Origin of the sequence: Dyadobacter sp. LHD-138, from assembly GCF_030929615.1 — a bacterium.
GTDB lineage: Bacteria > Bacteroidota > Bacteroidia > Cytophagales > Spirosomataceae > Dyadobacter.
This window is the reverse complement of the sequence record NZ_JAVFVU010000027.1, coordinates 1-115,343: the sequence shown is the minus strand read 5'-3', so window position 1 is coordinate 115,343 and position 115,343 is coordinate 1. Positions and strand designations below refer to the sequence as shown.

The window sequence follows — 115,343 nt, the reverse complement described above, 5'->3', positions numbered from 1 at the left end:
GACCAATCTTTCCGAACTTCTTTCCCTCAATACTCCTCTCAACCTCGTACCCGGCAAACTCCTTTTCATCTGTCACGATCCATTCCAAAACATTCGTTTTCTCGACTCTTTTTCCTGTAAAAGAAACCAGTGTAACAGGCAATGGGTTAAAAATGACCGTAATCGTGGGTGAATGAGCACCTTGCCCGAAAACCGACGTTTTGTCAGCGGAGACGCGGTAATAGTAGTAAATACCCCCAGCCATTTGGCGACCGGAGCCTGAAGTAGGCAGCGTTACTTTTTTTGATGTTGCATCTACTTCCAAAGCTTCGTAGCCCGGAAGGAAACTACCGGCCGCAAAGTTTTCGCTCGTCGAAACATCCAGAAAATATCGTTCAGCCGTTCCGGTAACAGGGGCCGACCAGTTTGCCGTAAAGTCCGTTGCGTTAATGGCAGCCCCTGCCGCCGGAACGGGTACGACCATGGCATAACTCTCAACCCATCCCTGGTTGAGTGGGTTAAAATGGAACAGCGTGCCGGTGTTCCCGTTGCCGGTCAGATCGGTCAGAGTTGTGGCGTTCTCCTGTGCGCCTGTGTCAAAATTGTAGAAGGCCATCAGGTCCTGATGTGTCGGCGAAATAGCCCGCAGCATATTGTCGGCGATTTCAGCGTGACTTCTGGCAGTCTTCCAGATGCGGACTTCATCCATTGAACCCGTAAAAGCACCAGGCGCATAGCCCGGATTACCTCCGAGGGCAATGTACGTATTGGCGTTCAACGGGAGGGTACCTGCTCCGGAAGTATTTTCTTTGTCCAGTTTTCCATCAACATATATTTTGACCGATACACCGGCTTTCCGCACAACCGCCACATAGTGCCATCGACCATCGACCACGCTAACCTCCCCAATGGTAGTGGCATTGCGGTTTCCATCGAAAAAGGTGATCTTGTCATTGAGAATACCCATGACGAAATCGTTTGCCGTTCCTCCTTTGTCGGAATTAAAAAGGGCGGAGGCAGTATAGCCCAAAGACCCGGTTACGGAATGCTCCGAGGTCCTGATCCAGGCTTCCAGTGTGAAATCAGGAGATTCTATTTTTTTGTCGATTTTTACATACTCCTCTGCATTGACGTCTGTTTTCGATCCTGCGAACTGAAGGGCGTTACCGGGCGCTTTAAAAAGCCTTGTTACGGTAATGGTATAGATCGTTGCAACCGAACCACCAGGCGAGCTCACTTTTACGCTTATGATATTTACGCCATGCGCCATATTTAAAGGGTCGGACGGTGTATTGTTGGCGATCGGTGTATAATTGCCGCCATTTACTTTGACTTCAATAGTCGCAGAAGCATCTCCCGATATCGCAGCGATCACCACCGAACCCGAACCTTCGCCTATATTCGCTGCATAAGTAAGTGTTTTTCCGTCGAATCCAGGTAAAACGGCGCCATCCAGGAGAAGTGCCTGAAGTTCTATTTTAGATAAGGTTGTTACTGTCGCAATGCCGGATAATGCCGCCTGTTCGCCCAGATATCCTTTGAAGCAACCCACACGGTAATAATAGGTCGTTCCGGGTTTGAGATTTTCCATATTCAAATGGGTGTCCGCGGTACCAAACATTATGGTTGCCGGTCCGGGAAAAGGAAAGGTTGGGTCTGTCGACAAAAAAACCTGATATATTTCAGTTGTACCAACAGGTGAGGGGTTCCAGTGTGCCGTGAATCCATTTTCTGAAATATCTTTCACCGCAGGGGAAGTATCGGGAACCACCATGGCGTAGCTTTCTACCCAATGGCTACCGGATGGATCAAAATTATACAGCGTGCCTGCGTCGGCAGAACCGGTCAGGTCTTCCAGTTCAATGGTATTGGTAAGTGTCTGCACATCGAACGAATGGTAGGCGGCCAGTATAGGATGATCCGGGGGTACGACATCTGACCGGAATGCGGTTAAAAACTCTATAGGAAGAGCTTCGTTCCATATCCGTAGTTCGTCCATCCAACCATCAAAGGAAATATCCGGATTATTCGGATTTCCTCCCAGGAAGATATTAGGGTTTACATTCAGCATATCGGCTCCCGCAACGCCGGTCACTTCCAGGTTGTAGTCCAGATAAATCTTCACATTTTGACCTGCCTCTCGTACAACCGCAACATGGTGCCATCTGCCATCCGTAACGTCTGTTACTCCATAGGCATTCACGTTAGCACTTCCGTCAAGAAAAGCAACTCTGTTGTTGAGAATGCTCAGGACGAAATCATTAGCTGGTCCGCTTACATCGGAATCCAGCAGAATGGAGCCGTTGTAAGCATCTGTACCTGTTTTGGAATCGACATCCGTTCTGATCCAGAGTTCAATGGTAAAGTCGGCACTAGAGATCTTATTATTGAGCTGCACATAGTCGTCGGCCCCGTCGAAACGCAGGGCATTTCCCGGGGGAGAGCCATAGAAAAATCCCCTCTTACTGGCTGTGCCATAGGCAGTTGTCACTTGCAGATCCCCTCCACCGGGTTGCGTCTTCTGGGCGATGATCAAATTTTCATTGACTACCTGGAACGATGCTACGGCCACACCGCCGATGCTGACGGTTTCAACGCCGATAAAATTGTGTCCGTGGATCGTTATCCCTACCGGCCCATCACCGGACGAAGGTGTGAACGAAGTGATGGCTGGGCCGATATAGGTTTGCATCTGGTTCTCCATCAGATCGTATTGACGTGATTGATCCAATAGGATCAATTCACTGATCCAGCCGTTTAGCCTGGATATTCCCTGCTGATCGGAACCAATTACTACCGGGGTCATACCATCAGCATAAGCCGGATGGCTGTCCTGGGAGTTACCATTCGGGGTGTTATTCAGAAATGTGCCGCCGAAACCAAGTTGTTCACCGATAAATAACCATGTAGCAAACGGATTGGCCGCAGTGAAGGGTTTTGTCAGATTAACAGTTGACAATTCGTCGGTTCCGTTGCCAATCTTGAATGTGCCTCCTGATATATCCCAGGGAGCAGGCTTGCCTTCAGACGCTTTGCTCAGCAGCCCATTAAGGCCTGAGGGCTGATCTGTCCTGACGCCGGCCACTGCGAAGATTGAAAACCTCTCTGCAAAACCCTGGAAGGGTGGTGAAGTCAGGTAGGTATTGCTGGTTGTTGAGCCGGTGAAATATAATGTGGGCGCACCGTTCTTCCGATCGACTGTTCCGGTATGCGCAATGCGCGGCTGGCTGTTTGGTTCGGTTTGAACAGCATCGAAATCAAACCCACTCTGATCATACCAGACAGGAACAAAAAGGTCATCGGCTCCAGCAAAGCGAAGCATAGTAAGTGTATCCAGCTGGCCGTGTGCATCGAAACCGATGTCCAGCTGGGCATCGTCGACAGGACGGCGAACCCGGATGACCGGTAAGGGCGCGTTGGTAAAACCGGGTACCGGCTCAGGAGGCTCAACCCCGCGATGCAGATAGGTGCTGGCCAATTGCCGGAGCGAATAAGCCACTTTGGCGTTTGACTGTTCATGATTGGCATTGTCCAGATTCGCTGCCCTTTTGACCCGCATGGTATAGACCGTTTCAGTACCCGCCTCCGAAGTCACTTTTACGGATATCATATTCTGGCCAAAGGGGCCATCCAACGGCACTACGGTTGGTACACCGCTTACCGCGGCCACATCATTGATCGTAAGCGTAGCTGCCGGATGCTCGACTGTTGCGGTTACCGTCACGGACTCCATTCCTGCGCGAACGATAACTTCGTCATAATTGGAAAGTGCGGGCTCAAATGCGGGCGAGAGCGGCCCGGTACTTAGTGTAAGAGCGGACAGCAATGCATTCCCGCTTCCTACCATAATGCTGAAATTGACGTCTTTACCAACGCATCCCGCGCTATTACCTGCCCTGAAAATAAAATCATATGTCGCGATAGCCGGGGGAACATTAACACCAAAAACATTAGGTGCAGGAAACTGGAAATTTCTTTCTTCCAGGAATCCAGGCAGCTTTCTTGCCCCGGCAAAAAGCGAATACCGGTCCGGATCGCCGGCTACTTTGGTGTACGGGATTTGGGCGGTCTGGGTATTCGTCCGGGCTTCAACGCGTATCACCGGGTCGATAGCCACCTCGGGAATGGGGTTGACAGTAACTACTTGCGAAGAAAGAGCCTTGGCACATCCATTAGGAGTTGTAGTAAACGCCTGAATTTCCACAGACTTCTCCGGCCTGATTACCGAAGGATTTGGGAGAATTTCATTTACATAAATAGAAAATTGATGCCAACGCCAGTAAGCTGGTCTGGAATAGGTCATTCTGACATTGTTTATTCCCCACGCATAAGGAGTGACTCCAGATGGAAGTCCGAATTCCAGATGGGAGAAAAAGCGGATATAGATAGCCGGTTTATTTTCGAAGGTGGCCGGTACTTCGATTCTTGTGTTAAAAAAAACAATGCCATTTTCAGCGGTAAGGCCATCTTTTCTTACAAAAACATCCGTCCAGGAAACTCCATCCAGTGAAAGCTGTACCCTGTTCACGGTGTTGGGATTCGTATTGAGTATGGCTACTTCATTAACCGTAAGGGCAATGTTTGTATAACCCAGTGTGCTGATAGCGGGTGATTTTAAAGTCCGGGTGGTCCGCTCGGAACTAGTTGAAGGTTGACTCTTAATGAAAACAAAACTGCTGCCCGCTTCCTTTTTTCCAAAAAAAGAGTATTTATCTGGAACAATCGCCCAATTTTGATTAGCCGCTAAGGTCGTCTCCATCTCTGACGTCCAGTTCACCAATCTGGCTTCGCTATTAAAATCTTCTTCATATATAAAACCCCCTGAGTACGTACTTTCACCGCCTGTAAGCGTGACAGGTGTTCCGGCACAAATCTCTGTACTGGATATGGTCGGCTGCCTGGTGATCGTTAGTTTGGAAGAATTGACAATTTTAGTTGCTGCCGTACTGCAGCCGTCCACCGTACCGGTAACTCTGTAAATGGTTGTTTCATCCGGCGAAGCTTCGACCCTATCTCCGGTGTTTGTGTCAAGCCCAATGGCAGGGAACCATTTATAGCTGTCGGCTCCGGAGGCTGTCAACTTAATAGGCGTATCGCAAAAAATATCAGTGTCAGAAGCAACAAACACCGCAGGACTTTGTTTGACTGTGACTATTTCGGTTGGTTGATTATCGGCCGTATAGTTCACGACACATCCGGTGGCGCTGGAAATGCTTGTTATCTTGTAGGTCTGTGTTCCCTGAGAATTTGTTTTCAGGGGAATGTCTATGCTTCGGCCTACATAAACCTGATTAGCACTCTCAGGCGTACTGTAATTGATGGTATAGGGTAAATCCCCGCCTATGACACCGATGGATACGGTGGTCTGATCACCTGTACATATATTGTCGGAGTTCACTTGCACAAATCCACTCGCCGATCCCTTGATGACTCCCGACATATTCACATCACTATAATTGCGGGTACAACCATTTACACTGGAGACACTAAGCAGTAAATAGGTAAAACCTCCTGGGGATTCAGTTTCAAGCGGGATGGACGCCGAGTTTCCCGGGCCGGTTGAGATCGAATGGTCACTCGCTCCGCCATGAAAGTGACGATAGTTGAAAGTATATGGTGCTTCTGCCCCTGAGCCTGTCAGCGTGATATTGGATGCATTATACTGGCAAACGCTTGTCGGGACCGTAGTCGTTGCCGCGGGTACCGGCTTCACCCTAACCGTTACCTGGCTTGCTGCCCCCCCGCAGCCATTGCTGGCTGAAACACTGTAAGTTGTCGTCACCAACGGCACGATAGATTGCTCACTTTGTAAATTGGATGTATAGCCCCTGGGAACGGAGGTCCACCGATACCCGGCAAGACGCACGGTCATGCTCTGTATCATCCAGTAATTGAATTGTGAATTGCCTTTGGTGTCGACATACCTGAACCGCATGTACACCTTTTCCTTATTCTCAAATGCGGTCGGAAGCGCAATTTCCTCCGTTTTAAACTTGTTTAGTCCTCCTTCGCGGTACTGATCGGTGTAAGTAACCAGGGTTGTCCAGTTATTTCCGTCCGAAGAGGCCTCGACCGAGGCGCTTGATGCATTCTCGTTTCTTAAAAAATGGGTGAGAAAAACAGAAACACTTGTCAATCCCACAGTGCTGAAAGCGGGCGATGTCAAAGTCGAGTTGATCGTCCGGTTGATGGCCGTGATCGAGACGAGCGTGTTTAGTGCGTAGGCAGGTCCGGAGCCTATGTAATGGGTATTTTGCCGCCATACTTCACCCAATTGCCATGCATTCAAATTGCCGTTAAAATCACTTTGGTAAATGGAAGGAATGCTCGATGCCGAAAGGTTGATCGAGGTTCCAGCGCACACCTCGGTGGAAGAAATGGTCGCCGTTACAGGGAAACTTGCGGGAGATTGTACGACAGAAATGACCTGACTGGTTCTGGACGAGCAGCCTGTAATATCGGTAACCGTCAATGTCACCGTCTTCGTGCCATGGGTAGCATATTGATGGCTGATCGCCACGTTATCCGTTGTCTGATAGGTTCCGTCGCCAAAATCCCAGGCGTATGTAACCTGCGAAACCCGCTGCGCATTTGCCAGGGTCAGGTGCAGATTTTTACCGCTTCCATCGAACGCCTGTGCCCCGCCGCTTTCGTTGAAGTTCCAGCTGCCTGTTGGCGATGAATAACAGACATCGGCACGCAGTCCGTTGATCTCAGCCATATTGAGCGCTCTTTCCCAAATGGCTACTTCATCGATAAACCCGCTGAAATTTTCGGTGCCGGAGGCGTTTTGGCCCACAGAAAACCTACCGCTCGCATATGCCCCCGGCGTATACGGTGCGGCGGTGGGAGTGCTCAGAGGATAATATAGGCCGTCGACATACAATAGCCAGGTGCCATTATTACGGACTATGGCTACGTGTTGCCATTTGTTGGTCGTCAATTTGACGCTGCTAGTCAGATAGGCAACGCCGCCAAGCAGAATCGTCAGGTTTTTTGTCGGACCATCGATATACAACCCATAGCCCGAGTTGCCGCTGTTCCCGTTCATCATGATGGCTTGGGATACGCCGTTTGTAATGTTTCCGTCCCATTTGACCCAGGCAGCAAGGGTTATGAAATCAATCTGTTTGGTAGGATACATATCTGCCGCAGAAGCAGCCCCGGAAGAAGTTCCGTTTCCCTTAAATGCGTTCCCGATGCAGGCGCCGTTCGCCTCAAATCTGGCAGCTTCTGTCAGACAAGTCGATAGCGCTGTGAAGTCCGCATTGGGGTATTTGACACGTAGTATCTCAACTGTTTCGTTTTGGCTTCCTCCCTGGGGTATGTAGCTATACGTGTCGGAGAAGTTATTGGTGATGGTTAAAGTCTTGCCGGATCCGAGCGAGCCAAGATGGGGTTTAGTGTTGTTGAACCAGGTGGCGCCAGAATATTGGCTGGGCACCGTAAAAGTGAGTGAGGCGGGCATCTCGTTATTGCAGTTTGTAATAACGGCAGCTGTCTGTGAGCATGTGTGGTGTGCGTATAGCAACGCCGTTAAAAACAGGACAAATCTTTGGCCGAAAGTCCGTTTAAAACCTACTGATAGAGAGGAGAATTTTGTCATAATGCCGAATGTCGTATAAAGAAGGAATTACCGCTTTTTGCCAACCACGGGGAAGGGGAAGCCGTGGTGTAAAACAGCGCTTTATATAACCAAAAGCCTAAAACCGACCGTAGACAAAGTGTAGACAAAACGATTAAAATTTCAGTTTTTGGCCAAAAATTGACGTTTTGGTGGTGATTTGAGCGGATAATGGAAAGGTTACTCTAACTGAGTGGCTCACTCATCTTCGGGAAGTGCCATTTTTTTGTACAGCCGTGTTTTGGCACGGCGAACACTGGCAGGGTCAATGTTGAGCAGGGAAGCAATCTCCTTCGTGGCGAGTTTCATATGAAAATAGGCGTATATGCGTATTTCATTTTTGGTCAGGCTCGGGTGTTTAACATATAAGTCTTCAAAGAAGCGTGGATGAACCTGTTCAAAATGCAGTTTGAATTTTGCCCAATCGGAATCCAGGTAAAGGTTACTGTTAAGGATAGCTTTAACTCCGTCTAGCCCCTGATGTTTATTGTCGGGAAACTGTTGATTTGACTCATGAATTTGTTTTTTTAGATCTGCCAGCATCTTGTTTTTTTGGACGATATAAAGCGTCGTCGATGCGAGTTCACGACGGTTTGCTTCCAGATTATGATGCAACAATTCGTTTCTGCTTTTTTCCACAAGAATTTCAGCGTTGATCTTTTGATTTTCCATCTCAGTCAATCTTTGGGCGAGCGTCAGTTCGCGCAGATCAAATTCCAGTTGCCTGGCTTGCATTTCTTTCACCTTCAGGTCGCTTTGAATCAGTCGCGTCCGGGCGACCAGAGCGATCGAAAACCCCAGCGACTGGGCGATAATGGCCATATCCGGAAGAAACGTGTTATCACTGTCATTGACCCCCACCAATACGTGAAAAAGCGTAGTGCCGACCATGAAAACCAGTGGCAGCATATTGGCCAGCAAAAAGGAACCAGCTGCCGGGAGTTTCCTGAGATAACCCGCGACACAGGTCGACAAAATAATGAGAATGAGAAAAAGCGCAAATAAATTCTCAAACGATCTGGTGTAATGTTCCAGATAAAATACCATCGAATTAATCAATATGATAACGGTCGTGATCGAAACATATACAATCAGTCCACGTTTCAAAACCGTATTGAGTACCGGAAGTGTCCTTTTTGTATCAAAAAACGATCGGGTGAATTGTACAAGACCATACATAATGCCTAGTATGCCTATATGCATCAGGAGGTAATTCAGATCATAGTAATCAAGCCAACCGCTGGGCTTTATCCAGAAAGTGAAAACCGGGCAATAAAAGATGAGGGAAAAAAAGTGCCTGTAAGAAGTGATATAGATTATTCCGCCCAGTTGAGCGATGAGATAGTATAAAACGGTTTTGTCCCGGAAACTGAAATAGATATATACGTTATTTAGAAAAAAGAGAAAAAGAACCGTTATCGCCACCATCCATGCGATCCTTAAATTTTCTTCCTTGCCAAGAACGCTATTTTTTCTGTTGAACTGAATTTTGCGTTTCAGTACATAGCCAAACTTCCTGAGCGATGACACCTCGACTCTGACATACAGCGTATTAACCATTTTAGCCTGTAAGACACAGGGCATGATTCCCTGAATGCGCCGATTATACTTTGATTCAGTCAGAATACCCGCCCTATACCCTACCCATTTTCCCGCATTATAGTCGAAATTATATAACGTATTGTCCATCAAAGGCTCTACCCGCACGTCGTAAGACCTTGCGTAACCGTAAGGGTTATTGACCTTTACTCTCAGCCAGTAAACTGGTATTTCGGCAAGCCGGAGCGAATCTTCTGCACTGAATGGCAATGAAGGATTGGCCAGGATCTGATCGAACGTGTAGCCGCGATCGGGCAGGATCTCGTATTGATCAGTAGAAACTGAAGTGCTGTCATTCAAGGTATATACCGGCTGTCCGACAACTTGAAAAGTTAACAATATGCAAAAGAAGAAGTAGGTCAGGTTCAATGCAGCGGCTGGTAAGCAATAAAAACAAAAAGCGATCAAGGGAAGTTTTGCTACCTCTTTGAAATCAAATCTGTTGGGTACAATAAGCGAATTCCCGAAAATACAAATATAACTTAGAAAATTATAAATCTATTCTGCATAGGAAAAGCTAATGAATCCAGAAAAGATCCTTTTACTCCTTTTAAAGCTTTTTAAAGACGTTCTGTACATCATAAATCTCGGATCAATTCTAAAAGTTGTAGAGCGCATAGGACTTATCCAGGTTTTTGCTTGAATCAATCTAGTCTGTTTTGGAGAGTTTCCTGCCTATCATTCCATTCCTGTCATCTGGGTTCGCCCCCGAAAATTTCGAGTTAGCCTCCATCGATCGACAGGAAGGCGTGTTCCATGGACATATAGAAAAACACGGATGATAATGACCCGGAGAGAAAGAGAACCTGCTCTCCAAAAACTTTTTTCCAACGGATAAGATTCAGGGTCTCCCAATTCGTCCCCACAAGGTTTTCTTCACATTAGACTGGAGAATTCGGATACCCGGACCAGTGGATTCCGCGGCAAAATGACCACTTTGAAAAATCGTTCAACCCTGGTGTATTTCTTTATTAATCAATCATTTGTAATTAATTTCAATGTCCGATTTTATATGACCTCGATTTCCGTATTCAGATGGTCACAGGCACCGAAATCTCCAGTCAACCTTTCCTTTCAAAACTGCATTCTGACAATACTTTTTTTGGCTAAGTCACCATTTTTTGACCATCGAACCGAACCAAACCGCCCTGGGTCGCGATCCAGATAAACCCGAAATTCCCAAAACCAGGTCCTGTATGCTATTCTGGGGGAGGCCGTTTTCGTCTGTAAATTGCCCGAGAGAATACTTTGGCCAAACCCGTTGAAAGCCATAGCACGGCAATACTGCAATAAAGTATAAAGAAGAAAGTAAATATTTAGGCATCAAGAACTATCTCGTTCCAAACTACACTGACAATTTCGCAAATTAATCCACATTTCAACTTCGAATGATATGATTTTTGTCATAAAACCAAAAGCCGCCGGAGGCTATTCCCCGGCGGCTCTTCGTTAGTCAGAATAGATCAGTAACTGAGCACAAACTGCTGGCTGAATGCTTGCCCGGCTATCCGGTACGAAATCACATAAACCCCAGCCTGAACATCCTTGCCGAAAGCGAACTTATGCTTCCCGCCTTCCCTGGTCAGCTGTACTGGCACCTCCCTGCCCGAAGCATCATACACAGTGTACGATTCAATCGCAGAGATGCTCGCAATGGATATGCTCCGGCCATACGAAGGGTTAGGATAAACCCGGTACAATTCCAGCCTATTCCAGCTCGTCACAGTAACAATCCTTGAATAGCTGTAAGTCCCATCCGCATCGACCATCTTCAAACGGTAGTAGCTCCTCTCATCACGACCCACCCCATCCAAAAACGAATATTGCGAACCGCCCCCTCTTACCTCACCGATCTTCACAAAACCAGCTTGTGGCTCTGTCGATTGCTCGATCTCGAAACGGTCGAAATCCCTCTCGTCCGCAGTTGTCCATTTTAACAAAACACCCTCTGCTGTTTTACCTGCGCTAAAAGAAACAAGTGTAACTGGCAGGGCGGAGTAGGTAATGGTCAGTTGCGCAGTGTTGGAAGTATTGCCCTCACCGTCTTGAACGGTATAAGTAATCGATGTAGGGTTACCTGTATAGCCGACTTCCGGTGTAAAGGTAATTTCACCTGTTGCCGTATTGACAGTCCACGTTCCCTGTCCGGTCACCACCAACGGGTCCCCGGGGGTTGCAGTACCTGTGATCTGAATTGTGGCCCGGTCAACCAGGTCACCTGTAATGTCATTCGCCGTCACATTGACTGTTGCAGCAGCATTATAGGTGCCTGAACCGGAGTCATTGGTCGCCACAGGCACATTGTCGACCGTGATTTCTACTGGCACAGAGGTTTCCCCGTCATTGTCCTTTACCGTGTAAGTAATCGGTGTAGGATCTGAAACAAAGCCTGTTTCAGGGGTGAATGTTACCACGCCAGTGGATGTTACTGTCCAGGTGCCTTCGCCAGGGACCGTCAGTTCGTCACAGTCGCCATCGGTATCGGTGTCTGCACAACTCCCGCCTCCGGCAACAATCAAATTAACGGTAGTCGGATTGACCGGGTCCCCCCCCGCATCGTTGGTAAGCACATTGACGCTAGACGCAGAGCCAGGTGAATTGTTGGTGATGATGTCGCTCACCGCTACCGGCGGTGCCACAGGGACGCAATTCGCTGGCTGGGAACCTTCGTCCTGGGCCGAGCCCAGGACCTGGCCGCCCGAAACAAGGGTAGGCACACCATTGGCATCCACTGTGGTGCCCAAATTGTAATCCACGGGCCCTGCCGTGCCCCCACTATTCCCGCCTGGCATGGAAGAATGCACCAGGTCCGCCGCAGTAATGGCATCGCTGCCGTCGTTGCTGCCCCCTTCCATCGCATCCGAACAACCGTCGCCGTCGCTGTCCAGATCGTGATGGTTGACAATGCCGTCACCATCACTGTCGGTCGTGCACGATGGCTTGGGATGGGCCGATGCAACGTAACCGGTGGTGTTGTGAACGGAAGCCACTTCATAGGATGTGATTGCCGGGGTGCTCGTACCTGCTATTTTGACAATGCGATAGTATCTGTAATTATTGGCAGCATTGTTGTTAACAGTAAAGGTTTTAGTCGTAGCGGTTGCACCTGCCGCAGCCGTCATCAGGTCGTCCCAGGTCGTCCTGTCGTTAGAACCCTGGATCATTGCGGTCGCCGAAGTGCCGAAAGTGGTCCCATAGTGCGTAATGCTGGTTAACCGCACCGTCGTCGGATATTCCATGTTGTACACCACCGTGCCATTCACAGCCGCGTTTATATTGATCACATTATTGCTCGCAGCCACGCTGGTCGTCGTACCATCATGCATGAAGGGCAGGTCCACCTCGGTCCCGTCGTCGTTGTTCAAGGCAGTTGATACTTTGGCGATAATGCCGGCCTCGGCCGCGGTGTAAAAGCACCCGGGGCTTTCCACCGCATCCAGAATACCGTCGTTGTCGTCGTCGATATCGGTGATGTCACTAATGCCATCGCTATCCGTGTCGGCGCACAAACTGATGTTACCAGCAATTGCAAACTGTGTATACGTTGACGGATAATTTGTGACACCATTCTGGTCCGGGTCCACACTGTCGTTCAGGCCGTCGTTGTTGGCGTCTGCTCCGGCAGTATCCAGCTGACTGTCTGCGACATCCGCTATGCCATAACTGCCACCATCGTTGTTGGTCCCTGAGGCAGGAGAGCTAACATCTGTCCGCGGATTGACACCTGCTTCCCTCACGTCGGGGCAGCCATCGCCGTCGCTGTCAAGATCGAGCCTATTGGGCACGCCGTCCAGGTCCGTATCGAGATCCACGCAATTCTTCTCTTTAAAATAGAATTCAGTAGCCCAGCCCGTACCCACTGCGCCAGAGATACCGAAATATCGGTAATATTTAAAGGCAGTCGCATTCTGGCCAAAATTCGCAACATTGGAACTTGTTTGCGTACTCTGCCCTATCTGGTTATTGGCGTAGATTAAAGTTCCGGAAATGTCGGTCCACGAACTTCCGTTCTGGCTACCCTGTATTTTGTAGGTACTGGTTGTACTGAAGAGCGTTTGCCCGCCATAATGCCCTACTTCCCATTGGGTCAGTATTTTCGGGGTCGGAAATTCCACCCTGAACCATTCTGCATTGCTTAACGTGCCGGTGGGGTTATACATGACCAGTGTATTTGCATCCACTGCATCCACCAGGTTGGATAAAGTTTGGGCACCGTTAAAAGTGTAGTTGATCGTCGAAGGTTTGGTAATCGTAACGCCGGTCTTCGAAGTATTGGAACCCGCACAGTTTTCTTCCTCAATGTCGATTATTCCGTCATTGTCATCGTCGATATCCACTACGTCCTTGATGCTATCCCCATCGGTATCCAGGCACGCGTTCTGGGACGCGGACAATGTGTAAAGATTGTAGGTAGAGGTATAATTCACAATGCCGCTCTCCGGTACGGTTTCCACCGGATCCGCCAAACCATTGCTACCAAACGGGCCAGCTGTTACCGCATTATCGGTCGTAACATTACCGGTGCCGCTATTAAACATTTCGCCTGCCACCAGTGTCCCGCTCACACCCGCCTCTACTGCATCCGGGCAGCCGTCGCCGTCACTGTCACGGTCAAAAAAGTTTGATACCCCATCACCGTCCGTATCCGAGTTACACCCCGACTTCACCGGATGTCTCGAAGCATTGTAATTTTTGTATTGAATGCTGAACTCGGCCAGCCTCGCATTGTCGGTTACGTTGGTATTGCTCGTGCCCACGATCCTGTATGAGTGATACGCTTTGGCAGGCTGCAGTGTATTGGAGAATGTAACAGTGGTATTTACTGCGTTCATCGTTTGTGCGGTCGAAAGCGGCTCCCAAATGCTGCCCATACTCAGCCCTTGCAACTGCCAGCTACCACTTCCAAATGCAACAGCTCCCACGGCCAGCTGAACATTGTCAATAACGGCAGTATTTATTACAGGCAGTTCGAACGTAACGAGCGCTTTGTTTTGGATATTCACTGCCGGGGTAACCTGACCAAAATTGGAAAGGTTATTGTCATAGGTCCTGGCAAGCGAATTGGTAGTATTCCACGCAAAGTCCGAGCTTACCCCCTCGGTAATATCCATCGCCTGCGCTTCGGTAAAGAAGCAACTTGGGGATTCGGTTGCATCTGTAATACCATCGTTGTCGCTATCGATATCCTGCTCGAAATCTGGAGTTCCGTCGCCGTCTTCGTCCGCGCAGGCATTATTATCGGCCAGCGTCGCCAGGAACAGGTAGGTATATACATACTTATATTTGTCAGGATCCGTATCCGACTGCAGTGCGTCGGCAAACCCGTTGCTTCCATACGGGCCAGGAACCACTGCATTGTCCGTTGATACGGTAGAAGTAACCGTACCTCCGCTGCCATTTTGTACATCGCCAGCTATGGAAGCGACGTCCGAATTGTTGAAAAGAATTGCCTCCCGGGTATCAGGACAACCGTCTCCATCGCTGTCCAGGTCCAAACGGTTGGGTATGCCGTCATTGTCTGTGTCCGTATCGGCTAATTCATAACATCCAAATCTAAATTCAGCAAGAGTAAGATTATATTGAGAACTTATACTTGTACCACTTGTTGAAACCCACCCATCATTTTTTGCAGGACTGTCGGAATCGTACCAGCCGTTCAAAACACTAATGCTTATTTTTGTTACGTTGGCAAATGTTTGTCCAAAATCAAACTTCTGTGCATAATTTGGCGTACCACTACCAGTTGGTTTTACCGTAGTAAATGTTTCACTTGTAAAGCTATTGGCTCCATTATTATACGTTAAGGTAACTTTAAAGTCTTTTATGGGACCGTCTCCACCAACAGTACCGTCGCTTGATTCCGTCGCCCATAACAAAATATAACTTGCACTTGATCCTGCTGGAAGAGTATAATCAATAGCAGCTGCTGTCACATTGTCAGCTCCGTACCAAGCGTTTGAAGTTGTTACAGCTGCATCAGTGGTTGCCGAAATTCCCGTACCAATCATCCCTGAATTGTCTATCGTGGCAGCAATTGGGCCCCAAGAAGTTGATGGTGCAACTACAACAGAACTCGGTATCGCTGCCTCTATATTACAAACGGCTACCATTTCCATGGAGTCCAATACGCCGTCATTATCATCATCAATGTCTATCAGGTCTCTTACACCATCCCCGTCGGTATCTGTACAAGCATTAACAGAAGAAGCAATTGCATAGGAGTTATATGTCGAAGTATAGTTTATGATACCATTGTCTGCAACGGTTTCCAGTGAATTGTCCAATCCGTTTTCACCCATAACTCCAGTAAATTCATAATCCGCAGTGGTAGTTGTCGTTGCCCCTCCTTCCAAAGCATCACTGCAGCCATCTCCATCGGAATCCAAATCGAAACGGTTCGGAACGCCATCATTATCGGTATCCAGATCAACTAAATTGTTGCATGGATATGCAGAACCGTTTTTAAGCGCTATATTTATTACTGCCCGTGTATTAAGATCGCCATTTTCATAAACTATTATCTTTAATTTCGTATTAGGCTCGAAGTTTACTTCTTTTGAAGGCGTAGCTGTTGTCCAATCGTTGTTACAGTAAATCAAAGAATCTGTACCATTTGCCAATACTTTATATATCTTTTTTCCATCGTAAATAGTTCCTGCAGAAAGGGTATAAAGGCCTGCATCTAAATTATTGAATGTATGTTCAAAAAAAACGGCATACGATTTGTCAGGGGGATTAGCTCCTGTGATATTTCCTCCGGAAGCATTAAGGGTTGATAGTACCGATGTTTGAGTATTTGGATTAGTCCAGTTAAGAGATAATCCATTGTAGGTCATTGTTCCACTGGCATGCTGTGTTAGCGTACCCAAACTATTAGCATCAGTACACGTCCCAAATCCAGTAGTGGTATAGTCACAAACGGTTACATTCCAACTAGGTAGTTGACTACATCCTATTTCTACTGCATCCAATACGCCGTCATTATCATCATCAATGTCTATCACGTCTCTTACACCATCTTCGTCGGTATCGGCACAAGCATTAATAGAAGAAACAATTGCATAGGATCTATACGTCGCAGTATAATTTATTATACCGTTGTCTGCCACGGTTTCCAGTGAATTGTCCAATCCGTTTTCACCCATAACTCCGGTAAATTCATAATCCGCAGTGGTATTTGTCGTTGCCCCTCCTTCCAAAGCATCACTGCAGCCATCACCATCTGAATCCAAATCGAAACGGTTTACAACTCCATCGCTGTCCCCATCTATATCTCCACAGTTTTTTTCTGTAAAATAAAATTCAGTCGCCCAACCACCTCCTGTCGAACCGACGATTCCGTAGTAACGATAGTACTTATAGGCAATGTTATTTTGTTCAAAAGTCGCAATATTGGAGTTGGCCTGGGTACTTTGCCCGAAACCGTTGTTTGCGTAGATAAGAGTTCCCGTTATGTCTGTCCAGGTGGTGCCGTCCTGGCTTCCCTGAACTTTATACGTACTTGTGGTAGAAAACAAAGTTTGACCCTGATAATGCCCTACCTCCCATTGCGTTAATACTTTTGGGGAAGGGAGTTCCACCCTAAACCATTCGGCATTGTTTAGCGTACCGTTGGGATTATAGATTACCAGCGTATTGTTGTCAACTCCATCCACCAAATTTGCCAGGGTGTTACCATTAAAATTATAATTGATGGTAGCTGGCTTGGTTACTGTTACGCCACTTTTAGATGATGCATTGCTTACACAAGCTTGTTCAGTAACATCCAGCACACCATCGTTATCATCGTCAAAGTCAACGCCATTGCAGGCACCGTCACCATCAAAATCATCGGTCGGTTCCGTTCCGCCAACGGTACCACCGCAGGTGGCCAGCACCTTTTCAGCGCCGGACAACAATCGCGCGAGCACAGTTTCGGTGTACCATTGACCGTCAAACAGAACCGTTCCCGCCGGAGACTGCTTCAATAGCAGATAGGCACTGGAAACAAGGCGTTTCTGGTTTCCTGCCATTACCGACTGGACGCAAAAACAGAAGCTGAGCAAAAAAAACGTTGAGTGTAAAAGCAAAATTCTTTTCATAAATGGCATTAGTTTGGTGAATTGTATAATTCAGAATAAATCGCTGCTTCTGTGAGCGAGTCTGATAGGAGGAAGAATTACGGGAATTGATCTCCAACGAACCCAACACAATTTCGCTGTTAAAATTAACAGCAGATACTCTAATCCACCGTCGCAAATACACCTTGAACTTGTAGCTATATTTGCGAGTTTATAGCAATTTTGTTACAACTATTGTGATGTATTGATAGATACTTCTACGATCAAACACGAATTAAACTCAACCGCAAACCACTTCATGTTAAAAAAAGACTCAAACTCATCAATTAGGCATGGAGCCAGCGCTGTTACACTTGAGCCATCCAAGTCAGTTCAAGTTTGCCTTAAAAAAAGCCAGCATACCTGCTGGCCCCTTTAAGTGTATGTACCCCATTTTTCAGACAGCCATTTGTTGTTGAATTTCTTTTGGTGGAGTGAGCGTAAAATGGAGGGGCTTTTTATGGAGGCTCATCCAGCGCGAAAGGAGTCAACATTCCTGACACAGAACAGGTGTTTTTGATACCAAACTATATTATCCAAGATGCTCTTATTAAAGACGGAAGTCAACAGTCACTTTTGAATCAACGTTATGATTTTTTTAAGGCGACTGGAATGTCAATGAGCATCTTGGATTGGAACCTGACACTTGCTGACGGTCTTGCAAAAATTATGGGTGCTGAAGTGAAGGTTTTTACCCTGCTGCCGTAGTTTTGGACTGAAGCGTTGGCATTGTTGTTTGGGTATTGATGGAAAGGAGATTTTGGTCGTTTAGAGTGATGCCGACTATGACTGGAATAGTCTATCCACTTGGGATCAGGTGAAAACAATTGTATGGGCGTTGGGTTTACGGGACTTGTTTTTAACTCATTCTGGTTAGCCGTAGCTCCTGGTACAGCTTCAATTCGGATGGCCGTTTATGACGACCTTGATTAATTTTAATAACACTAATACAAAAACCATGTTATTTTTTTTCATCAACCTAAGAGATTTTTTCTATACCCGGGCAAGCAAAAATTCGGGATCGAAAAATATTGATTATCGATTATCGATGTCAACACTATTTGTGCTCCATTACATGGCCTTGTGGATAATTATTGACATAGTTTTAAAAAAGTATCTACATGGATTTTCAGTTATTGAGTTATTAAGAGCGGCTCATCTTCTGCCCAAAATATTGACAACAATAGCTTTTTTTTCTCCTTTGGCAATTGTTATGTTTTTGCTATTTAAAGAACTTAAAAAGTACGAAGTAACAAGAATGGATAAAGTAGAGGAAAGAAGATGGCTGTTTGTTACAATCACTATCGTCGTGACAGGTGTCATGGCCTTAATGATCTTACCTCGTTTTGTAATGAAAATTTTGAACTGATAAAAATTGCGTATTGAATCAGATGTCAAACAAAAAGAAGTTGTCTCAAAAGGGCAGCCTCTTTTTATCCTTTTATGAATCACTCTCAAAATACCACCTTCTGAAATAATTTGGAGAATTCACTAAAAATCAATCACTACCTTTTTCAGATTACCTGCAAAAGGATAGGATGACTTGGAGCATTTGGATTCGCCGGTTCTCCATCATTTATCGGGCAACTACAGCCATGGTTCAAGTCAGCACCACACAAACTTCAACAATTACAGCTACCTAATTACACCTTTCAAAAGCGGTCCAATTTGCTCCTCCGAGGGCGGCTCATGTTCCGTCTTAGACATTTATGTCTATACCTGGTAAGCATCTGGTTTAAATCAAGCCAATTCTTGCATTGGTACATAGGCAGAAAGGACGTTAACTTGATTTTGATCATCTCATCAAATTGCTCGTTTGTCATAGTGTACTTCTATTTTACCCTCAATAGCTTTGCATTAACTGCAACCACAATGGTGGATGCGCTCATCAGGACTGCCCCCATTGCCGGGTTTAACATGAAAGAGGGATACAAAACACCGGCAGCCAATGGTATGGCAATCACATTATAACCTATTGCCCAAGCCAGGTTCTGCACCATTTTTCTATAAGTAACCCTGCCAAATGTGATCATATGCACCACATCCATCGGGTCACTGTTTACCAGGATGATATCCGCTGTTTCAGCTGCAACATCTGTTCCGGAACCAATGGCAATACCAACATCAGCCTGTGCAAGAGCAGGTGCATCATTTACTCCATCGCCGGTCATGGCAACAATTTCTCCTTTATTCTGAAATTCCTTAACCTTATCCTGCTTTTGATGCGGCAGTACATTAGCCAGATAGCCGTCCATGTTTAGTCTTTTGCTTACGGCTTCTGCAATCTTCTCATTATCCCCTGTTAAAAGGAATGTTTTAATGTTCATCTTTTGCAATTCAGCGATGGCCTGGGCTGCACTTTCTCTGATGCTATCAGCAAAAGTGATCAAGCCAACAACCTTGCCATCAATAAGTACAAAGTTCACCGTGTCAGTAGCCTGGTCTACTTGATCCGGAATAGCTGGTACCTGTTTGCTTTCCTGTTTGAAGTAATTGGGGCCCGCAGCAACAACCTTTGTATCGTTTACTGTACCTGCTACGCCAACTCCCTGCATATAACTAAACTCTGTCGAAGGCCACAGCTCTAATCCTTTCTCTTTTAGCTTACGCATGACCCCATGCGCGATATGATGTTCAGAGTTTTGCTGAATTGCCCCGGCATACTGTAAGATCTGATCAGGTGAATACTGATCATCAATGGATATAATCTGCTGGATTTCATGAGAGCCTTGGGTCAGTGTGCCCGTCTTATCGAAAATAATAGTGGTAAGCTTACGGGCATTTTCAAAAGCAGTGCGGTTCCGGATCAAAAGACCGTGTGTTGCAGATAGTGTAGTTGAAATAGCAATGACCAAAGGAATAGCAACGCCTAATGCATGCGGGCAAGAAGTTACCATGACTGTAACCATTCTTTCCAAAGCAAACGCAAGATCCTTGCCAGCAATAGACCAAACAATAAAAGTGACCACGCCAACAGTAATGGAAACCAGCGTTAACCATCCAGCCACTTTATCAGCTAAATTCTGTGTATTTGATTTAGCTCCCTGGGCTGTTCTAACCATACTAATGACTTTTTGCAGATAAGTATCATCGCCCGCATAGGTTACATGAATCTTAAGAACGCCATCACTATTAACTGCACCTGCTATGACTTTGTCATCTTTCTGTTTCTGGACTGGAACGCTTTCACCGGTCAGCATACTTTCATTCACATAGGAACTACCTTCAAGGATCACACCGTCAGCCGGTATTTTTTCACCAGGCTTTATAAGCAACACATCACCGCTGCGAAGGTCTTTTAACGGAATGTCTGTTACCTGATGATCCTTCTGAACATGCACCACGGATGGAAGCAAAGCCACCAGCGATTCCAAGGCCTGTGAAGCCGCCATCTGGGATTTCATTTCCAGCCAATGCCCGATCAGCATGATATCAATCAGAGTAGCAAGCTCCCAAAAGAAGTCCATACCTTCCAGCCCAAAAACCACGGCAACACTGTATACATAGGCCGTCGTGATCGCAACCGCTACCAGCGTCATCATGCCAGGCTGCCTGCTTTTCAGCTCCCTGACAAGGCCCATCAGAAACGGCCAGCCCCCATAAAAATACATAATCGTACTTAGTGTCAAAAGCACATATTGATCAGCTGCAAACTTCCAGTTAAACCCAGCCCACTGCTGGATCATATGCGATAGCAAAAGGATCGGCACGGTGATGGCCAGACAGATCCAGAAGCGTTTAAGAAAATCTTCTGTGTGATGTCCAGCATGTTTGTCATGGCCCTGGTCATGAGAAGATTCCGACATAGCATGCATGCTTTCCACTGGCTCTTTTGGATGATGCTCGTGGTGGTAGTGATTTTCCATTGATTTAATTTTGTTTAAAAACTGGAACTTTAAACGCACTCAGGGCCGACAGCAGCAAACATCTTTTGGTCAGCCCGTTGAAATCTTGGTATTGCTGCCAGGGTTTTAACTTAGAAGGAAAATCCTGCCACATGTTAAACAATCCCCTTGATTAGAACCTTACTAATAAGCCCCCACCCAGTTTATACCTGGAATCATACCCTCCGGATAAGGAAATGTATTTACCAAGCATATATTCCAAGTCCAGATGGTATTCCTTATCGGTGTTGATACGCCAGTTGAAAAAAAGTTTTGGCAACAGCCATTCCTCCCCTTCCATCGCAAATCGTACACGCCCATTTGAATTTACACGCAGATCTGCATCGATGAAAAAAGGAAGGGTATAGCGGACTCCAATTACCGGCAAGTCAAAATCCTGCGCAAACGTTTGTTCCCCGTTGAATATATTGTAGTACCGCTGTTTCACGGCACCAAAGCCAATGTAGGGCCGCAGCCAGTCTCCAATGTATCTTTCGTAACTGATATTGGCCTCATATTGAGAACCATAGTTGTAATTTCCTTCAAACCGGATCGCACTACTTCTATTAATAAAATTAGCCTTCGCTTCTGCCATATGTGATTTGGCAGCAATACTGCCATAAAAAAACCACATTTTATCTTCCTTAAATAAATTTCTTAGCGGGTAGCTGGCCAAAGATGTATCACGGGTACTTCCCTGATATCCAACAATACGGGCCATTCCACTCATCATATGGTAAAGTACGTGACAGTGAAAAAACCAATCTTTTTCCTCAGTCGCATCAAATTCAATGGTAACGCTTGTCATTGGAGGAACATCCAGGGTGTGCTTTAAGGGAGAGAAACCCCCTTTCTTATTGAGCACTCTAAAATAATGACCATGCAAGTGCATGGGGTGGTTCATCATCGTGGTATTCTCTAATTCGAACTGCACGATTTCACCTTTTTTTATCTCTATCTTATCGGCTTGCGAAAGAACTTTATTATCCATCGACCATACATAGCGGTACATGCTACCGGTTAATTTTATGTGAACTGTCCTTCTGAGTTTTGACCTATCAAAAGTTGTTTCCTGTTTTGCGCTTAACAAATCATAATTGAATATCGTCAGCGAGTCGTTTTTAACCAGGTCCACACCTTCCATATTCATTTTGCTATGGTCCATTTTGGTCATATCCATACCCTCATGGCCTTTTTCCGGCTTCGCAACAGGCTCCTTCTTGGGTGGCTGCTCCATATTCATTTTACTGTGGTCCATTTTGTTCATGTCCGTATCGGAATGACCCATTCTATCCGGAAAATTAACAGACATGTCCATCATCATCTCATCCATATTCCAAACGTTTGGCCTGGGGACAGGTGTGGCAGATAGTGTATCCCCTTTACCCAGATATAAAGAAGCAAATCCGGAGACATCCTGAGCAGTTGCCCTGAACTCAATGGTTTTATCCTTCGGCACCGTCAACAGAAAATCATAGGTTTCAGCGATCCCCATCAGCAATCGGTCTATTTTGATTGGCTTTACGTCGATCCCATCCGATGAAATCAATTCCAGTTTCCCTGCCCCGCCGTGGAGGTAAAAATAGGTCGAAGCCGAACCGTTAATGACACGTAACCGGACTTTATCGCCCGGTTTTAAATCCGGAATACTTTCTTTGCGTTTTCCATTGGCCAGAAATGCGGCATAATAAACATCCGACAGGTCCATCGGCGGCATACGTTTCCAGCCATTCTTGATTCTGTTGCTCAATCCTTTGTGCTGCATTAACTTATCCAGGCTCTGGGCATACCCTTTTTTAATGGAATACCACTCACTTGCAGGATCATTCCTTTTCAACGCATTCAGCACACGCCTGGGGTTCTCATCCGTCCAGTCTGATAACAAAAGCACAAACTCCTTATCCACTTCATAGATTTTTTTTCTGGGCTGGATTACGATTGAACCGTATAAACCACTTTGCTCCTGGAGCATGGTGTGGGAATGGTACCAGAACGTACCGCTTTGGATGAGTGGGAATGTAAAAGTATATTCGCCTCCCGGCTCGACAGGAGCTGTTGTCAGATAAGGTACACCATCTTCTTTATTGGGTAGCAACAGCCCATGCCAGTGGATTGATGTTTCATGCTGCATCAGATTATGGACATGAATCACGGCGGTGTCACCCTCTGTAAAATGTAAGGTCGGTGCAGGGATCTGACCATTTACAGCAAGTGCCGGTACCTTTCTTTTGCCACTGATGTTGGCTAATGTGTCATTTACATACAGATGGTATTCGACCTTGCCAGCTTTTGAGTTTTCGAAAAGTGGTTTTTTTACCGATGCCGGGCCGACTGATCCGGCACCATGCTGGTGCTGCGCGAAAACATCCACAACAGGCAGCCATAATAATAGTAGTAGTAGTATAGTGAATAGTTTCATCAGAAGTGCTTTTAAGTATTGTTGAAAATTGGTTCAGGGCAATGCCCTGAACCCGGTACTACTGGGATCAAACTTCGGTTTAATTCACCGTTTCCTTTACTTCTCCACAGGAAATCATTTTATCACCGAAATATGGATTTTTAATCTCCTTCTGGTTTGAAAGCCAATAGGCCCCTTTAGCCTTATTGGCCATTGGGCAAAAATCAACATACAGCTCCCCCCTACTTAAACCCGCTTTTTTTACCATGGGGATAAACTCGTTACTTAGTGAGGAATACAGCCCCCTTTGTTCTTCGATATCTTTGGCTTCTGTAATTTTTGAAGCTATTTTTGATGTGGAAGAACTTTCTAAAATCTGGCCTAAACCTGCTTCAATGGCACTGGAAGCTATTTTTGCTTCTGCTACGTCTGAATTGATTAAGGCCGTGGTCAAATGTATATAGTGCTGGTAGACTGCATTAAGCTTATCATCTTTTAATTCGACTTTACCTGTTTCTTTGTCACCCATATCCATGCCTTCATGGTGCTCATGGGCTGTTGAATCCTGATAGGAACTGGTGTTGCTTTCTTCATTTTTGCTGCCACAGGCCGAAAGAAATACTATCATTGCCACTGGCATTGCCCATTTGGTTACGTTTTTCATCTTAATAAAATTTATGGTTAAAAATTGGCTATTCATGTAGATGCAGCGCCATAGGATCAGATCCCTTTTTCAGTACGTATTCACTGTATAAAAGATAAGCACCCGTAACAACCACTTTCTCGTCTTTGGCAATACCTTCCTTAATTTCAACCAGGTCAGCATTTTGCATACCAATCGATACCATGCGTGCCTGGAAAATGCCCGGCTTCGTTTCGATCCACACGTGCGCGCCTTTCGCGTCACGGATCACGGCATCGACAGGTAAAGTCATGGTATTAATCGTACCCGTAATGGGTAATATCAAATTGGCCTGTAATCCTGGCTGCCACCGATTGCCTGGGTTTGGAACAGTCCCCCGGACCTGCATCAGCTGACTGCCACTTTGAATTGCTGGTATAATGAAGTCGATGCGCATCGGCTGGGGCTTATCTTCCCAGCCTGCCACCTGAACCTGTACTTTTTCCCCTCTATGGATGCTGGCCGCTTCTGCCGGATAAATGTCGGCTTCCACCCATAAAGTAGAATAGTCTTCCAGGCGAAGTACGACGCTCCCCTCAGACACATATTGGCCTTCTGTTACCGAAAGCTCCGATATGGTGCCGCTAATCGGTGCCCGATACGTAATAAACGGCTCCTGCTTCTGGTTTTCCATTAAGTCTTGTATATCTTCTTCACTTTGATCAAACAACCGTAGCTTTTGACGGGCCGCCTTTTCAATGGCCCCAAACCGGATGTCCGAAGGGAACTGCTTCATTTGGGCATATGCCAACAAATATTCCTGCTGCAATGCGGAAAGCTGCTCAGAGTATATTGTATAAAGTGGCTGTCCTTTCCTTACCGGCACACCGGTTTCTTTGAAGTATAGCACCTGGATTCGCCCAGCCACACGGCTGGATACCACAGCAGTTTGGTCAGGGTTTACCGCAAGCCGGCCATTAAGCCTTTTGGAATTGGTCAAAAGGCCTCTGCCCACTGCCATTGTCGTTATATTGGCTAACTTTACTTGGCTTTCGCCCAATGTGATAGAGACATCCTTACTACTTTTATCGAAAATCACCAGGTCCATCCCACAGATCGGACAGGTGCCTGGTTTGTCCTGAACTATCTGTGGATGCATAGGACAGGTATAAGTCTTCTGCCCGGCTTGTGCGGTTTGCTTTTTTTGATCATCTTTACAAGCAATCAGAAGCATCCCAGGCGCAAAAGATGCAAAAGTGGCGAGCCTTAAAAATGCGATTCTTTTCATATTTTTAATTTTCAACGGTACTATTATCCTTAATAAAGCTCTCACTGTCTATCAGATAGGATGCATTGGACGCTACTTTCCAATCCTTGATATCAGATCGTATTTGCACCATCCCATCTACAATTGCCCCTGCTTTAACCTGCGTGGGTACCAGCACTTTACCTTGCTGCTTAAACACAATAGACTTACTACCGGTCTGCCAGACCGCTTTTTTATTCAGCCATAACCCATTTTGAAAAACAATGGGAATGCGCGCTGTCAGCAGTTGTCCTGGCGTCAGGTTTTTGCCTTTGAGATAGACCCTGGCCAAGGTGAAACGCTCGCCGCTTCGAAGAACCGGTTGGATCAGTCCAATCTGGCCGCTGGCCATAGTTGTTTTGTCATTGCCCGCATAAAAGAGCAGTTTTTGTCGTGGTTTGATGCGGGAAGATATAGCTGGCGATAGCGCGAATTCCGCAATCAGGCCTTCGGACGTATAAATTGTAAACAAGGTTTGTCCGGCTGTAACATACTGCCCGGCACGCAGAAGCACGGGAGAAGCCGCCGTCGATGGCGCAGCAGGGGCTGCCGGTGCAGTTGAGCTGCCTCCCATCTCATCCATTGCGGCGCCATCAACGCCGGAAACTGACGGCATAGGTGCGCCAGTCTGCGGTAAGTTAGCCGATTGTTCCAGGATGTATCCACTGGCAGGACTATACACCGGTACCTTATAGAGGATATTTCCTGACTTGATAATCTCCTGAATTTGCCCTGGACCTATTCCCAGTAGCTCCAGGCGCTGTTTTGCCTTTAGTAGTAAATCCGGACTGCCACCATCGTTACTAAGCATCAAAAGTTCCCTTTGAGCGGATGCCAGATCCGGTGAATAGACTTCCATCACCAACTGTCCTTTCCGCACAGGCTGGTAGTTGTATTTAATCAGCAGCTTTTCAATACGACCACCCACTCTGGATGCAAGTGAAACCTGGCTCCGGCTGTCATAAGTTACTACTCCTTGTGCCTGGGCTGAAAAAATACGCATCCCACGCTCTGCACTGATCAGTGGGATGTCGGCAATCACCTGGGCATTCACCGGCTTCAACAAAGCATTGAAGCTGCTATCAACGATCAGCTCTTTATTTGCTTTTTTTGCCACCAGGTCCATGCCACAGACCGGGCACTTGCCTGGTTTGCTGCTAACTACCTGCGGGTGCATCGGGCAGGTATACTGCTCCGATTCCTCATGAGCCGTATGCGCATTTTTTGGGGTTTTACGGTCACAGGCGGTTAAAAACACGGTAGCTAGTATCAGCACCGTTAAAAGGCTACCGATATAGTTCTTTTTCATAATCGACTATCATTTCATAGAGTTTCAATTTCTCATCCAGCACGTTCATCTGCATCATTGTCAAAGCTTCCCAGGCATCAATAACCACAGGAAGCTGGGCTTTATTTTCCTGGTAATTAACAAAATAGGAATCCATTGCTTTTTGAAGGACCGGAAGTATTTTATCCTGCATGGTACTAACCCTGGTTTGCATGGACCCAATCTCTGACTGCATACCATACAACATGCCCTGCGTTTCCACCAGCATGGCAGACCGCTCTTTGAGCATCCCCTGGATATTGAGCTGCATAGCCTTGATATCCGACTTATACATTTTCGATGACCAGGGAGCTATCGGGATACTGAGCATCCCCATTACGCTGTAAGCATTAGGCATCATGGCATCCAACGGGTACATATGGTCAAAGCGAATTTTAAAATCCGGCTTTTTCTGTTGTTTCATGCTTTCGATATTCAGTTGCATGGATCGGATACTTTCATTCATTTTAAAAACATCCATTCTGGCATCAGCCAGCGTAGCGGTATCGTAGTGCATAGCTGGCTGAAAGGAAGGTTTATAGGCAGTGTCAATTTCAAAAGCCTGGTTACCAGTCGCATTCATCAGGCTATTGAGCCATCCTTTCGCCTTCCCAATAGTGCCTTCCTGCATACGGATCATATTCTGGTTTTCCAGGATTTTCGACTCGGCCCGGTAAACCCCTCCCAGTTGTGACTGATTGTAGGGATACCTGACTTCTTCGATCTTTTTCATCATGACCATAATTTTCTCATTCTCTTCGAGTACCGTTACACGCTGCCTGGCTATGAGCCAGTTGAAATAGAGTCGTTTTGCTTGTGCCTTATATGTATTAAGGGTGATGCTTCGGTTAGCCCTTTCCACATTACCCTGCGAAGCGATATATTTTCTCTTTGCACTGAGCTTAGCCAGATTAGGGATATCCTGCTCGATCTGCAGCATCAGGCTGCCCTTGTCTCGAGCGTCCATAATCATTTGATTGGGATAAGGCATCATGAAAGTCCCCAAACCTATCATGGGTGCCATCCAGGCCGTGGCCGCGTCGGCGCTATGTTTGTAACTGTCCGCTTTAAACCTGTAGGACTGCAGCATCAGGTTGTTGTTATCAATTCGTTGTAAAATAGTATCTAGTGTCAATACAGGCTTCTGAGCCCAGCTTGCAAGTGGCAGCAAAAACAGGATCAACCATTTTACATATTTAGTGTTGCGTGTCATGGATTTGCAGTTTTCCGTATTTACGTAGCTCATATTCCTTTGTCATTAAAAATATCAGTGGTGTTACCAGCAGGATATGCGTAGATGATGTAAGCACGCCTCCGATCATCGGCAGCACAATAGGCTGCATCACGTCCGTTCCTATCCCATTGGCCCAAAGTACCGGCACCAATCCAAATAGCGAAACGCACACCGTCATCAGCTTGGGGCGCAGACGTTTGACCGCCCCATGGATTACGTACTCGCGCAGGTCATCTTTAGTGATTGTTTCAGCGGAGTTGCCCTGCTTGGTGACCAGCTGCTGCATCGCATCATTCAGATAGATGACCATTACGATACCGGTTTCTACGGCAATACCAAATAAGGCAATGAAACCCACAGCCACTGCCACAGAGAGGTTAACACCCCAGAAATAGATCATATACGCCCCACCGATCAAAGCAAAGGGAACGGTGATTAAGCTTAGAAAAGCTTCACGTAGCGAGTGGAAAGCGAAATAAAGGGAAATGAAAATGATCAAAAGTACCACCGGTGCAATCCACAGAAGCGTTTGCTTACCGCGTATCAGGTTTTCATACTGTCCGCTCCATTCCAGATAGTAACCCGGTGGAAGTACACCATTTGATTTACTGATCTTTTCGATGGCTTCCTGGACAGTTCCGCCTAGATCGCGCCCCCGAACATTGAACAAAACCGCACCCCGCAGCATGGCGTTCTCCGAGACTATCATCGGTGGGCCGTTTTCAAATACTACGTCCGCTACTGCTGACAAGGGTACTTCTCCCATGGAAGCAGACATCAAAGGAAGTCTGTTGATAGTTTCTACGCTATTTCGATAATTCTGGGCAAGCCTGACACTGATTGAAAACCGCTTTCTACCTTCAATGGTATTTCCTATCGGCGCGCCTCCCAATGCAAATTCAACTGCTTGGTTGACATCATCGACACTGAGACCGTAGCGGCTTAAATCTTCTCTTCTGGGGTTGATAGACAAATACTTCCCCCCTGTCACGGGTTCTACATAAAGATCACTGATGCCTGCCGTGCCTTCAAGCGTTCTTTTAACCCTTTCAGATACATTGGCAATTGTATCCAAATTCTGCCCATACACTTTAACACCTACATCAGTGCGTATCCCGGTCGAAAGCATGTTGATCCGGTTGACGATCGGCTGGGTCCAACCGTTGATCACACCCGGGATTTGCAGTTTAGCATCAAGCTCGGTAATAATATCTTTCTTTGTAATCCCAGCCCGCCACTCTGACTTTGGTTTCAATTTGATGATCGTTTCAATCATGCTGATCGGGGAATTGTCAGTAGCTGTACTTGCCCTTCCGGCCTTTCCCAACACCTTATCAACCTCAGGAACTGATTTAATGATTTTGTCCTGCACTTGCAGGATCCGTTTTGCTTCCGAATTCGAGATGTCCGGCAGCGTCACCGGCATAAAAAGGATACTTTGTTCATCCAGGGGCGGCATGAACTCCGAACCAAGACTGGCCAGCAACGGCATGGTCGCTAAAAGGGCAATGATATTGATGCCCAGCGTAGTTTTGCGCCATTTTAACACCCCCCTTATGACCGGCTCATAAACACGCTCAAGGACCCTGTTGACAGGATTGGCGTGATCGGGCCGGAACTTTCCTTTCATGATAAAAGATATCAGCACCGGGGCCAGCGTAATGACCAGTAAGGCATCCACAATCAAAATGAAAGTTTTCGTATAAGCCAAAGGGTGAAACAGCTTACCTTCCTGCCCCGTAAGCATAAATACGGGAAGAAAAGAGGTTATAATAATGACTGTTGCAAAGAATACCCCCCGGGATACCTGCTTGCTTGATTTTTCAATAATGGCCAGGCGTTCCTGTTCTGAGAGCCACTGAGGCTGTTTTTTATTTTTAAACCATTTCATAATGATGTCGTTTTCTGCTGCTCATACCGCTCAGAAAGATGCTTGTAGGCATTTTCACTCATAATAATGCCATTATCAACGATTACGCCGATAGCAAGGGCGATACCCGTTAAGGACATGATGTTGGATGAAATCCCAAAGGCATTCAGTAAAATAAAACTGGCGGCAAGGGTGATCGGGATCTGGATAATTATACTCAATGCGCTGCGCCAGTGAAAAAGAAAGATGATCACCACTAATGAGACTACGATCATTTCTTCAATTAACGTGTGCTTGATCGAATCAACGGATTCCTGAATCAGCTCTCCGCGGTCATAGACAATATCGAATTTAACGCCCTTGGGAAAACCCTTGGCCGCTTCGAGCATCTTTACTTTCACTTTCTCAATAACAGCCGCGGCATTCTCTCCATAGCGCATCACTACAATACCGCCAACGCGCTCGCCTTCCCCATCCTGATCGAAAATGCCCAGCCGGGTTTCACCTGTCATCTGCACGGAAGCTATATCTGAAACCCTAATGGGGATACTGGCCTGATTTTTGACTGGTATATTCTCAATTTCCTCAATGGATTGAAGATAGCCCGACGTCTTGATAATATAGCCAATGTCGCTTAATTCGAATTTCCTTCCTCCGGATTCATTGTTATTCAAGCGGATTGCACTTATTACCTGCGGTACAGACAAGCGATAGTAAAGCAGCTTATTAGGGTCCACCGTGATTTGGTATTGCTTTTGGAAACCACCAAAAGATGCAATTTCACTGACCCCTTCCACATTCTGTAAAGCGAACTTGATGTACCAGTCCTGCAAAGCCCTTTGTTCCCCCAGGTCCATTTCGGGGGCGTCCAATGTATACCAGAGTATATGTCCAACCCCTGTTCCGTCAGGACCGAGCTGCGGGCTGACCCCGGTTGGCAGTGACCGGGATACCGTACTTAATCTTTCCAGTACCCGCTCACGCGCCCAATATACGTCCACCTCATCATTGAAGATGATATAAATAAAACTCATCCCAAACATGGAGCTGCCCCGGACATATTTGATTTGGGGAAGCCCCTGAAGATTGGTAACCAACGGAAAGGTAATCTGGTCTTCAATTAACTGGGGTCCGCGCCCCATCCACTCTGTAAAAACAATGACCTGATTCTCGGATAAATCCGGAATGGCATCAATAGGATTCTTCTTCACGGCAAACGCGCCCCATACAAGCAGTCCTGCCGACAAGACCAGTACAATGAACCGGTTCTGTAATGACCATTCTATAATACGATGTACCATACTGAATTCTATAAGTTGACCTAACAAGGTCTTAATAGTTATTAATGATGATGCTGTTCCAGTAAGTAGCCTTTTGCCCCAACACCATACTTATGGACCAGTTCCGCGCCATGATGGCCCGTATAGGCAACAAAGAATGCGGCCGCACTCATGGCGATAGCTACAGAAATGTTAACCCAAACATTTCTTTTCAGAAAAAAAAGGTTTACCGATTGTATCAGCAGTGCTATTCCTGACAGCCATTGTGTATAAGACGCATATTTTTCATGCTCTTCTAGTACAGCCTGAACCGCTGCTGCCAACTCGGAGGTATGCGGGTGAAACCAGGTGGATGAAGCGTAAGCCCCAATAAAGCCAAATAGTAAAACCACCCAGGCAATGATGGTGATTTCCTTTTTGTAGACAAATAATCCAACCCATTGCAGAAGGGCTGCCATGATCAACAGGACAATTGGAAAGTGTACGACCAAAGGGTGTAGTGTCGGGAACTCATTAAGTCCATGTTGATGAGCACCATCCGTGCTCATAGCCGCTTGCATGGCTGTGCTATCATGTATACCATGCTTGTGCCGCGAAGGTGAGGAAACTGCCTGGATAAAATCCGGCTTGTGCTTGCCATGGTCTTTCCCATTATGGGCAAATAAAGATGCACCAATCAGCAATAACATGCATGTCAGCAAAGCTGATATTTTAGTTATTAATTCCATTGGAATGAGTATTAAATAATTGTATCGTGGAACCTATTTTTTAACTAGCTTCATGTGACATTTGGAGCTGCTATCCCCCTCTTTTCCCCTGATCTCTGGATGCATCGGGCATACTTAGGCAGCAGCCTAAGTGATTGGCTTCTTATGGCTGGCATCCAGACCATTATCAAAGCAATGTAAAACACAGGCCATTCCTTTACAACTGGAATGGACATTGCCTATTATCTTACCGGATGCATCTAAGATATCGCAGGTTTCCCCTTTGTCCTTTACAGTTAAATGTAATTCGCCATTCGCATTGAAATAGGTCTTTCCATCTTTACCCATCCGTCCCATTTTTTTGTTGGTTTTGGCATCGACCAGGTTTCCTTGTCCATCCACAAAGGCAATCTTATGGCCATCATGATCCTGGACAATTTTGTCTTTGGTAACCAATCCGATGGTTACCCCGCCTGAGTCAGCAATCTTCCCATCTTTTGCAATACTCATCGGCTGCTTATAATTAGTCTGTGCAAACAGCATGACAGGAAAGGCAAAGATTGCCACCAAGAGCAGCGCGGATATTTTATTACATGGTTTCATTGTTTTACTTAGTTCATGGTTACAAATCGATTTAATAATTATTGTTTTATTGCAATCCCATTTGGCTTTTTACCGACCGGAATATCTTTGATTTTTGTATGGGTGGAAACATTGATAAGAGATACACTCTGCGCCATTTGATTGGTTACATAAGCCAAGTTGCCGTCCGCAGTAAAACCTATTGCATGCGCACCAGCGCCAGCATCAAAGACCCCGCCATGCATCCAGTCTTCCATCGCACTGTCCCATTTCCAATAATGCACTTTACCGTTATCCGGGTCGGTTACCCATAATTCTTGTCTTTTAGCGAGGTGGGTAGCACTGCCCGGCATAAAACCGAGTGCGATGGTCTGAATAACCTTGTCTGTTACTACATCAATAATGCTAATGCTTTGCCCATCTTCGTTGTCCACATACATCTTGCCATCGTAACCAATCCAGGCGGCAACCGGGTTATCGCCCACGGGAATGGCCGCTACGACTGCTTTACTTGAAGGATTGATGACCGAGACATTATCATCTGCGCCATTGGCGACGTAAGCCTTAGAGCCATCGGCCGAAAATGTCACTTCGGCAGGCTCCATACCCACAGCAATCGTGTTTTTCAAGGTGTAGGTAGCTGCATCAAAGACAAGCACCTTTCCTTTGATATCCATTTGAGATGTCCATATTTCTTTGCCATCGGGAGAGTAAACTGCGTTGTGGTTCATGACAGGTACTTCCAAATCTTTTAAAACTATACCCTTTACAGCATCCAAAACAAGCACCCTCCCTTTCATACCAGCCCTACCCCCTGCATGGCCAGCGCTCAAATCCATTCCAGGAACTGCGACAGTCAACCTATGCTCTCCTAAGCTTTGGAGATGATAAATGTGATGTGGCCACATGATCATCCCTGCTGAACCAGTCATTAGATCCAAAGTTTCGGAAACTGTTTGATCCGATAAGCGGATCACAGAAACCGTAGCATCTTCTCCATTAACCACATAGGCAGCAGGATAATCTATATTTTTTTCCATGGGCATATCGTCCATGACATGTTTACGGCAGGCAGAAAATGAGGTAATGGCTAGCAGCAGAATTGCTCCATAGGTAATGCGTAGCATAGCTTTTATGTCTTAATAAATGAAAAGAAAGATTGACCAGTGCTGACAGGAGTATAGCACTAGGAGCCCGGCAAGTACATTTTGCCTGGCACGAAAGGAGTAAAAAATTTTAAATCAGGTAACTGCAGTGCAGAATATAAACCGGGACTGGCTTACTTCGGGGAGGAGCATTACTTTGATTACTCGTCTCTAAAACATTCGAGTAAAAGGCTGCTAAAAATTCATACGTAACCACTTCATTTAACATTGCCACAGATAGCAATGGGTTACTGAAAGTATCTTCTGCCAGTTCCCGGGAATCGTCTGTCTTTACTTTTTTGAACTCATCTTTACAGCATCCGTTTTTTGTGGACTGACTTTTCTCCATCCCACAATTTTCACAGTGTCCCTTGTCAGCCTTTGTAACCTCCCAATTGACGACCTCCCCCATACAGTAATGCAGGTGTACCGTAACACCGGTTGCAGTACCCAGGTAAAGAAAGGTCAGGAAAAATATAGTAAGCTTTCTCATGAGAACATTAAAAATCTAAAATTGACAAAACAATATTGTATTTTATTGTATAATTATGGATCAGACTTACATATTTTTTGGATTGATTAGCATTGACCGCACATCCCTTTAAATTCTTATTAAGTAAACCCGTTGGGTGAAATAGAATAAATACAAAAAAGAAGAATGCACATTGGTTAAATTGAACACAAAGTTGGAAGAAAGCACAAAGTGATTGATTTAAAAGTATTGGCATTAAATTTGATAGCTAAATATATGTCTATAGACAGCGAAATTTTGCTTTTTCAAATGATTCCTCTTTGAGAGCCTCTATGGCCACTTTTGCCTTAAAGCTCAGACTAAATTTTCTGCGTTCTTTTTTCATAGTCAACCACTAAGTTAGAAATTTTAACAGCTGTCCAGTTATTGGAGAGTATTATACTTGAATGAATGCCAGACTTCTGAAGACTTTCCTCAATACAAGATTGATTTTGGGAACTCTAAGAGAAACAAAACCGCCGAATTATGCCAGTTTCTAACATATTCGGCGGCTTTACTTTTGTAACTTGCTATTTATCAAACAAATGAACTCTTAATTTAAGCTCAACATCAAAACAGTCTCGCATTTGTTTTGATTATTTGACAACTGCTATTTTGATTGTTTTATTCCAACCATCAGACGATGTCACATTTACTAAATACAGACCCGTAGCAAGTCCTTTTGTTGGTAGTTGAATACTTTTCAACTTGGAATTTGTTTCAAAAACCTCATTTCCAGATAGGCTATGCATTTTTATTTTGAAAGAGCTCTGACTTTCAGGAAGAGATAGATTTATAGTTTCTCCTGCTGCCAGTACGGTTGGCCACGCAACTATAGTCGGCACATTCTCGAAGCGCACCGACCGCATGCTGCTGTAAGCATAAGTGCCGTCAGTATCGATCATTTTTAACCGGTAGTAGCGTGTACCTGCCAGCATAGCTGCATTTCTGTCAATGAACTGGTAGTTGCCGGCTTTAAGTTCGTTGGACTCCTCGGTACCCACGTAGGCGAACTGCTTTCCATTGAGCGAACGTTCAATCTCATAGCGGTCGAAGCTTACCTGATCGGCCGCTTTCCATGTAAGCAAGACATCATTTTCCTGTGACATGGCCTGAAATGATACCAATCGCACCGGAAGGGCCGGATTATACCCAACAACCGCGGTGGCATTGTCAGTCAATCCCGTACCGGTTTCGGTCAACGTATAAGTAATTGCCGTTGGATCGCTAGTGAAACCAGGATTCGGATCGAAGGTCAGATCACTAGTGGCAGGGTCATAGGTCCATACACCTTGCCCAGGCACGGTCAGCGTGTTACCCGAAACAGAGCTGCCGGCCGGCAATCCGGTCGTGGTCAGCAGAACAGAAGTGTTGGCCGGCGTCGCCGGGCTTCCATCGGAAAGCAAATCGTTGGTCAGGATATTCTGTGTAACATTTGTCCCCGGCGTATTGTTTGTGCTGCTATCGTTGTTTGCTGCCGGGGCTACCTGATTATACCCAACAGCAGCGGTCGCATTGTCGGTAAGTCCCGTACTGGTTTCGGTCAAAGTATAAGTACAAGCCGTTGGATCGCTGGTAAAACCAGGATTCGGATCGAAGGTCAGATTACCTGTGGCAGGGTCATAGGTCCATACACCTTGCCCAGGCACGGTCAGCGTGTTACCCGAGACAGAGCTACCGGCCGGCAATCCGGTCGTGGTCAGCAGAACAGAAGTGTTGGCCGGTGTAGCTGGGCTCGTACCGTCTGAGAGTAGGTCATTGGCCAGGATATTCTGTGTAACATTTGCGCCTGGCGTATTGCCGGTGCTACTATTGTTGTTTGCAGCAGGGGGAATACAGGCATAACTAACAGTGGCTACCAAAAAATTATTATTTACTGGCACGAAGCATCCAGCATTAGTCAAGCCATCAGGTGTGGCTGCCGGAGCTCCATAAGTATTGGTTGTATTGTCATTTACAATAAAATTTTTCGTTCCCGCTTCCTTTGCATCTGAGCAACCATCACCATCGCTATCTGTATCCAAATAGTCCGGAACTCCATCTGAATCTGTGTCCGCCGGTGCAGAACAAACTACCGTCGTTACACCTGTGGGGCAACCATTATCGTCCAAAATTGATGGATTTAAATCTAACCGACAATTGGTTAATGTTGTAGATAAAGATGTACAACCAGACTCATATGCATCCGGTATGCCATCATTGTCACTATCTAAGTCCAATTTATTAGGGATATTATCTCCATCAGTGTCAACAGCGCATGGTTGCGTACTTGCAAGCCAAACTGATATGGCGTCCGCAATTCCCGCCCCTGACGTACCCGCTCCGGTAAAAGAAACAGTTACCGTGCTCACCAAATCATTAGATACCCCTTTGAAGATAATAGAGGCGGTGGCATCCGCCGAGGGCGCATTGCTCGTAACCGTCGGGAAAGTTAAAGCTCCCGTCGACCTGTTAAAAAACCCGTTTGCGGTAGAACCGTTAGTATAATACTGATAGAAACTGGCCCTGGATGCGCTACTGCCGGCAGCAGCTACCACAGAAAAAGTACCGGTTACGGGTGTTCCCGCAGCATTCCGTCTGTCCACATCAACTAAATAGATCAATATTTCCCTCGCGGGTACAGCAGGAGAAAAGGTGTAAGTAATCGTACCACTCCCACTATTAGTACCCGCCCTCGTTCTGGCAGTGAAAGTTGAGGAAGGTATTCCAACACTGTTGGTAGCGGTGGCAGCGGATGTAGTGTTATAAGTCGTCAAACCAGCTGTAATAGATCCAGTCGCTGTTCCGTTTCCGGATATCGACACCGTGGAAGATGTACCACCGGTCCATGCGGCACTAGCCCCTGATGAACTGACCCAACTTCCAGTTTCCGGGCCACATTCAAGTAAATTAGAGATCCCGTCGTTGTCGATATCTGCGTCAATAACATCGGGGACGCCATCCCCATCTGAGTCAGGGTTAGTTGCCGAGGGTGAAATACACTGCAAATTGAATGCATAACTTTCCATTCCCATAACAGCGACAGGCTCCCCAATTTCTAGTTTCCAATCTCCGTCCTTACCTGTAATATCAGCTGATGCCGAAACACTAAGTCCCAAGGCGTCTTCAAGATATCTCACAGCGTTTTCCCCTTTTTCTCCTTTCCCAAATTCACAACCATAAACATTTAAATGAGAGTAATTAGTAATTCGTTGCTTTAGAAATTTTGCAATTTGTTCAGCATCTAGCCAATGTCCATTTATGGACAGTTGTCCCGATCGACCGTGCGAGAATAAATGAAAAGTGTTATGATCCAATACTCCTTCATTCAAAGAATATTTGTTTACATTAATGTCCACAAACACATTCGATTTATATTCTTCGTTAGAAATATTAGCCATGAATAAATTGGCCTCACTGGCATTCACTGTATTTACCTCCCAGAGGCACCATGTCAGAATCCAAAAAACAAAAGGTATAATCTGTTTCATAAAAAATAAATTTGGTTGTTACACAATTACTATTTGTCAAGATAAATGAATGAAAATATCCCGTTGGGTGAAACTACGTGATTTGAACTTTGATGTAATTTGCGCTTCTGTTAGCACATAATTGTTAATATATTGAATCGAGGTTAAAGCAGTAGTTCTTGCAAGAATTCTTGTTTAAAACCATCAAAACTTTTGGTGTAATTTCTCCCGATCATAAACTGATCACGCAATTGGAAAAAGCGTTTCTATTCTTTTTCTGGTTCTTCTGAAGACATATGTCTGATTTTTACATTTCTTTTGGTTACTGCTCATTGGTGTTTCCAGGAGGATATTAACTGATTGAAATAGGTCCAATTGCTGTTGAGTTGATATGCATCCGCGATCCGCAAGTAGTCGTACATTAGACAGTTGAGATTTAACGTCTTTTAAATATGCTATATCATAAACGTTGGCTTTGGTAATATTAATCGAGCTAAAACGCCTGATATTGTACATACTGCATGTACTCTAACTTTGTATTCAATTAAAGCAATATTCAAAGACTCAAGTGTTTCAAGAATTTTACGGTAATTTTTGAAATGCATATTGGGGTTTGCTTGTCAATTTTAACACACTAAATTTCAACTCATTAACCCAGTGCACATTCTTCTTTTTTGTACCTGTCCTGTTTCACTCAACTGGTTATTATATAATTATCGATCAGACTTACATAATTTTTGGATTAATCAGTAACAATCACTCTTACCTTTAAACATTCGTACAAGATGTCGCAGCAACTACAGCTTCGGATAAAAACAGCCCAAGGTATTAAACATAGAATAACTAACTTCTCGGGTACAACTGCTCATATTTTTGCATGAGGTCAAAAATATTATCCACACCCATTTTATTGAAAATGCGTACACGATGCGTATTCACTGTCGATGTGGAGAGATTCAGATGTGCCGCTATTTCAGTAACACCTTTTCTAGCGTAAAACAATTGTAAAATTTCTCTCTCTCGTATCGATAACAATTCCAGCTCATTTGAAGAAAGGCTCTGAACTTTATGAGGCTTAATGTATGTACTCAATGTCAAATCGCGGATATCTTCGCTCAGATAAATCCGGTCTCTTAATAGCACAGTTTCAATCGCTTGCCGAAATTCTGTTTCCGATGCCCTTTTGGACACGAAACCACTCGCTCCAGCTTTCACATATGGCAGCGCATAAATACTTTCTTCATAACCAGAAAACATCAGCAACCGTAGAGTGGGATGTACGGTCCGAAATTTCTCTACCATCTGCACCGAATTTCCGCCAGGTATAGCAATATCCATAATCACCAAATCATATTGCTCGGTATTGGTCGCCTGCAATGCTTTCCAGAATGTATCCACTTCTGTAAGAACTGCGTCAGTCAGGTAATTTCTGATCATCTGACAAGTTCCGGCGCTCATGATCGGGTGATCTTCAACTACTAAAATTCGCTTCATACTTGCCTCCGTTAATTGATTTGACAATACTATGGCAAAGCAGTCAGATATTCGTGTAGCAATTTTGCGACAGTTACACAAAATTTGTGAACGAAGTCATTGTAATTATGACAAAACGTTGCCGAAAATCAAATTACCTTTACCCCCTATGACTCATCAACGGTGATGAGACTGAACTGAATTCCGAAATTAGCTTGGCGGAGCTATTCAACAGACATTAAATGCAAAAGCTGCATACGATTCGGGAGATACTTTTCAAACTTCTATTTACGAATAACCGGTCAAGCCAATGGTTGTAGCGATTATTGACTCCCACCCGGTCTTCCTTAGCGGACTGACCCAATTTTTATATGAATTCTTTCCGAAAGCCCAAGTAATTAGGTCTGTTAGTCTAAACGCATTTGACGAAAACAGAGTTGAGCTAAAACCGGATTTACTAATTCTAGGTGTAAACAGCTTCTTTAAAGTTGGAGAGTTGAAAACCCTAGAGGCAATCAAAGAATCGATGCCATCTGCCTACATTGTTGTATTATATGATGAGATTCACATGGCCATACCCCTTCTCAAGATTGGCGCAAGGGGCTTTCTTGCTAAAAGGGAAAGTTCAATTGAATTATTAGACTGCCTTCAGTGCATCCTAAAAGGCAAACGGTACCTCAACGAAGAAGTGTTTGAATGGATTGTCCGACCCACTTCTTAAAATTTAGCCTCGTTAATCACCATCCACCTCAATTGTGTTCGGTATACGAGTTGAAATGCTTTTTGCATCTCCAAGTTAAATCTTATATATTTCTACAAATCGTATTGCCCGATCGGTTTAAGAGTAACGAAACTTTATTTCGGGTTTAACTGAATGAAGACATTTTTACGATCAGTATTTTTGTGCCTCGTCTGTACTCTCGCGGGATACGGCTATCGAACGGATACTACGGGTTTCTCTGTCCAGCAATTTTCAGATGAAAATGGCCTGCCACAAAACAGTATAACTGGGCTCGCATTTGACAACATTGGATTTATCTGGATAGCCACACAAGGCGGATTGGCCCGATTCGATGGACAGAAAATGCTGGTATTTAACAAGACACAACTATCAATCGAAAGTGACCGGTTCGTGGGGTTAAAGATTAACGCTCTCACTGGCGGGCTCTACGCCTTAAATGAGCATAAGCAATTGGTTGTCATCAGAAATGGTTCTGCTAAAAAAGATACATTGTATCAGTCGGAACGCGCCCTGGAACTAGCAGCGATTACTCCATCAAACCAAAGCAAACGAACTGGATCCGTAAAAATTGACACGGTATCAAATGAAGGAATTTATCCCAAATACCGGCTTATCACAGGAGAAAAAGACAGATACTATCTGTATTCCGAGCATCATGTATCCTTTTTTAAGACCGGAAAACTGACGGGCACAATCCTTTTTGCCGGAAAACCGACTTTTCATCCCTTCCCGGGCGAACAGAATATGCGAAAGAAGTTTATTCAGCAGCATAAGAAATTCATTTGTGCCGACAACTTTATGGCTATCGGTTCAGAATTGTTTTACCACCTCAATAGCGAGGGCCCCGACTTTCTAAAAGTCTCGGAACATGGCCTGGCTCCAATGCCGCTCGAAGGAGACATTAAACAAAATCCCCGATATCGCAAAGAGCATACATCCATTCGCGTTATAACAAACAGGTTCAAAGGTCAGGCATTCGCGTATCTGGCGGGAAACACCTATCATATAACCTACAACGCAAAAGATAATGTTTTAGAGACGAAGTTGCTGATCAAAGGTTTTGATATAGAACAAAGTATGGTTTCACGCATGCTATATGACGAAGGTAACCGATCGCTATTCATGGGAAGTTTTTCAGAAGGTCTGAGAATGATCCGCCCAAAAATATTTCAAGTTTTGACGAACTTTAAACAACCGGATTTCCACAATGTTTATTACGCACATCTGCCTTATTCAAAGTCTTCGGTTATCATTCCAGATGGCGTTATACTGGGTAACTACCAAGCTTCTAAACAAGAAGGTATTATTTTTAGAAGCGCTGAGTCAACACTTCGATGGAGTATGCTTAAAGACAAGGCCGGTGATTTCTGGATATCAAAACAAAATCGATTACTTCAATTAACATCAGACGGCTCAAAACAAAAGTCTGTTTGGAAATTTACGAAAAACCCGCAACGCATATATCAGGGACTGGATGGAGCAATTTGGATTGGCTTCGAAAATGGGAATGTGAGCCGATTAAAACCGAGGGCTGCTAATACAGATAAACCTGATTGGGTGCTGAAAGTCGAGGGAGCCTGTACATTTCTTTATCAGGACAGACCCGGCCGAATCTGGATCGGAAGCAGCAAAGGCCTTGTCCTCTATGATAGCATAAAACGAATCGCGCGTCCCATCAAAGCCCTGGCGAAAAAACAAATCAGGAGTATTTACTCGACAAGCGGAGGAGAGCTGTGGGTTACAACCTATGGAGACGGAATATACCTGCTTGTCGATAATAAACTTATTAAAATGCCTCTGGATAAAAACGGTTATCTTAACTATGCACATTGCATTATTGAGGACGAACAAAATAATTTCTGGATATCTTCAAACAAAGGCTTGTTCCGTGCGTCGAAAGCAGACATGCTCGCCTACGGAAAGGGCAAAATATCACTTGTATTTTACAGATATTTTGGAAAAGATGACGGATTTATGACCAACGAGTTCAACGGCGGGTGCCAACCATGCGGCGTAAAGCTGGATGACGGGCATTTGTCATTTCCTTCAATGCGTGGCCTGGTTTGGTTTAAGCCCGCTCAGATCCCCTACCCCGATTTAAGTGCATCTTTTCTCCTTGAAAATCTAACAATAGATGATCAGGCACAAATCATGAACGATACACTACGGTTACGTTATGATTTCAAGCACGTGGCGTTTAATCTGGCTTCTCCGTATACCGGACGACCCGACAATCTGGATTTTCATTATTCAATGCAGCAAAGTAGCTCGGAGCCCAAAGGCTGGATCCGGGTTGATAAGGACCAAAAGATCAACATCTATAACCAAGAAGCAGGAACCTACACCATGATCGTTCGTAAAACCTCTGGTTTTGGGAACCGTTATGTTGAGAAGAAGCTAATATTGCTGGTAAGTGGCCCATGGTTTCTAAGTTGGTGGTTTATCTTCCTTACGCTATTCGTCCTGGCGACGATGTTCTGGTTATTAACCAAATGGCGGGTACGCAATCTACGCATTCAGAATGCGATGCTGAGCCAAAAAGTCGAGGATCGTACCGCAAATTTATTGAAAGTTCTTGATGACCTGAGAACTTCCGATGAGGCGCTACAAACACAACTTCAGTTACAAATGCGAATAATCGGCGTAATCAACCACGACGTTCATTCTCCGCTGGGTTATCTTAACAAGCACGTCCCACATTTTCTGAAGCAGATGGAACCGTTTTTGCCAAATCCCGAGACGGCTCACCTTGGCAATGCCATTAGTAAATCGACACAGAAAGTTTACGGTCTGGTCGACGACCTGTTGAAGTTTATCAAAGCCACGTATAATAAAAAGGGTCACATCAAACACGAACAAGTTATTATCCAGCAGCTACTTGAAAAAAAAGCACAGTTTTTTTTTGAAATGGCTCATGAAAATCAAACAGTAATTTCCGTTGCTCCAGGGCCCCCTTTGACGATCCACACCAACCAAACTTTGCTTGAAATAATGATTCACAACCTACTGGACAACGCAGTAAAACACACTCTCGGACAAAAGGTCAAACTGTCGGCCAATGAGTCACCTGAAAATAGAGCCACCATCATAATAGCAGATTCCGGTTTTGGGATTCCTCCCGAAATTATTGATTGGCTAAACGACGCGATAAGTTCACAAAACAAAATACCCAATGCAGAAATCCCTGTTAGTATCGGTCTGGGACTGGTGATGGTGAAAGAAATCAGCCTTCTTCTGGGCGTGCAAATAATAGCCGATTCTACCACTGGTGGAACGACCATTAAGCTAGTATTTAACAAATAGACTTACCAATTTACATTATCCAAGATTTCGGTTTTGATTCACTCCTTCTAAGATGACACTATAATCAGACAAAAAAATGCTGGCTAATCAGTCAGCATTTTAAAACAATAATACTAAACACTTCAATAAACTCCACCACAAACTTGTTACATCTCGATTCCGAGCGTTGCCGTCAAGACGTTTTCCTCTTTTAATCATCCTTGAAAGCGGACTCATTGCCTGTTCATGCCAACGTGCATAGTAAACAGTCCAATTCAATACCCAAACCACCATTCAAGCGGCAGAATACTATTCGATATTGCTTCTTGTAAAAACGGGCCTGGTTGCTCTTGCCTACCGAAAGCTCGTAGATTCCCATTACTCCGCCTTTCAGATTAAATTAAAAAAATGCGTTTTGTCCTGCGTCAAGTAAGTGCCACCCCAAAGAGGAACTTTTAATGAATGAATTCTCGGCCCTTTCAATAACGGGGGCATTGACTAAGCTGACTTTCTAATCTATCAAGTTCATCCTCGTAGCCCGCGAGCTGCCCGCCAGAAAACTGCGCGGGAGTCGACTGACTATAAAGCTCCCTGTGGACTGAAACAGCCAACAGAATAATCGTAATTTAGTTAACTTTAATATCAGCTATTTGGAAATGGTGATTCTCATTTGCTATTCATGTCCTCCTAAACCATCCTGATTGTAGGAAATACATGACACAACTGGACAACATTTTCCACCTTAAGTTTGGAAAAAATTATTTTTTTAACCGTGCTAATCGTAGATGGTTTTTTACCCAACTTGGAGGCTATCCAGTTCGTAGACCGTCCGTCGGCAAGGAACCGTGCAACTTCAAATTCCTTTCTACCCAGCTTGTCCGTAGATCTGGGTAGTGGCACCCGTGCACTTTTATGCTTCGCTCTCCAATAGAGTATCCATCCTTCCGGTGACAAATATTTCCCGCCATTTAAAACGGTATCAACACATTCGAGTAATACCTCTTCGGATTCGCTTTTTTGCATATACCCTCGCGCCCCTGCCTTTATCCATTTGATCATGGTACTTTGATAGCTACCTTCATCAAATAAAACCAACGGTACGTCCGGACAAATTTTCATGCACTGTTCAATTTCCGACAATGGATTTTTGTTTTTAAAGGTATTGACGGTTAAAACCAGCATGTCCGGCGTCAGCTCCTGAGTTAACGCAGCTATGGCATCGATACTGGAAACGGCCCGAATTTCAACCTGAGGCCTCTTATTCTTCAAAAACTTTGAAAAGCCTAATACTACAACCGGATAGGGATCAAAGAACACTAATGTCGCCATAGTTTTATAAATGTTTATACGAAGGATACTTTGTATATGTACTGTCAATTTTGAACGCAATGCCAAATATTTTTTTAGCCGGTGTTATCGTCCGCCTAATCGATGTCGCATCTCTTGATGCTATTTTATCACCCGATGTCTTGTATCAAATGTAATGGCGTTCCGGTTTTGTTACCTGTCATAAATTCCCACTACCCCTGTCATTATTTATATGATCTCGTAGCAAAATTGCGACAGGCACATACGAATTCCCGTAACGATTTGCCGATCGTTCCAAAACCGGAAGTACCAGAGTCATCTGTTTCATTTTTTTAACAGCAAGAGCTTTTGGCAGACTTATCGCCCCTATCGTTGTAAAAATCACCGCAGTCCCTTAGCACAAAAATCTAAGAGCGAACTACTTGCAACCGTCATAATCATCCCAAGGCGCCATATAGAAAAAATACTACAATACATATTTTAAAAATTGCATATAGTGACTAAATTTGTCCTACACTCCATCCCTCATCAAGTTTAGGTTCTTCCACTAATGGGAGAAGATATCACATGGAGCGATGCTCAAAATCATATTAATTTGATACAGCAATACTTACTCACTTTAATTATATTCTTTTCTGCATGTTCATGCTACGGCTTTCAATCGATTAGGCCGAAATATCACCTTCGACAATTTACCGATGAAAACGGCATGCCTCAAAATACCGTTCAGGATTTTACATTCGGGGACTATGGATTTTTGTGGATAGCAACCCAGGGTGGGCTGGTACGGTTCGACGGGAAGGAAATGATAACGTACTCCAGGAAAGATTTGTCTCTCAACAGTGACCGGTACGTCGTTGCCGGTTTCGATCTGGAAATGGGTACTGGCATTTTGACCGCTATAACCGAACATAGGCAACGGGTTATGATTAAAGGCGGTACAGCCCTCAAGGATCCACGGACAAAAACAGAACAAACGGCAAGTATAAGGTACATCCAGTCGCAGTTACTTTCCAAAAAAATTCGATTTGATACGATCAGGAATGTTGATGATTATCTTCAGTACAAAATTATTGGGACAGGTAATAAGCGATTTTTTATTTACACAGACCAAAAGGTAGTCTTTTTCGAAAATGGCAAGTTGACCGACGTCATACCCTTTAAAGGCCTGCCCTACTTCAAACCATTACCGTCGGTTCCTCATATCCGAGAGCAGGTGGTTTCACAAACCAAGCAACTCGTATGCCTTGATAATTTCATGGGTATCAGCAATAACCTGTTCTATCATCAAGGAAGTAAAGGAGTGATGCTTCTTAAAATTTCTAGACAGGGAACGACCCCCTTGAGACTGCGTGGTGACATTGAACAAAATCAGGCTTTTGACAAAGAAAAAGATCGGATACGCATCATAACCAACCGGTTTCACGGGCAGGCATTTGCCTATTTACGGGGCAGCATCTATCAGATTCTTTACCGCAAATCCACCGGAAAGCTTGATACCAGGCTTTTGATTGAAGATCTAGACATTGACAAAAAACTGATCCATAGGATGATTTACGACGAAGGAAATGGTACATTGTTCTTAGGAAGCGTTTCTCAGGGTTTGTTTGTAGCACGACCCAATCTGTTTCAGATTGTAGGCCAACCTGCAAAAAAAGAGTTCAATAGTTTCTTTTACGCACATCTGCCGTATTCCGACTCATCCGTAGTTATTCCCGAAGGATTTGTTGTAAGCAGTTCAGGGGCATCTCCACTCGACAAATCGTTCTTAAAATTAGGAATGGATGGCTCTGGTTATGGAATGCTGCGCGATACTGATGGTGATATCTGGAGTATCGGTACACATGCGTTTTTTCGATTATCGCCACAAGGTAAGCTCAGGAATCGTTGGCCAACCGGTACTAAGCAGCCCGAACGGCTCTATCAGGGCATGGATAGTGGAATTTGGATCGGTTATCGGACGGGTGAACTCTCCTACCTTTCCAATTACAAGGATATCTCACAGCCGCCTCCCCTGGTCACCAAATTCAATGGCAAATGTACTTTTTTACATCAGGATCGACCTGGTCGGCTTTGGGTCGGCACCAGTGCGGGACTTTATCTTTATGACAGACTCAGAAATGTGACTTTTCCTGTACGGGGACTGAAGGGCAAAAACATCCGCAGCATCTTCCACACAAAACCCGATGAACTTTGGATTACCACCTACGGCGAGGGTATTTTTCTTCTGACCGGCAACCGCCTGTACAAAATGCCCTTAGACGATAATAAGTATCTGGCTTACGCACATTGTATACTGGAAGATGCTTACGGGTACTTTTGGATCTCAGCCAACAAGGGACTTTTCCGAGTATCCAGACAGGACATGCTCAATTATGCGACGGGAAAAATTGATAATGTATTCTACTTGTATCATAACAAGGATGACGGCTTTCTAACCAACGAGTTCAATGGCGGGTGCCAGCCCTGTGGCATCAAACTGGCTGACGGACATTTTTCTTTCCCATCGATGAATGGCTTAGTCTGGTTTAAGCCGGAAGACATACCACTTCCTGACCTGTCAGCTCCTATACGTTTTGAAGGCTTCACGCTCGATAAGCTGCCGATTAGTCCAAACGACACCATACGTTTGCCATACAATTACAAACACTTCACTCTGAATGTAAGGTCTCCCTTTATGGGGCTGCTTACTGATAACGTCGAGTTTTTCTACTCTCTTCAGCAATCCGCAAAAGACCCGCAAAATTGGGAACGGATAAACAAAGCAGAACGTATTGATTTGTATCGCATAAACGCAGGTGTTTATACCCTTACTGTCCGTCAGAATATCGGCTTTGGAGGCAGACATCTGGAGAAGCGCCTTACCTTGATCATCGAATCGGCTTGGTTCCTTAGCTGGTGGTTTATCTCGTTAGTGCTGCTGGTGTTGGGTCTAGCTTTCTGGCAAGGGATCCGGTGGCATGTGCGCCGTTTGGTCCACCAAAATGCATCATTGGCGCGAAAGGTGCAGGAACATACCTCCGATTTGTCCCGGACCCTGGAAAATCTGAAAGCTTCTGATCAAGCATTGCAGACCCAGTTACATATACAGATGCGCATCGTCGGGGCCATTAACCATGATCTTCACGCTCCGCTGAAATTTCTGAGTGCTTGTATCCCGCGTTATCTGGAACAGGTTTCCCGCCAGCCGGATGATCCTGAGACGGTCCGGCTAGGCACATCAATCGGCAACTCGACACTTAAAGTTTACAGACTGGCTGACGACCTGTTGACGTTTATCAAAGCAACATATAATAAAAAAGGCAAAATCGTTTACGAAGTAATCCAGGTCTGCGAAATCTTAGAAGCCAAGATATTTTTTTTAGTGAAATCGCACATGAGAACCAGGCAACCATTCAATTGGAATGTGCCCCAGACCTTACAGTAAACACCAATCGGGTGATGATTGAAATAATCATACACAATCTGATCGACAACGCCCTGAAGCATACGTACGGACAAGTTATTCATATTGCTGTGACCCAGGCCGAAAAGGATACCATTGAACTTACCATTACTGATTCAGGATTTGGAATGGATGACGGGATAACTGATTGGTTAAATCGTATCTACGATGCTGTCAGCGCCGATTTCTCCAATCCTCCTCAAACGCCGCCGAACCTAGGGCTGGGGCTGATTATGGTTAAGGAAATTACCATGTTACTGGGAATTCGGATTAAGGCTGTTTCAACCCATGAGGGTACAACAATTATGTTAATTTTTAATAGATAAAATATTGTTTACCAGTAAACGCCATCACCCGGATAGTAATTTTGACTTTATGCTGGTAAAACCGGCTTTTAGTTGTTGTCCCAAAATTCATTTTAAAACAAGGTTCAATTTTGTCCAAACAAAATGCAACATTTTACCACATGCAAATGAGTTGAGTTCGTACAATTTGGAATTTCGTGGAGTACCCCATTTGCCAGTCACAACAGGTTATCTTAAATCAGTTTCATCGGTTTTAGTCAGGGCATTTTTAACGTTGCCAGTTGAGCTTCGTATTCAGCCACCTTATTTTTGAGCGACTCAATATCCCCGGTAAGGTCTTTATGCCTTTTTTCTGCCTTTCTGGCTTTTTTCGCATCACGATGCGCTTTACGTGCGGCCCTTTTTGCTTGACGCGCAAGTTTTCTGTCTTGCGAATCCTTTTCGAGCGCGATCGCAGCTTCCTTATTTTCATCCGCCGATCGCTGAGCCGTTTCAGCAGTCTGGTTTACCTGCGCCGTTTTCTCTTGTAACTGATTTTCAAGCCTCGCAAGTTCTAATCTGCATTCATTGAGTTTTTTACCGATTCCCAACATTTCCTTCCGGGCATACAGGACATTAATTGAATCTTTCGATACTACCTGGCTGTACGAAGCAATCGGCATAAATAGAAAGCCGATAACTGCAATCACTTCTTTTAATATCATAGTTGAAATTGTCAAGTAATTATTATTAGCAATAGACATTATCAAGATTTATTTTGTAGTGCTTTCGGCAGTCGGCTCTAGGCCTTCAGATTAGCGTGCGAAACCAAATTTTGGACGATTGCCGACTCCAAAACTGTCTTACAGTTTAATTCGTGATAAGGTCTGATGACTCACAAGAGAATCCTTATGTATTTTTAAAAAATAACGCGATCAAAAATATGTATCTGACAAATCCACTGCATCGATGTCGTATTTCAAAGTTCGATCGGCAGAAGGTATTTTAACAGGACAAAACAAAAAACACACCCTATTTGCATTGAAAAAAAATTGACACCATTGTCGTAGGCACATCCGCAAATCGATAGATTACCACGTGGCTTTGGCCAGAATGAATCGGACATTTCGACGATGCGAGTGTGTTCAAGTCAGGATATCCTTTGGCATTAAACGTTAAACTGCTTCTCAAAAAATTTCTGCCAACCTTATATGTCACCTCAACCTTACGCTCTATTGAGCGCCGCTTTCATAAACTGCATAAAATAGCGCAGGCCAGCGCCTGGCATAAAGGGATAAGCTTCATCAACTAGATAAACACTAAAAGCTATTATGGAAACTATTGAAACATCATGTTTACATTTTGGTAACAATTCAAAATTAGTCGGTAAATCCGGTCATTTTTGTAACAATTCGATTGCCATCGAGTCAACTATTTAATTCGACTGTCGCAAAATTATGAAAGTCCGTCCGTCATTTTATTACAGGCATATTGAGATGAGGTATCGTACATTAGGAGACATGTTAAGCATGGCTGTCCTACTTTAACAAACCACCTACCCAGCAAACAGAATACAATCATTAACCAAGTATTTACATGGATTATTACAGAAAAAGCTCAGAAAAAAGCGTGCTGCGACGGAATTTATCGTTGATTTTAATAGTAGGCCTCGCCTTACTATTATACATCGATAATTTGAACGATAAACCGAAAAGCAAAACGAAATTATTAGATGTACGGGAAAATAACGACGCAATAAATATGTACGTTGACTATATTACTCACAACACGGATCAGATGAAACCGGATCATGAATATAGTAGTCAGGCCTTGTTAAAATTATTATGGGCGACAACAGCCGCCGCCGATTTTTCGGAAGTGACTCTTGACGGTAGTGCTGAGAAAGTGACGAGGTATGCCAATAACATAATGGAAAATCCGCTCAAAGCTACGCACGCGTACGATATACGGAAAGCAGCAGATATACTGTCAGAAAACTTGCAAAAGATTCAGCGGGAACATTATCCCAGTCTTGCTTCAGAGGCCGACAATGTTAAAACCGCCGCCAGTCAAATCAATCCCGATATACTCGCACTTCAGCAAAAAGACGCGATCAACAACTTTTTTCTTAACGCGGGTCATCTCTTAGAAAAGATCAATTAAATGGTAACGCATATCACCAACCGACACATCTATTATAAAACTAGTTGTACTTTGACGATACTACCTGGACCGTACGATATCTGGTTGTGGAGACTGGTAACTGGCTATTCGGCAAATCAAAAAAGCCCTGACGTAATTTGTCGTTAAGAAGCAAACACCATTTCCGTACAATAATTCAAGCTCCCTTGGTATAACAAATGATTCATATCCAACGGAGCTTGTCTGTTTTTTACCTCATCTGAAAAAGAGTCGTATTTTTAAGATGTTATGGTATCTTAAACACTGTGTCTATTCCCCATGACATAACTGTTCATACTTCTGAATGAGGTCGAAAATATTATCCACGCCCATTTTGTTAAAAATGCGAACACGATGTGTATTGACCGTTGAGGTGGAAAGGTTAAGATGCGCAGCGATTTCTGTTACTCCTTTTCTGGCGTAGAACAATTGTAAAACTTCCTTTTCCCGTATCGAAAGCGACTCCAATACATTTGGAGAAAACACCTGGATTGCATGGGGTTTGATATAAGTATTCAACGTCAAATCACGGACATCGTCACTAAGGTAAATCCTGTCTCTGAAAAGTACAGTTTCGATTGCTCTCCGAAACTCTGTTTCGGAGGCCTTTTTGGAAATAAAACCGGTTGCACCAGCTTTAACATAGGGTAACGCATAAATACGTTCATCAAAACTCGAAAACATCAACAGCCGTAAATTTGGATGAACACTTCGGAACTTCACGACCATCTGAACTGAATTTCCTCCAGGTATTCCGATATCCATTATCACAAGGTCGAATTGCTCTACATTTGCAGCATGTAAAGCCTTCCAAAAAGTGTCTACCTCAGTAAATACCGCATCCGTCAAAAAACTTCTGATCATCTGACACGTTCCGGCACTCATGATCGGATGGTCCTCAACAATTAATATCCGCTTCATACCTGTTATCATTTAGGGGGGCTCTTATTGCAACCGAAATAGGTCACATGATGACAATAATTGATAACATTACAAAATTTAAGTAATTTTTTGTAATATAAATATGACATAAATTTCTACTTAACAAAAGTATTTTTACAACATTTTAATTATCAACATCTTGGCAAGCTCTGTAATTTTCGAAATGAATCCTAATACATATCGAATACATTGACCGTGGCATAACCAAGCAACCGAAATCCGATCTTTCAATTTGTTACATTGTCGCAAATAATTCGTTCCCTATTTTTAGCTGCCTTTATACCGGTTATCTCAAAAGGTCGCTCTCTCCACAAATATCTTGAGAGAATCGCTTTTAACCCTTACCTTTAACCAGCCTGAGATCTGCCCGAGCGAGCGAGTCGTCCGCGCGGGCGCGTCCGAACCTACTACTACGACCGTGTAGTTGCGCCGCTGTCCCGTTTTTCCGACAAATGTCTGTTTTTCGGCCGAGCAATAGGCCACTTCCGGAAACAGCAACTTCATTTCCGTGAATAGCATTCCTCCCATTCCCTTGGACTGCACAACGCTGTCCTGCGCCTGCAACGATCGTCCAAGCTGGCTTTTCAATTGGGCAATTTCTGTCTGGTATGACTCTCCCTTTAAAAACTCAGACGATACGTCGGAAACCGAAAAGCCTTGTTGGACTGTCAGCTGCGCGTCAGCCAGGCCATAAATACGCTTTCGTTTATCGAGCCTCTCCTTTTCGGTATTACTGATCGTTTTGCCTCCATAAATAAGCTTGATTCGCCTGTGCGTGGGATCCACCTCATTTTTCAACAAAAAATCCCCTTCAATGAAGCTTTCGTTGACGATAAAATTATTGGCTCGCTGGATAAAGTTTTCCCGCTGGACCAGCAACCAACCATAGTAAATCGCAGGAATAGTGGTAATCACGGCGATGAAGGACACCCACCGGTTGGCCATCCGTTTCTGGTTTTCATCCGCAGAATTCCTAACCGGATAGCCGAGCAGCCGCACGGTGATCAGTGTTGCACTCCCTATGAAAACCGTGTTGATTGTCAGAAGGTAAAAAGCGCCCAGGAAAAACTGCCAGTTGGCAGTCGCCAGCCCGTAGCCGGCCGTACAAAGCGGTGGCATCAGCGCCGTGGCAATTGCCACGCCCGGAATCACATTCCCTTTAAACCGGCTAGATATCGCAACAATACCGGCCAACCCGCCCATCAATGCGATAATCACATCATATATATTAGGCTGTGTCCGGGCCAGTAATTCGGAATGGGCCTGGTAAATCGGTGTAATGTAAAAATAGCCTGCCGACGTCAACAGCCCAACCAACAACGCAAAAAGATAATTAAAGAATGCTTTCTTAAACAAATCAAAGTCGTAGGTCGCAATGCCGTACCCCATTCCGAGGATAGGTCCCATTAAAGGTGAAACCAACATGGCACCAATAATCACGGCCGTAGAATTGACATTCAATCCAACCGAAGCAATAAAGATAGCGAAAATCAGAATCCAAAGGTTGGTACCTTTAAATTCGATGCCACCAGCCACCGTGTCGTGGATCACCGAAAATTCTTCCCTTTCAGGAGAAATATCTAACTTTCTTCTAAGATGTTCAAAAATAGACATATAACAGAAGGTTAAGTTGCCATTAAAAGGCTATTCAAATACGAGCTGAGATTTATTTTTCGAGGTACATCTGCTCATACTTTCGGCCTAGGACAAACGCGTTGTTCGTCCGCATTTTCTTGAAAATACGCAGCCAGCGGGTATGGAGGTCGATGTGGAACTGTTAAGCACAGTCTCGATCTCCCGTTCATGAAAAGCACCTTCCTAAACGCCAGGCGAGATTCCGCCCCTGACGCTTTTTTCGAAACGGACTTATCGGCCCCGGTTTTACCTGGGAGAAGGTTCAAACACCACTCGAAGACATTAATAAAACGAGTTAACAGAAATACCGTCTTGATTTTCTCCTCCATCTGTACGGAGTTCGTCACTGAGATTGTCATATCCATACTCACTAGGTCAAACCATCCGGCACCCGACGCCTCCACCTCCTGCCAGAAACTATCCACTTCTACAAAGATCGAACCAGCCAGATATTTTTTGGTCATCTGGCAAAATCCTACGCCCATAACTGGAGGCTCTTCACCTATTAATCGCTTCATACTATGGGATTAAATTCAGCACCCAAAATATACCAAACTATGTATAAGTCAGTGTCGCAAATTTGTGACACTGACACAAATTTGCGAAAGGCACTACCATTTGTATTGCATCACCTGTCCCTGAAAGGAAAACATTTTACGATCAAGTTCCTGGCGCCAAAGATTTTTAAAACAGCAACTGTTGTAATATTATGCTTCCACCAGTATTTCCGAACGGCTTGATTCAGTTCTGTTAGTATCTGATTTTCGCACAATTAAATTACTCAAAACATTCAAAAAGTAAAAATTAACCTGTCTCCTGCATTGTGGGCATCGAAAACCTTTCCCAGCCGAAAGACCCCAAATTAATCGATATCGTCCGCCGGTTCTCTGCCTAATAGTATTGCGAAGATATGTAGGAAACTATGTAATCGATTTTCACCTCCGCCCAAATTTCAAAACCTAGCGCATACCCGTAAAATAGTTTTAAGGGCATGGAAAATTTTTGATCACTATGATTTGTCGTAATCACTACATTTTATCGTAGTTACGGCAGCGTAGTTTCACGTCGTGAGGTACCCCCTGGCGGGATGCATGGGCGCGAGTTAAGGGGGGACGCACTTCATCCGCTCATTTAATGGACTGGTAAGTAGGAATAAACATTATCGACTAAATCGTTAACAATCTTTGACGACATCCGTACTTCGCCGTCCGGACTTTTGCGGCAAATTTTGTGTGGACGCCGATCTGTTTCATTTTGGAACACAAGAATTGTTTGTTTGAAACGAGCTCATACGCAGTAAAAGCGAACTACAAACCAGCAAAAAATTACGGGCAAGAAACATAAAACCTGCAGAGACTGCGCTTGATATTGCTTAAAAGTACCAGCTCTGTTACATCGTCCAATCCTTCACGACAAAACAGATAATGTCACTTTCGCGATAGTTCCCATCTTTGATCCGTTACGCAGGGGCTTTTTTCCAATTTCGTTACATGCGGGATAGAGATGCGCTCAACAAAGTCCATCGTAAAATGCTTTCTCCTCTGCTGAGAACGGATCGTTTGATTGATTTTATACGATTAACAATATTGTTACAATATCGCAAATATGGTGACCGTCACCGAACGAATTTGCGACATCAATAAAATACGATTTGTGTGTACAATTGCATAAGATATATTGTATTTGACAGCCAACTAATTGATTTAAATCATTTTACCCTCTGCCAAATTCAGTTTATAAGAATCAAGAAAATTTGTTTGTCAATCCTAAAACTTACTGTTTAAAGGTTGAGCGTATAGCTCATGTTTGACCCTGCCAAACAGGTTTAACACTTAAATTAAATAACAAAGTTGACATACATATTCATTTTACAAATTCACATACCTTATGAAACAATTTACATTCTCTATTTTGCTGTGTTTACCCTGGGTGCTTCATGGAGTGCTCCCGGTACAAGCCCCGGAACGGAGTTTCTCCCAGCGCCAGGTTTCCAGCCAGAAAACCTATCGGGAACAAATGCCGAATGTTTTTATCGATGCCGCAGTAAAGAAGTCTGGCCTTGAAACGGCCGAATTCGATACCAATATATATCACTTGCTTTCGCACGGCCGCCCTGGCGAGTTGCTGATTGATGGAGAATGGAAGAATGCCGGACAGATCGCGGCCTTTCTCAGAACCGTAACACCAAACATTCCAACTCAAATTCACCATTTGAATATTTACGGTTGTGAATTTGGAAAGGGACGAAAAGGACAAGAGGCTGTGGAGTATCTCGAAAGTACCCTAGGGCTCAGCATTTCTGCATCTGATGACATTACCGGTAAAGGCGGCGACTGGGTATTGGAGATCGGAAAGCCCTGGGCCGGTAACGGAAGTCTGTCATCATACACTTACTCATTGCAATATGGCCCCAGTGACGATTTCGACGGAGACGGAGTCATCAACAGTGCAGATATTGACGATGACAACGACGGTGCGCCGGATGACACGGAGAATGGTTGTGTTGTCCAGACGTTGATAAAATCGGGAATTTTTGCACTTTTCGAGTGTATAGTTTGTGGACATAGTGGCACTACTAAACGAAGTTTACCACAAGAATGTACATGTAAACAATCCCGAACTGCCGCACACCAAACTTGAATTAACGCTTCCCTACAGTAATTGGGAAATGACCAAACAAACTTTAGTCCTGGTTCTCGGAATAAAAACCAGTGATCTTGTTGAAGAGAGTATGTAGTTTTCCAAAATACTAATCTGGCTTTCTCAGGAATTCCTGTTTTCGATAGAAATGGGATTTTATTGTCAACTAGGCTCCTGACTAAAAACGATTGTTATTTTGTCGCAAATTTGTTATAAAGTAACAAAATATGAGACACTTTAATATTCGATTTGTTACAAGTTGTCAGCAATGCTGATAGTAATTTTGAAATATGAAAATCGGTTGGCCGTCAGTGATATAGACGGTAATCATTCCCTCGATTATTTACACAAATCAGCCAATATCAATGAACCGAATTTTACTCTTGCCCGTAGCCATGTGCTCTATGCTCATCTACGCGGTCAACCGCGAGCCGGAAACCGAACGCCTCCCCAAGGGCGGTAAAACTCCTGTTGCGAACGTCTACAATGACTCCGAAGTCGCCAGGGTCGCCCTGGATTGCCCTGGATTGCCCTTATGGTTCTTCCACAATTACACCAAAGGTTGACTGGGTCAGTAACGGGAATTTGGATGGATTTACAAGCATTAGCGAGAATACTCAAAATAATACTGGAGGAAAACTTTACAGTGACGGAGCCAATGTACTTTATGTCAGTACCGGCGGTTTTCAGGGAGGAGATGTTATTACAATCAGGGGAAGCTACCAGAACGATACCAGGCGGGGTCCTATTGTGCTTTCCAGTGCTGGTAGCAATGTGTTTAATTCAGGTTCTGTCATGAACAATGCTTTTCCGGCAAGTACTTCTTGGAGTGATGTTACATATACTGTTCCGGTGGGAGTTCCTAACTTCAACATGCTTAATGTTACCGGTGCCACGGAAAATGGTGTTTACGTTAATATTGATGCGATAACAGTTTCAAGGACGGCTTGCAATACTTGCGACATTACAATCGCACCGACATTATCGGCTTCAACTATCTCGAATTCGTGCCCGGGCACAACTTTCAATCTGAGTGACATTACGGCAAGCAATACGCCTATCGGAGCGGAATTGACCTGGCATACAAGTAATCCTGCAACGGATGCTAACAGAGTAGCTAACCCGGGAGCAGCTACGACCGCGGGTCGCCAGTTTTATGCTGCTTTCCATAGCATAGCCAATGGCTGCTATTCCGGTCTCAACGGAGCAGCCACCACATCGGTAAAAGCATTGGGTGATGTCGATTGCGATGGTGTAGGAGATCTCGCAGACCTTGACGACGATAATGACGGGGTATTGGATACCGTGGAAATGGTACAATGCCCGCTGGCAAGTTCTACGGCAAGTGCAATTTTGTGGGATAGGGAACAGGAACAGACTCCCGCCGCAAGTCTTGCTTTTTTCAGCTGGAAGCCGAATATTTCATGGACGCCGGGAACGGGGACAAGCATTCCACCGTCCGCATCCGGCGCATGGAACCTGACCGGGCTTGACAATAATGGCACGTTGACCGATGCCATAGCAAAAGGCGACTACCAATACGCGATATTTACGACAGGGGCAAAAGGAGTATATGTAGATGCGTGGACCTATGAAACCATGACACCGCTTGTGCCTTTCGGAGTGTTGATAGACGATGAGCCCAGCTTCATGAATCCGATTGTATTGAGCGATGGCACAACAAGTACAGCAACCATTGCTAACGTACCCGCCAATACCGGCCCGGTGAAAGCAGTTGCGGCTTCGGACCCTGCCTACCTGGCTCCGAATACTACCTACTATTTGAGAATGTATGCGTTAACTACATTGGCGTCCGTCACAATAGATGAAATGGGGCTTCGATTCTTTGAAGGCGCCTCGGCAACCAACTGTGGTAGCGATCTGGATACTGACAACGACGGTGTTCCTAACCGCCTGGATCGCGACAGCGACGGCGACGGCTGCCCCGATGCCGTTGAAGCAGGTACTTTTAACAAATCCGGCGTAACAACAACTGCCGGCATTGTGGAGAATGGTGGAAGCGGTTCGGTAAATTCCAGCGCACCTGTTGCCAATTCACAGATCAACGGACCTTATAACGGTAATGGACTAGCCGACCAACTTCAAGCTGCCATCGACACAAACAGTTACCGATATATTTACACTTACAACTATGCTGTTGCGAGCAATTACAATTCGTGTGATCACATCGATACGGACGGAGATGGTATCAATGACACGGCCGATATCGATGATGACAATGATGGTATTCAAGATGCGGTCGAAAGCCCGGCATGTTATTATACACTCGGCGAATTAAAAGCCGCATCTACCATACAAACCAACTTTACGCTCCATTCCGCTGCAACTACCACATTTGCAGCAGCCATTGACGGAAATGACAATACCTGGGTCGATTTAGCCTTCTCGGCCAACAACTCGGGTAAGGCACTCGTAGACATAACGCTCCCATTGGCTACGCCGCTGACCATTTCAGCGGTAACGGTTAAGATCGGGATCAATAATGCCTTCCCTTCAAGCATTTTCGTGCTGCAAGGTTGGAATGGCAGTTCCTGGGATATACTCTCGAACGGTCTAGCCATGAGTACACCCAATACAACCTACACTTTTACCAATTCCTTAAACCCCGCCGGTAAATACAGCGAGTTCAGGATTTTGGCTAACTCCGGTTCCACCACTAGCGGTGTAAGGCTTCATGAGGTGAGCTTTACCTTCGGGCAAACATACAATCCAAGCATGGAGCCCAAGCCAAGCTGTTCAACCGATACGGATGGAGATGGAATCTTCGACCAGCATGACCTTGACAGCGACGGCGACGGATGCTCGGATGCCATGGAAGGTGGTACCAACGACGGTAGCGACCCGATAACAACCGCCAACCTTATCCATTCTTCATTGCCAGGCGGAAATTCCGGTGGAGGTTACACGGGAAGTGCAGGGCCAGTTGATTATAACCTTGGGAATAGTGTTGATTTAAACGGGGTGCCTAGTTCCGTTTCGGGCGGACAAATCTTGGGTTCCTCGCAAAATGCAAGCATTCAGCCCGCTAATTGCATTCTCCCTCCTGATGCGGTAAACGACAATGTCGGTGGCGTATCACCCGGTTCGAATGCGAAGCAGAACATTCTGACCAACGATTTGCTTTCCGATGGAAGCCCGGCGACACCGGCCAATACTTCTGTTCTGCTGACCACCATTGGATTGCCCGCCGGCAGTTCTGTTTCAGGAAACACGCTGACCGTGCCTGGGCAAGGTCTATGGACCTATGACCCTGCCACGGGTGATCTGACCTTCGATCCGAATCCTGGTTTCACCAGCGATCCAACGACTATTACTTATACGCTGACCGAGACCAGTACGGGATTGACTGACAATGCCACCGCTGCCGTTGATTATACTCAGGTAGCCCCGGCAGCGAGCAACGATAGCAGCTCGGGCAATACACGAGGTGTAAATACCAGCCAGAACATCCTGACCAACGATTTGCTTTCCGATGGAAGCCCTGCGACACCGACCAATACTTCTGTGCTGCTGACCACCATTGGATTACCCGCCGGTAGCTCTGTTTCAGGAAACACATTGACCGTCCCAGGGCAAGGTGTATGGACCTATGACCCTGCCACAGGTGATCTGACCTTCGATCCGAATCCTGGTTTTACCAGCGATCCAACGACTATTACCTATACGTTGACCGAGACCAGTACGGGATTGACCGCCAATGCCACCGCTGCCGTTGATTATACTCAGGTAGCCCCGGCAGCGAACAACGATAGCAGCACAGGCAATACGCCCGGTGCAAATGTTAGCCAGAACATTCTGACCAACGATTTACTTTCTGATGGAAGCCCTGCGACACCGGCTAATACCACTGTTACGCTGACAACGACCGGCTTGCCGGCAGGAAGCTCGGTTTCGGGTAATACGCTGACTGTGCCAGGCGAAGGTGTGTGGACTTACAATCCGGCCACCGGCAACCTAATCTTTGATCCGAATCCTGGTTTCGCGCTCGATCCAACGACAATTACTTATACGTTGACCGAGACCAGTACCGGATTGACCGACAATGCCACCGCGGCTGTCGATTATAATCAGGTAGCCCCGGCAGCAAACAACGATAGCAGCACAGGCAATACGCCCGGGGCTAATGTCAGCCAGAGCATCCTGACCAACGATTTGCTTTCCGATGGAAGCCCGGCGACACCCGCCAATACTTCTGTTCTGCTGACCACCATTGGATTGCCCGCCGGCAGCTCGGTATCGGGTAACACGCTGACCGTCCCAGGGCAAGGCCTATGGACCTATGACCCTGCCACAGGTAATCTGACCTTCGATCCCAATCCTGGTTTCGCCAGCGATCCAACGACTATTACCTATACGTTGACCGAGACCAGTACGGGATTGACCGACAATGCCACCGCGGCAGTTGGGTATAATCCGGCCCTTCCGGTGCGATTGATATCATTTCAGGCCATGTCACAGGAAAATGATGTCTTGCTTACATGGAAGGCGGCCGATCAGGTAAACTTCGACCGCTATGAAATTGAACGTTCGCTCAATGCAAAGCAGTTCGCCTACGTGGGTACCGAGGAGTCCAACGACCTTAAAGCGGGCAACTACCAGTTCATTGACAGAAATGCAGCGATGCTGGCAGGTACGCTCTACTACCGGTTAAAAATGATCGATACTGATGGCACTTATGCTTACAGCAGCATCCGGTCGGTGCGCTTCGAGAATGTGCCGGCTATAGTTGCGTGGCCAACCGTACTGGCAGCAGGAGAAATCATAAACATTTCGATACCCGCTTACAAAGGCTCAGGATATGTAAAAATATTCAATGCCGCCGGCAAGGAAATACTTGAAAAATACATCGATTCAACAAGTATCCAATTGTCCACAGAGGGTCTAACCACTGGGGGTTATTTAGTCAAGGTCACTGCTGGAGCTTCGCAAAAAACAATCCGGATCGTTATTGTCGAATAAACCAAAATAGAACCCGAATAACCTGAAAAGCCCCCAAGAGTATCTAATCTCTTGGGGGCTTTTCAGGTTATTCGGTAATATTAACGGCTATGTAAAACAAATCATGGTTTCGGGAAAACCCAAAAGTATGACAATACAACGTGGAGCCCTGATTAATCATGACCTTCCTGACCTCAGAAAACACCGAAAACCCTACCTTCAACCATCTGACAATCAGGAAGATCTTCAATTCCGCAACAGAATGGCCACTTTGAGAAAAAGTTTGACCTTAGTGTGTTTCTTTATGAATCAATCATTTGTATTCAATTGCAATATCCGATTTTACATGACCTCGATTTCCGTATTCAAGTGGTCACAGGCACCGAAATTTCCACTCAGACCACAGTAGAGCAACATTTAAAGGAACTGAAAATATCGGTACCCCACATGGAAAAATCAATCCTAGAGATCATATTTTTTTGAAGCCTAATTTCACAGAGAAGGATATTAGATTTTTCCAATAAGTTTGGAGAAAAATGCTTTTACCGTTAAATTTGAAGCCCCTTCCAGTCGCTCAAAATTTATGTGTTAATCTTAAATAGCAGAGAATATGACTAGCCGAGATGAGTCACAGTACAATGATCGATTGTTGTTTCTTGCTGATGATGACAACGATGATATTGATCTTTTTAAGGACGCTGTTGCTCAAATTGGTATCAGGAGCGACTTGTATGTCCACAGCAACGGACAACAGTTACTGGATACACTGAGCATTATTGCCCCGCTTACACCGGATCTTATATTTCTGGATATCAATATGCCGGTGAAAAATGGTTTCGAGACATTGGTAGAGATCCGGACGTTTTATTCCGACAAAATTCCCGTTTTCTTTCTTTCCACTTCACGGGATGAAGAGGAAATCGAAAATGCACGAAGATGGGGAGCAACTGGTTATTTGTCCAAATCAGCTTCACTTCCAGGGTTAAAAAAAATCCTATCCGATGTGTTGTTAAGGGATTGGGCTAAAGGTCGGGATCAAGATTTTTACGTCAGAATTCAATATGACTACTCTGAGTAGCGTAGTACAAAACCAAAATAAGTCAAAATTTCCTTCCCTTGCATGTATCAGTGGATAGGGCCTATTGGTGGTATGCCTGTATAACATCGTGAATTTTTGAATTATTTTGGACTGCGATCCCGTCAAAATCAGTTACACCTTATGACAATCCACGCAATTGTTACCTCTGTTTTTACTATGTAGTATTCGGTGGAGAATTCGCATACAGGGAGCAGTGGATTCCGCGACAGAAAGACCACTTCAAGAAAACATCCACCCCTAGCCTATTTTTACTAATCAATCATTTACATCTAACTACAATGTTCGATTTTATATGATCTCGATTTCCGTATTCAGGTGGTCACAGGCACCAAAATCTGCTGCTGCGTATTTCATGACTCGGTTTGTTTTAGCTAGGATCTGGATCTATTTTTCTGAATAATCAAATGTGTTAAGCCGGGGTCTTCCAGGATACGTTCGAGCTCGCTGTCAGCAATACTTTGAACATCCTGACGAATCTCATTGTAATTTCGGTTAACCATATTTTCATCCAGCGTTCTGACTGCTGGGATGGGCACGTAAGCCTGCTGCTCGGCTGCAATCGCCTTATGATCATTAATAATTTCAGCATGAAAGGTTTTGAGCTCGATTTTCTCATCGGGGTTATCGGCTACCATGCCGACAAATTCGCCAGAACTAAGCCCGGCAATTTTGGAGGCCGGGATGGCCATATCAAGCTGCTTTGACCGGCTGATCGAGGTGTCTGTCCGGTTGATGGAGTAACTTGTACGGTCCTGCATAATCTTGCCAAAACGTTCTGAAAGCTGGTATATCGCCTCACGTGTTTGGCGCCATCTTGCCAATGTCGAAGCGATTGACTTTTATCCGCTTTTCCGTCCGTTCGTGCTGGGTTTTGCCATCTTTATCTTCCCTTCGGTGATCGCGCTTCTCAATGCGGTGCTCTCTCCTACCGTCCGAGAAACCTCAGGGATGGTCCAGGATTCGGACAAAGCCATTGCCCTGCTTTTAAAAAAGAAGGAAGAGGCCGTTAAATCATCCAAATTCTGGGAGATATATGTGGGTGATGATCAGAAGGGATCGCGCGAGAAGTGGCTCAAATATACCTACGGGGATGGATACTGCGAGGGCTAGGCTGTCCAAAATAGTTATTTTTGTTCTTTCACTTTTTGAAAGCTTGGATTCTTCTATTGACCTGATTAACAATGAGATTATCTGTATTCCATTGTTTTAAATTGGCCATAAAAACACTTTCCAAGGCCTGTTTAAAATCGCAATGGATGGTAGATGATTCTCTGTGTGTTTTTGTGAACAATGGCAGCGATAGCGCAAAAGGGGTTACACCATGTAAACTGTTGCTTGCTTTCCGGCTTTTATACAAGCCAAAAAGCGATTCTATCACATCAGACGAAACATGCCATAGCGTTTGGCTATCAGGCAATTTTTCTTTTTCGCCTTGCAGATAGTCTTTGATACGGCAGATTAACCGCTCTATTTTCGGGTAAATAGGTCCGTTGTAAAGGCTGCATTTTTCGATACAGGCGGCTATGCTGCCATAACACAGGCCTTCGTTCTTCAAAATCCGCAGCAGCACATTGACCATCTCAAAAACAATGCCAAGTTCACGGATCAGACCTTTATAACTGTTTAAAAAGTCAAATGCTTTCTGTTGGTCTTCATTGAAACCGGATTGTATGCCCAGCATGCTGGCTGCCCATTTTACGGTCTTTGACAGGTTCATAAAGCGGGCTATGCTGCGTTGCCTGGGTGGTAACAAATAGGCTGTGGGCTTCATAACTTCCTTAAATTTGCACAGTGCCATGGCTTTATTGAAGGAGATAAATTCAGGCACATGCTTATAGATCTGCTCAGTCACAAGGCAAGCTGGTGCCCACTGTCACAGATACGGGGTATGCCTGCTTTGTACAGCCCCATTCTAAGGTTGGTCGCCCCGTCACTGATGGCATACAGGGCGGGTTTCCCCATTTTTTCAGTAACCGATTGCACCATCGCTTCCACGGCCGCACCGTCCCAGCTGGTTTTTACCTTTAAAGCCAATATGTCTACATCGCCTAAGTTCAGGGCCGTTGGGACTGTTTTAGCCGCCGGCACGCCCAGCACTGCCAGCATCCTTTCCTGGCCTACTACCATGCATTCATCGACGATGATACCATAACCATCCTGGTATTTTTCATCATCCACGTTGGCATAAATGTGGTAACCGGCTTTCTGAACCCAATTTTCCACGGAACTTTTACAGGGCAGCTGCTTTAAGTCCCATTGCAGCGTCTTGTTTAAATAGGAAAGTATACTGACAACCCGGCGGAAACCGCTGCGTCCCAGTACATAAATATTGACAGAAAGATCCACTAGCAGCGCGTCATATTTATGTCTGTCAATCCTGGATGTAACTGAACCCGAGCAGGGTAAAGCCTGCATCTTTAGCTTTTTTTTGGTCGTAAGAAATTTATCCTTCCACACACTGCTGCTGGCAGCAAGCTCTTTTATTTTGCAACGTAATTGCCGGTTCTCTTTCCGTAGTTCCCGCAGCTCGTTCTCTTTTTTTTTCAGCTCGCTTTCAATCTTTTTTAGGCACATCGCTATTGGCTCGTTTGATAAGGTATGGATGCAAAAATGAAGGAAAATATTAACAAATTTTGGACAGCCTATCCGAGGGTTTTACTGACGGCATCTCCAATGACATCAAATTTTACATGTCCAAACAGTCTTACAATTTCAGAAACTCGATCAAGGCTGCGCTCAGCGAAGTGCTCCGGGTTGTGTTTGAATCGGCAGCTTTATGTATCAATACAATACGGACCTTTCATCTGATCGTGCTGGCAGTCATCGGACCGATTGCTTTTGGGATCGCTGTCTTTGACGGGTTTCAGCATACTTTGACCGCGTGGATTGCCCGCTACATTAACATCTCTTTCCATTTAGCAAACTTTCCGAACGAACTCGGATGTGTTTGGATTTGAGAAACGGGAGTATACATTGGCGTCTATCTCGTCGGCAAATATCGCAGTCCCATGCTGAGCATCTTCAAAAGTAAAACTTGACGTAAGATAAAGTGGCACAGCGTGCTCCCTGAATGCAGATTTTTCTGCCTGACTACGGATTAACCTGGTTTGCTCTTTCATCATTTTCAATTTTCTGACCAATCTGACAAACGTTTTGAGAAAGCCAAATTAACAACCATTAATCCGGCCATGACAGGACTAATGATGGAATTTATCCATGGTCATGATGAAATTATTTGATTGATTTAATCTCCCCTGAATACATGCAAGTATATGAAATTCCGGATTTCTGTCACGATTTACAACTTGGCTGAAATGATTAAAAATATGGCCAGATTCAAGAAAAAACAGCTTACATCCTTTTCTAACTTTGTACCCCAGAATAACAAGAATATTTTATCCGGCTTCGCAGTACCATGATTCAATGAAGCAATGCTTCATAAACATCATTATTGTACTATTAAATGAAATAATTATTTTTAGCAGTGCTGACCGGCCTGTTGTTTGTTGGCTGTGACAAAGATCATAAGACGTTTAAATTGAAAACAATTAAACTGAATTCCTACAAAAGCATAAATCTACCCGCACAAAATCTATCATTTCGCATCGTTCATGGGATTAATGCGCAGACACCATTGGCGATAACAGATACCTATCCAACCAAATTGCCATTGCCTGTTACGTTAGCGGTACCCCCCTCTTTAAGCGCAAAGCTTTACTCAGAATCCTACTCCATTCAGTTACTGGGAGATTCCACGGGTTTAATCGGGTCCTGTACAGTCGACATGGATCAGTACAAGATTATCTTTCCCATCGAGATGGAGATAGAAAACGAAGAGATGAACATCTCGATTTCTGGCAGCTGGCATTAACAAAACACCATCATTTTTCTTTTAACATTTATCCTACCTTCACCATTTCCGGCGTTATTGGAATGCCAGCATCGAACATTCAGTCCATGTGACCATATAAAATCGGAGAGCACAATCAACAGCAATCAATTGGTTAACAAATAAATACACCATTTCAAAGTAGTCAATCTTCGATAAAATCCTTAAAAAATGCGCTTTAAAGCGGCGGGTAAAGCCAGGTTTGATCGTGTATCGCCAGGTACCCCGATCTGATCGTGATGGACAATATCTGTCGTACAAAATGAAGAAGCTGATCAGGACTTTTAAGCTGAAACAAAGCGGTCCGCCAGCGGTATGTCTCGTGCTGATGATCCGTACGGCAAATGCATGGGCCTAGTCGTTCCAGAGCAGGTTTAAGGCGGATGAGAGTCTAAAAAAATTAAAATCCGTTCTATTTGAATACATTGTCGGATACTACAATATCAGGAGGCTACACTGCGCCGGCGGCCTTGCCCTCTCTAAACTATTTGAATCCAGTTGCCTTTGAAGCCGAATACCATCGACAAACCGGATGAGAATCGAGATTTTTAATATTTTACTAACCCGCAAAAGTGTAAACCAAAACAGAACCACCTCAGCCTGAGGTGGATCCAAAAACCGGCACACATTTTTGCACATCTTGATGCAAAATGAAAGACAAAAAACCAGTTATGGTTCGAAGGAGCTACGATGCTGATTTTAAGCAGGAAGTGATCAGAATGCTGACTTCTGGCAGAAGTGCAAAAGATATCTCGGATGCATTTGGAATTGCCGAGAATGTGGGTCGCCACCCCGGTTCTTGATCGTTGGAAAAGAATGGCAACAAAAAAGACAAAATCGACTCCCGGGGAAAATAGCAACGATAGGTCAGTAAAGCTGGCCGCTGAAGTTGCTAAGCTACGTGCTGAAAATGAGCGTTTAAAAACTGATCGCGAAATTCTAAAAAAGGCATTAGGTCTCAACTATTACAGGTAAGATCCGAAGTTCTTCCAAGGAGTCAGAGAAACAGGCACCAAGGACATACTTGCGATACATTTTTTCAACATCTTTTGACAAAGCCACTTGGAGTTCCCAAATTATTTCTATTTACTTTTAGAGTTGACCCAAGAAGCTATAATCTACCGTCTTCAATTGAAACCAACGATTGACTTCCCACGGCCGAAAAGGTATTGAAAACTAAAAAAAATGATAGCCCTAACAAAACTTCAATTTCATCTTGTTAGGCTATCACTGCTACTTACAATCGTAATCAACCATCCAATCTATAATCATAATCAACCATCCAATTAATTCCGAATTTATCAGTCAACATACCAAAAAACGACCCCCAGAACGTTCTTTCCAAAGGCATATTGATCCTTCCTCCCACAGACAATCCGTTAAAAAGCTGCGTTGCTTCCTGCTCGCTACCAGCACTGATCGAAATCTGGATATTGTTTCCATCAATGGTATCTTTCGCCCATTCGCCTCCCACGTCACTACCCATCAGTAAAGTTTCTTGGCCAACCGGTAGTGATATGTGCATAATCTTTTCGCCATCTATTTCATGCGACTGACCATTTTCAGATGGAGGCATGTCTTTGTACCGACCTCTAAATAAAAATTCTCCTCCAAAAACGGATTTGTAAAAATTAAAGGCCTCTTCGCAATTCCCTTTAAAGTTGATATAAGGATTGATTTTTGCCATGTCAGTTGTTTAAGTTTAGTTGAACATTATAATAATTCCGGAATTTTTCCGGGGAGACTGCCCTGTGAGAGTGTGATGAGTACTTTTATATTCAGTTGCCCGCTTGTAAAAAATAACTTTCTAAATGAATTCAGTTGATAGCCCAGGTGCCGTGAATAATTAGCCGGTTGCTGGCCGCACTGTTAAACCCGATTTATAGCCCAGAAAGATATTACCGTTAGCTGTCGCAAGGACTCCAGCATTCGCTCCCCCACATACGCATTCTTGCTGACCGATCCTGTCTGCCGTACATAGCCAGGTCAGCTAGCTACCTGATGCGGGTCAGCGAACAAAGAAGGAGGAACTTTTTTTCTTCGATCACCTGGGGCTGATGGTATTTTCTGAAAGATTAGGCAGTCGTAATAATCTGCCTTAATGCAACAACATTGTCTATGCTGAGTTTTCTAAAAATATTCATTTTTATTGTACTGATTGTCGATGGCTTTTTTTTCAGTTCATTGGCGATCCATGTTGTTTTGTACCCATTGCTCAGGTATACAGCAATTTGCTTTTCTCGCGGAGAAAGTAAAGGTCTGCCTTCGGTCTTTGGAGCCCAGGGGTTTGTAAGGGCTCCTTCCAAAATAAGCTCCTGAAAATCCTGTCCTATGTATCGCCTTCCGTCCAACACCTCAGTTACACATTTAACAAGTTCTGGTTCACTGATTCTTCTCGAAATACAACCTATAACGCCATTTTTAAAATATTCCCGTATCACTTTCACATCAAAGACGATATTGTAAACCATAATAGCACCTGGTTTGCAAAAATTCTTTAGTTGCACAATTTCACTTGTAATGTCTATTTCCATTTGTTGGGCAAAAACAACCAGATCAGGTTGTAAGTCCCTATGCTCCCGGCCAAAAGATTCCACTGATTCAGCATCCAGAATCAGCATATCCGGAAAATTTCTACTCAATATGGTGTGAAGTCCTGTACGCAGAATGATGTTGCGGTCGATGAGTGCTGTAATCATGATACTAGTAGGATGTTATAAAAATAAGATGAAACATTGTTGGGACTTCTTTTTAATTTTTGGATAACAGACATAACCACATTTCACTCATGTGGTTATGTCTGATTATGGATAATTAAAAAGAAGTCCGTAACAAGTTTGGTTATCAGTGAGCAATAATGATTTTATTGGTTGAGAGAATACCGTTAACGCCCGACACCCTGACCACATAAGCGCCGCTTGGAAGCTTACTGATGTCTACACCTTTCGATACTATATCTGACAAGCCGCGCTCGCTGCTGCTCAGGTATACTATTTTGCCGGCAATGTCAATGATCTCCACCGATTTGATTAATTGTTTGTTCACATTTATAATCTGTAAGAGGTCAGATACCGGGTTAGGATACACATTTAGGTTATGCTCTCCTTCAAAAGTGATGCTCACAATGCGGCTGAACGCATACGTTGCATCTTGATCGATCATTTTCAGGCGGTAGTAGTTTAACCCATTTACAGGTGTGTCGTGCGTGTACATATAGTTTTTAACAGTTTTACTTTCACCCGATGCAGCAATGGTTTTAATCATGTCCCAGTTTTTACCATTGGTGCTATGCTGAACTTCAAACTGCTCACTGTTGATTTCCGCTGTTGTTGCCCAATCGAGCATTACAGCATTGCGCTCACCTTTTTTAGCGGTAAAGCGCACCAGCGTAACCGGAAGCGGATTAGCAATCACAGGTACATGGATCGCTTTAGCGTCAGAGACCACACCGGCATTGTCCGTTATGGTATAGGTAAATTCAACCGTTTTCACCTCCTGGTTGCTGGTGCCAGATGGATCAACGGAAACCTTGCTCGGATCAAAGTTTGGTATTGAAATACCTCCCGCCGGTACCATGATGCCATCGTAGTAAAGATCTCCATTGGCTCCCGGAGTCAATGTGACTGTTCTTCCTGTCAGGTTGGCCGGGTAGCTTCCGTCTTCAAGATCAGAACCTGCAAACAGGCCAGACGTAACGGGTACTGTTGCGCCAGCCCCCGAACCGCCCGGGTTGCTTTGTGGGGCATTTGTTCCGCTCGCAACAACCGGCTTTTTGTTGATCCCAAAATTGGTATCTGTTACATTGTTGGAAGTCACGACAATACCGGACAAAATTCCATTAGGTGTTCCATCTGCTCCATTGACAGCAGTCCCAAATTGTTCACCGGCATTGTCCCAGCCTGTTGGCAATGGTGAGTCAGCAGAAATAGTGCCCGCGGGATTTATGCTCAAAACAACGGAATAAGTACCAGGAGCAACATTTTGGAATTCGTAGGTTCCACTGGCAGATACCGGCACAGTAGCTACTGCGACATTGCTTGCATTGACCAAAGTTACATACAGCGCTACCCCTTCCAGGTTCGTTCCATTGATAGGATTTAGGGAACCCACACCGTTTCTGCTTACTGTGTTATCCGTATTCCCATTTCCATCATCATAAACATTACCAGAGATTCTAAGTTCCAGCGGTAAGGCGACGCAGGGAGCTGACGCAGCATCGTAATATACGTAAGATGATGTACCGGGAACCGGCGTTGTAACATATGTCGTCGGATTAAGTTGGAATACACCAGCGCTACCATTTGTTCCCGTTGTTACATATACGTTCAAACCGTTGAAAACAATGTCCGAAATTGTGCTCGCCGCAACTGAACCAGTAAGCTGTCCCCTATAAATAGCAGTAGTTGTTCCCTTTTTTACTTGCCACAAATAGTGATTGATATCGGCAATAAAATAGTAATCCCCATTTGCATCAATTGTAACGTCCAGGCCATCACCAGGTGGTGGAATAAAGTTGACTCCCGCTGGCGCACCTACAGTTGGAATTGATGAGACATTATGCCAAAGAATTTCCTGCACACAGGTCGCAGGATTAACTTTGACAAAAGTATGTCCTTCGTTGCTGTTAAAATATATATTCCCTTCTGCATCGCTTGTCCCGCTGATATAATATCTATTTGAGCCAAGTGAGGGTAAAGTACAGCCAGTGTTAAATACTGCGCCTGTTGATGGATTCAACCCGTAAATACTTGGATTTATTGGGTTTACCTCGGAAGTTACGGTATAAACATACCCATTGCTGGACCATGCAACGGCGTAAGCTGTACTAAATGGCAATACATACGTTTTAATGGGAGCAAATGTTGTAGCATTGATTTGCTGAAGATTATTAGTAGCAGTATACATTACATTAGAAACGCAAACTTCAGGCTCTTCAAGTGTAGGTAGAGCTCCCGCCTCACAAGGTGCAGAAGCAACTTCCGATGAATTATAGGCGCTTACGGAAGTTCCTACAAGCATTGAAGCATCCACCTGGTAGGTTCCATTGCCGCTGGTTGCGACAAACAAATTGGTGTCATTAAAAAACACATCTCCAACGGTACCTGTAACTCCAATTATCTCACCTCTGTATGCAGCCTGTCTGGTTACCGGATTTACAACCCAAAGAGAATGTCCGAAATCATCAACAAATATCAGATTACCCGAAACATCAAGCGTCACGTCTTTAAAGTCACTCGTAAATGAAAGATTATAGGGGCGTTTGGGATCGTCGATAACGGGCGTGGAAGCATCCCAAAGAGTAGTCACCGTACATGAGGCAGTTGGGTTAATGCGATAAGCAGCATGCCCGTGATCCGTAACGAAATACAAATTACCGGCAGCATCGCTTCCTCCAGAGATATAATACCTTCCCGCGCCAGGTGATGGAAGTGTACATCCCGAAGTATAGCTCAAATTAGTAACCGGATCAAAAACATAAATCGGAGGATTGCTTGCACCAATGCTGTTAGTAGCATAATACACTTTACCGTCTGCTCCGTTAAAAGTGGTCGAGTATGTAGGTACTAACGGAATGTGCGTAGCGATTACAGTAAAGGTTGTCGCATTAAGTGTGTTGATTACCGAACCATTAGGGGATGAAGCGTACATGGTATTTGCAGGACAAAGGTCCGATGTCGTTGGCAAAAGTAAAGTTCCGGCGGCACAAAATCCAGAGGTTACATCCTCATATGTATTGATCCCAGCCTGAGCCCCGACCGCTAAGGTCGTCGAGTTGATAGGATAAGATCCGGCATTATCCGAGCTCAAATACAAATTCCCATTGGCAAAGAAAATGTCTGTTGCATTATAGCCGCCTGGCAACCCACTTACAGCCCCCCTGGCAGTTGCAGTTCCTCCCGTTTTTGGAACATTGTATAGCATTTTGGAAACGGTATCAAAGAAAATGAAATCTCCATTGGAATCTACCACAAAATTTTTAGCGTTATCCGTATAAAAATCCGGTGCTCCTAACCCAACAGTTGTGAGAGGAGATGTATTGTCCCAGACTACTGTAGGTACACCGGTTGTCGGACTAATTTTGACCATCATCCTTCCATTGTTGGTCGCAAAATATAGATTACCATCTGCATCCTGGCCGCCGGATTGATATCTCGTACTTGCTCCTGCATTGGCTATGGTGACAGCAGGTAACGTATAGCCCGTGGAAACTGCGTTCACAGTAGGCGTTGCAGTGTTATATACATACAGTACAGGGCTCACCGGGTTATTTGCTCCAGTAACGACATACATCGAGTTAGTACCCGCATTAAATGCATTTGCAACCGCAAAAACAGGTAACTTGTTGTTATATGCTGTTTGCGTAAAAGGTGTAACACCGGTGTTTATGCTATACACACCGGTACCACTTACTGCCCATGAAGTAGTGGTAGAGCATTGGCTGTAACCCTTACCAACCAAAAGAGACAAGGATAGGGCCATCATTAATGCCTTTTTAGAACAGGTAATATAATGTTTCATAAGTTCTAATAATTTAAAGGTAAAAAACCGACCAATGATGTCCGCCCCGCATGTAAAACTGTAGCGATACAAGGAGGCCGACAGTATGTTAAATGATGGGAATCACCCACATTTTTTTTTAAAATCAGTGAACCACAATGATTTTACTGGTTGAGAGAATACCGTTAATGCCCGACACCCTGACCACATAAGCGCCGCTTGGAAGCTTACTGATGTCTACACCTTTCGATACTATATCTGACAAGCCGCGCTCGCTGCTGCTCAGGTATACTATTTTGCCGGCAATGTCAATGATCTCCACCGATTTGATTAATTGTTTGTTCACATTTATAATCTGTAAGAGGTCAGATACCGGGTTAGGATACACATTTAGGTTATGCTCACCTTCAAAACTGATGCTCACAATGCGGCTGAACGCATACGTTGCATCTTGATCGATCATTTTCAGGCGGTAGTAGTTTAACCCATTTACAGGTGTGTCGTGCGTGTACATATAGTTTTTAACAGTTTTACTTTCACCCGATGCAGCAATGGTTTTAATCATGTCCCAGTTTTTACCATTGGTGCTATGCTGAACTTCAAACTGCTCACTGTTGATTTCCGCTGTTGTTGCCCAATCGAGCATTACAGCATTGCGCTCACCTTTTTTAGCGGTAAAGCGCACCAGCGTAACCGGAAGCGGATTAGCAATCACAGGTACATGGATCGCTTTAGGGTCAGAGACCACACCGGCATTGTCCGTTATGGTATAGGTAAATTCAACCGTTTTCACCTCCTGGTTGCTGGTGCCAGATGGATCAACGGAAACCTTGCTCGGATCAAAGTTTGGTATTGCAATACCTCCCACCGGTACCATGATGCCATCGTAGTAAAGATCTCCATTGGCTCCCGGAGTCAATGTGACCGTTTCTCCTGCCAGGTTGGCCGGGTAGCTTCCGTCTTCAAGATCAGAACCTGCAAACAGGCCAGACGTAACGGGTACTGTTGCGCCAGCCCCCGAACCGCCCGGGTTGCTTTGTGGGGCATTTGTTCCGCTCGCAACAACCGGCTTTTTGTTGATCCCAAAATTCAGGTTATCAACATTAACAGAACCGACAACAATATTAGTCACCACGCCATTGGCAGTAAGTTGCTCTCCACCAAGTGCCGTTCCAATTTGCTCACCGGTATTGTCCCATCCCGTTGGCAGTGGGGAGTCTGCTGCGGAGGTTCCGGTTGAAATTGTGCTCAAAACAGTTGAATAAGTCCCTGGCTCCACATTATTAAAAGTATAAGTACCACTGGAAGATACGGCCACTGTTTGGATAACTGCTCCGCTGCTATTGACAAGAGAAACATAAAGTTGAACTCCATCGAGGTTTGTTCCATCTATGGGATTCAATGGACTGAGACCTGAGGTATTTACCGTACCGTCTGTTGCCCCGTTACCATCATCTAACACAGATCCGGAAAGCGTAACAAATGAAAGACTGGTTGCGCAGTTGGCCCCATCTCCACCTATTGCGATGGTAAACCCGTTACCATTAAATAGTGTAGCGGAGAGTCCTCCACCGGCTACATTGGTAATGCGATACATATCGTTACTTCCATTTCCAGCTTGGATGTAAAAGTTACCGTTAACATCAAAATATTGGGTAACATACCCCACACCTGCCGGCACGCCACTCACTACCCCCAAAGTGTTAACCGAACCTGTGGTGGGGTTTATTCTGATTAAATTATTGTTCACTGTCACAGCGTACAATAGCCCATCAATAGGATTAAATGCAATATCTGTAATAGCACTAATATTACCTACACCCGGGCTATGTGACAATGGGATAGCCCCCAATAATTGCAGGTAATTGGGTGAGGATGGATTAATATCAACAAGGTAAAGGTGAGTTCCTTCAATGCCATTCAATAAATACGACACGCCGTTGGCTGAAACATCTGCTGAAGTAAAAGCAGTATTGTCTATCGAACTGACAGTTGGGCATGTATTCGGCAAGCTCTGTATGGCAAAAAAATCGACTGTGTTGTTAGCTCCTATCCTTACCAATTGATTCGTACCCAATCTGTATCCCCAAATGTACCCATCAGTAGGATTGTACCCCACAGCGTTTATTGCCGTGTTACCACCAAAAGAATTTACTAATTGCCCAGATGTTGTAAATGCACCTGTTAAAAGATTATACTCCGTAATCGTAGAGGTGCCGTTATTAGCATCGCAACCATCGAGATCATAAGGGGTATTTTGAGAAACCAAATGAGCTACTCCCTGCTTACAACCTATGGGCGTACTGCTCGTTAACACTGAGGTGATACAACTGGCACCATCCGTGTTTGTAATAGCAGTATTTAAGGCAGGTGATACTAGGGTTGTACTGGTGGAAATGGAATAGGCTGGACCTGAAATTTCATATACACTCGAGCTTGCATTAGTGATCAGAAACAAATCGCCCGTGTTGTCCATAAAGACAGATGCTGCAACACCTGCTCCGCCAAAACCTACTTCTGTTGCCGAAATAGCCCCCCCTCCAATGGGATATCTGACTAGCTGACCGTTACCGGCAGAAATCCCATAGATGTAGTTACCATCCGGGCTTATCGATATATCCTGAAGATTGGCTCCCGTAGTAAGCGTTATGGATGTCAGCAAGGTCATGCTGTTCAAATCTATTCTTTGAATACTTGTAGTGCTGGCTACATACAGATACATGATACCCGTTGGCGATACAGCACCAGCGGTATAAGCAGAGGTGGGCAAGCCAGGGATATCGATAAGGGTGGTCGTCCCATTTGACTCAATCTTTACGATATCATTGGTCCCACTTACCGCTGCATACAGATAGTTATTTACACTATTATATCCTAATCCAGTAAGGTTTCGACTGCCCAAGGCAGCAGCGTTAAAAAGCTCCGTTTTAACGCCTGTGCGAAAATCAACCGTGTACAAAACTGACGGGTTGCCTATGATCTGATAGGCTACACCATCCTGGCAGGAGAAGGGGCTCTGGGCAAAAAGTTTGCTTCCGGGAAACAGAACAATTACCAGGCATGAGAAAATTAAACATGTAAAGTGCCTTTTCATAACATGAATTTGTTTGGATGAAAGAAAAAATAGTTCGACTTAGATTTGATAGCTGATGATTGTTATCATCTTCAATACCCGATTAACCCAATATTTTAATGGCGTTTATTCAATCAATTACCCAATTCATTTACTTTCAACTGTGATTTCAGGAGCTCTGAATGCTGTAAATTAATACTCCTTTTGAGGGCCTTGATTGCGATAGTCGTGATCTTATATCTGGAATGGTTAAATTGCTGAAAATAGAAAAATCAACCAATACTGTCCGCCTCACATGTAAAACCGTAGCGATACAAGGAGGCAGACAGTATATTAAATGATGGGAATCACCGCATTTTTTACAAATCAGTGAGCCACAATGATTTTACTGGTTGAGACAATACCGTTAACGCCTGACACCCTGACCACATAAGCTCCGCTTGGAAGCTTACTGATGTCTACACCCTTGGACAGTATATCTGACAAGCCGCGCTCGCTGCTGTTCAGGTATACCGTTTTACCCGCAATGTCAATGATCTCTACCGATTTGATCAGTTGCTTGTTCTCGTTTTTGATCTGTAAGAAGTCGGATACAGGGTTGGGGTACACGTTAAGATTACTTTCACCTTCAAAGCGTACGCTCACAATCCGGCTGTATGCATATGTTGCGTCTTGATCGATCATTTTCAGGCGGTAGTAGTTTGAACCGCTCACAGGCTTATCGTGCCTGAATGCATAGTTTATAACCGCCTTACTTTCTCCTGAAGCATTAACCTTACCAGCAACAGCCCAGTTAGCGGCATCATGACTGTGCTGTACCTCAAAGTGATCACTGTTGCTTTCCTCGGTAGTCGTCCATGTCAATTGGCTGTAAGCTTCGGTTTTGGTTGCAGTGAATGACACCAGCGTAACCGGTAAAGCCGTTGTAAATGGCACCCGGATCGTTTTGGGATCGGATTCAACCCCTGCTTCATCCGTCACCGTGTAAGTAAATATCGGATCTGGTGAAGCACCGGTTAACCCGGTTGTTGTACCTGTGGCCGTAGGGTCTACACTTACTTTGGTTGGATCAAAGTTGGTGATCGTAAGCGGACCCGTGACCGGGTTCCCATTATAATACAGGGTGCCGTTGGTTGCCGGAGAAAGCGTTACCTCTCTGCCAGTCAGATTCGCGGGATAAGTACCATCTTCTTTGTCGTCTCCTGTAAACAAGGTAGATGTAACCGGGCTTTGGATAGCCCCTCCCGGGTTAGGCCGGGCAGCATCCACTGCCGTATAAACAACCGGTTTTTTCTCAATACCGAAGTTTTGCTGTGTTACGTTCGCGGTGCCGGTTGTCACGGCCAGCGTTCCGTTGGGAGTAAGATCGCCTGGGCCTGTGTTTCCTGCTCCGTTTTCGCCGGTTGTTACCCAATCTGCCGGAGGCGTATTGTCAATGGGCGTAACATTGGTATTTGTACCCAGTTGATACTGCACAGTCGAGAGTTCAATGGTGTAGCTTGCATTAGAGCGTGCGCCAAAAGAATAGGTGTTACCCGATCCCAGATTTACCACGTCAATAATCACACCTGAGGCGTTGACCAGGTAAACATACATGTTTGCCGGAATCGTCAAGCTGGCATCCACACCGTCAATCAGCGTATTGCCATTGGCATCATCGAATACGGTACCGCTGATGGTTATACAGGATGCCGGATTTACGGTTACGGTCACAAAATCAGTGGAAGTACAGTTCCCGTCACTCAATGTCCATGCAAAACTATAATTACCTGCTACCGTTGCGCCCGTGTAGACCGCTTTGGGGTCGTTTGCATTGGAGAATGTTCCTGCACTCGCTCCAACCGGGAAATTGGTAACCGTCCAGGTTCCTGTCAAGCCCGCCGGGGCAGCCGTTGCATTCATCAAAACGGTACTGTTCCCACTTGCGTTACACTCCGTGAAATCGGTTCCGGCATTGGCAACAGCTGATATATTGCTGATCGTTACCACCACATTGTCTGTGGTAACACAACTACCGCCAAGGCCAACCGACCAACGGAATGTATAAGTACCTGCCACCAAGCCGGAAATTAGTGTATTGGGATTTGCTGTATTGGCCAATGTTGCGGTATTAGGGCCGCTAAGCTGTGACCAGGTTCCGATGGCGGGTTCCGCATTCAACGCATTTAGGTTGGTCGAAGTGCTGTTACATAAGTTAATATCAGCCCCTGCTTTTGCAGGCGCTACATACCTAACGGTCACCAGATCGCTGCTGGACGGGCCACAAGCCGTATTACTTCCATAAGAATTCCAGCGTAAAACAACCGTTCCGGATTGTGTAAATATAATCCCGGAGGTTGCGGAATTTACATTGGCAATCGTTGGTACAATCCCGTCTATGATCTCAACGATTTCCCATACACCTGTACCTGCCGTCAACGGTGTAGCCGCCAGATTAAATATGCCTGTCGCGTTGCAAATTGATACATCAGGACCGGCCTGTGCCAACGAACCGGGACTGGATGCCACAATGGTTACGTAATCTGTAAAACTGCAAGTAGGATCAGCGCCGATAATTTCATATTTAAATCGGTATGTTCCATCGGCAGGTAATGTAACGGCGGTGTTACTGCTGGTCGAACTTCCGAATGTTACGTTCTGTCCGTTTGAGCTATAAAGCAGACTCCAGTTTTTCGGAATTGCCGTAGCCATGCCGTTCAAAGAAGCTACAAATGGAAAAGCACTGACAGAACACAAGGTCTGGTCATTTCCGGCAAAAACAGAGGTCCTGTTAGCCAAAAAATATGTTGTAACCGTATCACTGGCAGCTTGTCCCGAGCAGCTCGCATTGCTGACCGTCCAGATGAATGATACGGCCGCATCAGCCGACAGGTTCAGTTGAACCGTTTTACTCGTAACAGTAGAACCCGTTTGGGTTGCTGTTCCTGAGCCGGCAGGGACGACCACGATGGTGAGTGCGCCTGTATTGGTTCCCAGTGCAGGATGCGTCACCACAACACTGTTGGTATAAGGATATGAGGATACTGAAGTAGCCGAGCAGGCGCCGCCTGTAATTGCAATTGTTGGCTTGGGAGGTGCAGTGTTTGAATTCGTTGTGATCACCACATCATCAAAGCTGCTTCCGCATCCATTGGTAAGGGTGTACCTGAAGGTATAGGCCGTACTGGCAAGCAGACCCGAAACCGTAGGATTAGCGGTGGTTGCATCGGAGAAAGTAACAGGCGCACCAGCTGGCGTTACCACCGACCATTGTCCCAGCGCAGTACCAGGAATTACAGAGCCATTCAGGGTGAAACTGCCAGCGCATACCGTTTGATCCACTCCGGCATTGGGAGCAGGCGGTGGCGTATTGGAAACCACTACTTTCACATCGTCTACGTCCTGAACACAGGTAGTACCCGCATTGTTGGCATACCGGAATATGTAGGTTCCATTGACCAATCCGGAAATGGGCGGATTTCTCAGTTGATGATTAGCGGAATTAATCGGATTTGTAGCACCGGCAGGCATGGACACCGTTTGCCACGTCGCAAAATTATCAATAACATTACCTGCAAGTGTGGCATTGGTAGCACCGCAATTAAGAAATACGTCAGAACCCGCATTCACGCTAATGCTCGTTCCCCTGTCGACAACAACATCTGCCACATAGGTACTGCATTTGGTTGTATAGGTAACCCTGTACTTGTATTGGCCAACAGTGGTATATATGCCGCCATTAACAACATAATAGGAAAGATACTCCCTTTGGTCGGATTCACCAGTGGGCGGTATATACAATTCATCAGGAGAAGACGCGTTTCCCGTATTCCAGAATTTTTTTGTAAAGGTCTGGCCCAGGGCAATGGTAGTGCTTGGCACATTGTTTTTGATATTACCATTTAGTGAAGTCCCTATGGCAGTATAATTTAGAATCGTGGAAGCAGGCCCGGAAATATAAGTGACGGATACGGTAAGCTCATCCAATTCGTTAAAAGCAAAGTTTCCCAACTGAGCCGTACGGTTAACGAGACCGGGTCCACCCGAGCTCGGTAAAAAGTCAGTGTTGCATGTACTGGCATAAGTATTGGATAACACGAGCTCCCGTTCGACAAAAATGGATACTGTATCCACCCGAGAGCAGCCGCCCGGTGCTGAAATTTTATAGGTAAACTGATAAGGAGCACCTGCACTTGTAAGCCCGGACACAATAGTATTGGGGCTGGAAGGGTTGGCAATCGCTACGCTCGTACCGCCGCTTAGGAACGACCAGGTCGCGGTTTCGCCTACGGCCGGTGTGTTGCCACTTAACGAAATAGTTCCCGGATCCGAACAAAAGTGCTGGTCATCCCCAGCTTGTGCCTCAGATACCGGACTGCCACTACCCACAAAAACATTCACAGTACCAGTGCCATTACTGCACGTCGAACCCGATACTGTATATCGAAATGTGTAATTTCCCGGAACGAGGTTGGAAGCTCCTGTATTTCGGGATGATGCACTGCCAAAAACAGGAGCCGGTGCCCCAGCAGGTGCACTTTCCACTGTCCAAAGCGCCGTGCCGTTACTTGGGCAACTGCCTTTGAGTAACACATGGTCGCCGCAAATATTCAAAGGTTCCGCAGTCGCAGAAAAAGCATATTGTCTGGAAAATGAATACTTACGGGTAGCCGACCGCGTGCAACCGCTTGCATTGGTGATGATGTAGGTTATGTCGATAGCATGTGTGGCTGTACACTCATCAAAAGGAAAATTGGGTGTAAAGTTGGTTGTGCTGGATCCAGCTGCACTGAATGAACCGGCGCCATTGGGAACAAACCATTGGGCTGTCTCTCCGGCAACCGGTGGGGTACCGGAAATACTGATGGGGCCACCCGTGTAGCAGGAGTAAGTTGTAGTTCCGGACTGCGTTGGCACAGCTGGTACAGGATTGACCGTAACGCTCACGTCATTGTTGGTAACAATATTGTCACCGCATTGTACAGTAAGCCGGAATACATAGGTACCGATCACGGTTGAGATGCCAGTGCTGGCATTAAAGCTATGTGGATTGGCTATGGTAACGCTGGCTCCTGCTGGTTGGCTAACCACAGACCAGGTCAGCGTACTGGCATTGATCGGGCCACCACTACTTCCTTCCAGATTAATGGGTGCTCCCAGACAAATGGTCTGGTCACCACCTGCGTTGATCGAGCAGTTTTGGGCATGTGCCATTACCGAAAACAAAAGCAGTAGCAATAGTATTTTTAAACATTGTTTCATAGTAAGCTGGTTAAAATTTGATGGTTACAACATCCTATGTGCTGCAAAAATGGGGGACGTAATTCATATGCCAGCAAACTACCCTACCGATCGGGTATTGCAACTACTCAAAATAGCAATCATAATAAGTTTGCTGAAGCATATTCATACCAGTGTGTTTTCTATCGGCTGCTAGCCGGATTGAGTTTTAGCGTCATTTTTCAGATAAACAGTGTGCTTGGGTTGATGAAATATTTTATTGGGCTTCAATCAATGGGATGGTACATGCATAGGCATATTTTTTTGAGTGGTGAATTTTAATATGAGGCTTGTCAGTATCAGATATGACCCCTTTTTTAACGGTAATTGTTCATCAATCAATGAGGGAGAAAAGCTCAGTAACCCTTTGCGTTAAATAGCGTTAACGCGATGCAGGTGAATGACATAAAAGTATAAACGTCTAGTCAGACCAAAGGAAGCGTCTTAATTATAGTGGATGCAAGGTGAACAGAGGCACAGCCAACAAAGTCTGAGCAAGGCTTACGTTCAGGTATAACTTTAGTTAATTCTAATGTATTTAAATCGTATAATCCGCCTGTGAGGTATTTCACACCTGGACCTATTTATTTCTCCTCCCGTGGTCTACTCGCCTCCCTTTACCTCCACCGCTGACACCGCTGTCAGACATGATGGTACAAGTAAAAGCTGTAAAACTGCGGTACAAAGTAGCTTCTTCGCTATGCAATTATTAGTTACCGTATCACTACATACGTCAACAGACAAATCAGCTAAGCCTATAAGCTTACCAACAAACATTACCAAAATAATGCCCCCTGATGAAACCCAGGAAAAAAACCATCCCTATCCGAGGTTTATTTTGGAAATGGTTAACCGAATTTTGCGCCGGAATTCTTTTTTCATGATTTAGTTTAAGTTAGCGTACATCATCATTTCATTATGGTCTCTCAAATGATTACCCTTGATTCATCATATAGGAACATGCTCCTAACTATGCAGAAATAAAAGGGTTCCATTGAGGGCAAATCAACCTATGGCCTATGCAATTTTATCTTTAACATGATTAAGTGCTTTGCTCGATATCCGTTTATCTTGTTCAGAATCCGCTCACAAAAGGTCCAACCATTAGACCTATACACGGCACCGTGATAAGTTCCCATTCGTATACTATACTCTCGTTCAATGATATTATGCATATGGCAGTTGATGAAATTATTGTATTGCAAAATTTGATAATTAATGCCATTAATAAAATACACCATTTAGTGTATTTTTATGTATTCCTCCGTATGCGTCACTTTTGAATGGCCAAAAGGAAAAAATAAACTCATTGCAATCCATCAGCTGATGCTTCTTTGACACAACGTAATGCTGAATTCGAGCGCGTCAAAAAGCTGTATCCGCACACAAATCAGGCAAAAAAATATCAAAGCGTCATGCAACGTTGTAAAGCTAGTTTTTACACCTTGTTTTCTAGGCATGGGAGATGAAGCAATGGGTTAGAATCGTCTTTACAGAAAGGCACTGGCTTTGTATCAAAGATATTCGTTGAAAACGAATAAGCAGAATCAGGTTCTGAATTTTGAACCTGATCAATATAAATGGTATACAATAAAAAAGTAAAGCAAATTCCCCATCCACTATCTGGATGCAAATCCAATTTCTGCTGCGTTTGAATGCTACTATATGTCTGATAGAATTTTTTTTATACTTTTATACAATATTAACAGGTTCCATTTAGCTTGCGTTACTCCTTAGTTGACCGCAATTCAAGACTTCTAAATTGGTTACAGTAATATTTGAGGGCACAAAAAATAAATTTTTACACTTCGTACGCATTTAAGAAGATTTTAAAATCAAATATGGAAATGTTTCCTCAAGCCCGTCAAATGCAAACTGCGGTCATCTACGAAGATCATCTATTTTTTGGACAGGCGTTCTCCGAACTACTAAAAAGTACCGGTCTATTCGATGACGTGCATTATTTTTCGTCCGAAAAGCAACTTATTGAGTATTGTAAAGTTTCCCGTAGCGGAGAGATTTGTTTGTTTTTAGATTTTTTTATTGGAAGGGGTAACTCCCTGCACCTACTAAGTGATCTTCGTAAACTTCCCGTTGATATCCGGATTGTTATCGTTAGCAGCGTTGATAATGCTGTACTGGTAAAAAAAATATTACATCAAAAAGTGGATGGTTTTCTTAGCAAAATTGATGATATCAACGAGGTAAAGGAATGCATTGCGGCCCTGTCCGATAAAGGTACTTACATTTCACCGGCCATCAAGGAGCTTTTGATTAATGAGGAGATTCAAAATGAGAATAAGGAATTGACGACACGCGAGATAGAAATAGTATCATGGCTTTCAGCTGGACAAAGCACAGCACAAATTGCTGAACAGCTGAACCTCAGTATCCATACGGTGATGACTCATCGCAAAAATATAATGATAAAGATTGGTGCAAACAGTATCTCCCAGGCAATCGTTTATGCGATCCGTGCAGGGCTTATCGAGAATCGTTAAATTTCTATTTGGACTACCTGCACGATTGGAGAAATATATTTTAGTGATGTTGATTGTTATCGCTTGGCATTTTTTACCGCTTTATGATGCATAAATTAAATGGCTGGTATCTAATGATAGCATTTCTAATGTTTTCATCGGCAGCATACGCCCAGATCAGCGAAAACCTGTTTCGTCATTTACCTGATTCCACACAACCCAGGTATCGTCTACGGGTTCGATTACAGGAGACTGGTCGAATTTTGCGGGCATACTATTCAATTCCCGATCCTATGCTTAGAAATGAGTTGGCAGGACTCGCTAAACTGAAGGGAGCAAGGTATCGCAACCTGGCTGATGTAAATGAGCGTATGCTTTTTCTTAATGACTTATCCTGGTTCTGGTATCAGAGAAATATTCCGGACTCAGTTGATAAATATTCAAAAATTGCATTGCAAGAAGCTTCACGATTTACAGGAATTGATCGAAGGAAGGAGGCTTATGCACGAAAAATTCAGGCTTATGTTAAAATTGATAAGGACAATTTTTCCGGCGCCTATGCGGATTTTCAAAGTGCAATTGATATCTTTAAAACGGCCTCTGAATTTGAACAAATCAGTGATTGCCATTCGGGAGTATTGATGATATTTCAAAAACTTCAGTTATACGACAGAGTCATATCAAGTGCGGATTCAACATTTACCTTTGTTACTAAGCACAGCAATTATAATGCCCAGGAACATTTAAAACCGTATTTATTACTGATAAAAGCAAGAGCACATATTTCGAAATTCAGTGAACACCTCGCAAGCCATTCTGCTGATTCCGCCAGTTTTATACTTAGAAAAGTTTTACAATTTAAAGAGCCAAGTCAATTTCGGTGGCGCATTGAAGCCTATACCGAACTCGCCAGACTAGCCTACCACCAGAAAAAATATAAGCACTCCATCATGTTTGCGGATTCGGCATTTATCCTTAAAGGACCTAATATTTTAGAGAATACAAATGAGGAAGTCCGGCTGGTTTATAAAGGATTAAGTCTCCTGGAAACTGGAAAAATCAATGAAGGGGTTTCTTTACTTAAGAGCATCAATCGGAAAAAAGATGCAGAGTACAACGGTGTTTTACTCAAACGACTGGTCGAATACGAAGCTGAGCACGAAAATTATGACATGGCCTTGCATTACCATATGGAATTGCTGGACCATTTTCGACGCAGTCAAATTTTGGGGCATCGGGGTGACGTGTTCGAGCTGGAAAGGAAATACAATATGCTTGTGAAGGACTTAGAAATCAGTCGATTACGTAAAAAGGAACGTGGATTGCTTCGCATAACCTTTGGCGTACTGGCCTTACTTTCGGTTTTGGGTTTATTTTTTTGGAACCGCTACCGTGTTGCCAGAAACAAAACCAGATCACTGATCGGTCAACTCGCTGAACTTACCGATATCCAGATGATCAGAGTAGAAGATGCGGAAAACAGGATCCGAAAGAAAATTGCACAGGATCTACACGATGATTTTTCATCCTCCATTGCAGCCAGCACACAGTTTCTACAAGCACAAACTTTAAAAGAAACAGATACTGAAGCAAAAAGAAAGATGAATCTCATAGTCGGTATTCTTCAGGATAGCTATCGAAAGGCCAGAACCATGTCTCATCAAATATACTATGATGAAGGTGAAACTAAATTCTGGGAAGGGTTGGTTGACCATATTACGCTATTCTTTTCCGGAAGTAAAATAGAACTAAGTGTTGACGTGGAGCCGAATGGCTTAATTTTGCCTCTGGAGATAAAAATCACGGTACTGTTAACGGTAAAGGAAGCGATTGTCAATATTATCAAACATGCTCAGGCAACACACGTTGAAATTTTAGTTTTTACCGACCCGGACTGGCTTAACCTCGAAATTACTGATAACGGAAGAGGAATGTTTATGCCGCAAAGAAAAGGGATAGGGCTGGATTCAATTAACAAACGGGTACGAGCAATTAACGGAGATTTTTCCATCACCAATCCCTCCCGAGGAGGAACTACCTTAAAAGTTCGTATACCTGTGGATACTACACTTTAAATCTGCCAAAAGGAATGGAAGCAAGATCAGAGCACGCAACGATTACAGGAGAAGGAGGTGAGATTGTTCACGTTCTATTCACACTTTCATAGTTTTCTTATCCTTGATGTCGATGGTTGATAATCAAATTTGTAAAGAGTCCTTGTTAACGTCGATACCGACTTGCTAGTAGCGCAATACTGCTAAATTATCTGTCAGGGTAGATATTTACTCTCCATGTGCCGCCCGCGGTGGACCGCATTGAGCCCCCTTTCATTTACCCAAAATATAGAACATACCATGGTTCGCAAAGCGTATTTTTTGAGGAAAGCACAAACAGTACTTTGGGTTCTTCAAAATGCCAACACCGACCGAAGAGTCAAAAAACTGAATCAGAAGTACTAAAACGACAGCTTTTCCAATTCGAATGTCTTTAATGATAAAGCCCAGGTGCTGTTTTTTTAAATGAATCCCCTGTCAATATTGATACTAAACCCATTTTAAAAAGTGTCATAAATAAAAACATGAAGCTCTCAGCCATTTACGGACTACAAGATGTATTTTCTCAAAAAATGCAGTTTTCAGACTTAAAACGGATCTTTGATCCGATAAATTTTTACACCTTAAAAATTGCTCTCATTACCCCCTTTGTAGCTCAACAAGATAGATTTTCACAAAGTGTACATGAAATAATTCTTTATTTAGCAATTATCATGTCCTTGATACAATCTCACAAACACCTTTATCAGCTTCTTCCAAATAACTGGGGCAAATTACGAAATCAAAATTTATTTAGGATTATATAAAATTTGTAAATTTAAATCCTTGGTATATAAAAATAATTATTTTAACAGCGTCTGACTGTAATGTTTCATTTCGGCTTTAACAAATGAATCAAAATTTTCTCGCCTAATATTAAAGGTTCTTTCAATAGTCCGATAAAAATCTTCCGAGCTGCATCCAGCCAAAAAGAGTCTTTTCAATCCATTAAATCCACTTTTTGCATAAACTATTTTGCAAATTAGCCCTGCAACAGTATACTTTGCATTTAGATCATCAGCTATCACATAACTATTTTCCAATATATTATTAAAATCCAATTTATGATTCAAAATATACTCACTTAGCATTGTAATTTGATAGTCTAAATCATGTCCCAATGATTTGAGTTCAACAGAGGAGTATATGTCTTTGGATAGTAAAAACCTGTTATGTCAGATAATCCCTAAAGATTCGATAACAAATCTTCTCGAAAGAAGCCAATTTAATAAACGCAGACGAAAATTCTTCACTTGTTCCTTCAGGCAGACTTTCAGTAGCTCTTTTAAATTACCCCTCCGTTAAATCAGAAGTTTAATGATACATCAATTGTATTTTGTTTTATCTGATGCAACGAATTAATGACTTTGTCCGGTCTATTAACCAGGCACCAGTAGTCATGACACATCGCCTCCTTTTCCCATTTATTCAATCGAAATAACTAACAAAAAAATGAAAAGATTAAAAGTTCTGATAACTGCAATAGTTTTTCTTATCCAGGCATGTAATTCAGGAAAAGACCATGTCGTAGAGCCTGCCGAGCAGGTTCCTGCCACTTTTATAGCGTCGGTTAAAGAAAAATACCCTACTGCAACCGCGGTCAAATTTTCTGTCCTGGAAGAAAATAAGGTATATCAAGCCAATTTTAAAATGAGCGGAACGGCCGTATCGGTGGTATCCAACAATCAGGAATTCCTCACAACTGCCCGGGTTGCCGGTGAAAGTTTTCATGATTCTCTGCAAGTCAAACTAGCCGGTCTTGCAATTGCAGGAGGGGTTTCTTCCAATTACCGTATCGTGGAAATTCCTGGTCAACCGCAGCGTCATGTAACAGACTACCTGTTGAATGGGGTTAACTACACATTGAGTATAAATACAAATGGCTATGTCCAGATGGCAACCCGGCAATTGAGCTATGAAACCAAATCATTGAATGATCTGCCGGAAGCAATCCAAAAATTTGTTAACGACAGAAACAAGCCCAATCCGGCATATGTGGCTTCATTGCAGTTGGAGGAGCAGCTTAAACCTCATTTGCTCGATAAAAATGAACTGACCTACAAAAGCGGCTCTGTTTTTTTGACGACAAATGGAACAAAACGGTATCACGTAATGGTGAGCTACTATGGAATGACGGATTTACCGCTATTATTTGACGAGCATGCCAACTTAATCTGGGTATCGAATTTTAACCGGGTGGAAAGTTTTACGAATTTCGATTCGCTCACCGGGGGATTAACTAAAATTTCAGATAGCGATCTCAGTCATTTTAAGAATCTGTTTAACTCCGGAGCAGAATTCCAGAATTTCGCGCTTGGAAATCCTGTTTCCAATACCAGGGCATCATTAAATGTCTATGGAGGCTTAACTTCCTATGAATTTCTTCTTATCAAGCAGCAATCCAATGGGACTGCCAATGAATCCTGGAACCTTTGTTTCGATTCGAATAAAAATCTAATAAGCAGTACTTACTTCGGGCAGACAAACTAAACCTGTCAGCGGATATCAATTGACCCAATACCGAGCGGGCAAAACCCAATCGACCGGACTCAAACCCCTGACGCAAACTTAAATTCTGCTTAATCAGACTGCAATTCCCATGAAAATAAACAGACAAAGCCTCTTTGCTTTTATAATATCGGCGCTTGTACTTTCTTCCTGTTCGAAAAAATCAAGTAATATAGACCCAATCACGTTGGAAGAACGTCAGAATATTGTTTTGGTCCCCACAGACAAGCTAACTGCCCTGGATGGCAACACGGGTATGGTCAAGTGGGAAATGCCGTTTCTTGGTGAGGTCAGTGCCGGAACCGCCGGGAAGCTCTATCTCAACCAGACGGCCTATGGCAGGATCGGAATGTATTCAGATACTGTGGTTTTGTATAACAATCCGTCAAAGGCAAAAAACCTGATCTCGGTAGAACCATCAACCGGCAAAGTAATACAGCAGGTTTACAACCAGTTAAAACCAGGTTTCTACCTGGGCTGTTGCCATGAGTTACAAATAAATCAGTTGATCGGAGTAGATAATGGCACTGCGTTTATGGCTTTGATGTTTAGGGGGCCATTTTCAAATGGATGGCCTACTACACAGAGATTTGCCATTTACGCTACGGATTTAACAACGGGTTCAGTTAAATGGGCCACAGACATTGCAACCAGCGAGATTCCGGCCTTCGACAATGTTTAGCACATGATGCGGCTAACGGACAATAAAATCTATATTGGAGGCACCAAATTTTCATACATCCTGGATGCCGAAACCGGAAGGAAAATCCAAAGTTACCCGATTGGCGAGCTTGTGAATCCAATTGATGGAACCTTTTATGCGATGAACAATGAGAAAATTCTTGCGGTAGACTCAAAATCCGGGTCAGTAAAGTGGGAACTGCAAAAAACTAACCCGGGTGCGTACACTTATCCGGTAGTTGCCAATGGATCGTGTTTTTTCGGAACATCGGGAGGAAAACTATTTGCCTACGATGCTGAAACAGGGAAGAAAAAATGGGAACGGCAATTTGGAGAGTATAACCAGGGAGGGTTCCATCAACTCGCTACCGAAAATGGAATGTTATTTGCATCGTATATGAATGGTAAAATGCTGGCAATAGACCAAAGTACGGGAAACACCCAATGGGAAAGCCAGATGTACAACCCTGATGATATTTCCCCATGGAACTTTGAAGTGAAAGGAAATTTCATTTATGCCTGGGCAATTAATAAGGTAGTGGCACTTGACAAGCAAACAGGACTAAAAAAGTGGGAGAAAACAATGAACAGCTTGTTTACCCGCAAACCCCGTGTTTTTGATGACACCCAGTTGGATCTGTAATAATTTTAATCGCCGGATCTGACATGCAAGTCAGATCCGGCTGTTGGAACGAGAGGCAAGACTCGACGATTACCTATTTACCAAATACGGATGGTCCACTTATTTATCCTGACCCAATTTCAACTGAATCGACAGCCCCACTTGGGATGGCCCTATTGTAATCTGCTGGTCTGCTGCCTTTATCCTGCCAAAGCTATATTCAAAATAAGGGCCTACACTCATGTTCGTCGAAGAATGAATCAGAAAACTTTTTCCTGAAGAGAAATTAAGAAAAAGTAGACCTCCCGAATTCTGACCAAGAAATCTGGAATACTCCACTCCGACGGTTGTATAGAGCCAGCCAAGCTGGCGGCTGGTAAAATCAATTTGTTTTTTTGCTCCCAAACCCAATAAATTACTCGATTTGCTTTCCGATTTAACCACGCCCAGACGCTTTATTTCAAAATCATTCAATGGTTTTTCGACGACCTTAAATTCGGCCGATGCATATGCATAGTTTAGATGAGTATTGATCCTGCTAAAATTCACCAACAACTGAAAACCTCCCTTTTGCAAACCAGCTCCAAATTTATATCCCAAAGTCGAAAGAGTGCCCGCAAGCTCAACGTTCTGAATGCGGTAGCCCTCCCTGGACAACACACTTACCTGTTGAAGAGTTTGAAATGGTGTGACAGTAAAAACAAAGGTCATTTTTTTCAATGCCGATAAGTCAATGTACAATTTCCTATGTAAACTGTCCGGTTTTACCCGAGCAAATGAAGCTAAATCTTCACTCTTTGGATATCCAATTTCCGGCAAATTCATTTTGCTGCCATTTGCAAGAGTCGATCTAAGAGAAAGCAATTCAATACTGCTTGTGCTCCGCTTCCGGACTCCCTTCCCTGTAATATCGCCTTCATTTTCTTTGCTGTCAGTTTGCGCTTCGGGCGTCAACTTCTGGCCGGCATACAGATTCTTACCCGGTTTTATTGTTTGTTGATCTATTGGGTAATTAACCTCCTTTATATGCGCACTGCTCCTACCCGCTTCCTGCTGTTTGTCTGTGTCAGACAACAAGGTTATGTTAGGCCTCACATTGGCACCCGCCCGATCTGCCTTCTGTTTTTCAGTTACGCTGTTGTTATCCAAAGTTTTGCCATTCGGAATTCCTTGATAGGCCTCGACAATCGGCTGGCCCAAATTAGGTATCTCAGGTAGCGTCTTCCTGTCAATCATTGCAACACTCTGCCGGGCATTAGCAGCTACACCCACCGGCTGATCGGATTGTAACTGCTCTTTGTAAATGAATACACCAGCTCCGACAAAAAGCAATAAACCAACCAAGCCCCATAGCATGTACGGCTGTTTCCAGTAAGGTGCTTTTTTGAGCATTTGATACATTTTGTGATCCATGTCCGCATCAGGTTTTCTTTCAAAGTCGGTAAGGGAACTTTGGAGCTTTCTGCGTATCGCATCATTTATTTCCTCTTCAAAAGGTTTCATATTGTTTGATGCCTTTTTGTTCCAATTTTTTTAACAAAAGATTGCGTCCCCTAAGTAGCTGTGAGCGTGAAGTGCCTTCAACGATCCCAAGAATCCCGGCAATTTCTGCATGCGTATAACCATCCACGAAATACAGGTTGATTACGAGTCTATATCCATCAGGCAGCTCGTTGATCGTTTCCAAGAGCACAGTCACTTCGAATTTATTAAGTAAATCCTCAGGATCATTGGTGCCCAATTCCAGGGGAATGTCTTCATATGGCCCTTGTAAGTTTTCTTTCCTTGTCACCTGATTGTAATAATCAACAGCATAGCGTATCATGATGGTTTTCACCCAACTGTCAGCCGATTGAGGATTTTTAAGTTCCGTAATTTTCTGAAAAATTTTAAGCATACCTTCCTGGAAAATATCCTCAGCCTCTGAAACAGTCCGGGCATATCGAATGCAGACTCCCATCAATTTCGCTTTATACCGATCATAAAATAAAACCTGAGCCCGTGAATCCTGCTTTTGACAGGCCTGCACAAGCTCAGATAATCCCAGTTTAGATTTGGATCTGAACAACTTCATTAAATCAGACTGATACGCGTCTCTACTATTCTATGCTTCATTTACTGCCGCTGCTTAGTTTCTGGTAATATAACCCATATACTCTTCCGACAACACCGGCTCTGATGCAGGGTTTGTCAGGATTTGCCAGGATTCAACAATAGATTTGGAGCTACCTCCGTCCGTTTCAAAATTCGTCTTTGTAAATAAATACCTCACACTTTGCAATCCCTTGAAAGAGGTTTGAAATGCCCCAACGATTGGTTTAAAATCAATGATATACTTGCTCGATTTGGCCAGCAATTCCGCGCGTCCTATCTCACTGTTGACGGTGGGAACAACCGCCGACCCATCCGAATTCTGCCCGATCCATGTCAGATTAAAGTCCTTGTCAAAGCAAATGGCATAATGGGCAGGGTTAGGAGCCCATAATGCTTTCAGGTAGGCACGGTAAGTTTTCAAACCCGCAGGATCGACAAATACATAAATATCGTTGTCAACCAGAGATAAGGAATTATCGGAAAAGAATTTCACGATCTGCTGGGGAATATCTTCTGGCTGTAATACATAGTACGTGGAGAAATTGGATATAAGTCTTATCTGATCAGACTCGCCAACCGATGAATAGTGTAACTGATACGACTTCCCATTTAATCTGTAATTCATCAACGCATCATAATAGATAATTGGGCCGATATTTTTGGTTGTACCTTCAACAATCCTAAGATCTGAAAATTCACCTCCTTTGATTGATAGCTGATCCGTGAGGCTTTTGTAAAATGAGAAATCACCATCAGCCTTCCTGATTACAGGACCTACGATCGCAGTGGCACTTAGCTGTGTTTCATACTGGCTTGCATTGCTTTTAAAACTGGTATGCCACAACTTATTTAAAACAAGTGTTTTCATTAAAATATCGTCCGCCGAAGGATAACGGCGTTTCAATGCTTCCACTGCTGTTGGTGGTACAACCTCGGGATCAATGGGTTGAAGATCTTTGACATTGTTACAACCCAAAGAACAACCCAATGCCAGGATCAGAAAAAATTCAGTAAATACCTTCATGGTAAAAAACAAATAGGCTTTGGTTCGCACCTATTCTATAATCAGACGGAATATAATCACCCGCACGTTGCATGACATCGAAATAAAGTTTTAAAGTAGTGTTTTCCATCCCAACAGTGCCATTAGGAGGTAAAAATTTAGAAGTTCAACCATTCCAGTCGGCATTCAAAATACCGGATTGACCTGGGCAGTTTTTCTATTTTAGCCCTGCCATGTAGTGAGCACATGCGTTATACGATCTCTAATTTTTACCTTCACAACAACTATTCATGGCTTATCGTCCAACCCATCTGATATATTTAATACGTTACCAGTTGCTTATTTTGGAAAATTCGGAGCTATTGGGTTCTTCGTCAATTTTGGTGAAACTTGAAGAGCCAAATTCTCCGAAATATCCAACTAATATCCCGAGTTTTGTTTCAACAGCGGGTTCAGAGCAATCTGATTCATCGGAATCGGATAAAGTTCACGGTGCTTCTGACTTACTGGTTTGAATGTCCATGCGGCAGTGAATTTATCAAATCGAACCAGGTCTTGTCTCCGATGCAGCTCCCAGGCCATTTCTCGGCCTCTTTCGGCAAGAATGCTAGCCTCGGTAGTGAGTGCAGCCACCCCACGTCTGGTCTGGACCGCGTTGATATCGGCGAGGGCTGCTACCGTTTTGCCTAGTCTGAAATTCGCTTCTCCACGCATCAGGTAGACATCCGAGATTCTATAAATCACGAAATCGTTGCTCATATCAAAGGTCGCACCTTTTTCTACCTGGTATTTAACAGAGCGGTACCCGGCAAGCTTTGCTTTTGGCCCTGCATCCATTTTAAATGCCGGTATTTCTTTCGTCAAAATAGCAGGAACACCATCATCTTTCAATGCTTCACCACTCGAACTACAAATCTGCCCGGTCAGCCACATTGCACGTCTTTGATCTGCCGCCTCAAAGCTGTCATAAAATTCTGCAGTGGTACAATAGCCATTCCAGGGTGCTGAACCTAGGTCGTAGGTAAACTGGTGCAGATAATGCAGTCCGGCGATCTGGGCATAGAAACCCGTGCGTTTAGATTTGTCATAAGGCGTCGACAGGATAATTTCCGGCGAATCCTCATTGTTCACACTGAAAGTTGACAAAAAATCCGAAGATATGGTAAACTTCTGCGACTCGATGATCGCATTACATTGCTCGATGGTTTTCTCCCATTGGGGCTGCCCGGTATACACCTGCGCATTCAAGTACAGTTTGGCCAGGATCATATGAGCCACATACTTCGACATTCTACCATATTTGGACCGGACAACTGTTGAGAGGTTAGGCAAGGACTCCAACAATTCTCTTTCTACAAAATCATAAACCTCTTTCCTTGTCTGCTGTCCCGACTTGTCCGACCCGATCGTGGTGGCGATGATCACATCGCCGAAATTATCCATAGCCAGATAGTGATAGAATGCCCGAAGCGTACGCAATTCGGCTTGGACTTCGGGAGATGCGAACCCTGGGTTGGTGATTTTCTCATTGATCTTGGCTATGTTAGAATAGATCCAGCTCCAAAGATTATCGAACGCGTAAAAATTGGTCGGCCAGGTATGCTCCTCCATAAACCTCCACTCCGGTTCCCCCCAGTCGCCGCCACGTGTAGGCGCTAATTCTTCATCGGTAACGCAGTTCAGCAGCTCGAACCGGTTCCAGTAGTCGCCCAGACCGCCGTACAAAGGACCTATCAGCGTGTTTAGCTGTCCCTGGGATAGTCCGAATTTATCCCTTTCGACCTGGTCTTTTACCTGTTCATCCAGCTTGGTACAACTCATGATGAAAATCAATGCGGTCAAGACAGCTATTGATCCGATACCTGATTTTTTCATGTTACTCATATTATTGATTTGCTTCAATGCCATTTTGATCAGAATGAAAGATTTATCCCCAGTTGGAACGATCTGGTTTTCGGATAGATATAGCCAGAATCTACGCCAATGCTGGCAGGTTGCTGCTGATTGACCGCTATGTTTCCATTTACGGCCAATTCTGGGTCTATTCCGGTATATTTGGTGAGCACAAACAGGTTGTTTCCGCCAACATAAACCCGGGCATTACGTAGTATTCCCCTACCCGGAATGTTGTAGCCCACCTGCCAGTTGTCCAGCCTTACGAATGCACCGCTTTCCAACCAGTAATCCGATAATGCAGGGGTACTGTAATTGGCAGGAAAGTCGTTGATATCCCGGATCATATTATTTTCTACCACGCTACCTGACAAGGTCAGGTTTGACCGCAAGTTATTCAGGATCTTATTTCCGAATACTCCACGAAGCTGGAAAGAAAGGTCAAAATTTTTATAGGCCAGGTTGTTTGTCCAGGAAACGGTTGCTTTCGGAATACCTAAACCGGATTCAAACTTTTTCGCTTTGCTGTAATCCGCTGTTAACCCACCGTCTTCTGACTCGAAAGTGATACTTCCGTCCTGATCAAATCCAGCAAATTTGGGTACATAAAATTCACCCAGCGGGCGACTTTCACGCAGCTCCGAGGCCGTTATAAGTCCGCGACCATCAAAATTGTTGTACAGAATCTGTCCCGAGTCAAAATTCCGATCATTCAGGCGCACAATCTTATTTTTATAAACGGAGCCAACCAAATTGGATCTCCATCTGAAATTGTTCTGCTCCACAAGGGTCCCACCAAACGAAAGCTCGACGCCTTTGTTGGACATCTGACCTACGTTTTTAAGTATGTTCCCTACAAAAATATCAACGCCGTTCTGCGCCACTGAATAATTATAAAGCATATCATTGGTACGCTTGTCATACACTTCCAAAGTACCGGACAGTTTCCCGTTAAATAATTCAAAATCAAGCCCTAGGTTTACCTGTGAAAGCACCTCCCATTTCAGATCTGGATTGCTGTTCTGTATTACATCTACGCCCGGCAGGTAATTTTTGAGAACCGGATCATAGTAACCTGAGTTCGATTTTAGAATATTGTAATTTGGTTTGTTAGAACTGTGTCAAATTTGATGGCTGGCTTTTTGGGAAAGAAACAATAAGCAATCAGACCAGATATTAAATTGGTTATAAAATTCCCAAAGGATCTGTGTCTAGAATGTTCAACTTGGCACATATTCTTTAGTTCATCGTTAATGGTTTCAATCACCGATCGCTTACGAAGTAGTATTTTATCTCTGAGTTCCATCAGGCAATCGCCCGGCGACCCGGTTTTCATTTTGTTTCTGATACCGGTGATTAAATGTATTCCATCAACAAAAAGAATTTGAGATAACTGTTGGGATACATAGCCTTTGTCACCATACAACTTACCTCTCACAGATTTTATAAATTTCTCATTTTTAAGCGGTTGTCGATCATCAATATTGGCTTGGGTAATTATAAAATTTAGAATCTCGCCCTTATCATTTATAATTAGATGAAGCTTAAAGCCATAGAACCAGCCTATGGTTGACTTACCTACCGTGGCAATATCCTTGAAAACTTTGTTACGTTTAATTCGTTTATTCTTACATACCCTGATTGGCGTCGAGTCAATATATGATATCCCGGTACATTTACCCAAGCAACAGGACTTCCGAAATATCGTCATCGGTAAAACAGCAGATTGCATCAATTCTGTAAAACGATTGTAGGATACAGTGTTGGGAAATTCACTTTTCAAATGCTTTTTTACATAATAGAGATAAAAATGCTTTATATCGCGAAATCCGCCAGTATGGAAGAGGATCATAATTGTAGTTTGCCGGCAGTACTTCCTTGCTTCCGTAGCCAACATAAGAGAACACCAATATCGTATTCGCGTCAGTCTGGATGCTAAAATGCCCTCCATTGTCAGTGGAAGTGCCATTGGTCGTACCCTTGGTGATCACATTGCCCCCCGGCAAGGGCTGGTTATTCTGGGAATCCACTACAGTACCAGTCACCATTCGCTGTTGAGCAAATGTAAAGACGGGCATCAGCAATAAAAGAAACATAAACCTGAATCGGTATCTTTTTATCATATTCACTCGAATGGTTTGTAAGCACGTTGAAACGGCATTCAATTGTGAGGTCAAAATTCGCTATTACCATCCTGCGTTGTCTTATTATTATCCAGTTATTTCTTTATTTTATCTTTATTCGGAGTAAAAAATCCGTTATACAGATTTTGTTTTTAATATGGTGAAGTATTTAGAAGCTGCTTATCAACCCCGTTTTCAATTATGAAGAATCCCTGGTTTATTAAGATTCATTTTCCACAGAGCAAGGCCTTTGATATTGTCAAGGTGTCCCGCCCCTATTTTATCGTCCCCTGGCATTTCCATCCTGAAATCGAGATCATGCTACTTACCAGCGGCTCGGGGACACGCTTTGTCGGCGACAGCATTGAGACATTTCAGGCGAGCGAACTGGTGATGGTAGGTGCCAACCTGGCCCATGTCTGGAAGAGCGGTGAAAGTCATTTTGGTCAAAATAATACGCAGCTTGCCGGGGCCATGTATATTGTCGTCAAGGAGACCGGGTTGGAACACGTATTGTTGTATGAAGAAATGCGACCTGTGCGGGAACTGTTTATACGCGCGCAACGCGGGATCCAATTTAGTCATGAGACTACCAAACGGGTCGGAGAAATGATACTGAAAGCTTATCAGCAGTCTGGCCCCGACCAGCTCGTTTCATTTTTGAATATTCTCAAAGAACTTGCCGAAACCGGTGACTACCGCTATTTGTGTTCCGCTCACTACCGCCAAAAGGTTGACCACCACGATATGACTAAGCTGGACAGCGTGCTGGATTACCTGATCATGAATTATAAAAATGAAGTGCGGCTGGAGGAAGTTGCAGATATTGCCAATATGTCCCTCACGGCATTTTGCAGATATTTCAAAGAGCGGGCTCACAAGACGGTCATTCAGTTTCTGAACGAGATCCGAATCGAGCATGCTCAGAAGAGCTCCTAGAAACGCAATATAACGTCGATAAGATCAGCCTGGAATGCGGTTACAAGAATATCACCAATTTCTACCAGCAATTTCAAAAAATCGTGGGAACCACACCTCTTAATTTTAGAAACAAAACCTGGTTAGGCTTTAATGGGCCGGTTCCAAATCAGCGGATGACTCTCTGATAAAAATCGCAGCAAATACGCAAACCACGGCAACCACAATGGCATTGATGAAAAAGATGGAAGAAATACGCAAATGGGCCTCATACAGATAACCAGTCCAGAAATTACCCAAAACCGCCCCGATACCAAAGTAAGCAGCATACAGCAACGACTGGCCCGTCGCCCGTAACTCAGCTCTCACGAGCAGATTCGTGTATTCAACACAAACCACCCAGAACAGCGACCAGGAGAGACCATGAAGGACATCAATTCCAATGGCCCATTCGAGAACGTCCACAATACTGTACAACAGCATTCGCAAAGCCGAGGCGCCAATGCAGACCAAAAGTGTCCATTTCATACCCAGCCTTTTGAGAATCCTGACGGAGTAAAAGAAAAATGGTATTTCAAACAGCCCTTGTAACGACAAGCCTACGCCTACCAGCGAAGCTGACGCCCCGTTCTCTTTCATATAAATAGAGTAAAAATTCCAGATAGTGGTGACACAGGCCGATACAGCAACAACGATCAACAAAAAGAAAAGCAATTTCTTATCCGACAAATTTCTGATACTTTTAAAGATCGAAGGATTGCGCTTCGGAGCGCGGCTTATAGAACGGGGTAACCATAGTGAGACCAGGAATGCAACCGCCAAACTTCCTGCCGAAAAAAAATAGATTACGCGGGTATCGACCTGATCAATAAAGTATCCCGTGACAATACCCGTTGCCGCCCATCCGACCGCTCCCGCGGCACGGATCGAGCCATAATTGAAAGAGGCAGAGGTTTCCGTCAGCTCGAGTGTGAGGCTATCCAGTGTCGGCTGAATCCCGTTGTAAAAAACTGACATGCAAATAGTGATCAACACCATTCCGGTAAAAGAGTCCCATTTGAGGTAAGCAAGGAAGGAAACCGCCGCCAGCAAGGTGGAGACCAGCATACATTTCCGAAAACCAATGGGGTCCGCTATAAACCCATAGATCGGCTGAATGGCAAACATTGTAACCGGGGTAATGTTGATGATCATGGCGATTTCTATTCCCGAAAAGCCCCTGGATTTCAGGTCATCGGCAAAGACGGGTAACCAGGCCGCTGTGCAGCATATAACCAGCAAGTACAAAAGCCGAAGCTGGTTGGCCACAGAAAGACCTTTCCAGGCAATCATTCGTCTGGAGTTAAGAGTGAAGCCGCTTTCTGGTCCAGCATCACCAATCCGTTCGAATGGTTCCTTATAATCGTCGATGGTACCAAGGGATCTATCGTCCCTTCCAGCGTCGCTTTCATAATCCGCGCCTTACGATCCCCCGAAGCCATCAATAAAACTGAATTTGACTCTTGCAAATGTTTCAAACCAAGTGTAATGCCTTGCCCGAGAGTAGTTTTTCCCGCAAAATACTTCTGCCCAACAGTCCGTGTGGTATCGTCCAGCTCGATGACATGTGTATAAAGTTCGGTAGAAACGCCAGGTTCGTTGAAACCGATATGTCCGTTCATCCCAATGCCCACTACCATGAGGTCGATCCCGCCACGTTTGCTTATAAATTCGTCCATCGCGTCGCATTCTGCCTGCAAATCGAGAGCTATTCCATCGAACAATTTGAATTGACTCAATGAAAGTTTGAGCGGCCCGATAAGGGTTGTATGAAGAAAATAGCTGCAACTGCCAGTATTCTGAGATGGAATGTTTACCCATTCATCCAAGTCGATCAATGTAAATTGCTGATGATCGACACCCTCGCCCAAGAGAAGCGTCGACAGTAAATGATAGGCCAGAAACGGAGTTTCACCCGACGCCAAGCATATAACCGAATCCGGTTTGTTTTTTATTTGTGTTGCAATCATCCGGGCGGCCTGAAAAGACATTACCTGGTGGTCGTCAAAGACAGCTATTTTCATTTAATTCTCAGGGTAAAACAGGTTTCGGCACTGTATTGACATTAAAGCAATGGCCATTTAAAACTCGACTTTAGCTGAACTCTTGTGCCGGTCTGCTGCGATTTTCTTGCTGCCTCAATAATTTCCAGCACATGCAGAGAATGAAGCGTGGTGATAATAGGATCTACCCCATTAGACATGGTCTCGGAAATATAACTTGCTCCCTGCTGCCATACAAACGAGCCTGTTTCGGTTGCAAAACGCTGCGTCTTTTCATGATCTTCGGTAGCCATATCCACACCCGTTGGTGCCCAGTCATATCCGATCAGCTGCATGTTCCCTTTGGTACCCCAAATAGAAACTGTAGGTTTGTCCTGTCCGCTGCCTTCATGGCCATAGGGATCAAAATAATTGAACCCGCTTTGAACATGCGAAAGGGCTCCCCTAGCATGCTCCATCAGTACCATACTGTTATCCTCTGCCTCCACCGTAATCGGATTGGGACGGTTGTCTACTTTCCTTGTCGGGGTAATGATATTGAGCATTGCCACGATGGATATGACCGGTCCGAGTAACCCCGTTAGCGTGGCCATATTGTAAACAGCCAGGTCGGGCATGCTGCCTCCCAGTTTTTCATAGAAAAATGCAGACCAATGTGGACCCCGGTGGCCGTAATGTGCATGAGCAGCCGAGACCTTGCCGAGTTTTTGCTCCTGTATTGCTTTTGACATAAAGGCAAACTGAGGACTCAGGATAACGGCTGGCGCCCCCCAGATCTTCAATTGTTTCTTTTGGGCAAGGGCAAGCAGTGCTGTTCCCTCCGCATAGGTATTGGCCATCGGCTTCTCGCTCCAAACATTTCTGCCATTTTCCAATCCTATCTTATTGAGGCGCCCATGTTCCTGCATATTGGTGAGGTTCACCATCAAATCGAACTCTGTCCCTGCAATCATCTTCTCGATGGAAGTATAGTAGTTGGTAATTGAGTACTTCTCAGCTGCAGCCTTTGCTCTTTCCTCAATGATATCGCAGGTAGCAACCAGAGTCACAAAAAGGGATTTACTCAAATGAGGCAGATACTGCGTTGAAACACTACCGCAACCGATCACCCCCACACGGATCTTCTTTCCTGCTGATCCTTCCGCCATCAGCGCGGAAGGCCAAAGTGAAGAAATAGCGCCGATTATACCTACCTGACGGATAAACTCCTTACGAGAGATCTCATTCTGATTTTCCATGTTAAATACTTCCTTGGGTCTTGGATGATTGAAATTGATTGAGCCAAAAATTGCATTCTTACCTTTCCCCAACAAGCGCATTGAAAAAAAAGATGAAATTCTAAGAAAATACTGTAGATATCGGGAAACTTTGTAGAGATGATCCCTTCACAGGACTTGCTAAGTTTACATGCCAGTTCGGATCAGCTCGTTCCGGCATCATTGTCACCGTTTCTTTCAACAAAATCAAAGTTCCATGGATACCCGCTCATTACTTGAAAACTATAAATCGGGATACAGCCTACCGCAGGCATTTTATACCGATGAAGAGGTTTTTGACATGGATATAAAGCATGTATGGCGTAAATACTGGCTTTTTGCAGGTATTGCTGCCGACATTCCTAAACCTGGCGACTACTACTTATAAAGTTCATCCCGATTCCGTCATCATTCTCAGGGACGACAAGCACGGGATCGTGGCCCATTATAATACCTGCCGCCACAGGGGGGCCCTAATTTGCACGAAGGAATCCGGGTCTGCGACCAAGTTGATGTGTCCTTATCATCAATGGGTGTACAATAAAGACGGTTCCTTGTTTAAAGCCAGGCACATGCCCGAAGATTTTGACAGGTCCGCATTTGGCCTGCATTCGGTACATATCAGGACGGTCGAAGGATTGATCTTTATTTCACTTGCTGAAAGCCCTCCCGATTTCGAACAGGTTGCCAGGGAATTTGGCCCCTATCTTCGACCATACAAGCTCCAAAAGACCAAAGTAGCTGCCAAGAAAAGGTATGTTTTAAAGACAAACTGGAAGCTGATCACAGAGAATTTCCGGGAATGCTACCATTGCGGAGCAGCCCACCCCGAATACTGTAGAGCAGTCATCGGTGCTAATCTAAAAGAATCCACTGATCTATACCAGCAGGAAAAGCAGATCGAATGGTCGGCAAAAGGATTGGAAACCAAAGGTATTGAATTTAAGGATAACTCATTCCATTTTGCTATCAGGTATCCCCTCCGGGATCATGTGGAAAGTTACAGCCTGGACGGCAAATCCGTGTCCTTACCAATGGGCGATCACCAGGACTATGACGCCGGCGTCCTGGGACTGGTATGTTACCCCAATTTCTGGATTGATGCCGTCAGCGACTATGTGTGGACGATGTGTATCACACCTGTCAGCGCATCCAGCTGTACAGTCGATCTTTCGTGGCTGGTTGACGAAAACGCCGTTGAAGGCCGCGACTATGGCCTTGACAGGCTGACCGAATTCTGGAAAATCACTGGTGAGCAGGATTGGGAATTGTGCGAAAACAATTTCAGTGGAATACAGTCTTTGCATTATCAGCCGGGACCCTACGCGCCCTCAGAACTAGATGTGGTAAAGTTCGTGGACTGGTATATCAATCGTTTAAAAGAAGGAATAGGTTTACCCGTTACTGATATAGCTGCTAAAACAGACTTATAAAATGCGGGCTCTCACCGTGCACGATGTAATGCGTGGTGAGCCTGTGCCCCATGGCCAATGCCTGGGCGGTGTTCATTTCGAGAAGCATGGCGGTACAAAAACCAGTGTTGAAATTATCCCCCGTCCCAGTTAGCAATTTGGGATTGGATAATTGCGGTGTGCTGCACTGGGTTACCCCATCCACGTCATAACAACACGCTTCCGCCGGGTGGTGCACCACCACCTTGCCGATGCCGAGCGCATCATGAATCACGGCTGCGATCTTCCCGATTGTCGGCGTTTCTTTTGGATTCCGCAGTAGTGCGTCATATACTAAGGTCGATTCATTCCTGTTCAGGCTCAACACCACATTCCAGTAATGCGAAAATCCGTCCAGTAGCTCTAAAGCTTCCAGCAACTGGCTGCGTGTCTTCTTGGAACAATCCGACAAGGCGACAAGCCCGATCGGCTTTTCGATGCCGGTACCAGTAAATGGCTGGACCTCTTCGAGCAGGCCAGCCCATATCCCTGTTGAATGCGCCACCTCACTCCAGTTAAGCAATCCCACCAGGTCCTTTCCCGAGAAAACAGATCTCAACTGATCCAGCCCGATCGTGTCCTTGATGTAAGACCAATCGGCGCTGTTGATTTGCGTGGATTCGGCCATCATCATTTTACTACTGTTAAATTCGATCGCCGTGCTCATGCCTGGCTCCGCATAACTGTACAAGGTTCAGTTGGGCGACATCAGCTGAAAAATGTGGTGAATATCCGGAAGGCCAAGTGCTCCGACGCAGTCCACCTTGCAACCCATTTTGGCAAATGCATTAGCCGTGATGGGCATATTCCCACCGACTTTAAGCAGCTCCTGTTTGAGCTCCAGCGAAAAATTTCGGTTGGCCTTTTGCACAATATAATTCCCAAAATCAGTGATGTCCTCAAAATACAGCTGTGAGCCATCCGCATTCTGCTTTTTGACGATCTTCACAATAGAGTCGATGCAGCCATCAAAACCCAGGGATATCTTTTTGGAAATCAACACGTCATGCCAACTCGCGACGTTTGAAATATTACTCCTTTCGTTAGGATTCAGTACCAGCATTGAAATGTTTGAAAGCGGTGTGTAAAACATCAGCACTATTGCAATGTCAAGGTAGAGCTTATTCTCTGTGCCGGTCTTCGCCTTTTTATCAAGGTCTCGTGGAATCTTAACAAATTATGGGTTTTCCTCCAATATTTCGGTCACAATGTCTTCGATAATATGTATTATAGTAAAAAATAACAGGAATAAATTACTATGATTATCTCACTTTCCAATCCAGGATCTGATTCCGGAAATCTTAGAATCGGTGCCATCCGGTTTTTTAATGGCTTTGATCCCTCGGGTCATTTCAGCCATTCACATTCCCAAGTCGAGCTAGTATGTGTCCAGGAGGGGCAAACCTCCATACTGGTTGGCGGACATGTCGAGCAAATCACGGCCGGGGACATATTCCTCGTAGGCAGCGGACTTCCTCATTCGATACACACGGTATCATCAGTGGAAACCCGTGTCGCTATCGTTCATTTTGACAAAATATTTCTGGACGGCCTTATAACCATCATCAAGGATTTTCAGCTGACGGGCCACCTTGCGTATTTATGCAGCCAGGGAACTTTGTGGAGAAATCAAACCGAGGGATTGGTCCCGGAGATTTTAAAACTGAAAGATACAGAAGGGATGAACATCGTAATCCTGCTGGTACAGATCCTGTCGGGCCTGCTCGGGCAGCGAAAATACCAAACGCTTAGCCAGTCCCGTCCTAAATTGGTCCCCGTACTTGATGTCAACGAGGATAAAATCAGAGTAGTTCTCGATTATACTCAGCAACATTACCGGGAGACGATCACCCTGCCACAGATCGCTGCCGTGATCAATTTTACAGAAACATCATTTTGTCGGTATTTCAAAAAATGGACTGGTAAAAGTTACTATCACTACCTGAACGAAGTCAGGATAGACAAGGCCTGTGCGTTGCTGATGGAAGACAGCTCCAAAACCATTGAGGAGGTCTGTTACTCCATTGGTTACAGCAGCCCTTCCACGTTTTACAAGCATTTCAAGAAAGTCCTGAATATGGCCCCGGGAAATTATCTTGAAAAAATAAAAAGCTACAAACAACAGAATAACATTAGTTAGACTGGTACCGAAAGAATGTGGCTTCCTGTTGGTTCAGGTCGGTCTTTCTATTACTTCAATGCAAAAGTCAAATACCCTCCTCTGAATTTTTTTGCAAAATTTACCCTCCCACCTATTCTGACATATTGCTTCGGTCGAAGGAATGGAGCACCCATTACCTGGCAATTCGCCTGTCCAAAGTATTTTTCCCGTTATCTGATCGGACGCACGAAATATATTATTAGCGGTGGATGCAGTAAATACGAGCCCTCAGGCTGTGGCGATCCCACCGCGGTTAAAAATGCCCTTTTTTTTGATATCTATTTCGGTCAATTTCTCATCTTCTCCGAGTGGCACCTGCCAGAGTATTTCTCCTTTATTAAGATCAATCGCATTCAAGGTGCCGTATGGAAGTTTGATTTCCAGGTCGTCTAAGATGAAAACATTAGTCATTTTGAGCGCAAAAGATCAAAAACTTCTAACAAGCACTAACCCAGCGACGAGTATTTCCCTGGAAAGCCAAACAAGCCCCGAACAAAGAAACATGGATGCCACGAAATCAAATAATGGTAAAGGAACTCTAAAAATAACCAAAAGACCAAAGGTAAAGATGAAAGGGAATATCAAAAACACATGCTGCTGAGATGGCTGTTTCATGACTGCGAAAGCCGTTCTATGAGCCATCAGCTGATGTCTTTTGGTAATATGACGAAAGAGATGGACTTCTCCATGTAATATCAAGTTGATTATTTCTTTGTCAATTCTTCTATCCATTTGACAGGTCAAGTTACAAGTTGGTTACATCTAAATTTAGAAAACCAGATAAAAGCTGAGATTGCCAGGTAGCTATTTCACATCAGATCTCCGCATGTCATCCGCTTTATTAAAAGCTGCCAAACAAATATCCAGCGGCTGCCCTTGCTTATAAATGCAATCGCAGAAGGCCTCACAAGCCTCTGGGTTCTTACTAGTGAGACATTGACTTCGGGCCTCTTCTTCAGAATCGCCAGGCACTATTTCGTATAAATATGAAGTGCCGATGATGATAACAGCCAGGGCTGCGATACAACCTCCAAAAAATAGGATGCGCAGCCGCTTGCCCAGTGGCCTTCTAATTACCTGTGGAGCTGGGTGAGGTTGCCTGAATGGCAAAATATGTTTGATACGGTCATAGTCCCATATCAGTAGATACAAGCAGGCCAATACCATGATGGTGACAAGCCGGGTGCCATGGAAGCGGGTGGCATAAGTTAGCACACTGATATTAACGATCATGCAAAAATACATCAGCGTGCCAAGCAGCGCAGTTCTCGGTATCAACACTAATATGGCTATTGCCACCTGAGTGATCCCAATAAAAGTATAGTAATATCCTGTTGCGAGTAGGGCGTCAAAATAACTCCCCAATGGATTGTTATGGGATAGCCCTTCAGCAAAGCGTTGTCCCATTATTTTAACATAGCCCGTCGGAAGAAAGCTAGCTGCGAGGGTGATGCGGCAAAAAACAGCAAAGTTTTGAAACCATTTATCAGACTTTGCTTCATTGAAAATTTCCCTAAGTCTATTCATGGTGGTATATTAAATGACGTAACCGGATCTTTTTTTGTGCATTTACTCCAAACCTTCGCAATAATAACCAGTGGGATATGATAGTCTCTTTAAAATTCATGATTTTTTACACGTGATTATTTTATTGAGGAGATAATAAAGAACCAATGCTATTGCGGCCCAGTAAGTAGCAAACGCAATCAACAGTACAGGAGGTGCCGGATCCGGATCCTGGGCCAAAGATGATAAGGGGCCTATCAAAACAAATTTCACTGGATATATAATTGTGGCTAAGGTACTCCTACAGGCTATTGCTGAATCTGCTCCGGGGAACCACTCGCCGTTTTGGGGAAAGAGTCGGACTTCAGTTCCCAAAATTGAATTAGAGATAAATTGAAAGGCGAACGCCAGAATGAGAAAGCTAACGATGAATTTTGTTCTTGAAATCTTCATGGCTATAAAATCTAACATGTTGTTCAGTTCTCTCTTGTAAATATGCCTTCATCCTGGAGTGCTTAACGATCATTAGCTTCTTTGCAGCATCGAATTCCGCGGGAGCTCTCGATGCGTAACTGAATTTATTGGTTGTTGTAGCTTCAAGAGGTATAGTCGTTCCGTTGTTTTCAATGGCAATAGTTTAGCCGTTTTTTCCACTTTCATTTTTACAGGTTTACCCGATATAGCATAAACGTCTACGCATTAGTCGAGAGTTAACAACGCCATTAATTGTTGCTGCAAATAATATCTTAATATTTATTGCAGCAATAATTAAAAGTACTTTGATATTCAAAGTAAATAAAAACACGTTGTATTTCAAAGTGTAAAAAACTTTTTGTTAAAGATGAATGTCTAAACTTTAGAGAGGTGCATAGAGACCGGACGGTCCTCCAGTAGGATTGGCCCTACCAATAAGCCAATCCAATCTCTCCAGTTGAAGTAAATGCAAGTCATAATAATTATTACAAAAAAAGTTGTGATAATTATTGAAAATTCTTGGAAGAGTTTAGTTAGCTTTAATTATAACATGGTCCGTGTGGTCTGGTTAAAATAATATTGTTCATGGCGTCGAAATCAACAATCTCCGGCTGTTGTTTTTTTTCAATTATACTTTTTCGAAGCACCAATCTGATGGCTCAAAAAGACGACCATTTAACCGGTGCTGAGTATATAGTGGACAATTCGGAGCCACTGATCACCTCAATTCAGAAATTGAGGACAGCCCGTTTCGGTTAAAATTCACCGAATAATAAAATGATATACAATCACTTAGCACATATCTAATAATTGCCTATTAATGGTCAAATACGCCACGAAATCAGATAGTCAACGCTTCCGAATTCTCCAATAAGATATCCATTTTATAATAAAAAAGCATCCGGCTATTGCGAAAAAAAAGGTACCTTTCGAAAATATGGTTAAACTGCTGTTGCTTAGAGAAAAGCTCAATCTGACCCAGGACGAACTGTCCGAAAAATCAGGTGTTTCTGTCAGAACGATCCAGCGGATCGAGGCCGGACAGGTTCCCTCAGGCTATACCCTCAAAACCCTTGCGAAATCACTCGACATCTGCGAGGCCGACCTACGGGATACGCATGAAGATCGAAGCGGCCAAGATCTGAAATGGACCAAGGTCATCAACCTTTCATCATTGCCCTTTGTAATCCTTCCCCCGCTGAACCTTTTTATCCCCCTGATCATCATATTTGCAAAAAAGCAGGATACTCCGGCAAACCGAAAACTTATCTCCATTCAGGTCATTTGGACGCTTATCGGCATCCTTTTGCTTATCCTCGTTTTGGTCCTGAACGACTGGTACGGCGTCCGGAGCAGGCAAACGATGCTCATACCACTAGTCTGGACGATCGCAAACGCAATTAATATCCTAGCCAATGCCGTTAAGATCAGTAAAGGTCAGTTGTCGCGCATCTCACCTCCTATCAGCATATTATAAGTGCTGACGGCCTGTTGACGGGACATTGGCATCTTATTGGCGGGTGATAAATTTAAGTTTTGCCTTGCCTCTCCCTTTCTTTGCCGAAAAACCAAGCCCCATATGAGCAACAACATCACGCGTAAAAAAAACGCCGACAGAAAATGCCTCGCCATCTTCACTCTGTCCGCGCTGTTCTTTGTGTCTGCGCATACCGCCACGGCCCAAGAAAAAAAAGCAGTCATCAAAGTATCAAACGAAAAGGCATCGATCACCGACGGCGAAAATTTCAGCATTGACTGGAAGCTGGATCTCAAATCAAACCCGGATACCTATTATGTAAATGTCCCGCACAAAAAAAGCACCGTGCGATTCAATACAGACCAAGACCAGCTCACCTTCCATACTCAGCCCGGAGAGACCTACACTTTTACGGTTCTATTGAAAGAAAAGGATAGCTGTATGATACGGATCGTATCCGCCCTGCCCCCGGACCTGCCTGCCACGGAAGTGCCTGACGCATCCCAGACCAGCTTCCCTTTCAAAATGGTAGGCTCAAAGATTTTTTTTCAGGGCCTGATCAACAAAAAAGAAGTCACGATTGAATTCGACCTGGGCGCGGGAACTAGCGTAGTCAACAGAAACGCTTCTGAAAAACTGGACCTGGAATTCTCGGGGCACACCATCGTCAGCAACACAGACGGAGTAAATAAAGAGAGGAAAAGTACAGGCAACCGGCTAAACATCGGCGGCATCACCTGGAGCGGCGTTCCACTTACCGAAGTCGGAAACATGCAACCCTACGAAGACCTGATCATAGGAAACGGCTTTTTCAGGAACCATGTTATAGAGATAGACTATGACAAAAAGAAATTTATCGTACACAAAAAGGTGCCTACCAAGGCGGCAGGCTACACCAAGCTGCCTGTCTTCTACGAGCAAAACCGTCCCAAGTTCAAGGCAGATATAACGCACAACGGCAAAAACTACAGCTTCTGGTTTCTTTTTGACACCGGCAGGGACGGAAGCATGCTTCTTGGAGAGGATTTTACTTCCAAAGGCAGCCATTGGCAGGAGCTCCAGCCCCTTACTACCATCAACGGCCGTAAAATCGTGCGCCTTGACGCCACCATAGCGGGCATCCGCTTCGAGGATATCGTCACCAACGCCGCCGATCCGGAAAAACCGAGAGGCAGGCCAAGCCTTTTTGGAAACCAGATCCTAAGCCACCTCAACGCCATATTGGACAATATCAATGGCTTTATCTACCTGAAGCCTAACAGCCGCACTAACGAGCCGTATTCAAATTATCAGGACTACCTCAAAGAGATGGAAAAGATCAAAAAAAATTGATAGAACAACAACTATTCATCTCCAAAGTCCCAGGGGCATGGAAAAATAAAGCGGTCGTTTGCCCCCTCGATTTTCCAAGATAAAAACAGGCCTGATTATAGTCAATGATCATCCAAATTTTGGTCCGGTCGATTAAAACGAAGGAAGCCATTCGACAATCCAACGGTATCTTTCATTAGTCGCTCCTATCAATGCAAATTTTTCAGCAGCATTCTGAACACTTTTGTCAGGCCGAGCTAATATTGATCCAACACAACTTCAATCCGTCCAATTTTGCAAAATACCTCACAAGCAGAATCTTATAAATGGTAGATGCTCATCGTATACAAGTCGAAAGACTGTGAAAATGCATTTGTGGCTTGCATTGGAATTCTGTTTTATCTAAAATTTTGGATCGTTTGACGATTTTCACCAAAAGTGGGGATGAACCCAGCGTATCCGAAATCTCCACCATCATCACAACTTAACACTAGTAGTAATGATTGAATAACCAAATTTGTCGATTATTCAATCATTACTGCTTACAGAATAGAGAGGAGAGATTTCTTAATAAAAGAATTGTTCTAATACAATCTGGCCGTCTTTCACTTCATACAGCATTATCTGGTTGATTTGTATTCTTCCCAATCCCTGCACCGTTATGTCTGTCTCTCTTCCAACTGTAAAGTGATTGCCGCTTACAATGGGCTCGGTTGTATAAAGTCTATGCGCTACCTCGATCCGTTTTACCAAATCCTCTCCTTTTTTGCGGACTGTGGATTTGCCTTCCGCATAACCAAAATAGGGAGAATTTTCAGGATCCATACTCCTTACATGATCTGCAAAAAACTCATCCTGTATTTCAAACCATTTTTCTTGCTGAGCAAGCGCCCTGAACCGTGCCGCAACTTTTTGAGTTGTCATCGCTGTTTTGTTTGCTGTCATAAAAATTTGATTTTTCAGTTTGGTAATCTGTTATTTAATAGAATTTCCAATTTTTTCAGTTTCGATACCCAGAACTTGTCAAAGTAGGATATCCAATCTTGCAACTCATTAAACCCATCCTGTTTTAGCGTGCAATACCGTTCCCGGCCAACATCCTCGATAGAGATAAATCCGGCATTGTGCAAGATTTTAACATGTTTTGAAACAGCCGGACGGCTCATGTCGAAATTATCTGCCAGGCTATTAATCGTCAGACTATCCTCTGAAAGCAGTATCAGCATCTTCCTTCTACTGGGATCTCCGATCACCTGGAATGCGTCAAGCGTTGGTGTTGCCATTTGGTGCAGCGTTTAAAAGGTTGGCGATCTTTTGCAAGTTTTTAAGCCAGCCGTCCGTCAAACCATTGTAAAAACTCAGGTTCTCTTCTTTCTCGAAACCGCTATGTTCCAGGTAAAGCGCTGTGCCTTTTTCTGTTCGCTGCAATTGCCACACAACGACGGAATCAAGTGTAATCTCGCCTTCGCCGGGTCCGCTCCTCCATGAATAGGAAAGCTTTTTAACGGGATCAATCTCTAATACCTTACAGTAGAAGATTCCATCGAAATCCAGGCTGGGTATGGGATTTGTCTGGAATTGAAAGTCAACCCCTACAATTGGCTGAAAGTTGTTTTTCATTAGCCATAACCCCATCAATTCGGATTTCGTCAGGTATTCCCAAACCATCTCGGGCGGATGCGGGAAGAAAAATTGGTGTTTTATACTTTTTGTCATGATGCGTAACTTTTAAGTTACTCAAATATATAGGTAACTTTTGAGTTACGCAAATTTTTTACAGAAATATTAGAAAAAAATCGAACAAGGAATCGTCCTGGTTTTAACTATTGAATCGATGGGCTGTATTTAACTTAACTGTTCATCGGAACACCACGCCAGACCTCAGCGAATGATCTGCTGGACAAAATCGTCCGCATCATCCGTGAAATAGCCGGGGCCAAGAAAATATTTCTGATTCCGTCCGCGCCAGGACAATCAGCTGCTACAAAATTTTATTGTTTTGACAGATAGCACAGATCCTAAATCTACCGGCGACTACGAAACGAAAATTAAGAATCTTACAGCGGGATAGATTCACAAAATTTACACATGCCATCAAAAGCACAAAGATTGCTATAATACCAAAAAATCGTGCGTAACCGATGCGCCCACCTCCGTTGTATTTACCATCCTTAAAATCGCTTCTTAAATATAAATCTGTTAATCCGTGTAAGAAAAAGGATCTATTATCAAGCTTAGGGAGATCTCTGCAGGCCATATGACGAAGTTGGGCTGTGACATTTTTTGCGTCAGCATTACGCCCAAGCTTAACAAAAAGCTGTATTGCAGTGGCCGTCCAATCCGTTGATTGAATTTCTTGGGATTGAAACAGTCTTAAGTAATCAAATCTCAGTGTTGAGTTCACAGGTGGAGAATGCGGACGCGTTGACCATCTGATTCTGTGGCAGATTGGTTCATCCCCACTTTTGGTGGTAAATTCGTTAAAAGTTTTTATTAGCTGGTGAAATCTTTAATGATCACCAAAAGTGGAGATGAACCAACGTATCCGAATTATCCACCATCCCTTACTCAATAAATGTAACCAATGAGACCTGTCTGTGTACTTCACAGTCCTAAATCTTGACAGGTTAAAAATATGCTGTAAAGCCTTGATCATGTAAAAGACTCTGTAAGCCATTTATGCCAATAAAGCTAAATCGGAAAAGTCTATACGTCTAAATGCCGTCAGTACCCGGCTGCTATAAAAAATCAGGTGCGAAATCAACTGCAAAAAAGAATTATTTCCAATACTATCTTTCCAGTTAACCTGCGGAGCCCAGAGCGCCCTGGCAGCTTTTTCTAACGGCAAATACCATTCTTGATTACTATCAGTCTTTCCCAACTGTTCTAAAAGTTCTAGTCATACCGGGCCGTTATGTTGAGCAAGGCAACCTAATGACATAAAATTAAACAAGTAATGAAGTTTTCATATTATCATTTGGACAGCATTTACCAGCCAAACAAAAACAATCTGTTACACCCGGTTGTTATACACTCTCATCGCCAAGATATAAGCCAGGAGCATAATTCCAACACACCAGGCAAGCGCCAGCCATATTTCATTGCCTGCCGGCTGGTTTGAAAGTAGCGCGCGGATGGTCTCCACAATCGAAGTCACCGGCTGATTTTCCGCAAAGGCGCGAACAGGCCCCGGCAAGCGGTAGGTACAAATGCCGAGCTGATTAAAGGCAGGAAGTGAATCGGATAGGCAATTGCAATTGCGCCATCCACCGATTTTGCAGAAAGTCCGGCAACCGCCGCGATCCAGTCAGGGCCAGCGTAAAGAGCACGAGGATACCAGCCACAGCAAGCCATGAGAATACGCCCGCCGGCGATCGGAAGCCAATCATGAGTGCTACGAGCATGACTACGACAACCGAGATCGCATTGGATACCAACGAGGTCAGCACATGTCCCCACAGCGCTGTCGAACGAGCAATCGGCATGGAATGCAAACGCTCAAATATTCCCCGTTGTACATCATTAAACAGACGGTAAGACGTGTAGCCAATACTGTTTGCGATGGCAATTAGTAGTATACCCGGCACCAGATAATTCACATAGTTATCCGTGCCGGTTTGAATCGCGCCACCCAACACATAAACGAACAACAGCATCATTGCAATCGGCATGATCGTAACGGTGATGATCGTGTCCACACTGCGAAGATGATGGCGCATGGAGCGTCCAAGCATGACGCCCATGTCATTGAAAAAATAATTCTTTATCGTTTCCATTTACTGTTCCTGTTTTTTGCCAACAATGGCAAGAAATATATCCTCCAATGTTGACTGTTTTTCAATGTATTCCACTTTTACTGGCGGGAACAGCTTTTTCAGTTCCGCGAGCGTGCCGTTGGCGATAACCCTACCCTCATGCAGAATGGCAATTTGTAATGTGGTGAGGATTTTGACAATTGTTGTCTTGCCAGCACCGTTTGAGCCGAGCAGGGCAAAAATATTGCCTTTCTGCACCTGGAAATCCACGCCTTTCAGAACATCAAGCTGCTTATAGGACTTTCTCAGGCCCTGCACTTGGATTGCTTTGTCTTCCGTATTCATTACTCCTTAAATTTAAATAACTATAACCTTTGACAAATCAACGACCCGTAGGCCTTGAAGCGCAGCATAGGTCAGCTTATCCATCATCGCGCCGTCGAAACAGACGCTTTTGAAGTCACGGTAAGATTTGTTTGTCAGGGAAAAAGGCAGACGGAACGATACGTTCCTGAGGGTCGCTCCCGAAAAGGAAACGTCGTTCAGTGCAGACCTCTCAAACTGGACACCAATGAAAGTATGCCCGTCAAAACGCATGCCTCGCAGGTCGGAATATTTAAAGTCCACACCGTTAAAGACACAGTTTTCAAAGATTGTTTTCCGAAGGTCGATCATGGTTAACTTCACATCGGTCAGTATCACATCCTTAAATTTTGTTCCAATCAGCGAGGACTTGTTGAAGTCTGTACGTACAAGGACGGATTTACCGAAGCTCGCATCCGAAAGGTCAGTGATCGAAAAGGTACAGTCTGTCAGATTTGTACCGTCAAAGTTGGCCTCACGCGCATCGCTGGCCTCAAACGAGCTGCCGGTCAGGTCGGCGTTGGCAAAGTCGGCGCCGCACAACGGGCTCGCGTTGAATTTTCCTTGGTGTAGCATGACGCCCGCGAAATCACTATCCTGCAAATTGACCGCAGTGAGGTTTATCCGCACCTGACGCTCCTGGGTACGGGAGAGATCTGCCCCCTCTTGTGCAGTTTGCTCAATGTTCCCAATAGGCATCCTGGAAGTAGTCTCATCATCAACGGATTGAAAGTTTTCTGAAAAATAGTTCAGGTCAACGCCCAAGATTTCCGCGAGACGGTTTAAAGTAGTGATGTCCGGCATTGATTCACCCCGTTCCCATTTCCCAACTGCTTGAGGGCTGATAAATAGAAATTGCGCAAGTCGCGCCTGAGACATATTTGTTTTCTTTCGTGCTTCGGCAATTTTATTGCCGATCATTTTAGTATTTAACATAGGACCGTTTATTTTTTCGACACCACAAAGGTATTTGAGTGCATTTCAGGAATCACAAAAAGGTCAACTACTTATCGTTGTATTTACGCTACTTTTAGTTGTTATTGACAGCTAAAAGTAGTCTTTGTCAACGCCCATCGTAATAACGCGGGATATTATCTTTTAAGAATGAAAAAAAGAATAACTAATCGCAAGTTCTTAACTTCAAACTAAGAGGAATAAAACCAGTGACAAACGTCATTGCAAGTATCACTCCCGGATACCCAAGTCTCATCTTTCCCTCAAAATATTCCATTTCGCGGTTCAGTTTTAAAGCGCTGTCCTCGTAGCTGCCCAAACCACTTTTTACAATTTCATTCAGGATGTGATGGGCTGATTTGCATAAGCCCTGATTTAGAAAATTGTCCCTGCTTTGTTCGACCGGTTGCCATGGCTTGCGATGAATGGTTATTTCTCTCCGTTTTTAGCAAACCATAAATAAAGCGGAGGAATTAATATAGGTGCAAAAAGAAGTTTACTGGTCAGCCCTCCAATGATTACCGTTGCCAGAGACTTTTGCACACATAAACCAATGCCTAAATAGACCTCCTTGACAAAATATCATTAATAAAAAGATAAGGCACCCGCCTTATCAAAATGATAAAACCCTTCCATTTTGATAGAATCAGAATCTTTAACCCTACCGATATTTCACTTATCAATTTGAATATAAGTAATTTAACTAAACAAAATAAAACCGAGTGCTTTTGGCACACATTTATTACGTATAACGGTAAGAGTTTTCAATCTTAATCCATTATCACCATGTTTATCCTAATCGTTGGAATCCTGATCGTAATTGCCGGTTTTGTACTTCGCAATTCTTATAGCAACATATCCCGATATGCCACAGTTTTTAAAATTGGCGGTCTGGTTCTTATCATAACAGGTCTTCTTTCTTCCGGCATCCGACAAATTGATGCAGGAACGATCGGAGTTCAGTCCTTATTTGGAAAAGTAAGTCCGCAAGTGCTGGAAAATGGTCTAAACTATGTAAATCCATTGGCAGAAGTAGCGATTTTCGACACTAAGACGCAGAACTATACCATGTCTGCTCAGACAAATGAGGGTGAAGTGAAGGGTGACGACGCCATTCGTGTCCTTTCAGCGGACGGTTTGGAAGTTGTTATTGACCTCACAGTACTATACAAGATCATGTCCGATAAGGCGCCCGCCATTTTTAAAGGGATCGGTAGCGACTACAAAGATAAAATTGTAAGGCCAATCACCCGTACCCGTATCCGTGACAATGCTGTTTATTATGATGCTGTCGCCCTTTATTCAAAAAGAAGGGACGAATTCCAAAGTCGGATTTATCAAACCATTGATAAAGATTTTAAAAGCCGGGGATTAATATTGGAACAGCTTCTAATCCGTAACATCAATTTACCGGAATCTGTAAAGAAAACGATCGAATCTAAGATCAATGCAGAACAGGATGCACAAAAAATGGAATTTGTGCTTCAAAAGGAAAAGCAGGAAGCAGAACGTAAACGGGTTGAAGCAAGAGGTATAGCAGATTACCAAACCATTATCGCTCTCAGCCTGACCGACCGCCAACTGCAGTATGAAAGCATCAAAGCGCAAAAAGAACTGGCAGCTTCACCCAATGCCAAGATTGTGGTACTTGGCGGTAAGGGCAGTGTACCTCTGATCCTGAACGACAAATAAGTACTTCGTTAGTCTTGCTGGTTTAAATAGCTACGATTGGATGAGGGCGTCTCAAATTCGAATTGAGGCGCCCTCTTTGTTTTGTATAGGCTTTCGTGATGTTTTATCTTTTTTATGCTTCTATCAAAAGCTCAGAGCGTTATCAGATTGAATTATGTAAT

At 44.3% G+C, this 115,343-nt stretch carries 80 protein-coding genes and 2 pseudogenes (1 of these 82 running past the window's edge); 28 read left to right on the top strand and 54 right to left on the bottom strand.

From position 1 onward, the window contains the following. The 3 genes from RB622_RS19475 to RB622_RS19465 all read right to left on the bottom strand — a co-directional run. Positions 1 to 7,447 carry the 5' portion of a LamG-like jellyroll fold domain-containing protein gene (locus tag RB622_RS19475; RefSeq protein WP_308048285.1) on the bottom strand. It extends 446 nt beyond the left edge of the window, so 7,447 of the gene's 7,893 nt are visible here — the first part of the coding sequence; the start codon lies at positions 7,445 to 7,447; its stop codon lies beyond the left edge, outside the window. 354 nt (positions 7,448 to 7,801) lie between these two features. Beyond that, positions 7,802 to 9,541, bottom strand: a complete 1,740-nt coding sequence (locus RB622_RS19470; RefSeq protein ID WP_308048284.1) for a 7TM diverse intracellular signaling domain-containing protein — start codon at positions 9,539 to 9,541, stop codon at positions 7,802 to 7,804. 1,124 nt (positions 9,542 to 10,665) lie between these two features. Further along, complete coding sequence (locus RB622_RS19465; RefSeq protein WP_308048283.1) at positions 10,666 to 17,283, bottom strand: discoidin domain-containing protein; 6,618 nt, start codon at positions 17,281 to 17,283, stop codon at positions 10,666 to 10,668. A gap of 534 nt (positions 17,284 to 17,817) precedes the next feature. Here RB622_RS19465 and RB622_RS19460 point away from each other — a divergent pair. Together RB622_RS19460 and RB622_RS19455 are read left to right on the top strand one after the other, a co-directional pair. After that, the gene (locus RB622_RS19460) at positions 17,818 to 18,009 is read left to right on the top strand and encodes a hypothetical protein (protein WP_308048282.1); all 192 of its coding nucleotides are present in this window, start codon (positions 17,818 to 17,820) and stop codon (positions 18,007 to 18,009) included. A gap of 250 nt (positions 18,010 to 18,259) precedes the next feature. Then, positions 18,260 to 18,670 (top strand): hypothetical protein, encoded by a 411-nt coding sequence (locus tag RB622_RS19455; protein ID WP_308048281.1) that lies wholly within the window; start codon positions 18,260 to 18,262, stop codon positions 18,668 to 18,670. 463 nt (positions 18,671 to 19,133) lie between these two features. Here the strand turns inward: RB622_RS19455 and RB622_RS19450 are convergent, their stop codons facing one another. From RB622_RS19450 to RB622_RS19380, 15 genes are all read right to left on the bottom strand, one after another. Next, on the bottom strand, positions 19,134 to 21,167 hold the full coding sequence (locus RB622_RS19450; protein ID WP_308048280.1) for a copper-translocating P-type ATPase: 2,034 nt from the start codon (positions 21,165 to 21,167) through the stop codon (positions 19,134 to 19,136). A 151-nt stretch (positions 21,168 to 21,318) separates the two neighbouring features. Continuing rightward, positions 21,319 to 23,604 carry a multicopper oxidase domain-containing protein gene (locus RB622_RS19445; protein WP_308048279.1) on the bottom strand — a complete coding sequence of 762 codons (2,286 nt, stop codon included), beginning with the start codon at positions 23,602 to 23,604 and terminating at the stop codon, positions 21,319 to 21,321. 79 nt (positions 23,605 to 23,683) lie between these two features. Further along, the gene (locus RB622_RS19440; protein ID WP_308048278.1) at positions 23,684 to 24,247 is read right to left on the bottom strand and encodes a DUF3347 domain-containing protein; all 564 of its coding nucleotides are present in this window, start codon (positions 24,245 to 24,247) and stop codon (positions 23,684 to 23,686) included. A gap of 28 nt (positions 24,248 to 24,275) precedes the next feature. After that, positions 24,276 to 25,493 carry an efflux RND transporter periplasmic adaptor subunit gene (locus RB622_RS19435; RefSeq protein WP_308048276.1) on the bottom strand — a complete coding sequence of 406 codons (1,218 nt, stop codon included), beginning with the start codon at positions 25,491 to 25,493 and terminating at the stop codon, positions 24,276 to 24,278. A gap of 4 nt (positions 25,494 to 25,497) precedes the next feature. Continuing rightward, positions 25,498 to 26,820: an efflux RND transporter periplasmic adaptor subunit gene (locus tag RB622_RS19430; RefSeq protein ID WP_308048275.1), complete on the bottom strand. Its 1,323-nt coding sequence runs from the start codon at positions 26,818 to 26,820 to the stop codon at positions 25,498 to 25,500. Further along, the gene (locus tag RB622_RS19425; protein ID WP_308048274.1) at positions 26,798 to 28,051 is read right to left on the bottom strand and encodes a TolC family protein; all 1,254 of its coding nucleotides are present in this window, start codon (positions 28,049 to 28,051) and stop codon (positions 26,798 to 26,800) included. Before RB622_RS19425 ends, RB622_RS19430 begins: the two co-directional genes overlap by 23 nt. After that, positions 28,035 to 29,963, bottom strand: coding sequence for an efflux RND transporter permease subunit (locus RB622_RS19420; protein ID WP_308048273.1), 1,929 nt, complete (start codon positions 29,961 to 29,963; stop codon positions 28,035 to 28,037). Before RB622_RS19420 ends, RB622_RS19425 begins: the two co-directional genes overlap by 17 nt. Then, positions 29,960 to 31,243, bottom strand: coding sequence for an efflux RND transporter permease subunit (locus RB622_RS19415; RefSeq protein WP_308048272.1), 1,284 nt, complete (start codon positions 31,241 to 31,243; stop codon positions 29,960 to 29,962). The genes RB622_RS19420 and RB622_RS19415 overlap by 4 nt, the downstream gene beginning before the upstream one ends. 41 nt (positions 31,244 to 31,284) lie before the next feature. Next, positions 31,285 to 31,950 carry a DUF2231 domain-containing protein gene (locus RB622_RS19410; protein WP_308048271.1) on the bottom strand — a complete coding sequence of 222 codons (666 nt, stop codon included), beginning with the start codon at positions 31,948 to 31,950 and terminating at the stop codon, positions 31,285 to 31,287. A 33-nt stretch (positions 31,951 to 31,983) separates the two neighbouring features. Further along, complete coding sequence (locus RB622_RS30370; protein ID WP_409021690.1) at positions 31,984 to 32,055, bottom strand: heavy metal-binding domain-containing protein; 72 nt, start codon at positions 32,053 to 32,055, stop codon at positions 31,984 to 31,986. Positions 32,056 to 32,076: 21 nt separating this feature from the next. Further along, positions 32,077 to 32,532, bottom strand: a complete 456-nt coding sequence (locus RB622_RS19405) for a 5-fold beta-flower protein (protein WP_308048270.1) — start codon at positions 32,530 to 32,532, stop codon at positions 32,077 to 32,079. A 38-nt stretch (positions 32,533 to 32,570) separates the two neighbouring features. Then, a complete protein-coding gene (locus RB622_RS19400) occupies positions 32,571 to 33,638 on the bottom strand; it encodes a YncE family protein (RefSeq protein WP_308048269.1) in 1,068 nt (355 codons plus the stop codon). A gap of 109 nt (positions 33,639 to 33,747) precedes the next feature. Beyond that, positions 33,748 to 34,149, bottom strand: a complete 402-nt coding sequence (locus RB622_RS19395; protein WP_308048268.1) for an HYC_CC_PP family protein — start codon at positions 34,147 to 34,149, stop codon at positions 33,748 to 33,750. A gap of 614 nt (positions 34,150 to 34,763) precedes the next feature. Then, positions 34,764 to 37,637: a DUF4347 domain-containing protein gene (locus RB622_RS19390; RefSeq protein WP_308048267.1), complete on the bottom strand. Its 2,874-nt coding sequence runs from the start codon at positions 37,635 to 37,637 to the stop codon at positions 34,764 to 34,766. Positions 37,638 to 38,459: 822 nt separating this feature from the next. After that, positions 38,460 to 39,110 carry a response regulator transcription factor gene (locus RB622_RS19380; protein ID WP_308048266.1) on the bottom strand — a complete coding sequence of 217 codons (651 nt, stop codon included), beginning with the start codon at positions 39,108 to 39,110 and terminating at the stop codon, positions 38,460 to 38,462. A 289-nt stretch (positions 39,111 to 39,399) separates the two neighbouring features. Here RB622_RS19380 and RB622_RS19375 point away from each other — a divergent pair, with 289 nt between their 5' ends. Beyond that, on the top strand, positions 39,400 to 39,810 hold the full coding sequence (locus tag RB622_RS19375) for a hypothetical protein (protein WP_308048265.1): 411 nt from the start codon (positions 39,400 to 39,402) through the stop codon (positions 39,808 to 39,810). Between the two features lie 153 nt (positions 39,811 to 39,963). Next, positions 39,964 to 43,134 (top strand): two-component regulator propeller domain-containing protein, encoded by a 3,171-nt coding sequence (locus RB622_RS19370; RefSeq protein WP_308048264.1) that lies wholly within the window; start codon positions 39,964 to 39,966, stop codon positions 43,132 to 43,134. Positions 43,135 to 43,800: 666 nt separating this feature from the next. Here the strand turns inward: RB622_RS19370 and RB622_RS19365 are convergent. Beyond that, entirely contained in the window at positions 43,801 to 44,442 is a 642-nt protein-coding gene (locus RB622_RS19365; RefSeq protein ID WP_308048263.1) for a response regulator transcription factor, read from the bottom strand. Positions 44,443 to 45,130: 688 nt separating this feature from the next. Here RB622_RS19365 and RB622_RS19360 point away from each other — a divergent pair. Both RB622_RS19360 and RB622_RS19355 read left to right on the top strand, forming a co-directional pair. After that, the gene (locus RB622_RS19360; RefSeq protein ID WP_308048262.1) at positions 45,131 to 47,848 is read left to right on the top strand and encodes a hypothetical protein; all 2,718 of its coding nucleotides are present in this window, start codon (positions 45,131 to 45,133) and stop codon (positions 47,846 to 47,848) included. 14 nt (positions 47,849 to 47,862) lie between these two features. Beyond that, the gene (locus tag RB622_RS19355) at positions 47,863 to 48,192 is read left to right on the top strand and encodes a sensor histidine kinase (RefSeq protein WP_308048261.1); all 330 of its coding nucleotides are present in this window, start codon (positions 47,863 to 47,865) and stop codon (positions 48,190 to 48,192) included. 236 nt (positions 48,193 to 48,428) lie between these two features. Here RB622_RS19355 and RB622_RS19350 read toward each other — a convergent pair whose 3' ends face one another. Continuing rightward, positions 48,429 to 48,875 (bottom strand): hypothetical protein, encoded by a 447-nt coding sequence (locus RB622_RS19350; protein ID WP_308048260.1) that lies wholly within the window; start codon positions 48,873 to 48,875, stop codon positions 48,429 to 48,431. 871 nt (positions 48,876 to 49,746) lie between these two features. Here RB622_RS19350 and RB622_RS19345 point away from each other — a divergent pair. Beyond that, on the top strand, positions 49,747 to 50,313 hold the full coding sequence (locus tag RB622_RS19345; protein WP_308048259.1) for a hypothetical protein: 567 nt from the start codon (positions 49,747 to 49,749) through the stop codon (positions 50,311 to 50,313). Between the two features lie 288 nt (positions 50,314 to 50,601). On the opposite strand, the gene RB622_RS19340 is transcribed toward RB622_RS19345, so the two are convergent. The 3 genes from RB622_RS19340 to RB622_RS19330 form a co-directional block, all read right to left on the bottom strand. After that, positions 50,602 to 51,252: a response regulator transcription factor gene (locus RB622_RS19340; RefSeq protein WP_308048258.1), complete on the bottom strand. Its 651-nt coding sequence runs from the start codon at positions 51,250 to 51,252 to the stop codon at positions 50,602 to 50,604. A gap of 312 nt (positions 51,253 to 51,564) precedes the next feature. After that, complete coding sequence (locus RB622_RS19335; protein WP_308048257.1) at positions 51,565 to 52,887, bottom strand: DUF389 domain-containing protein; 1,323 nt, start codon at positions 52,885 to 52,887, stop codon at positions 51,565 to 51,567. A gap of 74 nt (positions 52,888 to 52,961) precedes the next feature. Further along, positions 52,962 to 53,426 (bottom strand): hypothetical protein, encoded by a 465-nt coding sequence (locus RB622_RS19330; protein ID WP_308048256.1) that lies wholly within the window; start codon positions 53,424 to 53,426, stop codon positions 52,962 to 52,964. A 1,369-nt stretch (positions 53,427 to 54,795) separates the two neighbouring features. Between RB622_RS19330 and RB622_RS19325 the strand changes: the two genes are divergently transcribed. The 3 genes from RB622_RS19325 to RB622_RS19315 all read left to right on the top strand — a co-directional run bounded on the left by RB622_RS19325 (position 54,796) and on the right by RB622_RS19315 (position 61,585). Then, a complete protein-coding gene (locus RB622_RS19325; RefSeq protein ID WP_308048255.1) occupies positions 54,796 to 55,548 on the top strand; it encodes a DUF4347 domain-containing protein in 753 nt (250 codons plus the stop codon). Between the two features lie 486 nt (positions 55,549 to 56,034). Continuing rightward, positions 56,035 to 60,528 carry a T9SS type A sorting domain-containing protein gene (locus tag RB622_RS19320; RefSeq protein WP_308048254.1) on the top strand — a complete coding sequence of 1,498 codons (4,494 nt, stop codon included), beginning with the start codon at positions 56,035 to 56,037 and terminating at the stop codon, positions 60,526 to 60,528. Between the two features lie 589 nt (positions 60,529 to 61,117). Continuing rightward, positions 61,118 to 61,585 carry a response regulator gene (locus RB622_RS19315; RefSeq protein ID WP_308048253.1) on the top strand — a complete coding sequence of 156 codons (468 nt, stop codon included), beginning with the start codon at positions 61,118 to 61,120 and terminating at the stop codon, positions 61,583 to 61,585. A 392-nt stretch (positions 61,586 to 61,977) separates the two neighbouring features. Here RB622_RS19315 and RB622_RS19310 read toward each other — a convergent pair whose 3' ends face one another. Continuing rightward, entirely contained in the window at positions 61,978 to 62,364 is a 387-nt protein-coding gene (locus RB622_RS19310) for a hypothetical protein (protein ID WP_308048252.1), read from the bottom strand. Between the two features lie 4 nt (positions 62,365 to 62,368). Between RB622_RS19310 and RB622_RS19305 the strand changes: the two genes are divergently transcribed. Beyond that, positions 62,369 to 62,716: a hypothetical protein gene (locus RB622_RS19305; protein ID WP_308048251.1), complete on the top strand. Its 348-nt coding sequence runs from the start codon at positions 62,369 to 62,371 to the stop codon at positions 62,714 to 62,716. A gap of 28 nt (positions 62,717 to 62,744) precedes the next feature. On the opposite strand, the gene RB622_RS19300 is transcribed toward RB622_RS19305, so the two are convergent. Together RB622_RS19300 and RB622_RS19295 are read right to left on the bottom strand one after the other, a co-directional pair. Next, a complete protein-coding gene (locus tag RB622_RS19300; protein WP_308048250.1) occupies positions 62,745 to 63,377 on the bottom strand; it encodes a hypothetical protein in 633 nt (210 codons plus the stop codon). A gap of 77 nt (positions 63,378 to 63,454) precedes the next feature. Continuing rightward, entirely contained in the window at positions 63,455 to 64,180 is a 726-nt protein-coding gene (locus RB622_RS19295) for a hypothetical protein (protein ID WP_308048249.1), read from the bottom strand. Positions 64,181 to 64,365: 185 nt separating this feature from the next. Between RB622_RS19295 and RB622_RS19290 the strand changes: the two are divergent. After that, positions 64,366 to 64,512 (top strand): annotated as a pseudogene (locus RB622_RS19290) (conjugative transposon protein TraJ); the annotation flags it as partial. Positions 64,513 to 64,521: 9 nt separating this feature from the next. On the opposite strand, the gene RB622_RS19285 reads toward RB622_RS19290, so the two are convergent. Then, complete coding sequence (locus RB622_RS19285) at positions 64,522 to 64,725, bottom strand: PLP-dependent transferase (protein ID WP_308048309.1); 204 nt, start codon at positions 64,723 to 64,725, stop codon at positions 64,522 to 64,524. Between the two features lie 419 nt (positions 64,726 to 65,144). Here RB622_RS19285 and RB622_RS19280 point away from each other — a divergent pair, with 419 nt between their 5' ends. Together RB622_RS19280 and RB622_RS19275 are read left to right on the top strand one after the other, a co-directional pair. Continuing rightward, positions 65,145 to 65,477: a hypothetical protein gene (locus RB622_RS19280; protein WP_308048248.1), complete on the top strand. Its 333-nt coding sequence runs from the start codon at positions 65,145 to 65,147 to the stop codon at positions 65,475 to 65,477. Between the two features lie 668 nt (positions 65,478 to 66,145). Then, entirely contained in the window at positions 66,146 to 66,298 is a 153-nt protein-coding gene (locus tag RB622_RS19275) for a hypothetical protein (RefSeq protein ID WP_308048247.1), read from the top strand. Between the two features lie 446 nt (positions 66,299 to 66,744). Here the strand turns inward: RB622_RS19275 and RB622_RS19270 are convergent, their stop codons facing one another. The 5 genes from RB622_RS19270 to RB622_RS19250 form a co-directional block, all read right to left on the bottom strand. Next, a complete protein-coding gene (locus tag RB622_RS19270) occupies positions 66,745 to 67,182 on the bottom strand; it encodes a VOC family protein (protein ID WP_308048246.1) in 438 nt (145 codons plus the stop codon). 388 nt (positions 67,183 to 67,570) lie between these two features. Then, positions 67,571 to 68,194 (bottom strand): response regulator transcription factor, encoded by a 624-nt coding sequence (locus RB622_RS19265; protein ID WP_308048245.1) that lies wholly within the window; start codon positions 68,192 to 68,194, stop codon positions 67,571 to 67,573. Between the two features lie 145 nt (positions 68,195 to 68,339). Then, positions 68,340 to 72,014 carry a T9SS type A sorting domain-containing protein gene (locus RB622_RS19260; RefSeq protein WP_308048244.1) on the bottom strand — a complete coding sequence of 1,225 codons (3,675 nt, stop codon included), beginning with the start codon at positions 72,012 to 72,014 and terminating at the stop codon, positions 68,340 to 68,342. 124 nt (positions 72,015 to 72,138) lie between these two features. Continuing rightward, complete coding sequence (locus tag RB622_RS19255) at positions 72,139 to 75,087, bottom strand: DUF6923 family protein (RefSeq protein ID WP_308048243.1); 2,949 nt, start codon at positions 75,085 to 75,087, stop codon at positions 72,139 to 72,141. A 345-nt stretch (positions 75,088 to 75,432) separates the two neighbouring features. After that, positions 75,433 to 80,307 (bottom strand): PKD domain-containing protein, encoded by a 4,875-nt coding sequence (locus RB622_RS19250; protein ID WP_308048242.1) that lies wholly within the window; start codon positions 80,305 to 80,307, stop codon positions 75,433 to 75,435. A gap of 1,859 nt (positions 80,308 to 82,166) precedes the next feature. On the opposite strand from RB622_RS19250, the gene RB622_RS19245 reads away from it, so the two are divergent. Together RB622_RS19245 and RB622_RS19240 are read left to right on the top strand one after the other, a co-directional pair. Beyond that, positions 82,167 to 82,826 carry a response regulator transcription factor gene (locus RB622_RS19245; RefSeq protein ID WP_308048241.1) on the top strand — a complete coding sequence of 220 codons (660 nt, stop codon included), beginning with the start codon at positions 82,167 to 82,169 and terminating at the stop codon, positions 82,824 to 82,826. 113 nt (positions 82,827 to 82,939) lie between these two features. Continuing rightward, positions 82,940 to 84,880 carry an ATP-binding protein gene (locus tag RB622_RS19240; RefSeq protein ID WP_308048239.1) on the top strand — a complete coding sequence of 647 codons (1,941 nt, stop codon included), beginning with the start codon at positions 82,940 to 82,942 and terminating at the stop codon, positions 84,878 to 84,880. An 821-nt stretch (positions 84,881 to 85,701) separates the two neighbouring features. Here RB622_RS19240 and RB622_RS19235 read toward each other — a convergent pair. Continuing rightward, positions 85,702 to 86,019 (bottom strand): hypothetical protein, encoded by a 318-nt coding sequence (locus RB622_RS19235; RefSeq protein WP_308048238.1) that lies wholly within the window; start codon positions 86,017 to 86,019, stop codon positions 85,702 to 85,704. A 331-nt stretch (positions 86,020 to 86,350) separates the two neighbouring features. On the opposite strand from RB622_RS19235, the gene RB622_RS19230 reads away from it, so the two are divergent. The 3 genes from RB622_RS19230 (at position 86,351) to RB622_RS19220 (ending at position 88,730) form a co-directional block, all read left to right on the top strand. Then, entirely contained in the window at positions 86,351 to 87,388 is a 1,038-nt protein-coding gene (locus RB622_RS19230) for a hypothetical protein (RefSeq protein WP_308048237.1), read from the top strand. 109 nt (positions 87,389 to 87,497) lie between these two features. Beyond that, positions 87,498 to 88,088 (top strand): hypothetical protein, encoded by a 591-nt coding sequence (locus RB622_RS19225; protein WP_308048236.1) that lies wholly within the window; start codon positions 87,498 to 87,500, stop codon positions 88,086 to 88,088. A gap of 3 nt (positions 88,089 to 88,091) precedes the next feature. Then, on the top strand, positions 88,092 to 88,730 hold the full coding sequence (locus RB622_RS19220; RefSeq protein ID WP_308048235.1) for a PQQ-binding-like beta-propeller repeat protein: 639 nt from the start codon (positions 88,092 to 88,094) through the stop codon (positions 88,728 to 88,730). A gap of 99 nt (positions 88,731 to 88,829) precedes the next feature. Here RB622_RS19220 and RB622_RS19215 read toward each other — a convergent pair whose 3' ends face one another. From RB622_RS19215 to RB622_RS19185, 7 genes are all read right to left on the bottom strand, one after another. After that, positions 88,830 to 90,212: a hypothetical protein gene (locus tag RB622_RS19215; protein ID WP_308048234.1), complete on the bottom strand. Its 1,383-nt coding sequence runs from the start codon at positions 90,210 to 90,212 to the stop codon at positions 88,830 to 88,832. Continuing rightward, positions 90,199 to 90,783, bottom strand: coding sequence for an RNA polymerase sigma factor (locus tag RB622_RS19210; RefSeq protein WP_308048233.1), 585 nt, complete (start codon positions 90,781 to 90,783; stop codon positions 90,199 to 90,201). The genes RB622_RS19215 and RB622_RS19210 overlap by 14 nt, the downstream gene beginning before the upstream one ends. A gap of 54 nt (positions 90,784 to 90,837) precedes the next feature. Then, positions 90,838 to 91,827 carry a hypothetical protein gene (locus RB622_RS19205; protein WP_308048232.1) on the bottom strand — a complete coding sequence of 330 codons (990 nt, stop codon included), beginning with the start codon at positions 91,825 to 91,827 and terminating at the stop codon, positions 90,838 to 90,840. A gap of 399 nt (positions 91,828 to 92,226) precedes the next feature. Then, positions 92,227 to 93,681 (bottom strand): RagB/SusD family nutrient uptake outer membrane protein, encoded by a 1,455-nt coding sequence (locus tag RB622_RS19200; protein ID WP_308048231.1) that lies wholly within the window; start codon positions 93,679 to 93,681, stop codon positions 92,227 to 92,229. 38 nt (positions 93,682 to 93,719) lie between these two features. Next, positions 93,720 to 94,793 carry a TonB-dependent receptor domain-containing protein gene (locus RB622_RS19195; protein WP_308048308.1) on the bottom strand — a complete coding sequence of 358 codons (1,074 nt, stop codon included), beginning with the start codon at positions 94,791 to 94,793 and terminating at the stop codon, positions 93,720 to 93,722. Beyond that, positions 94,787 to 95,551, bottom strand: coding sequence for an IS982 family transposase (locus RB622_RS19190; RefSeq protein ID WP_308048230.1), 765 nt, complete (start codon positions 95,549 to 95,551; stop codon positions 94,787 to 94,789). Before RB622_RS19190 ends, RB622_RS19195 begins: the two co-directional genes overlap by 7 nt. After that, positions 95,472 to 95,747 carry a carboxypeptidase-like regulatory domain-containing protein gene (locus RB622_RS19185; protein ID WP_308048229.1) on the bottom strand — a complete coding sequence of 92 codons (276 nt, stop codon included), beginning with the start codon at positions 95,745 to 95,747 and terminating at the stop codon, positions 95,472 to 95,474. Before RB622_RS19185 ends, RB622_RS19190 begins: the two co-directional genes overlap by 80 nt. A 393-nt stretch (positions 95,748 to 96,140) precedes the next feature. Here RB622_RS19185 and RB622_RS19180 point away from each other — a divergent pair, with 393 nt between their 5' ends. Together RB622_RS19180 and RB622_RS30365 are read left to right on the top strand one after the other, a co-directional pair. After that, positions 96,141 to 96,761: an AraC family transcriptional regulator gene (locus RB622_RS19180; RefSeq protein ID WP_308048228.1), complete on the top strand. Its 621-nt coding sequence runs from the start codon at positions 96,141 to 96,143 to the stop codon at positions 96,759 to 96,761. Next, complete coding sequence (locus tag RB622_RS30365; protein ID WP_409021672.1) at positions 96,674 to 96,928, top strand: helix-turn-helix domain-containing protein; 255 nt, start codon at positions 96,674 to 96,676, stop codon at positions 96,926 to 96,928. Before RB622_RS19180 ends, RB622_RS30365 begins: the two co-directional genes overlap by 88 nt. Here RB622_RS30365 and RB622_RS19175 read toward each other — a convergent pair. Genes RB622_RS19175 through RB622_RS19165 form a run of 3 tightly spaced genes read right to left on the bottom strand, consistent with a single transcriptional unit; the run spans position 96,891 to position 100,020 of the window. Continuing rightward, entirely contained in the window at positions 96,891 to 98,072 is a 1,182-nt protein-coding gene (locus RB622_RS19175) for an MFS transporter (RefSeq protein ID WP_308048227.1), read from the bottom strand. The genes RB622_RS30365 and RB622_RS19175 overlap by 38 nt on opposite strands. Next, entirely contained in the window at positions 98,069 to 98,803 is a 735-nt protein-coding gene (locus RB622_RS19170) for a glucosamine-6-phosphate deaminase (protein WP_308048226.1), read from the bottom strand. The genes RB622_RS19175 and RB622_RS19170 overlap by 4 nt, the downstream gene beginning before the upstream one ends. A 41-nt stretch (positions 98,804 to 98,844) precedes the next feature. After that, positions 98,845 to 100,020, bottom strand: a complete 1,176-nt coding sequence (locus RB622_RS19165; protein ID WP_308048225.1) for a Gfo/Idh/MocA family oxidoreductase — start codon at positions 100,018 to 100,020, stop codon at positions 98,845 to 98,847. A 235-nt stretch (positions 100,021 to 100,255) separates the two neighbouring features. On the opposite strand from RB622_RS19165, the gene RB622_RS19160 reads away from it, so the two are divergent. The 3 genes and pseudogenes from RB622_RS19160 (at position 100,256) to RB622_RS19155 (ending at position 101,471) form a co-directional block, all read left to right on the top strand. Continuing rightward, positions 100,256 to 100,426, top strand: coding sequence for a hypothetical protein (locus RB622_RS19160; RefSeq protein ID WP_308048224.1), 171 nt, complete (start codon positions 100,256 to 100,258; stop codon positions 100,424 to 100,426). Further along, positions 100,353 to 100,556, top strand: a pseudogene (locus RB622_RS30360) (Rieske 2Fe-2S domain-containing protein); the annotation flags it as partial. The gene RB622_RS19160 and the pseudogene RB622_RS30360, both read left to right, overlap by 74 nt. Before the next feature lie 54 nt (positions 100,557 to 100,610). Continuing rightward, the gene (locus tag RB622_RS19155; protein ID WP_308048223.1) at positions 100,611 to 101,471 is read left to right on the top strand and encodes an SRPBCC family protein; all 861 of its coding nucleotides are present in this window, start codon (positions 100,611 to 100,613) and stop codon (positions 101,469 to 101,471) included. Here the strand turns inward: RB622_RS19155 and RB622_RS19150 are convergent. Beyond that, positions 101,455 to 102,156: a hypothetical protein gene (locus RB622_RS19150; protein WP_308048222.1), complete on the bottom strand. Its 702-nt coding sequence runs from the start codon at positions 102,154 to 102,156 to the stop codon at positions 101,455 to 101,457. The genes RB622_RS19155 and RB622_RS19150 overlap by 17 nt on opposite strands. A gap of 27 nt (positions 102,157 to 102,183) precedes the next feature. Beyond that, on the bottom strand, positions 102,184 to 102,552 hold the full coding sequence (locus RB622_RS19145; protein WP_308048221.1) for a hypothetical protein: 369 nt from the start codon (positions 102,550 to 102,552) through the stop codon (positions 102,184 to 102,186). A gap of 195 nt (positions 102,553 to 102,747) precedes the next feature. On the opposite strand from RB622_RS19145, the gene RB622_RS19140 reads away from it, so the two are divergent. Next, positions 102,748 to 103,629: an AraC family transcriptional regulator gene (locus RB622_RS19140; RefSeq protein ID WP_308048220.1), complete on the top strand. Its 882-nt coding sequence runs from the start codon at positions 102,748 to 102,750 to the stop codon at positions 103,627 to 103,629. Positions 103,630 to 103,878: 249 nt separating this feature from the next. Here RB622_RS19140 and RB622_RS19135 read toward each other — a convergent pair whose 3' ends face one another. Continuing rightward, positions 103,879 to 104,061 (bottom strand): hypothetical protein, encoded by a 183-nt coding sequence (locus RB622_RS19135; RefSeq protein ID WP_308048219.1) that lies wholly within the window; start codon positions 104,059 to 104,061, stop codon positions 103,879 to 103,881. A gap of 393 nt (positions 104,062 to 104,454) precedes the next feature. Beyond that, positions 104,455 to 105,177 carry a DoxX family protein gene (locus tag RB622_RS19130; RefSeq protein ID WP_308048217.1) on the bottom strand — a complete coding sequence of 241 codons (723 nt, stop codon included), beginning with the start codon at positions 105,175 to 105,177 and terminating at the stop codon, positions 104,455 to 104,457. 1,390 nt (positions 105,178 to 106,567) lie between these two features. Between RB622_RS19130 and RB622_RS19125 the strand changes: the two genes are divergently transcribed. Together RB622_RS19125 and RB622_RS19120 are read left to right on the top strand one after the other, a co-directional pair. Next, positions 106,568 to 107,107 carry a helix-turn-helix transcriptional regulator gene (locus tag RB622_RS19125; protein ID WP_308048216.1) on the top strand — a complete coding sequence of 180 codons (540 nt, stop codon included), beginning with the start codon at positions 106,568 to 106,570 and terminating at the stop codon, positions 107,105 to 107,107. A gap of 102 nt (positions 107,108 to 107,209) precedes the next feature. Continuing rightward, the gene (locus RB622_RS19120; protein WP_308048215.1) at positions 107,210 to 108,439 is read left to right on the top strand and encodes a retropepsin-like aspartic protease; all 1,230 of its coding nucleotides are present in this window, start codon (positions 107,210 to 107,212) and stop codon (positions 108,437 to 108,439) included. Between the two features lie 546 nt (positions 108,440 to 108,985). Here RB622_RS19120 and RB622_RS19115 read toward each other — a convergent pair. From RB622_RS19115 to RB622_RS19085, 7 genes are all read right to left on the bottom strand, one after another. Next, complete coding sequence (locus RB622_RS19115) at positions 108,986 to 109,363, bottom strand: SnoaL-like domain-containing protein (protein WP_308048214.1); 378 nt, start codon at positions 109,361 to 109,363, stop codon at positions 108,986 to 108,988. A gap of 14 nt (positions 109,364 to 109,377) precedes the next feature. Beyond that, positions 109,378 to 109,701, bottom strand: a complete 324-nt coding sequence (locus RB622_RS19110; protein ID WP_308048213.1) for a metalloregulator ArsR/SmtB family transcription factor — start codon at positions 109,699 to 109,701, stop codon at positions 109,378 to 109,380. Continuing rightward, on the bottom strand, positions 109,682 to 110,134 hold the full coding sequence (locus RB622_RS19105) for an SRPBCC domain-containing protein (protein ID WP_308048212.1): 453 nt from the start codon (positions 110,132 to 110,134) through the stop codon (positions 109,682 to 109,684). Before RB622_RS19105 ends, RB622_RS19110 begins: the two co-directional genes overlap by 20 nt. A 1,297-nt stretch (positions 110,135 to 111,431) precedes the next feature. Further along, a complete protein-coding gene (locus RB622_RS19100) occupies positions 111,432 to 111,614 on the bottom strand; it encodes a hypothetical protein (RefSeq protein WP_308048210.1) in 183 nt (60 codons plus the stop codon). A gap of 25 nt (positions 111,615 to 111,639) precedes the next feature. Beyond that, complete coding sequence (locus tag RB622_RS19095; protein WP_308048208.1) at positions 111,640 to 112,194, bottom strand: ABC transporter permease; 555 nt, start codon at positions 112,192 to 112,194, stop codon at positions 111,640 to 111,642. Next, positions 112,195 to 112,518, bottom strand: a complete 324-nt coding sequence (locus tag RB622_RS19090; RefSeq protein ID WP_308048206.1) for an ATP-binding cassette domain-containing protein — start codon at positions 112,516 to 112,518, stop codon at positions 112,195 to 112,197. Between the two features lie 12 nt (positions 112,519 to 112,530). Next, positions 112,531 to 113,472 (bottom strand): pentapeptide repeat-containing protein, encoded by a 942-nt coding sequence (locus RB622_RS19085; protein WP_308048205.1) that lies wholly within the window; start codon positions 113,470 to 113,472, stop codon positions 112,531 to 112,533. Between the two features lie 804 nt (positions 113,473 to 114,276). Between RB622_RS19085 and RB622_RS19080 the strand changes: the two genes are divergently transcribed. Next, on the top strand, positions 114,277 to 115,182 hold the full coding sequence (locus RB622_RS19080; RefSeq protein ID WP_308048204.1) for a prohibitin family protein: 906 nt from the start codon (positions 114,277 to 114,279) through the stop codon (positions 115,180 to 115,182). The last annotated feature ends 161 nt before the right edge of the window (positions 115,183 to 115,343 follow it).

Coding starts and splice junctions, on each gene's coding strand:
- RB622_RS19355 (WP_308048261.1), top strand. CDS start 47,863: ATGATTGAAATAATCATACACAATCTGATCGACAACGCCCTGAAGCAT.
- RB622_RS19420 (WP_308048273.1), bottom strand. CDS start 29,963: ATGAAATGGTTTAAAAATAAAAAACAGCCTCAGTGGCTCTCAGAACAG.
- RB622_RS19155 (WP_308048223.1), top strand. CDS start 100,611: ATGCCCGAAGATTTTGACAGGTCCGCATTTGGCCTGCATTCGGTACAT.
- RB622_RS19090 (WP_308048206.1), bottom strand. CDS start 112,518: ATGAATACGGAAGACAAAGCAATCCAAGTGCAGGGCCTGAGAAAGTCC.
- RB622_RS19255 (WP_308048243.1), bottom strand. CDS start 75,087: ATGAAAAGGCACTTTACATGTTTAATTTTCTCATGCCTGGTAATTGTT.
- RB622_RS19145 (WP_308048221.1), bottom strand. CDS start 102,552: ATGCTGGTACTGAATCCTAACGAAAGGAGTAATATTTCAAACGTCGCG.
- RB622_RS19455 (WP_308048281.1), top strand. CDS start 18,260: ATGTTATTTTTTTTCATCAACCTAAGAGATTTTTTCTATACCCGGGCA.
- RB622_RS19275 (WP_308048247.1), top strand. CDS start 66,146: ATGAAAGACAAAAAACCAGTTATGGTTCGAAGGAGCTACGATGCTGAT.
- RB622_RS19285 (WP_308048309.1), bottom strand. CDS start 64,725: ATGAAAGAGCAAACCAGGTTAATCCGTAGTCAGGCAGAAAAATCTGCA.
- RB622_RS19405 (WP_308048270.1), bottom strand. CDS start 32,532: ATGAAACCATGTAATAAAATATCCGCGCTGCTCTTGGTGGCAATCTTT.
- RB622_RS19160 (WP_308048224.1), top strand. CDS start 100,256: ATGGATACCCGCTCATTACTTGAAAACTATAAATCGGGATACAGCCTA.
- RB622_RS19345 (WP_308048259.1), top strand. CDS start 49,747: ATGGATTATTACAGAAAAAGCTCAGAAAAAAGCGTGCTGCGACGGAAT.
- RB622_RS19220 (WP_308048235.1), top strand. CDS start 88,092: ATGATGCGGCTAACGGACAATAAAATCTATATTGGAGGCACCAAATTT.
- RB622_RS19085 (WP_308048205.1), bottom strand. CDS start 113,472: ATGTTAAATACTAAAATGATCGGCAATAAAATTGCCGAAGCACGAAAG.
- RB622_RS19210 (WP_308048233.1), bottom strand. CDS start 90,783: ATGAAGTTGTTCAGATCCAAATCTAAACTGGGATTATCTGAGCTTGTG.
- RB622_RS19435 (WP_308048276.1), bottom strand. CDS start 25,493: ATGAAAAGAATCGCATTTTTAAGGCTCGCCACTTTTGCATCTTTTGCG.
- RB622_RS19200 (WP_308048231.1), bottom strand. CDS start 93,681: ATGAAAAAATCAGGTATCGGATCAATAGCTGTCTTGACCGCATTGATT.
- RB622_RS19240 (WP_308048239.1), top strand. CDS start 82,940: ATGATAGCATTTCTAATGTTTTCATCGGCAGCATACGCCCAGATCAGC.
- RB622_RS19135 (WP_308048219.1), bottom strand. CDS start 104,061: ATGACTAATGTTTTCATCTTAGACGACCTGGAAATCAAACTTCCATAC.
- RB622_RS19185 (WP_308048229.1), bottom strand. CDS start 95,747: ATGGTGACTGGTACTGTAGTGGATTCCCAGAATAACCAGCCCTTGCCG.
- RB622_RS19375 (WP_308048265.1), top strand. CDS start 39,400: ATGGTTGTAGCGATTATTGACTCCCACCCGGTCTTCCTTAGCGGACTG.
- RB622_RS19260 (WP_308048244.1), bottom strand. CDS start 72,014: ATGAAACATTATATTACCTGTTCTAAAAAGGCATTAATGATGGCCCTA.
- RB622_RS19170 (WP_308048226.1), bottom strand. CDS start 98,803: ATGAAAATAGCTGTCTTTGACGACCACCAGGTAATGTCTTTTCAGGCC.
- RB622_RS19400 (WP_308048269.1), bottom strand. CDS start 33,638: ATGCTACGCATTACCTATGGAGCAATTCTGCTGCTAGCCATTACCTCA.
- RB622_RS19115 (WP_308048214.1), bottom strand. CDS start 109,363: ATGACAGCAAACAAAACAGCGATGACAACTCAAAAAGTTGCGGCACGG.
- RB622_RS19360 (WP_308048262.1), top strand. CDS start 45,131: ATGCCTCAAAATACCGTTCAGGATTTTACATTCGGGGACTATGGATTT.
- RB622_RS19205 (WP_308048232.1), bottom strand. CDS start 91,827: ATGAAGGTATTTACTGAATTTTTTCTGATCCTGGCATTGGGTTGTTCT.
- RB622_RS19440 (WP_308048278.1), bottom strand. CDS start 24,247: ATGAAAAACGTAACCAAATGGGCAATGCCAGTGGCAATGATAGTATTT.
- RB622_RS19315 (WP_308048253.1), top strand. CDS start 61,118: ATGACTAGCCGAGATGAGTCACAGTACAATGATCGATTGTTGTTTCTT.
- RB622_RS19215 (WP_308048234.1), bottom strand. CDS start 90,212: ATGAAACCTTTTGAAGAGGAAATAAATGATGCGATACGCAGAAAGCTC.
- RB622_RS19380 (WP_308048266.1), bottom strand. CDS start 39,110: ATGAAGCGAATTTTAGTAGTTGAAGATCACCCGATCATGAGCGCCGGA.
- RB622_RS19245 (WP_308048241.1), top strand. CDS start 82,167: ATGGAAATGTTTCCTCAAGCCCGTCAAATGCAAACTGCGGTCATCTAC.
- RB622_RS19190 (WP_308048230.1), bottom strand. CDS start 95,551: ATGATCCTCTTCCATACTGGCGGATTTCGCGATATAAAGCATTTTTAT.
- RB622_RS19445 (WP_308048279.1), bottom strand. CDS start 23,604: ATGAAACTATTCACTATACTACTACTACTATTATTATGGCTGCCTGTT.
- RB622_RS19320 (WP_308048254.1), top strand. CDS start 56,035: ATGACTCCGAAGTCGCCAGGGTCGCCCTGGATTGCCCTGGATTGCCCT.
- RB622_RS19270 (WP_308048246.1), bottom strand. CDS start 67,182: ATGGCAAAAATCAATCCTTATATCAACTTTAAAGGGAATTGCGAAGAG.
- RB622_RS19415 (WP_308048272.1), bottom strand. CDS start 31,243: ATGGTACATCGTATTATAGAATGGTCATTACAGAACCGGTTCATTGTA.
- RB622_RS19180 (WP_308048228.1), top strand. CDS start 96,141: ATGCTACTTACCAGCGGCTCGGGGACACGCTTTGTCGGCGACAGCATT.
- RB622_RS19140 (WP_308048220.1), top strand. CDS start 102,748: ATGATTATCTCACTTTCCAATCCAGGATCTGATTCCGGAAATCTTAGA.
- RB622_RS19390 (WP_308048267.1), bottom strand. CDS start 37,637: ATGAAACAGATTATACCTTTTGTTTTTTGGATTCTGACATGGTGCCTC.
- RB622_RS19425 (WP_308048274.1), bottom strand. CDS start 28,051: ATGACACGCAACACTAAATATGTAAAATGGTTGATCCTGTTTTTGCTG.
- RB622_RS19130 (WP_308048217.1), bottom strand. CDS start 105,177: ATGAATAGACTTAGGGAAATTTTCAATGAAGCAAAGTCTGATAAATGG.
- RB622_RS19310 (WP_308048252.1), bottom strand. CDS start 62,364: ATGCAGGACCGTACAAGTTACTCCATCAACCGGACAGACACCTCGATC.
- RB622_RS19450 (WP_308048280.1), bottom strand. CDS start 21,167: ATGGAAAATCACTACCACCACGAGCATCATCCAAAAGAGCCAGTGGAA.
- RB622_RS19395 (WP_308048268.1), bottom strand. CDS start 34,149: ATGAGAAAGCTTACTATATTTTTCCTGACCTTTCTTTACCTGGGTACT.
- RB622_RS19340 (WP_308048258.1), bottom strand. CDS start 51,252: ATGAAGCGGATATTAATTGTTGAGGACCATCCGATCATGAGTGCCGGA.
- RB622_RS19165 (WP_308048225.1), bottom strand. CDS start 100,020: ATGGAAAATCAGAATGAGATCTCTCGTAAGGAGTTTATCCGTCAGGTA.
- RB622_RS19295 (WP_308048249.1), bottom strand. CDS start 64,180: ATGTGCCTAAAAAAGATTGAAAGCGAGCTGAAAAAAAAAGAGAACGAG.
- RB622_RS19430 (WP_308048275.1), bottom strand. CDS start 26,820: ATGAAAAAGAACTATATCGGTAGCCTTTTAACGGTGCTGATACTAGCT.
- RB622_RS19125 (WP_308048216.1), top strand. CDS start 106,568: ATGGTTAAACTGCTGTTGCTTAGAGAAAAGCTCAATCTGACCCAGGAC.
- RB622_RS19265 (WP_308048245.1), bottom strand. CDS start 68,194: ATGATTACAGCACTCATCGACCGCAACATCATTCTGCGTACAGGACTT.
- RB622_RS19335 (WP_308048257.1), bottom strand. CDS start 52,887: ATGTCTATTTTTGAACATCTTAGAAGAAAGTTAGATATTTCTCCTGAA.
- RB622_RS19410 (WP_308048271.1), bottom strand. CDS start 31,950: ATGGAATTAATAACTAAAATATCAGCTTTGCTGACATGCATGTTATTG.
- RB622_RS19465 (WP_308048283.1), bottom strand. CDS start 17,283: ATGAAAAGAATTTTGCTTTTACACTCAACGTTTTTTTTGCTCAGCTTC.
- RB622_RS19110 (WP_308048213.1), bottom strand. CDS start 109,701: ATGGCAACACCAACGCTTGACGCATTCCAGGTGATCGGAGATCCCAGT.
- RB622_RS19120 (WP_308048215.1), top strand. CDS start 107,210: ATGAGCAACAACATCACGCGTAAAAAAAACGCCGACAGAAAATGCCTC.
- RB622_RS19175 (WP_308048227.1), bottom strand. CDS start 98,072: ATGATTGCCTGGAAAGGTCTTTCTGTGGCCAACCAGCTTCGGCTTTTG.
- RB622_RS19365 (WP_308048263.1), bottom strand. CDS start 44,442: ATGGCGACATTAGTGTTCTTTGATCCCTATCCGGTTGTAGTATTAGGC.
- RB622_RS19230 (WP_308048237.1), top strand. CDS start 86,351: ATGAAAAGATTAAAAGTTCTGATAACTGCAATAGTTTTTCTTATCCAG.
- RB622_RS19080 (WP_308048204.1), top strand. CDS start 114,277: ATGTTTATCCTAATCGTTGGAATCCTGATCGTAATTGCCGGTTTTGTA.
- RB622_RS19350 (WP_308048260.1), bottom strand. CDS start 48,875: ATGATATTAAAAGAAGTGATTGCAGTTATCGGCTTTCTATTTATGCCG.
- RB622_RS19105 (WP_308048212.1), bottom strand. CDS start 110,134: ATGACAAAAAGTATAAAACACCAATTTTTCTTCCCGCATCCGCCCGAG.
- RB622_RS19330 (WP_308048256.1), bottom strand. CDS start 53,426: ATGAAGCGATTAATAGGTGAAGAGCCTCCAGTTATGGGCGTAGGATTT.
- RB622_RS19325 (WP_308048255.1), top strand. CDS start 54,796: ATGAAACAATTTACATTCTCTATTTTGCTGTGTTTACCCTGGGTGCTT.
- RB622_RS19300 (WP_308048250.1), bottom strand. CDS start 63,377: ATGAAGCCCACAGCCTATTTGTTACCACCCAGGCAACGCAGCATAGCC.
- RB622_RS19250 (WP_308048242.1), bottom strand. CDS start 80,307: ATGAAACAATGTTTAAAAATACTATTGCTACTGCTTTTGTTTTCGGTA.
- RB622_RS19225 (WP_308048236.1), top strand. CDS start 87,498: ATGAAAATAAACAGACAAAGCCTCTTTGCTTTTATAATATCGGCGCTT.
- RB622_RS19370 (WP_308048264.1), top strand. CDS start 39,964: ATGAAGACATTTTTACGATCAGTATTTTTGTGCCTCGTCTGTACTCTC.
- RB622_RS19150 (WP_308048222.1), bottom strand. CDS start 102,156: ATGAGCACGGCGATCGAATTTAACAGTAGTAAAATGATGATGGCCGAA.
- RB622_RS19095 (WP_308048208.1), bottom strand. CDS start 112,194: ATGGAAACGATAAAGAATTATTTTTTCAATGACATGGGCGTCATGCTT.